Consider the following 113,463-nt stretch of genomic DNA (forward strand, 5'->3'; position numbering starts at 1 on the left):
TGGCGGCCGGGCGCAGAAACATGGACCTTTTCGGTGTTGCCCTCATTGCATTTCTGACCGCGCTCGGCGGAGGCACCGTTCGGGACATTCTGCTCGGGAACTTTCCGGTTACCTGGACCCAACACCCCCGTTATATTTACATGACCATTGCCGGCGGCCTGATGACCATCGTGATTGCGCGGTTCATGCGCCACCTGCACCAACTGTTTCTGGTGCTCGATGCGATTGGCCTGGTGGCTTTTACGGTGATTGGCTGCAATGTTGCGCTCAAGCTAGGGTATGACACGGTGGTGGTGGTGATGTCTGGCATCACCACGGGCATTTTCGGTGGCATCCTGCGGGACATCATGTGCAACCGGACGCCTCAGGTTTTACGTCATGAGCTCTATGCCAGTGTCTCTCTGGTGGTGGCGTTGCTGTACCTTGCCCTGCTGAGTCATGGGGTAACCGAGAATATTACCCTGCTGGCGGCCTTCAGCGTTGGGCTGCTTTTGCGGATGGCGGCGATCCACTGGAAAGTGTCTCTGCCCGTGTTCCGTTATTCACAGGATCGCTGGGACTGAGCTGTCTCAGCCATTGAGTCCGGCAATCAGAGCGCCCAGGACAGCGACAGGGTTCCGAAGCTGAAGTTGTCCTGATTGCGTTGTTCCTCGCCGGTCGAGGCTCTCAGAATCAGGGCCGCCTGAAGCCTGTCCCATTGCCAGGTTCCGCCCAGCCCAATCTGCGCCAGGAACGGATCTTCCTTGAAGCGGTAGTCGTCCGCGTTATCTTCCAGATACGAATAAGCAATGTACTCAACACCCAGACCAATGAAGACCGACCAGGCCGTGGCACTCTCGCTGAAGGAACCCGGGAGCGCAATGGTCGGGGCGGTGCCCGCGTAGTCCGGAATGAAGTTGGTTGGCAGGTGGCGGCCCAGGCGCCAGATCAGGCCGGTGTTGGCCGTCGTCCGGAAATTTGACAGCACGGCGGAGCCAACCACCGACAGTTGCTGTTCGATGTCCCCCGTTTGTCCGGCGTGCAGCAACTTGCGCCCGTGTGCTGCCTGCAGACCGCCGATGACATCAGTGCCCAGTTGATTGTCCCAGCCTCGCGGGTCTTCGCTGCCGGTGACTTTGTGTACCCATTTCTGGATGGCTTCAGCGCCACTTTCCGGGCCTACCACGCCGAGATGCCCGCCGAACCCGGTCACGGTGTCGTCGTTCCAGCTCCAGAGCGTGCCGCTCAGTGACAGGTGGCCAGCGTAAGGCATGTCGTCCAGCTGGGGCTCTTTTCGGTTGATGTCTTCAGGGGTGACCATCAACTGCCGCAGGCTGAAACTGACCGCGTGCTGGTTGGCCGGGTCGCCCACGCCGGGCAGAAACGTCAGTCCGTCCCGGGCTGCCCGGGCGAGACTGGCGGACCCTTGATTGCCGGCCTCCGCCGCGGAGGTGAGGTAGGACAGTCGAACGCCATTGGTGTAACCTCGGTCGCTGCCGGTGAACAGATCGTTGTCCCAGGCGATATTGAACACATCGGCCTGCAGAGGCAGCGGTACAAACAAAAGGCACAGACTGATTCGGGCAACGCATGTTTTGACGGTCATGGGAACGCTCCGGTCTTTACTCCCGGTTCAGCTCGTAAACGGCCATGTTGACAGCCGACGCCAGGTTCAGGGATTCAATGGCGGCCGCACCGGGAATGGTGTAGGGCCGGGCGCCAAGTAGGGTCAGGGCTTCCCGGGGGATACCCCGCGCTTCATTGCCGAACAGGTAACAATCGTGGTGCTGGAAGTCGGGCGCAGTGAGGCGTTCTCCGCCGATATCCAGGCAGGCCACCCGGGAGAAACGCTCGCTCAGTGTGTCCAGGGGAACGTCAGTTTCCAGAGGCACGTGAAAGATGGCCCCCATGCTGGAGCGCACCACCTTCGGGTTGAATGGGTCCACACAGCCCGGGCTCAGCAGACACCGGAATCCACCAAACCAGGCAAGGGTGCGGAGGATGGTACCCAGATTTCCGGGGTCCTGGATTTCATGGAGATAAATGGCTTTTCCCGGTCCGGAAGCGTCTCCTGAAGGAGGTAGCGGCACCACCGCCAGGATGCCTTGCGGAGAGCGGGTATCGGCCAGTTGGGCCATCTGCCGCTCCGTGACCACCTGCTTGGGCCATGGGCTTGGCCAGCTCTCATACGCTCCGCTGACATACAGCTCGGCCTGTCGCCAATGCGACATCTGTTTCCCAGCTTTCTCCAGCTCCAGCACCAGGTGTTCGCCCTCCACCACGAAGTGTCCGAGAGACTGACGATATTTCTTCTGATGCAGCTTCTTGATGTCATCCAGTTTCACTGGTTCGGGTTCCGTGCGGCTGGGTGGATTGGGGCGTGAACAGTCCGTTCATTGTACTGGTGTACCGGGCGCTTGTCAGGAACGGGTGGCTTTTGCGACGGTGCGGGTGGCGGCGTACAATGCGTTGTTTCACGGCAGTAAACAGAAGGCTTCCATGGCTCGCTCGAAAAGCAGTAACCGTTGGCTCGAAGAGCACGTAAACGATCCCTTTGTAAAGCAGGCCCAGCAGGACGGCTACCGCTCCCGTGCCAGCTACAAACTTCTGGAGATCAATAACAAGGACCGGCTGATCAAGCCTACCGATCTGGTGGTGGATCTGGGCTCGGCACCGGGTGGCTGGTCCCAGGTGGCGGCTAAACTGGTGGGGCACAAGGGCCGTGTGGTGGCGTCGGATATCCTGCCGATGGACCCCATTGCAGGGGTCGAGTTTATACAGGGCGATTTCACCGAGCAGGATGTCTTTGATCAGATCATGACAATACTGGACGGTGCCCGCGCCGACGTTGTGATTTCAGACATGGCTCCCAACATCAGTGGCGTGAACGCGGCTGACCAGGCAGCGTCCATGTATCTGGTGGAGCTGGCCCTGGATATGGCGTGTCAGATTCTCAAACCAAAAGGCAGCTTTGTCGCCAAGGTGTTTCATGGTGAGGGCTACGATGAGTATGTGAAGGCGGTGCGCGATGCCTTCAACAAAGTGGTTGTGCGAAAACCGGATTCTTCACGGGCCAGGTCCCGGGAAGTCTATCTGGTGGCGACAGGGTTTAAGGGCCGCTGAGCCGGTTTTTACACGTCAACGCCCACAGACAGGAGGTCAATTTGGCGGAGCAAGAGCAGCAACGAGTTTTGATTCTGGTGACCAGTGGGCCAAGCACGCCCGCCCGGTGTGCGGCCCCGTTTCATACGGCGACCCTGCTGGCGTGCCTGGATGCAGAGGTCACGCTGTATCTGACCGGTGAGGCCACTGAACTTGCCCGTCCTGGTGTGGCAGAGCAACTTTTTCCGGAGGCAAATGGCCAGCCGGTTATCCATTTTATTCGTCAGGCCAAACAGATGGGAGCCCGGTTATTGCTGTGCCGGAAGCCGCCCTTGCCGGGCCAGACGAAACCGGCGGACCAGCCGTTGATACCTGAGGTGGATGATTACGGCAGTGGCGGCGAAATGGCCGCCATGATCCTTGAATACGAGCGGGTTCTTTCACTATGAATCTTGACGGATTGAGTTTTCCTGATGATCTCTGGTACGCCCCGGCGCACAATCTGTGGTTGCGGGAGGAACCAGCAGGAGAGGTCACTCTGGGGCTGAGTGCCTATGGGGCCGCCCTGTACGGTGATATTTTTGCCTTCACGCCGAAACGGGTGGGGATGCACATTCCGGTGGATCGCAGCTTTGGTGTTGTGGAGTTTGCCAAAGCGGCGGCCTCGGCGAAGTCACCCATTGCCGGCACCGTAACCGCTCATAACGAGGTTTTGCTCCAACGACCGGTGTTGATGACTCGGGACGGGTATGGTGAGGGCTGGATGATCCGGATGCTGCCTGATGACTGGGCGACGGCTTGCCAGTCTTTACTGCAGGGTGAACAGGCTGTCGCGGCCTTTGTCCGGCAGGCACAGCGCGATGGTTTTGATCCCGGGGATGATAGCGTTCAGGCCCTCAAACGGCAGTTATGACCCAAAGCGGACTGGTGGCGGGTGAATTGGCGGAGGGCAGTGGGAGTCGAACCCACCCAGGAACGGCTGCCGTCCCCAACCGGATTTGAAGTCCGGCCACACCACCGGATGTGATTGCCCTCCATAGCAGCACCGCCATACTAGCCTGTCACGATGCGGGATACTATGCTGCTTTCGTGTCGTATGCGCCGCTGGTTTCCAAAACGACGGGTAACGCCCAGGCGATCCAGATATTCCAACAGCTGAACACAGCGTTTTCGCCCCAACCCCAGGGCATCGCGGAACTCCACTACTTCAAACCGGTTGGCGTCTCCGGCCAGTTCAATCGTTTGCTCCACCAGTTGCTCAATGGCCGGCTCCAGGTAGAACAGGTCCCGCACCACTTGGTGTAACTGACCGAGCCGGGCCAGTTTACGCAGCAAAGCGCGCACCTGTTGTTCGTCCTGATCTTCCAGGCGGGCCAGGTCCCTCACCCAGGGTGGATTGATGCCACCGCCTTCCAGATGGGGGACGAGGCGGGCTTTCAGGGCCTCTTCCTCGGCACTTAGTTGAACCCGGTGGTCGGGCCGATGCAGCCAGGGCCCGCTGGAGGCAATGGTTTTGTCTGCCAGGGCTTCGTCCAGCAGTGCGGAAAAAATGGCAGGCTCCAGGTGGGGCACGCCATAACGCCTCAGGCGGCTGCGGTCCGGGCCAGGCTCGTCTGGTTGTTCCTGGTGAAAGCGCGTAAGTGCCTCTGCCAGGTTCCGGTGATGCTCTTGCCATAAGGCTTCGCTGAACAGGCGAGGGCCTCGGGCGGTGTTGATGGTCAGGCTGTCCGGGGGCAGTTGCCAGGTGTCAGAAGACCGGTTGAACTGGCGTTGCAGGGTGTCGGGCGACAGGCCGTTTTCGGCGTTCGCCAGCAGCGGGGGCAGGGCAACCTCCAGGCCACCGGCCGCCAGGGCCTTGAGCTGGGCCAGACGGGTCTCGCTCCGCCTTTGCCGGGTTGGCCCGGCCGGGTCCAGCACGGAGCCACCCCCAAGCGTTTGCCGGGCAGACTGATCGCGCACGATTACTCGGTCACCCCAGATAGCGTGGCAGTGGTTGTTCAGAACCAGCTGCGCGAGACCGTGTTCACCTGGTGCCAGGCGGTTGTGTTCCAGCAAGGCCACGCGCCCGGTCAGGTGTTGGGCGCCGAGATGAATGTGTACCGGGCTCCAGTGTTCCAGGGCTCTGGGGGCATCGGGTAACAGCGATAACCGGATATCCAGCCGCCGGGTGGGGTTCAGCAGTTCCGGCGAAATCAGCCAGCTGCCACGTTTGATCTGCTCCGCTTTTAACCGGTCTCCCACCAGGTTGAGCGCCACCCGTTGCCCGCCATGAGCCTGATCCGCCGCCTGGTTCTGGGCGTGTAGGCCGCGTACCCGGACTCGTTGCTGCTGACCGTCGCCACCGCTGAGCAGCAGTGAATCTCCCACCGCCACGAGCCCTGACAACGCAGTGCCGGTGACGACGGTGCCCGCGCCGGAGACGCTGAACGCCCGGTCTACCGACAGCCGAAACCAGCTGCCTGCAGCGGTCCTGACGGTGTGGCTGGCCTCCTCGGCGAGTGCCTCGCGCAAGACCATCACGCCCTCGCCGGTGGTGTTCGAGACCCTGAAACAGGGCGCCTGACGGTAGTGGGTTGTCGCTAGCAGGGCCTGAATATCAGCTTCTGCGACGGCCTGTTGCTCCGGGGTTGCGCGATCACATTTGGTCAGCGCAACCCACAGCCGGGGGATGCCCAGCAGCGACAGGATAGCCAGATGTTCCCGGGTTTGTGGCATCACGCCATCGTCGGCAGCCACCACCAGCAGTGCCAGATCGACGCCGCCAGCACCGGCCAGCATATTGTGGATGAATCGTTCGTGGCCCGGTACGTCGATAAATCCAACGGTGTCACCGTTTCCCAGTGCTGCATAGCGGTAGCCCAGATCGATGGTGATGCCACGGTTCTGTTCTTCGCGTCGATGGTCGCCGTCATGGCCGGTCAGAGCCGTGAGCAGGGAGGTCTTGCCATGATCTATGTGGCCCGCGGTGGCAATAATCATGGGGCCGGAACCACCAGTAAGGGCAGTTGCCCGGTAAAGGTGGATTCATCATCCAGCTGGCGAAGGTCCAGCCACAGGGCATTGTTGTCGAGGCGCCCGACCACGGGAACAGGCAGCGCTCGCAGGGCAGCCATCAGGGCTGTCAGTGCCCGGTTACATTCCCGGCGAGCCCCTTTGGGCTGAACGCACAGTGCGGCGCTGGCGAGCCTCGCCACCGGCTGTGTGCCGCTGCCGATCATGCCAAGGGCTGGGACGGCTTCCACTTGCCATTTTTCACCGAGTTGGCGTGCCATTACCGGGGCGATTCGCTGCGCCTGGGCACGGATGTCTGCCTCGGGTCGGGCCAGAAGGCGCAGGCTGGTCAGGCGGGTATGCAGGCGATCGGGGTCCTGATAGAGCCGGAGCACGGCTTCCAGAGCCGCCAGCGTCACTTTGTCGACCCTCAGAGCTCGTTTCAGGGGGTGGGCTTTGATGCGCTTGATGAGCGCTCGACGCCCGACAATCACGCCTGCCTGCGGGCCGCCGAGCAGCTTGTCTCCGCTGAAGGTAACCACGTCGGCCCCCGCTGCCAGCGATTCCTGGACTAGCGGTTCCCGGGGGAGCCCCCAGCGGGACAGGTCGACCAGGCTGCCGCTGCCCAGATCTTCCAGTACCGGCAGGTCGTGTTTGCGGCCGAGCTCTGCCAGGGCCTGGGTTTTTACGCTGGCGGTGAAGCCCTGAATGCTGTAGTTGCTGGGGTGGACCCGCAGGATCAGACCGGAGTGTTCGTTGATGGCGTTTTCGTAGTCCCGGAGGTGGGTGCGGTTGGTGGTACCCACTTCGTGCAGAGTCACCCCGGCCTGGGACATGATGTCGGGAATGCGGAAAGACCCGCCGATTTCGATCAGTTCCCCGCGGGAGATGATGCCTTCACGGCCGGCTCCGAGGGCGCCCAGTGTCAGCAGCACGGCGGCCGCGTTGTTGTTCACCACGGTTGCAGCCTCGGCACCGGTCAGGTCACAGATCAGATTTTCCAGCAGACTGTCGCGATCTCCACGTTGGCCGTTTGCCAGATCAAACTCGAGATTGACCGGATGCCTTGCTGCCAGTGCCATGGCCTCAATGGCTTCCTCTGGCATGAGGGCGCGCCCCAGGTTGGTGTGCAGTACGGTGCCGGTCAGGTTGAACATGCGGCGCAGGTTGGGGGTTTGCTTCTGCTCGATTCGCGCCTTCACGGCTGCAACCAGCCTGGTGTCGGTGAGGGCCTCGGGGTGGAGGGATCTGCTGCGGTAGGCGTCACCAAGCTCGGCCAGAACGGCCCGGGTCTCGGTGAGCAGTATGGCCCGGCCATACTGCTCTTGCAAACGGCCCATGCCCTCGAGGCTCATGACCTGTTCCACCGACGGTGGGCGTGGTTGTTGTGGCGCGTTCATACTTTCAAGCCTCGCGGTTGTGGTTGCCGTCGCCTCCGGGTGCCAGCAGCAGGCTAGGTGCCCGGCGGTGGAATCCTTGCTCTGCCAGGGACATGTCGAGATCCAGACTGGCGAGATCGGCCGCCACCGCATCGGCGTTCGGGGCATGTTCCAGATAGAGCTGCTTCAGGCAGGTGTGGCATTCCGGGCAGGCTTCTGCCCGTATCCCATAGGGACTGTCGTCGAAGTGCAGGTACTCAAGCCCGCGGGTGCCGAGGCAGTGGCTGCATTTGAGTCGCACATAGTGCCACTGGGTGGCGCACAGTGAACACAGGAGGTAACGCGCGCCATCGGCCGGCTGGCGCTGGTGGATAACGCCCGCGACGGGCAGAGAGCCGCAACAGGGGCAGACGGTCTGGTCTTCCTGTTCTCGAATGTTTTGAGCCGGTACCTGATCAAGCCACAGGGTCCAGGTGAGTTGCAGGGCGGCCCCGAGAAATGGCACCACGGCGCCGGGCAGGTCGCTGAAGCGACCGCCGGTCAGGTCTTTGGCCCAGTCCAGGCGCTGTTGATGGCTGGCCTCTTGTAGTTGGGCGAGGGCCTGGGTGACGGGAGCGGGCAGGTCCGGGTTCTGCTTGCTGAACCGGGTAAGCCAAACATCCAGCACGGTCTGCCAGTGGCTTTCCTGCAACAGGGAGTCGACGGCCAGCGGAGGCATCTGGTGCTTCAGGGCGGTGACCAGGGCGGGCTGGTCCAGATCGGGCAGTTCCGGCGGATTGGCCAAGAGTTCATCTTGCGCCGCGCTTACCCGGGCAATCAGGTTCAGGTAGGCCGCCAGGGGGTGGTCGGCCGCCAGGCTTGCCAGGCCTTCGGCGCGCCGGGCAAACACATCTTTCGGTGGAAGCAGGACAAAGGGTGGTGTGGTGGCGGATGCTTCAATCTGCCCGGGTTCAATAATCTTCGAGGACACCGGTTGGCTCCTTGGCGGTTGCAATAAACAAACAGCGCCCTCTGGCGCTGCCTGAATTTTTCATCAGTTTACAACTACAAGGGCGGAGCCTCGACCGCGAGTGCTCCGCCCTGTGCGGTCAGCGCTGGTTCTTGCGCACTTCGTCGTACCACAGGGCGTGGTGCTTGCGTGCCCAGGCACGGCTGACTTTGCCGGAGGTCATGGCCCCCACCGAGCCCTTTACCCAGATGGCCGCGTAGACGTGCACGATAATGCTGGTAATCAGCACAAAGGCCGCAAACGCGTGCAACAGGCTGGCAAAGCGGATCATGCCAATACCGAAGAAGTCGCTGAAGTACTCGCGCCAGATCACGATGCCGCTGAACAGCAGCGCCAGCATGCTGATGACCAGTACCCAGAACAGCAGTTTCTGGCCGGCATTGTATTTGCCAATGCGCGGCAGATTTTCTTCCTGGTTGCTGATCACGTCACGCCACTGGGATAGCCATTGGCGGTCGTGGGCCTTGAACCGGTTTCGACCGGCAAAGCGGAAGGCGAGCCCCAGGAAGAACAGCATCATGGCCACGCCGATAAACGGGTGAAGGATGCGGGTCCAGGGGCCGCCACCGAACAGGTTGGTCAGCCAGAACAGGGCCGGGTGGAACAGCGCCAGGCCAGAGAGTGCAGCCAGCACGAACAGCAATGCGACCGCCCAGTGGTTGGATCGTTCGTTAGCGTTGTAACGCTGAAGATCCTGGTTTTCGTTACCGTTCATCAGACGTCCCTCCCGCATCCGGGCTGTTTGTGCCCGCTTGTGCCGCATCGTGTTCCACGGCGGCTTCGTCTTCTTTGCTCACCCGGTTAGGTCCGATCCGGATGTAGTGGAAGAAGCCGGCAGCCGCTGTGGCCGCCATGGCCAGCATGGCCAGGGGTTTGGCGACGCCTTTCCAGGCGCCCACCAGAGGGCTGATGGCCGGGTCTTTGGGCAAGTCGCTGTAGAGCTGCGGCTTGTCGGCGTGATGCAGAACGTACATCACGTGGGTGCCTCCAACCCCCTGAGGGTCGTAGATTCCGGCGTTTTCGTAGCCCCGGCCCTTGAGGTCCTGGATGCGCCAGTTGGCATGCTCCTTCATCTCGTCCTTGGTGCCGAAAACGATTGCCCCGGTTGGGCAGGTTTTCACGCAGGCGGGTTCAAGGCCTACCGAGACCCGGTCGGAACACAGGGTACACTTGTAGGCTTTGTTGTCCTTTTTGGAGATGCGGGGCACGTCGAACGGGCAACCGGTCACGCAGTAGCCACAGCCAATGCATTTGTCCTGGTCGAAGTCGACGATGCCATTGTCGTATTTCACGATGGCACCGGGGCTCGGGCAGGCCTTCAGGCAGCCCGGGTCTTCGCAGTGCATGCAGCCGTCTTTTCGGATCAGCCACTCCAGGTCGCCTTCACTGGTCTCGTGTTCGTCGAAGCGCATGACGGTCCAGGAATCGGCGGTGAGGTCTGAGGGGTTGTCGTACACCCCCACGTTGTCACCGACCTCATCCCGAAGGTCATTCCATTCCGAACACGCTACCTGACAGGCCTTGCAGCCAATGCACACGGTGGTGTCGATCAGCTTGGCCACCTCGTCGAACTGACGCACTGAGGGGCTGGCGGTGGTGGTGGCGGAGCGTGCGATGATGTCTTGAGTCGCCATGATTACACCTTCTCCACGTTAACCAGAAACGACTTGAACTCGGGGGTGTTGGTGTTGCCATCCCCCACGAACGGCGTCAGGGTGTTGGTGATGTAGCCGTTTTTGGCTACCCCCACAAAGCCCCAGTGCAACGGAATACCCACATGGTGAACGGTTTTGCCGTCGACCTGCAGCGGGCGTATCCGTTTGGTAACCACCGCAACCGCTTCGATAAAGCCACGGTTGGAGGATACCCGCACCCGGTCTCCCGCTTTGATACCCAGCTCTGAGGCCATCACTTCACCCAGCTCCACAAACTGTTGTGGCTGCGCAATGGAGTTCAGGCGGTTGTGCTTGGTCCAATAGTGGAAGTGCTCTGTTAACCGGTAGGTGGTTGCCGCATGGGGGAATTCCTCAGCACTGCCAAACACCTCCATGTCGTTTCGGAACACTCGCGCCGCCGGGTTACTGGTGACTGCCGCCGAATTCGGGTGCAGCGGGTTGCGGCCGATGGGCGTTTCAAACGGTTCGTAGTGCTCGGGGAACGGGCCTTCGGCCATGTTGCCCCGGGCGAAGAACCGGGCCACGCCTTCCGGGTTCATGATGAACGGGCTCATGTTGTCTTCCGGTGCGGAACGGGCGGCAAAGTCGGGCACGTCGGTGCCGGTCCATTTGCTGCCATCCCACCAGACCAGACGTTTGCGCTCGTCGTCCCATGGCTGGCCTGAGGGATCGGCCGACGCCCGGTTGTACAGAATGCGCCGGTTGGCCGGCCACGACCAGGCCCAACCCAGGGTCTGCCCCATGTTGTAGGGGTCTGAGTTGTCGCGCCGGGCCATCAGGTTGCCTTCTTCGGTCCAGGAGCCACAGAACAGCCAGCACCCGCTGGAGGTGCTGCCGTCGTCCCGCAACTGGCCAAACCCGGATAACTGCTGGCCGGCTTTCAGCAGCACTTCGCCGGTAACAGGATCTTTCAGATCCACCAGCGCCTTGCCGTTGAATTCCCGGGCAATTTCTTCCGGAGTGGGCTCGTCCGGCCGCTCATAAGACCAGTCGAGATTCAGGATCGGGTCCGGGAAAACGCCGCCTTCCTTCTGATACATGGAGCGCAGACGGTGGAACAGGCCCCCCATGATGAAGACATCCGGATGGGCCTCGCCCGGGGGTTCGGCGCCTTTCCAGTGCCATTGCAGCCAGCGGCTGCTGTTCACCAGTGAGCCGTTTTCTTCGGCAAAGCAGGTGGTGGGCAAGCGGAACACCGTCGTCTGGATGCTGGTGGTATCGACATCGTTGTAGTCGTCCACGTGCTGCCAGAACTCGGAGGTTTCTGTGGTCAGCGGGTCCATCACGACCAGGTATTTCAACTTGGACAAGGCAGCACTGATTTTCGCCTTGTTCGGGAAGGCCGCGATGGGGTTAAAGCCCTGGCAGAAGTACCCGTTCATCTTGCCTTCGTACATCATGTCGAAGACCTTGAGCACGTCGTACATCGGCTCGTCGAGCTTGGGCAGCCAGTCGTAACCCCAGTTGTTTTCGGCAGAGACGGCATCGCCGTACCACGCTTTCATGAGGCTGACATGGAACTTGCCATAGTTCTGCCAGTACGACATTTGCCCGGGGCGCAGCGGCTGTGGAGCCCGCTTGGCGATGTAGGCGTTGTAGTCCTGCTCGTTGTCCCGGGGCAGGGTCAGATAGCCCGGCAACAGGTTTGACAGCAAACCGAGGTCAGTCAGCCCCTGGATGTTGGAGTGGCCCCGCAAGGCATTAACCCCACCACCGGGCATCCCGATGTTACCCAGCAACAGCTGCAGCATGGCACCGGCGCGGATCATCTGCGAGCCCACGGAGTGCTGTGTCCAGCCAAGGGCGTACAGAATGGTCATGGTTTTGCCGGGCACCGCAGTCTCGGCAATGGTGTCCCATACCTGCATCATGCGTTTGAGCGGCGTGCCGCAAATCTGGCTCACCAGTTCCGGGGTGTAGCGGCTGTAATGCTTTTTCATCAGCTGGTAGACGCAACGGGGATGACTCAGGGTCGGGTCGACCCGGGCATGGCCGTTGTCATCCAGCTCGTAGTCCCACTCGCTTTTGTCCGGGTAGCTGCGGGAGTCGGCGTCGTAACCGTTATACAGACCGTCTTCAAATGAGAAGCCTTCTTTCACGATGAACGGCATGTCGGTGTAGTTGCGCACGTACTCGTGCTGGATCTGATCGGTGTCCAGCAGGTAGTGAATCAGACCGCCGAGGAAGGCGATGTCAGACCCGGTACGTATGGGCGCGTACAGATCGGCCACCGAGGCTGTTCGGGTGAAACGCGGGTCGACCACCACCAGTTTTGCCTGGTTGTGGGCTTTCGCTTCGGTCACCCATTTGAACCCCACCGGGTGTGCTTCGGCAGCGTTGCCGCCCATTACCAGCACCAGGTTGGCGTTCTTGATGTCGTTCCAGTGGTTTGTCATGGCACCACGGCCAAACGTCGGGGCAAGACCTGCCACCGTCGGGCCGTGTCAGACGCGCGCCTGGTTGTCGAAACCCAGAATGCCTGTGGAGCGCACCACTTTGTGTGTCATGTAGCCGGCTTCGCTGGACGCTGCTGAGGCCGCCAGGAAACCCGTGGTCAGCCACCGGTTGACGGTTTGGCCGGCGTCGTTTTTCTCAACGAAGTTGGCGTCGCGGTCTTCCTTCATCAGGCGGGCAATGCGATCCAGCGCCTCATTCCAGGAAACCCGCTTCCATTCTTTACTGCCGGGCTCCCGCACCTGTGGATAGTGAAGACGGTTCGGGCTGTGGATAAAGTCGATCAGTCCCGCGCCTTTCGGGCACAGGCTGCCGCGGTTTACCGGGTGATCGGCATCGCCCTCAATGTGAAAAATGTCCTGCTTGACGTTTCTGCCGCCACTGCCGCGGCTGTACATGATCAGGCCGCATCCGACCGAGCAGTACGGGCAGGTGTTGCGTGTTTCTTTACTGGCAGTCAGTTTGAAATGCCGGATTGAATCGGCAAATGCCGGCTCTGGCGTCATGCCAAGCGCGGCGAGGCTGGATGCACCCAGGCCTACCCCACAAAATTTAAAAAATTCCCGACGGTTCATGTCCATCGCGATCGTCTCCTCATCATGCATAAGCGCAGTGGCAGGTGCCGCCTCTTGCGGTGGGTGGCTGGCTGCCAAAGACCCCGAAAAAGCTACTAACTACGCCCTCCGCACACCGTCCGTGGCAGAGGTATCAGGTGGTACTTGTCGGGCACACTCGCGTGCTCCTCGTGGAAGGGTAGCAGGCTGTTTATTTTTTGCCATTGGGCCGATGGTCTTGGTCCTTATGGATAAGTCGTAAAAGTGGGCATATGTAGGTGGCGCTGTAGGACAGGGGGAGACCGGTTGGCGCGGGGGGCTGGCGATGGGACTGCACCTGAGATGGCGTCTGTTTGGTCAGAAAAAACAACAGGTTGGCATGAGATCCTGGGTGCTCTTTGTGTTTTTTCGAGAAATAACTCCCGGCAAACCAAGTAAAAACCATTGATTAAATGGGTGTTAGTGCCTAGTATTTTGGGTGGGGTTTTATCCTTGCCCGCACACACACATTTTATTGGATGGAGAATAAAAACAATGTCCTTACAAAAACGGCCCACGGGCGGTGAACAGCCGTCAATGTTGGGTGTACTGAAGTTACGAGTGCCGTTTGTGCACTACAAGGTGGAAATACCCGATGTGCTTCAGGGGGCGATCCTGTGCGTGGTGCCGCTCAGCATTACCGCGCTGATGACCTCGGTTCTCGGGATACCGTTTGAGATCGCGGTTGCGTTTGTTCTGCTGAACAACATGCTTTATCTGGTTCACTCCCATTTCGGCGATCCGGCCGTGGCAGGCTGGATTACGGCAGGGATTCCTCTTTACATCGCGTTCCTGTCGGGCTACCCGGAGGGGGATGCCAGATTACTGGCGCTCATTGCGTTGCAGCTGACGGTCGCGGTGATCTTTCTGGGCCTGGGCGTGTTCAAAGGGGCAGACGCGCTGGTTCGCAAGATGCCGATGTCGCTCAAATCCGGCATCCTGATCGGGGCGGGCGTCTCAGCGGTGATGGGGGAGTTTGCGGCCGACGGCCGGGTCTGGACCATGCCGGTCACTATTCTTACCGGGGCCGTACTGGGCTTCTTTATGCTTTTCTCGGAAACCGCCGGGCCTTTGCGAGCCCGTTACGGGTTTTTCCGTTTTGTGGCGCAATACGGGATTGCGGTGCCTTTCCTGGTGGCCTACGTATTCGGCATTCTGATTGGTGAGGTGGATGCGCCAGTCATTGAATGGGGGTTCACCACCATTCCCTTCACGTCCATGCTTCAGGATTACAGCATCTTCGGGCTTGGTTTCCCGCCCATCGAGTACTTTATTGATGCGATTCCGCTGGCGCTGGCGGCCTACATCATTGCCTTTGGCGACATTCTGGTTATGGACTCGCTGTTCAAAAACGCTGACGGTGTGCGCAAAGACGAAAAGCTGGTCTTCAGTCCGCGCCGTAATAGCATCATTGTCGGCATCCGTAACTTCCTTCACGCCGTTTTTGCGCCCTTTATCAGCCTTTCGGGGCCGGGCTGGACCGGTGGTCAGGCTCTGGTCATCAACCGCTATATGAATAACCCGCGTTCGGTGATGGACAGTTACTGGGGCGGCGCAACCAGCCTGTACTGGGGGATGACGATTGCCATTATTCTGGTGCCGGTGGTTACTCTGTTCAAGCCCGGCCTGAACATTGGGATGGCATTGACGCTGCTGATTCAGGGGTATCTGTGTGGTTATCTGGCGATTGAAATGCTGGACCGGCAGACGAATCTGGAACGGGGCGTTGCGGTGATCGTTGGCTCGGTACTGGCGGTTAAAGGCGCGGCCTGGGGGCTGGGTGTCGGGCTGGTGCTCTGGTTCTTCCTTGAGAAAAACTGGTTCGCGGATGCCTATGAGGCGACCCACCCCGCTGACCGGGATGGAGCAGATGATGCCGTCGCTGATCGAAGTTGATGTGTGTCTGACAAAAACAAGAGGCTAGATAGAATGGAAAATATGTTTGAGCTTGGGCTCGACAAGGCTGCGGCGAACTACACGCCGCTGACGCCGATAACCTTTATCCAGCGGACGGCTCTGGCCCACCCTGAGCGGACGGCTGTGATCCATGGGGACATACGGAGAACCTGGTCGGAAACCTACCAGCGTTGTCTGAAAATGGCCTCGGCGTTGCGTAAACTCGGGGTTCGCAAAGGGGATACGGTTGCGGCTCTGTTGCCCAATATTCCCGAAATGCTGGAGCTGCATTTTGCCGTGCCAATGATCGGTGCGGTGCTCAATGCACAGAATACGCGCCTCGATTCGAAAACCATGACTTTCATGCTCAATCATGGGCAGGCCAAGGTTTTTTTCACTGACAAGGAATACAGTGATCGCTCCCGTGAGGCCTTGGCGGGTTGCGATGCCAAGCCCATCGTGGTCGACGTTGACGATCCCTGTTTCGATGGTGGCGAGTTGATTGGTCGCATGACCTACGACGATCTGCTGGCAACCGGTGACGATGATTTCTCCTGGGAGCTGCCGGACGACGAGTGGCAGGCGATCGCACTGAATTACACCTCTGGCACAACCGGCAACCCCAAAGGCGTGGTGTATCATCATCGTGGCGCCCACCTGAATGCTCTGAGCAACGTCATCGGATTCGGGCTGCCAGCGGGGGCTGTGTACCTCTGGACCCTGCCCATGTTTCATTGCAATGGCTGGTGTTATCCCTGGGCGGTGACGGCAGCGGCGGGCACCCATGTCTGTCTGCGGGCTCCGCACCCGAAACCGGTGTTTGAAGCCTTTGCAAAGCATGGTGTCACTCACTTCTGTGCGGCGCCGGTTGTGCTGAACATGCTGATCAATGCGCCCGAGGAGCAGAAGCTTCCCTTCAGTCAGACCATTACGGCGGCGACCGGAGGAGCGGCGCCCCCGGCGGCCACCATTGAAGCGATGGAATCGATGGGTATCAAGGTGGTTCATCTTTATGGCCTCACGGAAACCTATGGTCCGAGCCTGATCTGTGAATTCCAGGATGGCTGGCACTCGCTGGACGCCAAGCAGAAAGCCGTCAAGATGGCGCGTCAGGGGATCTTGTCGTTGTCCATGACCGACATGATGGTTGCCGACCCCAATACGATGGAGCCGGTTGCGCAGGACGGTATGTCCATTGGTGAACTGTTCGTCCGGGGCAACTCGGTGATGAAAGGGTATCTGAACAACCCGGAAGAGACTGGCAAGTCCTTTAAGGGCGGCTGGTTCCACACCGGAGACCTGGGGGTCTGGCACCCCGATGGTTACGTTGAGATCAAGGACCGCTCGAAAGATATCATCATATCCGGCGGCGAAAACATCTCCACGCTGGAAGTGGAAAGCACGCTGTACGATCACCCGGCGGTTATGGAAGCGGCTGTCGTGGCGGCGCCGGATGATCACTGGGGTGAGATTCCCTGCGCGTTTATTACCCTCAAGCCCAACAACGAGGGGCTGACGGCGGAGGACATTATTGCTCACTGCCGGGCCAACCTGGCGGGCTTTAAGGTTCCGAAAAAGGTGGTGTTTTCAGACGAGCTGCCGAAGACGTCCACCGGCAAACTGCAGAAGCACGTACTGAGAGGGCAACTGATGGCTTAAAACCTGACGGAGACCTTGGTGTCGCGATTTCCCCGGCTAAGGCCGGGGTTTTTTATGCCCGGGTTTTGGCGTCGGGTTTGAGTGTATCTGATAAGCAAAAAAAAGCCCGGCGGGTGGCCGGGCTAAAGGAGGATTGTTTCTAGATGGCGAAACCGCCGAGTTTGGTTTCCAGATATTCGTCAATGCCTTCCTGAGCCCCTTCCCGGCCCAGCCCGCTGTTCTTCATGCCACCAAACGGCGCTGCGGCGCTCGTCGGGTTGATGTCGTTGATTCCGATGATGCCGAAATTCAGCGCTTCAAAGGCCCGCATCGCGGTACTGAGGTTGTTGCTGTAGATGTACGCCGCGAGGCCGTAGTCGGTGTCATTGGCCATGGCGATGACATCGTCCTCGGAGCGATAGGTAATCACCGGCGCGACGGGCCCGAACGTTTCTTCCCGGTAGATATCCATGGCCGGGGTAACGCCCGAAAGGACCGTGGGGGCGTAAAAGAACCCGGCGCCGAGCTCGCCATCGGTCAGACGTTGGCCGCCGGTTTCAATCCTGGCGCCGCGAGCGACGGCGTTTTTCACCTGGCTGTCTACCTTCTGCAGCGCCAGTTCATTGATCAGTGGCCCGATGCCGGTGCCTTCGTTCATGCCGTTACCGGCGACCAGGCGGCGGGTGCGGCTGGTCAGCTCGGCGATGAACGGTTCGAGGTGATCTTCGTGCACAAAGATGCGGTTGGGGCTGATGCAGGCCTGCCCGGTGTTCAGGTATTTCACCAGGGAAAGCCCCTTGGCGGCATGAACCGGGTCTGCGTCGGGGAGTACAATGGCTGGCGCGTGGCCTCCCAGTTCCATCGACACCCGTTTCATGTTGGCTGCTGCCAACCCGTTCAGTTCACGGCCGACCGGTGTGGAGCCGGTAAAGGTGAGCTTGCGAACCCGGGGGTCGGTGCAGAACACCTGGCCAACACGGGCAGGGTTCTGAACCGTGAGGGCATTGATGACACCGGGAGGAAAACCGGCTTCTTCGAAAATCTCCAGCATTGCCTGGGCGCAGAGGGGAGTGCTTTCTGCGGGCTTCAGAACTACGGTGCAACCGGCTGCCAGCGCAGGGGCCAGTTTGCGGGTGATCATGGAGATCGGGTAGTTCCAGGGTGTGATGGCTCCCACCACGCCCACCGGGGATTTCTGGACCAGAAAGCGCTGGTTCTCCCGCGACGACGGAATGCTCTGCCCGTACATTCGCTTGCCTTCTTCGGCAAACCACAGCAGAAAGTCCGCGCCGTACTGGACTTCGTTCAGGGACGCCTTGAGTGGCTTTCCCTGCTCGCGGGTCATCAGCTCAGCGAGTTCCCGCTTGCGGCGTATCATCAGTTCCCAGGCCCGGTAGAGCAACTGGGACCGATGATAAGCGGTGGTGGCTCGCCATTCCCTGAAGCTGTTGTGAGCGGCCGAGATGGCCGCCTCAATATCCTGATCGCTGCAGTCGGGAACCTCGCCGATGACCTCTCCGGTTGCCGGGTTGGTTACCTGAAACTGCGGTCGACCGGTTATCCATTCGCCATTTATGAACATGATTGGTCACCTTAGAAAGCTGGTTTTAAAAGTCCGTTTCCGGCAAGGCCATGACGGACTCCTCTCCGGCACGCAATGCTGCCAGATAACCGGAGCAACGTGGCAGAATATGATCAAAAAAGAAATTGGCGGTGATCTGCTTGCCGGCAGAGAAAGCGCCTTCACCGGCGTCCTGCTCACGGGCAGCGCCGGCGGATTTCAGCGTCAGCCAGGCCGCGGTGACCGTTGAGCAGAGCATGAGGTAATTGAAGGCGACCGTTCCGGCAAACAGCGGCTCATCACGGCGTTCAAGAACCAGTCGGGTGGCTTCCTCAACAAAGGCGATGGCCTGGTCAAACCGGGCCTGACGCTCCTGGGTGAGGAGGTTGCTGGCAGAATCGGAACTGCTCCAGGTACGCATGTCGTCCAGCAGTTCGGCCATGGCTTTGCCCTGGTCTCTGAGGGTCTTGCGGCCGATGAGGTCGAGGGCCTGAATGCCGTTGGTGCCTTCGTAAATCGGCAGGATTCTGGCGTCACGATAGTGCTGGGCAACGCCCGTTTCCTCAATGAATCCCATGCCGCCGTGGCATTGAATGGCCAGGGAAGTGACTTCCTGTGCGATTTCGGTGCACCAGCCTTTGACCATGGGCGTGAGCAGGTCGGCCCGGCGCTGCTGGCGGGCTTTCACCTCGTCTGGCACGTCGTTGCCTTTGGCAAAGTCCACCGCCACGCAGCCAGTGTAGGCGAGTGCCCTGGCGGCTTCCGTCAGAGATTTCATGGTCATCATCATGCGCCGGACGTCCGGGTGCCGGATGATGGGTGACAAACCCTGCTCCCCCGGAGCGGTACCCTGTACCCGCTCGGAGACGTAATCCCGGGCTTGCTGGTACGCCCGCTCTGAAATGGACACCCCTTGCAGCCCGACGGTCAGGCGGGCGTTGTTCATCATGGTGAACATGCAGGCAAGGCCCTGGTTTTCCTCTCCAACCAGATAGCCGATGGCGCCATCGTTGTCGCCATAACTCATCACGCAGGTAGGGCTCGCGTGGATACCCAGTTTGTGCTCCAGCGAGACTGCCCGGCAGTCATTTCTCACAGGGTCTTCGCCAGGTTTGCCCGAAAGGTATTTGGGCACGGCAAACAGTGAAATGCCTTTGACGCCCTGAGGCGCATTCGGCAGACGGGCCAGCACGAGGTGGACAATGTTCTCCGCCATGTCGTGCTCACCCCAGGTAATAAAGATCTTCTGGCCCTTGATCCGGTAGGCGTCGCCATCCGGAACGGCCTGAGTGCGAATGCCGGACAGGTCTGAACCGGACTGTGGTTCCGTCAGGTTCATAGTGCCGGTCCAGTGGCCTGAGATCATGTTGGCCAGCAGGGACTGTTTCAGGGTATCACTGCCGTTTTCCGACAAGGCTTCGACTGCGCCCTGAGACAACAGAGGACAGAGCCCCCAGGCCATGTTGGCGGCATGCCACATTTCCTGAACCGGAATGGCCAGCGAGAAGGGCAGCCCCTGACCACCAAACTCGGGATCAAACTGCAGGCTAGCCCAGCCGCTGTCAGCGTACTGCTGATAAGCATCCCTGAAGCCGTCCGGTGTGGTGACCACGCCGTCCTGACCCAGTCGCACACCAGTACGGTCGCCGATGGCGTTGGTGGGTGCGATCACGGAACCTGCGAACTTTGCAGCTTCCTCCAGAATGGCTGAGACCACATCCTCTGAGGCGTCTTCGTAGCCACAGGCTTTGACCATTTCCGCAAAGCCGGCCACGTGCTGGAGGGTAAAGGCCATTTCCCGTGTAGGTGCTCTGTACTCTGTCATGGTGTCTTCCTTAGCTCATGAATTGGCCGCCGTTGACCGACAGGTTGGTACCGGTCATAAAGCCTGCATCGTCTGCAGTCAGAAACGCCACGGCTCTGGCGATGTCTTCGGGCTGACCGAGGCGACCCACGGGAATGCCGGCCAGAATGTTGTCGAGAACTTTCTCGGGTACTTTCCGGACCATCGGTGTGTCGATGTAGCCAGGAGAAACCGAGTTGGCGGTGACGCCTTTACGGGCCCCTTCCAGAGCGATGGATTTGGTGAAGCCGTAAATGCCGGCTTTGGTGGCCGCGTAGTTTGACTGACCAAACTGGCCTTTTTCACCATTCAGGGACGAGATGTTTACGATGCGGCCAAAGCCCCGTTCGCACATGCCCTCGAAGACGTGCTTGCACATATTGAACATGGACGTCAGGTTCACACTGATGACCTGATTCCACTGCTCGGCCTGCATTTTCTTCAGCGGGGCGTCGTTGGTAATGCCAGCGTTGTTGACCAGGATATCAACCGGGCCGTGCTCCTGCTCAACACGGGCAACGAACGCTTCGCAGTTTTCATAGTTGGTGACGTCCAGTGGGTAGATCGCAACGTCGATACCGTCGTTCTTCATGTCCTGCTGCCAGGCCACCGCGTCGGCGGTGGATTTTTCGTCGGGCAGGTGTGAGGCAACGATGGTACGGCCCTGGGCGGCCAGAGCTTTACACATGCTGGTGCCCAGGCCACCGGTGGCGCCGGTTACAACCGCGATACGATTCGTCATTGGATTCTCCTTTTACGTTTTTGGGTGATTGCAGATTACTTCAGTAGTTTCTTGACGGCCGTGGATTTGGAAATGGCGCCGGCCGCGCCGTATTGCTGGCTCCGGGTCTCGATCTTCGGGAGTTCATACAGGTAGTTCACCATCAGTCCACCGGACTGCTCGATGCCCTTTCGGGAGGTGTCTGCCATCCAGTTGATCCGGGCGACCTGAGCGCCGTTGCTCAAATGAAAATGGGCCACCGGGTCCAGAGCTCGTTGAGCGTCTTTCTGGCAAAGGCACAGATAAGACGCGCCGAGCTTGATGAGTGCGTCCTGCCTGAACTGATCGCCGGAGTCGGCGATGGCCGCGGTTCTGGGCGGCGGCAGGCTGAGCCAGTCGGCGCCACCAGGCAGTTCGGACAAGGTTGCCGGAGCACAGCTGTCCAGCCACCGGACAAACCCGGGCATCGGGGACAAAGTGGCAAACTGTTTCAGTTGCGGACACTCGTCGCTCAGCTTTTTAACCACCTGTTTGATCAGGAAGTTGCCAAAGCTGATACCGGCCAGCCCTTTCTGCGCGTTGGAGATCGAATAGAAAATGGCGGTGTCGGCGGTTTCGACATCCTGGGTCGGGGCGTCTTCGTCGAGCAGTTTCTGAACATCACCCGCGAGGCCGTTGACCAGAGCGACTTCGACGAAAATCAGTGGCTCTTCTGGCATGTTCGGGTGAATAAAGGCAAAGCAGCGCCGGTCGGAGTCGAGCCGGTTTTTCAGGTCGCTCCAGCTTTGGATTGCATGGACGGCTTCGTACGCGATCAGCTTTTCAAGCATGGCTGCGCTGGACGTCCAGGTGATTTCTTCCAGTTGCAAAAGCCCAACGTCAAACCAGGTTGCCAGCAACTCTCTGAGGTCGGTCTCAAGAGGTTTCAGGGAAGGGTAGTCTTTGCAATAGGCCAGCAGTTCCTCCCGCATGTCGACCAGGAACTTGACGCCCGATGGAACGCCATTGAACTGTTTCAGAAGTGTTGTCCGGCTGGGCTCCAGCGCCTTGCGCAGGGCCTGCGCCGCTTCGGTCTTTCGGGCATCGGGCGCGTCGTGCCACTTGTTGATGGCCGTCTCGGCCTTGTGTTCGTTGACGCCGTACTGGTCCGCGAGTAGTCCGAGAAACCGTATTTTTCCGGTTTTGGAGAGCTTGAGGTAGGCGCGACCGAGCAACGCTGCCCGGTTCCGGGCCTCGACCTGGCCACCGTTTTCAGCCAGGCAGTTGTCGATCCACGTCCGGACGGTCGCCACGTCTGACTCTTCAAGGTCCGCGGAAATGTTCATGATGTCGGCGCCGCGACGATTAACGGAGTCTAGCCCTCCGGGCACCAGTTTCTTGAACGCCCTTTCAAAGATGTTTGCAGGCTGAGCTTGCATACCGCGGTTCCCCTTCTGCGAAGCGAGGTTGTTTCTTATGTTGGAAAGAAGGCTATCAGAGCAATCTCGAAAAACCAAGTAAAAATACTTGGTTTAATGGATGTAAACCATTAGTGTATTAAGTTCATGGATTAATCAGAGGAATGAAACAATGCAAGAACTACATGGTTACTATCTGGAAGATCTCGAAGTGGGCATGGAGGCGTGTTACGCCAAAACCATCACCGAAGCCGACGTGGTGTTGTTTGCCGGTATCAGTGGTGACGACAACCCGGTGCACATCAATGTCGAGTACGCCAAGACCACCCCGTTCAAGGAACGCATCGTTCACGGGATGTTCAGTGCCGCCCTGATCTCGGCGGTCCTGGGGACGCGGCTACCTGGCCCCGGAGCCATCTACATCGACCAGCAAATCCGCTTCAAGGCACCGGTACACATTGGCGATACCGTTGTTGCCACCGCGAAGGTGATTGAGATCAACGAAGAGCGTCGTCGGGTAAAGCTGGAGACCATCTGTAAGGTGGGTGACACCGTGGTGGCTGAAGGGGTTGCAACAAACATGGTCGATCGTCGGCCGGCGTAAGGCAGGAGTGCTGGATATGTTGTTGGATAGAGAAAAGTCGATCGTAACCGTGGTTGATGTTCAGGCCCGGCTGCTGCCTGGCGTTCACGAACACGAGAGCCTGGTGAATAACTGCAGCTGGCTGGTTCGGCTGGCGCACTTGATGGAAGTGCCGGTGATTGGGTCTGAGCAGTACCCGGAGGGCCTGGGGCACACCGAAGAGGGCCTCAGAGCGTTGGTTGGCGAAGCTAACCTGCATGGGAAAACGCTGTTCTCATGCATTGATGACGCCGGGTTTGAAGCCGCGTTCAATGCTCATGACCGGAAACAGGTGGTTCTGTGCGGGATGGAGTCCCACGCCTGTGTTGTCCAGTCTGTGCTGAGAATGCTGGAGAAGGGGCTGGAAGTTTTCGTGGTGACGGATGCCATTTCAGCCCGGAATCCGCAGGACACCGACGTCTCGTTGCGCCGCCTCGAGCGCGCCGGGGCGCAACTGGTCACCCGGGAGATGGTCGGTTTTGAATGGCTGCGTCGGTCAGACGCGGCCCAGTTCAAAGCCTTCAGTAAAGACTTCCTGAGGTAGTATGAGGCGGGGCCCGCGACTTATGTCGTCAAGGGCCCTCTAATCGTGCCATAGTGCCGTCGACGCAGCCGCCTGAATCTGGAGAACCGATCCCATGAAAACCCGCACACCGGAAGAAGGCTTTTCCGCACTGACAGACGACGCGGAAAGAAACCGGTTGCTGGCGGAAATGGCGGAGGAGTCCACCGACATGATTTCTCGCCACACCCCGGAAGACTGGCGGTTTATTTATGCGTCTCCGGCCGTAACCCACTTGCTGGGGTACCGTGTGGAAGAGATTGTCGGTATGTCGGCATACGACCTTTACCACCCGGACGATGTCGAGGATTTCAGGCTGCGCGCGCCGACCGTGACCTATGATCGCGGCTTGTACACTCACACCTACCGGTTCCGCTGCAAAGATGGTCATTACACCTGGCTGGAGAGCACCAGCCGGACCATCCGGGACCCGGAGACGAACGAGATCCGGGAAATTCTGGTGGTCTCCCGTGATGCCACCCACAGGATCAAGGCGGATAAAGCCAATCGACGGCTGGCCCGAGTGCTGGAAAGTACCCAGGATCTGGTGATCTTCGTAAACCTTGATCACACAGTTTCGCACCTGAATGAAGCCGCGCGGCGGGCACTCAGGCTGGAACAGACCGATTACAGCTCGTTCGATGTTGCCCGCTTCCTGACGGAGAGAGGGCAGGAATTGCTGTCGGGCGAAGGGTTTCCGGGGGCCCGGAAGACCGGGCACTGGCGTGGCGAGGTGACGATGTGCAGCCTGGATGGCACCCGGATTCCGGTTCTTCTGGAATTGCTTGCCCACCGCTCGCTGCATGGCGACATTGAGTATTTCTCCATCGTTGCGCACGACCTGACGGAAAAGAAAGCCGCTGAAGAACAGCTGAAACAGTATCGGGCAGACATTGACCATGCCAGCCGACTGGTGACCATGGGAGAGCTGGCGTCGAGCCTCGCCCACGAGCTGAACCAGCCGCTTTCGGCCATGGTGAACTACCTGCGCGGGATTGAACGCCGCTTTGCCGGCCATGAAAGCATTGCCTGGCGCGATGTGGACGTGCCCATCACCCGCAGCATCCGGACGGCCCTGAGGGCAGGTGAAATCATTCATCGGATGATGGACTTTACCCGTAAACAGGAACCCGTGATTACCTCGCTGGAGTTGCCAGAGCTGATCAGCGATATGATTGAGTTCTGCGACTCGGTGGCCGACCGCAATCAGGTACGGGTTATTCAGGAAGTGCCGTCGGATACGCCGTTGGTTAAAGGCGACCGCATTCAGCTTGAGCAGGTGCTTCTGAACCTGATTGTGAACGCGATTGAGGCGAGTGAAAGCACAGACGAGAGCCCAAAAACCGTCCGGGTGACGGTGGCTCCGCACTCGGAGGATCAGATTCGGGTCAGTGTAGAAGACCAGGGGCCGGGTGTGTCGGAAGCCGATATGTCTCAGCTTTTTGATCGCTTCTTCTCAACCAAACAGTCAGGATTGGGCATGGGGCTGGCCATCAGCCGCTCATTGGTAGAGAATCTGGGGGGCGAGCTGTGGGCGACCAACCTCCCTGAAGGGGGCGCCTCTTTTTCATTCACCCTGAACATTGCCGACTGACCAACTCATGACTTCCAACAACGATACTCAAACGGTGTTCGTCATTGATGACGATGCCGATGTGCGTGATTCTTTGCAATGGCTGCTGGAATCCGTTGGGCTCCAGGTGCAGGCGTTTGAGGATGCGTTGGCCTTTTTTGATGCATTTGATGAGCGGCAGAGCGGCTGTATCGTCATGGATGTCCGGATGCCGGGGCTGAGCGGTATCAACGCCCAGAAAAAACTGCCGGAACACAACATTGAGTTGCCGGTCATTATGATTTCTGCCCACGGCAATGTGGATATGGCCGTCAGAGCTCTGACTCAGGGCGCTCTTACCTTCATAGAAAAGCCTTTCGATGATCAGGTGCTGATTGATCACGTTCACAACGCCCTCGAAAAAGACCGTGCAAGGTTTGCCCGCCGGAATTCACAAGCCCGTATCCGGGAGCGATACGACAGTCTCACCCGCCGTGAACGCCAGGTTCTGGAGCTGATCGTCAAAGGCTTTTCCAATCAGGAAGCTGCGGATGAACTCGGTATTAATCGCAAGACGGTTGAAGGCCATCGGGCCAATATGATGGCCAAAATGAAAGTGGACTCGTTCGCCGAACTGGTTCAGGTTGCCATTGGTCTGGGGCAGGTAAAAACCCTCGATTTCGGTTAACAAAACCAAGTATTTGTCATTGGTCAAAGTTTGTGCTTTCATGCCTGTACAACAAAAACAGGAGCATGCACATGAACTCTGCACGTCCAGTCAAAGGCACACTCACCAGCAGCCATTGGGGTACCTACCGTGTTCACTCCCGCAACGGAGCCGTCACCGCGCTGGAAGGGTTTGAGTTAGACCCGGATCCCTCCCCGATTGGTCAGGGCATCGTCGATGTTCTGGAAGGCCCGTTACGCATTACCCGGCCGATGGTTCGTAAGGGATGGCTTGAACATGGCCCGGGCGGTGCAGACGGGCTGCGTGGGCGGGATGAGTTTGTCGAGGTATCCTGGCCCCGGGCCATTGAGCTTGTCAGCGGCGAGCTTGACCGGGTTCGGAGTCAGTATGGCAATGAGGCTATCTATGGTGGCTCCTACGGTTGGTCCAGTGCCGGTCGGTTCCACCATGCTCAGAGTCAGTTAAAGCGTTTCCTCAATACCATTGGTGGGTTTACATACTCGGTCAACACCTACAGTTATGCGGCGGCGGAAGTCACGTTACCTTATGTCCTCGGTGATTTTTACTCCATGGTCAATGGCGCCACCAGTTGGGACGTTCTGAAGGAACACTGTGAGTTGTTCGTAGCCTTTGGAGGAGTGCCGGTCCGGAATGGCCAGGTGACCAATGGCGGCGTTGGGCGCCATGTACAGAAACAAGGCGTGCTGGAGGCCGCCGGGAATGGCCTGCAGTTTGTGAATGTCGGGCCGCTGCGCTCGGACGTTCTCGAAGAGGCAGGGGCTCAGTGGTACCCGATTTACCCCGGCAGTGATGTCGCGTTGTTACTGGGCATTGCCCATACCCTGCATGAGGAAGGGCTGGCGGATCAGGCGTTTCTGGCAAGGTACACTACCGGTTTTGACCGATTCCTCCCGTATCTTCTGGGCGCCTCAGATGGCGAGCCCAAGTCGGCAGACTGGGCGGCGGCGCGCACCGGCCTGTCGGCCGATAGCATACGGGAGCTTTCGCGGGAGATGGCCCGCAAGCGAACGATGATCTCTGTAAGCTGGTCACTTACCCGTCAGGATAATGGGGAGCAGCCCTACTGGGCCGCCATCGCAGTGGCGGCGATGTTGGGCCAACTGGGCACGCCCGGCGGAGGAATCGGGTTCGGGTACAGCGCCATGAATGCCATTGGAGCCAATTACCGGGGCATCCCAGGAGCGTCACTGCCCCAGGGGAACAACCCGGTAAAGCGCTTTATACCGGTCGCCAGGATTGCAGACATGCTGCTGAAACCCGGAGAGACGTTTGAGTACAACGGCCTGACAGAAACCTATCCGGAGATCCGGCTGGTGTATTGGGCCGGCGGCAACCCATTCCACCACCATCAGGACCTGGACCGGTTGCGTCGGGCCTGGCAGAAACCCGATACGGTAATTGTTCACGAATGGTGCTGGAATGCTCAGGCCAAGCATGCGGACATCGTTCTTCCGGCAGCCACGTCTCTTGAGCGCAACGATATTGCCTCGTCCAGCCGGGACCCCTTTTTGATTTTCATGGAAAAAGCCAGGGAACCGGTTGGTGAAAGTCTGACCGATTACGAAATTTTCGGGCGACTGGCCAGTGCCTTGGGGGTCCAGGAAGCCTTTACCAAAAACCGGGATGAATCGGGCTGGCTGCAGGCGCTTTATGACGAGACCCGCGAGAAAGCCAAAGCCAGCAACATCGACCTGCCGGCGTTCACGGAATTTGTGGCGCGCGGCTGGTTCGAGAATTCAGCACCCGAGGAGCCTCAGATTCTGCTGAAACGTTTTCGGGACGATCCGGCTCGTTACCCGCTGAAGACACCGAGCGGAAAAATCGAACTCTACTCAGAGCAGGTTGCCGCCTTTGGTTACGAGGAGTGCCCGGGGTTTCCATTCTGGAACGAGCCGACCGAGTGGGCAGGTCGGACTGCCGGAGAATACCGGCTGCACCTGATCTCAAACCAACCAAAGAACAAACTGCATTCGCAACTGGACCATGGTGCCCATAGCCGGGAACTGAAGATCAACGGCCGTGAGCCTGTGCTGATTCACCCGCAGGATGCGGAGGAAAGAGCGATAAACGACGGCAGTCTGGTCCGTCTGTTTAGCCCTCGCGGTGCCTGCCTCTGCACCGCAGTGATCAGCGATGAGGTTCGCCCGGGTGTTCTGCAGTTGAGTACCGGGGCCTGGTACGACCCACCTGCGGAGGGCGTGGCAGATCTCTCCTGCCTGCATGGCAACCCCAATGTCCTCACCCGGGATGAGGGAACCTCACGTTTGGCCCAGGGGCCGAGTGCGATGTCATGCCTTGTTGATATCGAAGTGTACAACGGGCCTGTTATGCCAGTGAGGGCGTTTGTGCCGCCAGTGGTGCGAGAGGAAGCTGACACCTCAGGCTGAATTCAGAAACCTCGCAACCGCCTCATAAGTGCGCGAACTGGCCTGGGGAACCAGGTCCTCCAGATTCAGGTAGGCGTGGATCATGCTGGGCTCAAGGTGGTGCTCTGTGGCAACGCCGGCTTCGGTCAGCCGTTCAAGGTATCTCGAGCCTTCGTCGCGCAGGGGGCAGAAGCCTGCGGTGACCATCAGGGTGGCCGGGGACTGGCTGCTGACGGGCATGAACAGTGGTGAGGCGGAGCGTCGGCATTCATCGGCCTGAAAGTAGTGATCGAAATACCATTGGATGCGGGGTTTCTCCAGCAAGTACCCATGGGCAAGCGTGTCGATGGAAGGGCTGGAGAGTGTGTAGTCCAGGCTGGGATAGATCAGGGCCTGCCTGCTGATTGGCAGGTTGGGGTCTTGTTGGCTGAGTGCGCTGAGTGTTGCGCACAGAGCGCCGCCGCCGGAGTCTCCCGCCAGGCTGAGAGTGGGAGTGTAGAGCAGGCTGGCGTCGTCCAGATGTGACCACAGGTGCTGGATGACGGTGTAGCAGTCTTCAAGGGCCGCTGGGTACGGGTGCTCTGGCGCCAGGCGGTAGTCAGGGGCCACAATCAGTTGACCCGAAGCGTTGGCCAGTTTGCGGCAGATCGGGTCATACACCTGAATGCTGCCGCACATGTGGCCGCCGCCATGGAGGAACAGCGTGACCGGCTTGGGGATGTCTGGTGAGGGATCGTAGATCCTCAGCGGAATACTCCTCCCGATAATGCTGTCCTGCACCCGGGCGATGGCAGGTGCATCGGTCACAAAGGCATCGGTCATGCGAGCCAGACTTTTGCGCATGAACCCGGGGGTGATTCGGCGGGCCGCTGAATCACCCTGAAGTTTTACCTGTTCGTTAACTCCGGAAAGCCAGTTGGCCAACCCTGGGTGGAGTTCTTGTGTGTTCAGCATTGGAACAGCACCAGTGCTTCTCCGCGGCAAATCACCCGGTCGTTGTCACCGGAACAGATGGTTTCCAGATTGACCAGTGCTTTGTCCGGTCTGAGCCGGGATATCCTGACGGTGGCGGTCAATGGTTCGTTGACTCTGGCTTGCGCTGCAAAGGTCATGGACTGCTTGAGGTAATTGGTGCCCTTACCTGGCAGCTCCATCCCCAGAAGGTAAGAAAACAGTCCCGCAATCAGTGGCTCGGGAACCCTCTCAACTGGCTGTTCAAGGCCTGCCATCCGGGACCACTGCTCCAGATCTTCAGGCGAGAACTGTCGATGGACACTGACGAGCTGCTGCTCGCGGAGTTGTTCGAAGCGGGGGAGTGTCGTTTCGGTCATCGGGGGCTTCCTGTATCCGGTTCAAGAGTGCATTGGCCTTCAAGGCAGGTGTGGCCATCCGCATTCACGATCCTGGCAGAGAAAACCAGACCGGGTGCATCGCCATGATGTTCCAGGTGAAGAGCAAGTGGCTCCCCGGCGTATGCCGGAGACGGAAACATCAGTCGTTGCTCGGCCAGTTGATGATCGGGGAAGTGCCGGTGAAGGCATCCTCGAAGAACGGTGAACAGCAGCATGCCATGGGATACCGTCGCGCCGAAGCGGGTGCGGGCGGAGTAGTCGGGATCAACATGAATAGGGTTATGGTCGCCGCTCAGGTCTGCAAACTGGTTGAAGTCGTGCTGGCTGAGACAGAACTTTTCCTCTATAGGGTTGAGCATCGTCATGTCAGGGATTCCGTAACGATTGTTTGGTGATTTTTCCGAGAGCGTTTCTGGGCAATTGCTCCAGACGTTCAAAGGTTTTTGGCACTTTGTAGCCGGCCAGTCGCTCACGACAGAATGTCGTCAGAGTTTCCGGAGACGGTGGTTTCTGGTTGTGGGAAACGGTGTAGCAAGCCTTGCCGACCTCGCCCCAACGCTCATCCGGTACGCCAATAACGGCAACGTCCTCAATGGCTGGGTGCTCGTGGAGAACCTTTTCCACCTCGGCGGGAAACACGTTCTCTCCACCGGAGATAAACATGTCTTTCCAGCGATCTACGATGTAGTAGTGGCCATCGGCATCGCAGCGGGCGACGTCGCCACTGTGAAACCAGCCCCCGTCGCTGATCGCGTCTGAGGTGGCGTCGGGGCGTTTCCAGTAGCCAGGAGTGATGCCTGGCCCCCGCACCAGCAGTTCGCCCGCCTCACCGCTGGCAACATCACGCCCCTGGACATCGACAATCCTGACATCAACCAGTAGTTGTGGGCGTCCGACGGAACCGGTTTTACTGATGACGTTCTCTTCATCCAGCAAAAAAACTGTCGGCCCGGTTTCGGTCATCCCCATGCCGGTGCGAATGAGAATGTCATGACTTGCATACTGCTTGGCCACGTGGGCGGGCAAGGCGGCACCGCCGCAGCCCCAGGAACGAATCCGTTTGAGATCAGCGGAATTAAACGCTGGCGATTCCAGAAAGGCCTGGTAGATGGCGGGTACACCGAAAAAGATCGTCGCCCGTTCTGCGAGGACCGACAGTGCCTGTTCGGGATCAAAGGTCCGGGATACCAGAACAGAGCCACCGGCCATCAGGACAGCGCTTGAATAAAGATTGATGCCGCCGGTGTGAAACAGGGGGAGGACATTGAGCAGCACGTCTTTCTGATTCAGCCCCACGGGAATACCAATGTTGAAGTAATTGGCTTCCATCATCCGGTAAGTCTGTATCACCCCTTTTGGCCGGCCTGTGGTGCCAGAGGTGTAGAGCAGATACCAAGGGGTATCCGCGCTGCGTGGTGGATGTGGTGTCAAATCCGGAATCACCGAAGCCAGGGCTTTGTGGTAATTGGTGTCGTTATCTCCGGTATCGGGGGCCAGGCTGATACCGGGCACGCCGGCTTCGATCAGAGGCAGTGCGGTGTCTTTGAACTCCGGCCCATAGATCAGTGCAGCGGGCTCCGCGTCGGCCATCAGGGTTTGCAGTTCCGGCAATGCCAGCCGCCAATTCAGCGGGACCAGGATCAGCCCTGCCTTGGCGCACCCGAAGAGCATCACAAAGAATTCTGCCCGACTGTGGCCAAGATAGGCCACACGGTCCCCGGGTTTCAGGTGCCACCGGCGGGTGGCGGCAGCACTGAACCGGGCAGCCTGAGCGTTGAGTTCCCGGTAGCTGTATCGGGTACCGTCGTGCAGATCTTCGAGGGCTGGTCTTTCGGGCGACACTTGTGCCCGCTGCGCCAGTAAGTCAAACATGTCCATGATACTTTCCCATTTTTGTTCTGTTTGCGAGAGGGCTGTGCGCCCGTCCCGCTAAGGGTTGAGTTCCTGCCAGTCGAACCGGGTAATGCGATTACTGATCAAGGAAAAGACAAAGGTGTAGCCGCCCCCGCTGGCAATGGATCGACGCCGGAATCGGTTTATGGCGCCTGTTTCAGAAATCTGGCCATACCGGTGTGAGCCTCCTCAGTCTGAATCTGCGCAACGAAGGCGTCGTATTCCAGCTTCAGGGCGGCGGCTGTCTCTGAAGGAGCAGGCCGGTTAAGGCGGAGTGTGCTGAGCACACTTTCGGGTTGTTTGGCGCACAGGTTCTGGCAGAGGGTTTGTACCTGGTCTTCCAGAGCTTCCGGCTCCACCAGATAGTGGGCCAGCCCGTACTCGTAGGCCTGGTGCGCGGTCAGTGTGCGGTTTGTTAACTGGATTTCGAGTGCTCTTGAGGCGCCGATTCGCTGCCCCATCAGATTGCTCCAGCCACCATCGGGACTGAAGCCGACAACCGTATACCAGGGTGCAAAACTGGCTTTGGTGCTGGCAATCACGATGTCCGATCCCAGCACCAGGCCCAGAGAACCGCCGGTTACCAGGCCTTGAATGGCCGACACAATCGGGGCAGGGGTATTCAGCATGGCGAGAATGACTTCGTTAAGCTTGCCAACCACCTGGCGGGCATAGGCGGCCCGATCTTTCCGGGGCGTGTCGAAAAAAGCCCGGACATCGCCGCCGGATGAAAACGACCGACCTTCCGCCGCGAGGACAATCACCCTGGGTGGCGTGTGGTGGCATTGCTTCAGAGCATCTAGCAGGCCATCCAGTAATTCCGGCACCAACGCGTTGTGCCGTTCCGGGCGTGCCAGCGTGAGATGGACAATGTCCCCGTTTCGTTGAAAGTGAACGTACTGGTTGGTCATGCCGGTTCCTTGTTCCGTTAACCTTTTGATCCCAGGGCAATCCCGCGATTCAACAGGTCGGTGATGGTGTCCACGATTTCATCAAACGGCACGTCCTGCTCCCAGAGCGCAAAGCGCAGGCCAAGGAAGTTGGACAGCCCCATCAAAGCCCAGATTCTCACTTCATCGTTGCCTGGCCGGATCTCGCCTTTACTGGTGGCGTTTGCAAGCATGCGTAGATAGCCTCGCCCGAACGACTCGTAGTATTCGCGATAGATTGACTCATCAACGAATTGGGCTTCCTGCAGGACGCGATAGAGCGAGGGATTGGCTGCTACGTACTGAAGAAAGGCTTTGAGGCCCAGTCCCTCAGCCTCAATCCGGCTGCGAGCATTCTTAACCTCGCTGGCCAGATGCGCCCGCAGTTTCTGCCCCATGTCCCGAACCAGCTCGCGCAGTGTGTCTTCCTTGCTGGCGAAATAGGTGTAGAAGGTTCCCTGGGCTACACCGGCGGTCCTGGTGATGTCAGACACGCCAGCCTGGTGATAGCCCATGGAGCCAAAGGCCTCCTCGGCGGCCTGCAGGATTTTTGCCCGGGTACGGGCGCCCCGCGCCGTTTTCGGGGCGCCAGGGGGAGTGGTTTTGGTGTCGCTTTTGGTCATTTTCATACCCATCAATTTAAAGTCAAACCTGAATTGGTTGTCAACTTTGAATTTTCAAATTTGTTTTTGGTTGTTCTGGCTTTTAATATTTATTGTTTTTTTACAGTGACTTATTTCTTTGTTTTGGTTTTTTGCCTCGTTTTTTCATAAAAAATCTCGCATCCTTGTTGACGAAACCTGACTCGGTTGTCATATTTTGGGTCGGTTGTCTGGTTCAGGCGCACACTTGATGTCGTGAGCAGTAAAGCCAGGCTCCTTAACAACAAATACAAGAGAGATGCCATTATGAGACGTTCTCTGTTAACCACCGCCCTGTCGTTGACAATATTTTCCTCCGTGCAGGCTGCAGATGCCATCCGGGTTGCCCACGTGACCGACTTTACCGGGCCTCTCGCACCTTATGCCGAGCAACTGCACATCGGAATGAAACTGGGGTTCGAGTATGCCACGGAAGGTTCGATGACCGTGGAAGGGCGTAAGCTTGAGGTCATCAGGAAAGACTCCCAGCTGGACCCGGCCCGTGCCCGTACCTTGGTGGAGGAAGCCTATGGCGAAGATGATGCCCACATTGTGGTGGGGCCGGTGTCATCGGGGGTTGCTCTGGCGACCCTGCCTCTGGCTGAGGAATATGAGCGAATCATTATGCCCGAGGGCGTTGCGGATGCGATTACCGGTGACAGCTGGAACCGTTATGTCGTCCGGGTTGGCCGAAACTCCTCACAGGATGCGGTCTCGAATGCGGTTGCTCTTGGCAAACCCGGTGTGTGTGTTGCCACCATTGCCCAGGATTATGCCTTTGGCCGGGACGGCGTTGCGGCCTATCGCGAGGCAATGGAATCCGAAGGTGGACGCGTCGTCCATGAAGAGTATCTCCCGCTTGACGCGACAGATTTCACCGCAGCGGCACAGCGCCTGTTCGGTGCCCTGAAAGACCGGGATGGCTGTGATCAGGGGCGTTATATCTTCACCATATGGGCAGGCTCCTCGAATCCACTGAGCCGGATCAAGGACCTGGAGCCCGAGCGGCACGGTATCCAGCTTGCGGCGGGCGGCAACACGCTGGCAGCCATGGTGGGCTATTCGTCGTTCCCGGGGATGGAAGGTGCTGGCTCCTACTACTTTGAATCGCCCGACAACGACCTCAATCAATGGCTGGTTGATGCGCACTTTGAGCGCTATCAGCAGGCGCCGGACTTCTTCACCGCCCAGGGTTTTTCGCAGGCAATGGCGATCGTTGCCGCAGTAGAGAAGAGTGGTGGCTCTACCGAGGCTGAAGATCTGATTGAGGCCTTCCGCAATCTCCGCTTTGAAACGCCAAAAGGGGACATGCTGATCCGCGCCGAGGATCACCAGGCGTTGCAGGCCATGTATCACTTCCGCATTACCCCCCAGGAACGCGATGACTGGTTTTCAGACCGAACGACGAACGTCGGTGTGCCTGAACTCATTCGCACCATTCCCATTGAAGCAATGGATATTCCCGTCCGTAACTAAGGGCTAAGCCATGCCAGGCCGGAATTCACAGGCAGAAAGAGGAAGAAGTCATGGCGTATGAACAGCCGGTTCTGGAAACCCGGAACCTGTCCATTCACTTTGGTGGCCACAAGGCGGTGAATGATGTCAGCTGCCAGTTTCATCGTGGGACGCTGACCACCATCGTCGGCCCCAACGGGGCAGGCAAGACCACCTGGTTCAATCTGCTTTCGGGGCAGCTTAGGGCAAGTCACGGCAAGGTACTGCTGCATGGCGAAGACCTCACCAGTATGAGCGCTTCCGCGCGGGCCGATAAGGGGCTGGGACGGGCGTTTCAGCTGACGAACCTGTTTCCGGGGCTGAGCGCTCTGGAAAACGTCAGGTTGGCGGTGGCCTCTCAACATCATACCGGGCATGTGTTCTGGCAGGTCTCGGCTCGTCGCCGGGATATTGCAGACCGGGCGTATGAACTGTTGCAAACCGTCTCTCTGGCGCACCGGGCCGATAATCTTGTCGCCAACCTGCCTCATGGCGATCAGCGAAAACTGGAAGTTGCCTTGCTGCTGGCTCTGGAGCCGGAGGTGTTCATGTTTGATGAGCCAACAGCCGGGATGAGTGTTGATGAGGTGCCGGTGATTCTGGAGCTCATTGCTGAGATTAAGGCTCGGAAGGACAAGGTGGTTCTGCTGGTGGAACACAAGATGGATGTGGTGCGGTCGTTGTCTGACCGGATTGTGGTGTTGCACAACGGTGAGCTGGTGGCCGATGGAGAACCGGCCGAGGTGATTGCCTCGCCGGTGGTGCAGGAGGCATATCTGGGAGCGACGCAGGGAGAGGCCTCATGACGATGGATGCAAACCTCAAGCCGGCACTCCGCCTGACGGGCGTGCACGCAAATATCGATCAGTACCACATTCTGGAAGGTGTCGACCTGGTTGTACCCAAAGGCGAGCTGACCGTCCTGTTGGGGCGTAATGGCGCCGGCAAGAGCACGACGCTGCGCACTATTATGGGCCTGACCACGGTCAAGGCTGGCCAGATCCGGTTTGGCGAGCAGGACATTACTGGCTGGGCAACGCCCAGAATCGCCCGGTGTGGTATTGCATTTGTGCCGGAGCATATGGGGGTGTTCGGGCAACTGACCGTTCGTGAAAATCTCGTGCTGGCGGCGGTCAGTGGCGTTATGGATGAAGGCCGTCTGGCCTGGTTGCTGGATCTGTTCCCACCCTTGAAAAAGTTCTGGGACCGGCCAGCCGGGAATCTCTCCGGCGGGCAAAAGCAGATGCTGGCGATTGGGCGCGCGGTTATCGAGCCGCGGGAACTTCTGCTAATCGACGAGCCGACCAAAGGGCTGGCGCCGGCCATTATCAATGACCTTGCCGATGCGCTTGAACAACTGAAGGCGGAAAAAGTAACGATCCTGCTGGTGGAGCAGAATTTCGCTTTCTCCCGGCGCCTGGGTCAGTCCGTTGCCGTGATGAACGATGGCCGAGTGGTACATACCGGCTCGATGGCTGATCTGGCGAACGATGAAGCCCTCCAGCATCGGTTGCTGGGGCTCGGGCTCGGTGAGCATCAATAGCATAAGGAGAACAAACGTATGTCGACAGTCGAACATACAGCGGTACGTGGCGGTGCGCTGGCGGGCGCGGTGCCTGCGATGCGTCGCTTCCGGGATCAGAGCCCACACTGGTTCCTGCTACTGGGGATGATGCTTGCCGCTCTGGTGATGATGGATTTCACCACGTGGCTGGTGCTAACGCTCAGTGGTGCGGCGATGGGGGCGATGCTGTTTTTGATGGCCTCGGGGATGACCCTGACATTTGGCCTGATGAACGTGCTCAACCTGGCCCATGGCGCTTTTATCTCGTTGGGGGCCTACGCCGGAGCAACGGTCCTGCTGTTCTGGATGAACGATCAGGCCAGTGCGTCCTCCGTCTGGCTGAACCTGGCCAGTGTGATACCGGCTCTGCTGTTTGCGGTGCTGGTGGCCAGCCTTATCGGCTGGGTCTTTGAAAAGCTGGTGATCAAGCCGGTGTATGGCGATCACCTGAAGCAGATTCTGGTCACCGTGGGTGGTTCAATCATTCTGATGCAACTGATTGAAGTGGTCTGGGGCTCGAATGAGATTCCTGTGCCGCGTCCGGAAGCCTTCAGTGGTGCGGTTGTTGTGGCGGGTATTGCGCTTGAGAAATACCGCCTGTTGTCGGTGGTTCTTGGGCTTCTGGTGTATGCATTGATGACCTGGATTATCGAACGGACTCGGGTAGGAATTCTGATCCGGGCTGGCGTTGAAGATCGGGAAATGGTGGAGGTCCAGGGCTACCGGGTGCATCTGCTGTTTCTGGGCGTATTCATCGCCGGCTCGGCGCTGGCGGGCCTTGGTGGGGCCATGTGGGCGATGTATGAAGAACTGATCACGGCGCATATGGGGGACGAGCTGATGATCTCGGTGGTGGTGGTCATCATTCTCGGTGGTCTGGGTTCCATCAAAGGCTGTTTCTTTGGCGCGATTCTGGTGGGGCTGATCAACCTCTATGTGGGCTTTCTTGAGCCCCGGCTTGCGGCCGTTGCCACCGTGGGATTGATGGTCGCGGTACTGATGTGGCGGCCACAGGGGCTGATTCCGGTGATTCGGGTATAGGAGTTGGACATGCTAGCGAACTTGTTGTCGGGGGATTATCCCCGTAGCCGGATACTGATGGTGATACTGGCCATTATTATGGGCATTCTGGCTTTCGGGCCGTTTCTGTTCCCGGGTGTTCGGGCGTTTTCGATGATGGGGATGATCTGTGTGTTCATCATCCTGGTCGCATCCTACGACCTGATGCTTGGGTACACCCACATCGTCTCCTTTGCTCATACCATGTTCTTCGGTATCGGAGCCTATGGGGTGGCAATGGCTACCGCTAGTTGGGGCAAAGGCTTTGATGCCGTCCTGTTGGGGGCCGCTGGAGCCATGGTGGTCACCGTTGTGCTGGCATTGCTGCTGGGCCTGCTGTCGCTGCGGGTCAAGGCCATCTTTTTTGCGCTGGTGACGCTGGCTGTTGCCTTTGCCTTCCTGAGCCTGGTTACCCAGCTCTATCCGATTACCGGAGGCGAGGATGGCATGCGAGTTCATGTGCCACGAGAGTTGGGTCCTGCGTTCCGTCCGCTGGATGACACCCTGGCGGGTTTCAGTCTGCCGGACGCCTTCGCCGCATTGTTGGGGAATACCTCGTGGCAGGAGGTCTTTTTTGAGGTGCGGATCACCGGCCGGACCCTGATGTATTACGTGGCTTTCGGGGCGTCGGTGCTGGTATTCCTGTTTTTGCTAAGGGTGGTGAACTCACCGTTCGGTAAAGTGCTCCAGGCCATTCGGGAAAATGAGTTCAGGGCTCAGGCGCTCGGATACAACACCGTGCTGTATCGAACAGCCGTGGTGGTCCTGTCAGCGCTTCTGGCCTGCCTGGCGGGGGTACTGTTTGCCCTGATAAACCGCTACGTGAATCCCGAAAATACTCTGGCGTTTGAACTGATGGTTTTCATCCTGTTGATGTGTGTCATGGGCGGGATGGGCACCCTGTACGGCTCCGTGATCGGCGTCACCCTTTTCCTGTTGGCGCAAAACTATCTGCAGGATCTTTTGAAACTGCTGGTCGAGCAGTTACCACCAGACAGTGCCCTTGCTCACCTTGTGGGCCCAGAGCGGTGGTTGCTGTGGTTTGGCCTGCTGTTTGTACTGAGCGTGTATTTCTTCCCATCAGGCGTTGTGGGGCAGTTGCGGTTGTGGGCTGCCCGTTCCCCCCGGACATCCAACACGCCGGAGGCTGTCGACACTGACGAGCCACGGACCCAATACCGTTGACCCAGGGGTGACCTGACGGTCACCCAGCTCCCCATCCAGAAGCTTGGCGTTTCAGGCTACCCGCGAGGTTGGCCGGGGTTCGTTTGGCTTTTTGGAATAGCAACAACAAAAAACGAAAGAGAGGTAGCGAATATGAAAATGACAACATCAAGACCCGCGTTCCGTTTGAAGCTCCTGCCGACCCGGATGGCTCTGGTACTTGGCCTGATCGCTCCAGCGGCACAGGCACTGGACCTTGATTACGATCTGGGCGCGGACTACCGGGCAACGGCCTTTTATGTTCAGTCCGATGCGCTGGACGCTGGCGGAGAGTATGACAGCGACAACGACAATGGTCTGGCTCACCTTTTGAGGTTGAAAGGAACGGTTGAAGACCAGGAAAGTGGCGTCTCGCTCCATGCCAGCGTTGAGCTGGCGGGGGATCGCTGGAGCGGTGATGTTCGCGGCTATGAAACCACCGATGAACGCAGCTACAACCGCGGTAGCCGAAGCGACAACGTTCGTCTTGATCAGGCCTATGTTCAGGTTCCAGTGGGGGATGCCATTGCCCGAATCGGCCGTATGTCGGCGAGTTTCAATAACTGTTTCCTGGTCTGCGATGACCGACGGGACAGAGTGTTGGTGATGTTGCCAACAGAGCGTGTCACTTTGATCAGTGTCTACGACCGGCGGGCGGATACCAGCAGTTTCTTCAACCAGGATAATGGCGATCTGCTGGCCTTTGGTGGCGCAGGTAAGGTGGCTGGCTGGACGGCAGAGCTGATCTACATTCACTGGTTCAACAACTTCAGCGGAGACTTCAGCGATCCCGTAACGGCAGGCGCGCCAGCCCCGTTCGTGCTGCAGGATCTGGATCTTTTCTCCGGACGCCTTGCGGGGAGCCTTGGGGATATCGCTAACATGACTCTGGGGGCCACCTGGACAGCCAACGGTAAAGCCGACCTGGCCGATGACGGCCGGTTCTTTGTTGGCCAGTCCTGGTCTGGCTATTTCCGTATTGGCCAGGAGTTCGGGGCTCTCTCGTTGGACGCGCAGTACGTGGCTACCCGGGATGGGGGGCTGATTTCCCCGGGCTTTGACACTTATGCGGGTACGATCAACAGCAACCCCGATGCAACAAACAGCCCGAACAGTCTGTACCGGATGGGTGGGGCCTATGGTCTGAGAGATCTGGATGAGGACCTGATCATCGGACGCATCGGCTACCAGTTGACGCCGGAGATTGATCTCGCGTTTGCGGTGGGCCAACTGACCATCAGCTCCGCCAACGATGATGATGAGAGCATGGTGTATGACCTGAATGTCGGCTATCAGGCGACAGACCGGGTTCGCGTCTGGAGCCGCATCGGCATGCTGGAGGCCAATCATCAGGGTTCATTGGCCAGCAACTCCCTGGTCGGCAGCCTGCCGACCAACAGCTTCGCGGATGATGACCTTCTGACCGCGAGCCTTAATCTGAGTGTTGAATTCTAAACTCCACACGCGTGCATGACGCGTCCTGCCTTGGGCACCTTCTCTTGGGTTGGTGCCCTTTTTTTATCGGCAGTGACCATGGGGGGAAGGGGCTGGCTTTGTAGCGAGCCAGTAGAACATGGCCTTTCGAACCTCCGGAAAAAACGCCCCGCCAATGGTCCAGTGGCAGCACCCGGGAATCTCGATCAACTCAGGTTGATTCCGATAGTGTTGGGCGATGCGGCGCTGAACCTTGATGGGCGTGATTCGATCCTCGGTTCCTCCGATGATCAGGGTGGGGCAGGTCAGTTTTTCGGGCTCAATACGGGAGAAGACCCGGCGAGTAAGAGAGCCCAGTGTCATCTGCACCGTGACAAAACCAGACTCGTAGCCGCTGGTTGCCTCGATCTCTTCCTGTATTGAGGGTGGTTGAGCATTCGCGATGCCGTAGCGGATATTGGCTTTCGATAATGCGGTCAGCCGCTTCCACAGGGGAAAGTGAAAGAGGTTGCGGCCGAGGGTCTTCAAAACCGACCAACGGATGCTGTTGATGCCGGCGGGGGCCGCCGATGACAGCAGAATCAGGCGCTCGCACGGAACCCGAGCCGCGACGAGCTGAGCGATCAGCCCGCCCATGGAATGCCCCACCAGAATCGGCGGGGCATCAAGTTGTTGTACTTGTTCTAGCACACAGGCGACGTAATCCTGCAGCCGGGTCGCCGCCAGAGCGTTCCGGCTTGTGGCGGTGTGCCTGGCTCGGGGGCAATGATAGGGGAGGGTAACGGCTTGTGCCGTATACCCGGATTCCTCGAACGCACTTGTGACCTCGTGCAAGGTGTTGGCATCGCTCCACATGCCGTGAATCAGCAACACCGGAGGCTTGGTATCCGCCTTCATGTCAGCTCCTTTTTCGGTGGCTTTCAGGCTGAGGCGGCGAGATAGCTGGCCTGGCCCGAGCTTTCAGACTGTCCGGTTTCGAAGCGCAGGATGCCATCGTCCACGGGATCTTCAATCAGCATCTTTTTGTCTTTACCGTAATGCATCGTTACCTTCCAGGGGCCCCCAAGGCCCTGGCGGGGCATGCGGTCCCGGGCGCGCATAATGTAGCCCGGCGCGAAGCCATCCAGCATGCCGGTCCCGGATGCATTCCCGGCGGCATCCACCGGGCGAACCACCCGGGCGCCTACCCGGCCCATTTGCTCGAACAGACGGCAGATGTAGCGACCGCCAATGTCGCACTTCAGGGTCCAGGGCGCGTTGGTGTATCCGAAAATCCAGCCGTAGTTCGGGATGTCCTCAAGCATGATGCCTTTGTAAGTCATCTTCCGGGGCAGGTCGACGCGTTGGCCATCCAGCGACAGTTCCAGGCCCCCCATGAGCTGAACATCCAGCCCTGTGGCGGTGACGATGAGGTCTGCTTCCAGAGTTTTACCAGACGTCAGCACAATGCCGTTTTTGGATAAATGATCGATCTGGTCTGTGACGATATCGGCCTTGCCGGAGCGCAGGCTCTTAAAGAAATCTCCGTTTGGCGCAGCGCACAACCGTTGTTCCCAGGGATTGTACTTCGGGGAGAAATGTTTCATGTCGACACCGGGGCCGAGTTGCCGGCGCATGTGCCACATCATCACCTTGCGCATCCGGTTGGGCCAGCGCTCACACGCCAGGTATAGCCCGCGCTGGAACAGGATGTTTCGTTTTCGTGCGATCTTGAAGACCAGCTTCTTTGGCAGAACCTTGTTGAGCAGGACGGACATCTTGTCGGTGTCCGGTACGGCCATCACATAGCTGGGCGAGCGCTGAAGCATGGTGACGTTGGCGGCTTTCTCCGCCATGGCGGGAACGACGGTAATGGCGGTGGCCCCGCTTCCGATGACGACCACCCGTTTGCCGCTGTAATCCAGATGTTCTGGCCAGAACTGTGGATGCAGGATATCCCCCTGAAACTCTTCTTCCCCTTTGAAGGACGGTCGATACCCCTGGTCGAAGTTATAGTAGCCCGCGCAGTTGAGCATGAAGTCGCAGGTGAAGTAGCGGGTTTCCCCGGTTTTTTCGTGGCGGGCGGTCAGGGTCCAGCGGTTTGCTTCGCTTGACCAGTCAGCGCCGGTGATCTGTAGCTCGTAGTGAATCTTGTCGTGCAGGTGGAACTCTTTTGCGGTTTCTTCCACGTATTTACGAATGTCCCCACCTTTGGCCAATACCTGGTCGGAGTACCAGGGTTTGAAGTTGTAACCAAAGCTGGCCATGTCCGAATCGGATCGGATCCCCGGATAGCGGAACAGATCCCAGGTGCCCCCGACGTTTTCACGGCGCTCGATGATGGCGAGGCTTCGGTCCGGGTATTCCCGGGCGATGTGGCATGCGCTGCCAATGCCGGACAGGCCGGCGCCGATGATAATCAGATTAAAGTGCGGCGTTGTCATTTTATACTCCTTGTTATTTATCAATGTCGCGACTTGTGAGGCCTACTATGGCAAAGCGGCGGCTTGACAATATTGACCAAAACGGACATTTTTTTGTCGGATCGCGACAAATAACAAACATAATGGTGTAATCCGATGCCAAGTCTGATCAGGGCGACCAACCTCTGGGGCTATGAAGAACAGGTCCGCCGAAAAGGTGGGGACCCTCTGCCATTGCTGGCGCGCCACCACATTCCTTCGGCGGAAAAGCGTGACGACGCGGCCTTTATTGTTTTCAAACAGTTAACAGCCTTGCTGGAAGAGACGGCGTCAGTGTTGGGAGAGCCGTCGTTCGGAATGCGGCTGGCGGAGTATCAGGGAATGGATATTCTGGGGCCGATATCCGTGGTCGCACGGAGCTCGGATACCGTGGGCGGTGCCATCAACAGTATTGCCCGGTACCTGCATCTGCATTGCCCGGCTTTGACCCTGAGTTCGTCCCTGATGAAACATGAAGGGGTGCCGGTGATCCGTCTTCAGCTTGAGATTGGGGAGGAGGGGATGGAATACCGGGCTCAGGCCTACGAACTCAGCCTCGCCAATGCGATGCAGGTCATGAAGCTGCTGTGCGGAGAGGCATTTCGCCCCCTGTCGGCGCATTTCAGGCACTTGCCCGTGGCGGCTGAGTCGGACTATCGAGAGATTTACGGTACGCAGCTGCACTTTGAACAGGATTGGAGCGGGTTCTGTCTCCCTGTCTCGATCGTCGGGATACCTTTGTCGAGTGCTGACCATCAAACCTGGGAACTCGCCCAGCGTTATCTGGATTCTCAACAGGCCCCGAATGCCCGGTACTTGGCTGAAGAGGTTGTGCGGTTAGTGACGAAACTACTGCCGACAGGTCAGTGCAACAGCAAGACGATTGCCGCTCAGTTGTCCATGCATCAGCGCACCCTGCAAAGACGGCTGGCGGATGAGGGGTATAGCTTTGAAACGCTTCTGAACGACGAGCGGCGCCGGTTGGCCCGTGACTACTTGATGGAATCGAACCTGGAGCTGAGCCAGATTACCGGTCTGCTTGGTTATGCAGAGCAGGCGACGTTTACGAGGGCCTGCAAAGCCTGGTTTGGGGTGACGCCGAGAGAGTACCGGAAGCGCCTGATTTCCTGAGTCTGGCTGTCATCCTGTCGGCAGCGCTGGCCCGTTGACCAGCGCTGCCTGGTTTTCTGACAGGCTTCAGACTTTACCCGTGAGCTTCATGAAGTCCCGGAGGATGCTTCCCACCCGGCCGGAATAGTCGGGATCTCGTTTGGAAATCTCGTCGATCACTTCCAGAGATTTCGAGCGAATCATCGCCACGGAGTCCTCGTTCATCTGAACGATTTCTCCCTTATGTTCGGTCTGGAAGTCCTGCATGCGTTGCAGGTCCCTCACCATGAACATACCGGCGGCCTCCAGGTGGGTAGCCAGAACGGCGTCTTCAATCACCTTCTTGAAGTCCATTCCCAGCTTCTCCCACGCCTTCAGGGAGACAAAGACCTCGCTATTCTGGTGAGAGGCCAGGTTGGGCTGAATGATGTATTTGGTCACTTCCTGCAGGTTCATACCCCATCCTGCCGATACGCCCCCCCAGTGTGCGCCATCAACCACGCCAGTTTGCAGGGCCTGATACAGTTCTCCGCCACTGATGGACACAGGCGCTGCCCCCATCTTTTCGAAGACCTGTGCTGAGGTGCCGTTGGAGCGGACCTTGAACCCTTCAAAATCTTTTGGGGTTTCAAGGCGTTTGTTGCTGTAGAGAGCGGTTCCGCCATTCGATACCGGCCCTACCTGGTAGACGCCGCGTGTGGCGTAGGCCTCTCGAATAACCTTCAGGGCTCCCATGTCGTGCAGGAAAAACTGCATTTCCTCAATCGAATCCCAGGTTCCGAAGTTCCCGGTCAGATGGCCGGCAACGGGAATGTCGCCTACCCAGTAGGCGGGATAAATGAGAGCGCCGTCCAGTGTGCCGCGGCGGACCCCCCGGAGAACGTCTCCCGTCGAGATGATGGAATTGGGTTGGTGGGTTTCAATCTCAAGCTCGCCATTTGTGGCTTCCTGGATGCGGCGAGCGAGCCCGTTGAAAATCGGGTCGTAATACCAGTTTCCGGTTGGCCAGTGTGTCTGGAACTTCCATTTGATTTTCTTTTTGGGCGATGCAATCACGGCCGGGGCTGAAAGCCCTGCGGCGGCAACGGTTACGGCGGCAGCCGATCCCTTGGTGAGAAAGGCGCGGCGATTTATTGTCTTTGTATTTTTCATATCACTCTCTTTCGCTGTGTAGACAGGGGTCAGGATTTAGTGAGTAGCCTTACGCCGTCCGTCAGGATGGACGGAAACGCAAGGAGGAAAACACCGAACAGAATCATCAGGACGACATAGGGAAATACACTTCTGTAGAGGTCCAGAATGGAGGTTTGAGGGCTCAGGGTCTTGAGGTAGAAGATGTTGTAGCCGAACGGTGGCGATATGTAGCCAACGCAGAGATTGAGCTGGAAGATCACCGCGAACCAGATGGGATCGAACCCCAGTTGTGTGACCACGGGCATGAAGATGGGCATCACCAGCAGAATGATGCCAATGGGGTCCAGAAACATGCCAAGAATGAACCCGGCCACTTGCATGATGAGAATAAGCAGCCAGGGGGAAATGTCGAGAGACAGCAGGAATGACTGAATAAAGTCGATGCCGTTGGCGGCGGAATACACCGACACAAACGCACTGGCGCCAAAGATGATCCACAGGACCATGCCGCTCATGGTGGCAGTTGAGTAGCCGACGTCTTTTAGAAAGGCCCAGTTAAGCTCGCCCCTTATGGCAATCGCGATCAGCACGGCGGCCGCGCCAACAGCCGCCGCTTCGGTTGGCGTTGCGATGCCCAGGAAGATGGAGAGCAGCACAACGGAAATAATGCCGACAGGGAGAATCACCGCCCGAAGAGAGTGGATCTTTTCGGTCAGTGGAACGCTTTCGGTGGCCGCCGGGGCCTTTTCGGGTTGCAGGTTCGCTTTGATGACGACGTACGCGAGGATCACCGCCAGCATGCCCAGCCCGGCGATCAGGCCTCCCATAAAGAGCTTGCCGATCGACAGACCGGTACTCATACCAATAACGATCAAGGTGATGGACGGCGGAATCAGAATGCCGAGGGTGCCCGCCGCGCCGATGGTACCGAGCACGAATTTCTTATCGTAGCCATGCTTGTCCATGGCCGGCATGCCCACCATGCCGGTGGTCAGGGTCGAGGCGGCACAACTGCCGGTCATGGCCGACAGAAGCGAAGCAAATCCCGTGGTGCCGACCAGAAGGCCGCCGTTCACCTTGCCCGACCATAAATGGAAGGCGAGATAGAGGTCTGACGCAATCTTCGATTTGCCCAGTGAGATCCCCATCATCACGAACAGCGGGATGGCCGCCAGTGAAATGGACCACATGCTGGCAAAGGTGGCAGATAGAATGGGAAACAGGCCGTTCAGGCCATTCATGATCACCACGAAGATGACCGCAACCGACCCCAGTGCGAACGCCAGTGATACGCCCGCCAGGATGAAAACGAGCAGCAGTCCGAACATCCCCGCGGTTAGTAGTTCAGGTGACATGGCTTACCCTTCAGTTTTTTGTTTTGGTTTTATGAACTCAAGGCTTGAGGCGATGACGCCGCTCAGCCCCTGCAGGAGAATCAGGGCGCTCCCGACAAAGAGCGCAAGATGGACAGGCCACATGGGGTGGCGCAGGGCACTGTCGTCTACCTCATTGAAATCCCAGGCGTCCATGAAATAGAACCAGGCCTCGTAGGTGAGCGCCAGGGTCCAGATCACCAGAGCCACGTAGTTGAGGGTGTCGGCAAAGGCATTCCAGCGGGGGGACCGGGTGTTCAACAGAATGTCGACCCGAACGTGCCCGCCTTTGATCAGGGTATAGGCACCGATCAGGATGAAGTAACCCGCAAAAATGCGCTGGGTGTAGCCCGGGGCCCACACCGACGGAGCGTTGAAGGCATACCTCGCGATCACCTCATAAATGACGATGGCCATGCCAATGAACACGGCAAAGCTGCAGAGCTTCCCGATAGCCAGATTGAACGATTCAATGATTCTGAGAGGATTCATGGCGTTCTCTGTTGTTGTGTTGAGATCACGACCGCACCACGATCAGTGGGCGCTAGGCCCACTGATACCGGGTAAAGTTCTCCCGAAGGGTCTTTTTGCTCACTTTGCCTGTGGCGGTATGGGGCAGGGCGTTAACAAACTCGCAGGCATTGGGGACCCACCACTTGGGTACCTTGCCGTCCAGGTAGTGCAGTAGTTCTGCCGGCTCCAGGGCGGGATAATGCTCATCGGGGACCACCACCAGCAGTGGGCGCTCACTCCAGTGCTGGTGGGCAACGCCAATCACCACGGCTTCGCGGACCCCGGGGTGAGACATAATGACGTTTTCGATTTCGATTGAACTGATCCACTCACCGCCGGACTTGATCACGTCCTTAACCCGGTCGGTAATGCGCATGTAGCCGGAAGGGTCGATCGTGGCAACGTCACCGGTATTGAACCAGTCGTGATCCTGAGGTTTGCCATAGTAGGCGCTGCAAGCCCAGGGGCCACGGATTTCAAGAACCCCCGTTGTCTCTCCGTCGTGGGGCAGGCTGTTGCCATCTTCGTCCACAATGCGCATCTGGACGCCAAACAAGGGGCGGCCGGATTTCAGGCGCTGATCGGCTCGGACATCATCCTCAAGCTGATCGTGGCCCGGCAGATAGCGGTTGTAGCTGCCGATGGGGCTGAGTTCCGTCATGCCCCAGCCGTTCTCCAGCCGGACACCGTGTTGGTCCATATCGTGGTAGAGCTGGAGGGCGCCTGCTGCGCCCCCGATAACCCCTCGGGACAAACTCGGAATGCGGGTGCCCGATGCGTTCAGGTACTGATTGATGCCATTCCAGAGCGTTGGCACGCCGAGCGAAAACGTTACCTGTTCCCGATTGATGAGGTCGGTCATGGCCGAGGCATCGGCCACGTGGGGGCCGGGGAGCACGAGGGCCGCGCCGGCCATGGGCGCGCTGTAGGGCATACACCAGGCATTGACATGGAACATGGGGACCAGGGGCATGACAACATCTTCAGACGTCAGCCCGATGTGGCTGGCCATGTTCTGGGACATGCACTGTAAGACGATGCTTCGATGGCTGCCGAGAACACCCTTGGGATCGCCGGTGGTCCCGGAGGTGTAGCACAAGTTGCTGGCCCGGTTTTCGTCCAGATCGGGCCAGTCGTAGGTGCTTTGTTCACGGCTGAGCAAACTCTCATAAGCCAGCAGGTTCGGAAGCGAGCTTTTGGGCAGTTCGCTGGCCGGGCAAAGAGCAATCCAGTGCCTGACGGTTGGCAAATGCGGCTGAAGCGATTCCATCATGGGAATGAATTCAGGGTCGATGAACAGAGCTTCATCCTCGGCATCGTTGATGATGAAACGTATCTGTTCCGGGAAGAGTTTTGGGTTGACCGTGTGGCAGATGCGGCCAGTGCAGGGAATGGCGTAGTGCAATTCGAAATGCCGGTGGTCGTTCCAGGCCAGGGTGCCAACTCTGGCTTCTGCGCTCAGAGCCAGTCGGTCCAGGGCGTGAGCCAGCCGGGCGACCCGTTCGAACGCCTCCAGGTAGGTCAGTCTGGAAAAACCGCCATCGGCCCGGCGGGAAACGAGTTTGGTGTCTGCGGCAACCGTTGCAGCATGGGACATTATGCTTTTGATGTTCAGAGGAACATCCATCATCAAGCCTTTCAAGGCAGGCCTCCGGGTATTGTTTCTTGTTGTATCGGCTGGTGCAGGCGTCTGCACCGGGCGTTCAATGTGTCGGTACTTACGACGTCAGCAGAATGTGTGCCAATTCTGGCGCTGCACGGTTGTTACAGCGCCAGGCTTGGTGGGAGGGGGTGTTGTCGTGGTTGGGAAAGGCAGGGCGGCGTTTCAAAACTGAAACTGCTGTTTCAGTTTTTGGTCAGGTGTTTCAGCTTTGAGTTTGCCCCTGAGCGCGGCGTAGCCGGCGCCAAAGGGTTGAGCGGCTGATCCCCAGGGCCTTGGCGGTCTTGTTCATATCGCCGTTGTTGGCATCCAGGGTCTCACGGATGAGTGAAATTTCGGCGGCTTTGCCGAAAGAGTGCAGATTCTCTGCTGGCACCTCGGATGCGGGCTGTTGACGTGCCTCTGAAGCGAAAAGCTCAGGAAACAAGGTGGACAGGGGCTGAGGGTTGTCTGGGAAGCGGCTGAACAGGAAAGCCCGTTCGATAATGTTTTCCAGTTCACGAATGTTGCCGTTCCAGGGGTGGTTCAGCAACTTTGGCATCAGCGTTTGCAGCACCTCGTTCATACCCTGTTCGTGGCGGGTATCGCCCTGGGCGAGATTGCTGGCGATCAGATGGCTGAGCAAAGCAATGTCGGAACTTCTCTGGCGCAATGAGGGTACCGGGATGTTCAGTACGTTGAGCCGATAGAACAGATCTTCCCGGAACTGATTACTGGCAATCTGTTGTTGCAGGTTGCGGTGAGTGGCGGCGATAACGCGGATGTTGATCGGAGTGGGCTCTGAAGCCCCCAGTCTCAGAATCTGCCGCTCCTGCAAGACGCGCAGAAGGCGGGTTTGAAGGTGGATGGGCATGTCTCCGATTTCATCGAGGAAGATGGTGCCATTGTGGGCTGCTTCGAAAAGCCCGGGTTTGCCGCCTTTGCGACTGCCGGTAAAGGCGCCATCGTCGTAGCCAAACAGCTCACTCTCCAGCAGCGTTTCTGGAAAAGCCGCGCAGTTGATCGCGACAAACGGCATTTGCTGTCGTTCACTGGCGTTGTGAATGCTCTGTGCGAACAGCTCTTTTCCGGTGCCGCTTTCCCCGGTAATCAGCACAGTTGAATCGGAATGCGCATACAGTTTTGCCAGCTGAACGGCGTTCTGGAACGCGGTGTCTTTGCCCGCCAGTTGGTCGAAGTCGTACTTGGCGATGAAATGCCTGGGGCGGCTCTGGGCGCGCAACCGGCGCTCGGTGCGTTGGATTTCCCGGATTTCCTGGCAGGTGAGAATGGCCCCGTCTATCTGGCCGTTCTCCATAATGGGCAGAACCGAAATCGCCAGGCGTTGGCTGCCAACCGTGCTCAAATGGCTTTCGATGGCGGTTCCCGACGTTAACACTCCATTGAGATCAATGTCGGGAAAATGTGTTTTGGCCTGATCGCCGATGGCAATGGACCGGAGTGGGTGCAGCAGTGTGTTCATACTGTCGTTCACTGAGAACACCTTGCCGGATGCGTCCAGAGCGACCACGCCTTCGTTCATATGCTTGAGCACCGCGTGAATACGGCGGTGGTTGTGGGCTTCCTCGGCCCGGCTGTGGCAAATGGCGAGCGCGTCGTCGAGCGTCAGGCGGACGGCATTGGCGTTGATGGCAAACACGCCTTCTGCCCCGGCGGCTTCGGCAAGATCAACCACGGTGGGCGAGCCAATGATGACGCGAATGCCCTGATCCACAAAGTCCCGGACTTTGTCGCGGGCGTCGTGCAGCGATGTGTAGACGGCCTGTGAAATCTCGACGGTAAACAGCCCTGACATTTCCTCAAGCTCTTTCAGTGTTCTCTGATGCGTGAGAATGCCAGCCTTGGTGCCCCGTTCTTTAGCCACATTCAGTGCCCGGATCAGGTCGTACTCCCCCATTCTGAACGACAGAATAGTCGTGGTGATGTGCTTGCGCAGAAACTCGGCGGAGGCGTCTGAGCAAATCAGAATGTCTGCGCCCTGTGTCTGTTCCAGGGCCTTGGCGGTGGACAGCAGCTTTTCGACCGAGGTCTCGACAATCTGAATATCCGCCTGCCGCTCATACCGGGGCAGGATTTCGTTCAGTGTTCGGGTCAGCTTGCTGGGTTGTCCATCGAATGTCAGGTGGCTGATCAGCACCGTGATGCGGGGTTTGAGTGGTTCGGGAGCCATGTTGGGTTCTTATTTGATGGAAAGGTGTGTGCTCATCCTAACCGCAATCCATTCAGTTCAGAAGTGAAATGAAATGTTTCATTGTTGAGAGATGGGGTGAGGCGATGCTCTTGAGATGGAATATGCTTTTCTTCAAGTGATTGATATTTTGATGGTTATTTTTTTGAAATTTGTTGGCCCGCCGTTTGCTTTTGGTGCTGAGGAATCACGCTTTGTGAAATTACAGCAGCAAAAGAGAGCGTTTCATGAATGTTGCACTGAGAGAATCAGGTTCGCAGTCCCCTCTCAACGGTGACTGCTGGGGGTGGCAGAAGAAGCTGGAGAGCTATCTGACCTGCGTTATGCCGGGCAGTAACGTCGCGATTGTTGGTATGCAGCGGCTGTCTGGAGGTGCCATCCAGGAAAACTGGCTGCTGGACGTGCACGTCGTTGGAGGCGAAAGGGCTGGAAAGCATCGGTGGGTGCTGCGGACCGACGCCGAGTCTGCCGTTGACGTCAGTATGTCCCGTGCCGATGAATACGCCGTTCTGACAACCGTTCACGAAGCCGGGGTTGAAGTGCCCGCCCCGTTCTGGCTTTGCACAGACCTGGGCGTGATCGGCCGGGAGTTTTTCGTGATGCAGGCGGTGGGCGGAACTGCCGCAGGCCACCGGCTCGTCAAGGATGACGCCCTGGTACCTGACCGTCCTGCCCTTTGTCGCGATCTGGGTCGAAACCTTGCTCTACTGCACGCGATCAAGCCTCCCTGTCAGACCCTCGACTTTCTGCCAGCCCCCGCGGCAGACCCGGCACAGGCATTGATCACGCAGTACCTGGGTTTTCTGGATGCGCTGCCCTGGAGTTTCCCTGCCATTGAGTGGGGGCTGCGTTGGCTTCAGCACAACAAACCGGCACCTGCAGAGACGTGCCTCATACACCGGGACTTTCGCACCGGAAACTACATGGTCGATCAAGGCAGGGTATCCGGAATTCTCGACTGGGAGTTCACCGCCTGGGGAGACTGGCGTGAAGACCTTGGCTGGCTGACGGCCCGGTGCTGGCGCTTCGGGAAAAACGAGAATGTGGCGGGGGGCGTTGGCGCCCTGCGCGATGTGATGGCCGGGTATGCCGACGTCTGCCCACGAACCATTTCTGATGAAGAGCTTAGGTACTGGCAGGTCATGGCGCACGTTCGCTGGGCCATCATTGCGGTGCAGCAAACGGAGCGCCACCTGTCCGGGCAGCAGCATTCCCTGGAGCTTGCGCTTACCGGGCGGCTGGTGCCAGAACTGGAAAACAACATTCTGCAACTGATGGGAGAGCGGGCATGAACCATCCAGATGCATCGGAGTTGCTGGCGGCGGCTCGTGAAACGTTGATGAAGGAAGTGTTTCCGGCGGTACCGGACAGTCTGCACTACGAGATCCGAATGATAGCCAGCGCGATGGGGATTGCTGCTCGGGAGGCAGAGCAGCGTGAGGCGGCCATTCAGGAAGAGATGTCGCTTTGCTCAAGGTTGTTGCCGAAGACGGTCGTTGTGGGAACAACGTCGCAAGACGAGGCGCGCCGGGCACTGGCGCGGGCTATCCGGGCCGGGCAGTTTGATCAGGAGGCACAGGGTTCGGCCTTGTATGAGGCGTTGCAACAAATGGTTCAGAGCGCACTGAGGGTCAGCAACCCAAGGCTGGCCAACACAAACGCGGGGGAGGCCTGATGTCTGCTTCATCGTATCCTCCGGGCGGGCCGGTGCGCCGGCGTCTCTACCTCGTTCGCCACGGCCACGTGAACTATTTCGACGAAGCCGGGCGCCCTCTGGACCCCAGGTCTGTGCCGCTGTCGGCTTCCGGGGAAGCTCAGGTGGCTGCGCTTGCGGACCTGCTCCAGGGCGAAACCTTCGACAGAGCTGTCAGCTCCGATTACCCCAGAGCGAGGCAGACGCTCGACATGATCGTGTCGGGGGCGTCTGTGCGCAGGGGTATAGAGACCGCCCCGGCGCTCCGGGAGATCCGGGCGGGGCGGCTCAGTGAACTTCCCCGGGAAGCCTACGAGGCCGAAGTGTCCGGTGCGTATCACTGGGCTCAGAATCCGGGCGTGGGATTTCTGAGAGGGGAGCGCTGGGAGGACTTCAGCGCCCGCATTCTTGTTTGGTTCCGGGCGCTGCTTGCCGACCCGGACTGGCAGACCGCTGTGATTGCCAGCCACGATGCGGTCAACCGGGTTGTGATGTCCTGGCTGATGGGCGGCGACCTCTCATCACTGCCCAATCTGGAGCAAGACCCGGCCTGCGTGAACATTGTCGACATCGACCACGTGCCGGGCCGCCTTCCGGTGACGGCTTATCTCCGACTGGTTAACTACACCCCCTATAACCCGATGAAGACGGGAGCACGGCAGACCGTGATGGAACGCATCACCGAGTCCATGTTGAAGATGTGATGGGCTGACGGTCCGCAGAAAAAACGTCATTTACCACCTTTGATCAGGAAGATGCTATGAACATTGAAGTCAGTGATGAGATTCAGAAAATGCAGGCCCAGGTGCGCGCCTTCATCCGTGATGAAATCGTGCCGATGGAGTCTGACCCAAGGCAGACCGGGCATGGCCCAACAGAAGAACTGCGCGATGTGCTGGTGGAAAAGGCGCGTCAGCGAGGCTTGCTGACGCCTCATGCGTCTCTCGAAATGGGTGGGGCGGGGTTATCGCATGTAGCCAAGGCGGTGATTTTTGAGGAAGCGGGGTACTCGCACCTTGGGCCAACGGCCATGAACATCCACGCTCCGGATGAAGGCAACATCCACCTGATGGATGTGGTTGCCTCTGACGAGCAGAAAGAGCGTTGGCTCCGCCCCCTGGTGGAGGGAAAAATCCGCTCCTGTTTTGCCATGACCGAGCCTTCCCCGGGGGCTGGCTCGGACCCCTCCATGCTGCAGACCACTGCGGTCCGGGACGGAGACGACTATGTGATCAACGGCGAAAAATGGTTCATTACCGGAGCCGAAGGGGCCAGCCTTGCCATCATCATGGCCCGGACGGAAGACGGCCACGCCACCATGTTCCTCACCGATACCGACCGCCCCGGATTCATCGTGGAGCGGTTGATGGATGTGATGGATTCCTGCTTCACCGGAGGGCATGGTGTTGTCCGGTTTGAAGACCTGAGAGTGCCAGCAAAAGATATCCTGGGTGAGCCCGGTAAAGGGTTCCGGTATGCCCAGGTTCGGCTTGCGCCCGCCCGGCTGACCCATTGCATGCGCTGGCTTGGCGCGGCGCAGCGCGCCCATGACGAAGCCTGCCAGTACGCCCGAACACGGGAATCTTTCGGAAAGCGCCTGGGCGAGCACCAGGGAGTCGGGTTCATGCTGGCCGACAACGAGATGGACATCCTGACAACCCGGCTGGCGATCATGCATTGTGCTCAGGTTTTGGACCGTGGCGAGCGAGCCAACCAGGAATCCAGTATGGCCAAGGTCATCAGTTCTGAAGCCATCTGGCGTGTGATCGACCGAAGTGTCCAGATCCTTGGCGGCCAGGGCGTGTCGGGAGAGAACGTTGTGGAACGCATCTTCAAAGATGCCCGCGGTTTCCGGATATACGATGGCCCGAACGAGGTTCACCGGATGAGCCTGGCCCGGAAAATCCTTGCCCGTGAAACCGACGAACTTAAGAGGTAAAACATGGCAGATAACACCGACCTTTTCAGTCTGGCCGGTAAACGTGTGCTGGTCACCGGGGCCTCCAGCGGCCTTGGCCGCCATTTCGCCAGAACCCTGGCCAGGGCGGGCGCCCAGGTGATTGTCGGGGCTCGCCGGGTTGACCGCCTGGAGGATCTGGTGGCCGACCTCAATCGGGATGGCAGCAACGCGGTGGCCATGGCACTGGACGTTACCTCCAGAGCTTCAGTGATTGCTTGCCTGGACGACATTTGTCGCCGGTTTGGCGGGCTTGATGTAGTGGTGAACAACGCCGGGGTAAGCGATACCAAAGGCGTGCTGGAGTACACCGATGAAGACTGGGATGCGATTGTGCAGACCAACCTCACAGGGGCCTGGATGGTGGCGCAGGAGAGCGCCCGCCGCATGGCCGAGCGCGGTGGTGGCAGCATCGTGAACGTCACCTCCATTCTGGCGACCCGCCTGGCCGGAGCGGTCGGGCCCTACTGCGCGGCCAAAGCCGGCCTGGCACACCTAACCCGCTCCATGGCGCTGGAACTGGCCCGGCACCGGGTACGGGTGAATTCGCTGGCCCCGGGGTATGTGATGACCGAGATTAATCAGGCGTTTCTCCAAAGCGACGCCGGCGAACGGCTGAAACGCCGGATACCGGCTCGTGAGTTCTGTCAGTTGGACGACCTGGACGGCGCACTGCTGCTCCTGGCCTCTGACGCAGGGCGGGCGATGACGGGCTCGGAGATTGTGGTCGACAACGGGCATGCCTGTTCGGGGTTGTGATGGAGGCGTTGTGGTAAAAGTCGGTTGTTTTTATGGCCCGCATTGCGGGCCTTTTTTTGGGGGTTTATATAGAAATTAACGGCAGGTTGGCTTGGTCAGAGGTGAGGTGTCCCTCAGTCTGCGACCTGTTTTCACATGAGATACGCTGTGATGAAGAGGTCAAATGAGGAGCATTTGAACGCAAGGGGCCATTGTCCCGGAACAACGCCGGACTAAGGAGTTCGACGCCCACTGCCATCGCCTGTTGCAGCTCAGGAAAGCCTTAAAATACTGTTCGGGATTAGTTGACCACTACAGAACCACTTCACTCACAACTGAACGTCAGCGTGAAGGTACCCCTCCTCTTTAACCTTGTGGCCAAACCGCAAACGCCAGTCATAAAGCAGGAAGGGTAACTCTCGTATCGAACTTGGCTCGTTTACGAGAAATCAGCGTGCGGAATTTGCGCATGTTGGAATCCGCATACAGTACCCGATCACAAAAAAGATCATAACATTCCATATCGGGTACAATTACGATCAACACAAAATCGACCTCTCCGGTGACTTGATAGCACTGCTTCACTTCCTGAGCGGCTAGTGCCCGCTTAAGGAATCGCTGGTATAGTGCCTTATTATCACGCTCCATAATGACCTCCACCACTATATGCAAGGTGGCCCCGAGCTTTTCAGGAGCCAGTAAAATTACATCCCGCTCAATTATCCCGCTCTCCCTTAGTCGCCGGACCCGTTTCAGGGATGCAGAGGGCGACAACCCGACTCTGTTCGCCAACTCTTGATTGGAGATGCCGCCCTCATTTTGTAAACAGTCCAGTATTCGGAGGTCGAGTCGATCAAGGTGCATAAAATTCTCCAATTTAATAAATGAACCAATGAAATTTATTGTGAGCCTTCTTTTAGACGAAATATTGCGTACCAGTCATCGTAAAATATCGTTACCTGCACCTCAAACGAACGATATTCATGTTGACCTGGTTTATGACACGGACAAAAACCTCGATTTTTGAGATTTTCAGGGAATCGGCGCGAGTTTATTTCACGCTATTAAAGATCCTGGTACCGGCACTGATCATTGTGAAGTCGCTGGAGCTCTTAGGATTTACGCTCTGGCTGGGCTCTGTGCTGGCACCACTGATGGGATGGCTGGGTCTGCCCGAGGCAGTCAGCATTGTATGGGCCGCGACGCTGCTGACCAACATCTACACTGGCATGGTGCTGTTTTTTGAAGTGGCTCGATCCGAGACCCTGACGGTCGCCCAGGTCAGCGTACTAGGCACGCTAATGATCGTTGCCCACGCTTTACCCGTGGAAGGCGCAGTCGCCCAAAAAGTAGGCGTGCCCTGGTGGCTGACTCTGTGCCTGCGCATCGGCGGGTCGCTCGTGCTTACGTGGGTTCTTCATCAGCTTTATCGGGCCGGTGGATGGCTGCAGTACCCTAACGAACTGGCGTGGCAACCGGAATACACCGACGAGAGCTTGGCGGGGTGGGCGCTAGTGCAAATCCAGACGCTAACGATGATCTTTTTCGTCATCCTGGCGCTGATGACATTACTCAAGCTGTTCCGCCTGTTGGGCATCGAACGGCTGCTGCACCTACTGCTTTATCCGTTTCTGCGGCTACTGGGCGTTAGCCAGGCGGCCGCCAATACTATTGTTATCGGCGCTATGCTGGGGCTCAGTTTTGGCGCGGGGCTTCTAATCCAGGAATCCAGAACCGGGAAGCTTAGCCCCCGAGATGCTCTGCTTGCAGTGAGCTTTCTCGGCCTGTGTCACAGCCTGATTGAGGATACCTTGCTTATTCTGCTGCTGGGGGCCGACCTGTCTGCCGTTCTTTGGGCACGGCTCCTGTTTGCGTTTCTGGTCATCGGGTTGTTGTCCCGGCTTCCTGCACGCTTTCTAAAACATGGTCTCCAACCTGCGAATAATCGTTAACCTAGGATGTTAGATGCCAAAGAGTGCATGTGACGATTCAGGTCAACCCCGACAGGATCGCCGTCGAACTCATAGAGATCGCCCCGGAGGTCCATCTAATCGTCTTTGGCAGGCGCGTTCGAAAGGGCGGGCTAGAGGTATGCTACTGTCCTTATGGGGCCTGCAGAGATCTCATGGCAAAAGGCTGACCCGGATCCCAGGGAGGCACTTAAGGCGGTAACGTCATGGCACGCGACGCAGTGCTCGCCAACCTCGATGTGATTGAAGCCGAGGGCCTAGTGGACAACGCCCGCGAGACCAGCCGCTTTCTGAGGTAAAAACTGGAGGCGCTCTCCGGCCAAGCCCCGTTTTTCATGATGTTCGTGGAATTGGCTTAATTCAGACAGTCAACATTGTTGATCACGAGGGGCAGCCCAGCCTCTCGCGAGCTGAAGAGCTTATAAAGGCCTGCGAGTAGGTCGGTCTGCTGTTACTGTGCTGCGGCATGCTCGGCAACATCGTTCGATGGCTTCCCACTCATTTAAGCAGCGAGCATCTTGGTTACGAGATAAACAAGCTCGGGATAATGTGGCTGACTTCAAATCTCGATCTCTACGCCACAAACATACTCGGGGAACAAAAGCCCGTAAAACTTATAGATGGACCTGTCATAGCCGGATCTTATCAAAACCCCTCTTTTGATGAGGTTGCAGGGCTATTCTCTTACGGACTGGATTACGGTGCCGTGCAAGACGCCATATATTTGGGCTCTCCTTATCGAGATCCAAACCTCCCTCCGATTGACTCCTATGGGGTTCTACCCCGTTTCAGTCGCAATGTTGACTAAAGTTTTCCTCCCCCGGTATGTCGCCAGTGCTCCGTCGCCAATCGCTGAACCCCTCACTCCTTAGTTATGCCGGTTAAGTTCGACTCGTTCTCGTTAGTCCGGAGGCCACTCTTCAGTGCCAACGGCCAGCTAAACTATGAGCTCAAGAACACTTTTTCGTTTAATCGTCCCTGTATCGTTTCAGGCGGCGAACTTGTGGCTCAGTTCAGTGGTCTGTCGGTCAAGGGGCTAGTAGGGCTGCGTGGCCAATTCAGGGGCTATAGACTCTCAGGACTTGAGTAGGTGTGCCGCCGTCCATACTCAGGCCAGATGAGCCTTTCTTTTTGCCAGTCCTACCTGTTGGTTTTTTCGTGTCCATAGTGGCGTCTAGTCTAAAAGGAGCTAGCAGTAGAGGCGTATCTCGGGCCGGGTTGGTTGGGCAGTCTGCAATACTGGCTTGGGGCGAATGCTCTTTGGAGATTCGTTGTTTCTTGATGTGTTTTGACTGGCTGGCGTCCGGATAGAAGTTTCGCTTTGTATCGTGTGGTTACAAGAGTGGTTATTTTTCGAGGAGAGAGAATGAAAAAGGGCTTGCAGTTGCCTGCAAGCCCTTGATAAATATGGCGCGCCCGAGAGGATTCGAACCTCTGACCTCTGCCTCCGGAGGGCAGCGCTCTATCCAGCTGAGCTACGGGCGCATTCGAAACTGCGTTTGCACGTCAATTTCGAGTGCGCAATCTTACGTGTGCGGATGGCGTCTGTCTAGCCCTGAAGGGCAGTCGATGCGATCAGATTTTGGGTAAGCGCTGGATTGGTGTCAGGTTAACCAGGGTTTGTTCGTTGCTGATGGTTACTTCTCCATCCTGAATGCTCACCTGCAAGGTCATGGAACGCTCCGCCAGGGCCGCGAGTGCTTCGGTTTCCTCGGCAGGGAGATCAATAACCGTCAGGTTGCTAAATCTCTCCAGCTTGTTATGGTGTTTATCCCACCACACCGGCACCGCCCGCCCGCCGTAGGCATAGAGAATCACTCGCTGCGCCTTGTTGCAGGCTTTTCGCAGGCGGTCTTCTTCGGGCAGGCCCAACTCTATCGAAAGTTCGATGTCTCCGGTCAGGGCTTTCTGCCAGAGCTCGGGTTCGTCGTCGGTGCTCAGGCCTTTGGTAAACTCAAGGTTGTCGCTGGCATTCAGTGCGAATGCGAGCAGCCGGATCATCATCCGCTCATCGGTTTCAGAGGGATGGCGGGCCACGGTCAGGTGGTGATCAGCGTAGTAGTGCCGATCCATATCCGCGATATGGAGGGTGGCTTTGAAAATCGTGGCTTTGAGTGCCATGGCGTGAGGTGTCCTGTCTTCGTTGGCGGATCAGGGCGTTAGTGTAGAGCATATTGAAGCAGGCAGGGCATAGCGACATGGTGTTGTTGCGGGGTTTTCTGGTTCTGATTGTATTTTTCATGCTGGGTGAGGCGGCGCGCGTTTTGATCGGCTTGCCGATCAGCGGCGGGGTTCTGGGCATGGTCATGGTAACGGCAACCCTGATGGTGCGGGGGCGGATCAGTGATGAGCTGGCAGAAGCCAGTCGCGGGCTGATCTCGGTGCTTGTGCTCCTGATCTCGCCTGGGGTGGTTGGTGTGTTCTTCATCGCAGATCAATTCTCAGGCCACTGGATGACGATCGCGGTGGCGTTGGTGGTGGGGACCCTGTTGAGTTCTTTTACCACGCTCTGGCTGATGAAACGCTCCGCGGGTGCGACGGTGGAGAGCGCCAGCCATGACTGACTATGGAGAGAACCTGAACCGCGTATTCCAGCTCTGGACTGCCGGGCCCATGTTGTCCATTGCCCTGACGCTGGCTGCCTTTATGGTGGGGAACTGGTTGTTTGTGCGCTTTGGGCGGCCGTTGTGGATGCCGCCGGTGTTGCTGGCGGCCCTGATTCTGGCCGCCGCGGTGGCGGTGAGTGGTATTGGCTACCAGACCTACCAGGAAGGGGCCACCTGGTTAACGGTGTTGTTGGGGCCGACAACCGTTGCCCTGGGAGTGCCGCTGTACCAGCAAATGCATCATATCCGGGCGCTCTGGAAGCCGATTTTGTGTACTTTGCCGCTGGCCGCGAGCCTGGCGGCTGTCTATGCCGTTGGCATTGCCTGGTTGATGGAGGCGCCGCTCTCCATACTGGCCTCGCTGGCGCCCAAATCGGTCACCGCGCCCATCGCCATGGGGATTGCCGAGCAACTCGGCGGCTCCGTCGCTTTGACGCTGGGCGGTCTGTTGATCACCGGTGTTCTGGCCTCGGTGTTCGTTGACTGGGGAGCCCGGCGGATGAACATCACGGATGACCGGATTGTGGGTTTTGCGCTGGGTCTGAACGGGCACGCCATCGGAACAGCCCGGGCGTTTGAGATCAGCCCGATCGCCGGGGCCTTTGCGTCGCTGGGTATGGGGCTGACCGGTGTGTTCACGGCGTTGTTCCTGCCGTTTGTTTTTCCGTTCTGACGCCGCGTCGTTATTGGGTCATGCAACTTACGAATAACGTCGTGTCGCAATTTCGATTGCCGTAAGGGTTTTCCGAGACTAGCGTGTTTGCCAGACAATCGGTGCCGTCCTGCGCCGATGTTCCGTGAAAATTCTTAAAACAGCGACGGAAAACACGATGAAAAAATTACTGGCAGCTTTTGTTGGCTCCATGGCGCTGGCGTCTACGCCGGTGGCTGTGGCGGCCGATGCGACAAAGAACCTGAAAGTGGCGTACGACGCCGATCCCGTTACCCTCGACATCCATGAGCAGTTGTCGGGCGGCATTATGCAGTTGTCCCACATGTCGTTCGATCCTCTGTTGCGGTGGACCAAAGACCTTGGCTTTGAGCCACGGCTGGCGGAGAGCTGGGAGCGTGTTGACGATAACACCATGCGCTTCCGTCTTCGGAAGGGCGTGAAGTTTCATTCCGGTAATGAGTTCACTTCTGCGGACGTTGAGTTCACCTTTGATCGTCTCAAGCAGAGCCAGGATTTCAAAGCCATCTTCAAGCCGTTCAGCCGGGTTGATGTGATTGACGAGTACACCTTTGACCTGGTGACCAGCGAGCCTTATCCGTTGCTGCTGAATACGGCCACCTATATCTTCCCGCTGGACAGCAAGTTCTACAGTGGCCAGACCGAAGACGGCAAAGACAAGGGGGCGATCCTCAAGCATGGCAGTTCCTTTGCCTCTGATAATCTGTCCGGCACAGGCCCCTATACGGTGACGGAGCGCAAGCAAGGCGTCCGGGTGGAGTTTGAGCGCTTCGCCGACTATTGGGATATAGACTCACCGGGTAATGTGGGCAAGATCGTGCTGACCCCCATCAAGGAAAATGCCACCCGGGTTTCGGCGCTGCTGTCTGGTGGGGTCGATTTCATTGCCCCGGTGCCGCCGAACGATCTGGACCGAATCAAACGGGATCGCAACAGTGAGCTGGTCACCATGAGTGGTACCCGTATCATCCTGTTCCATATGAACCAGGAGCGGGTTGAAGCGTTCAAGAACCCGAAGGTGCGTCAGGCTATCGCCTACGCCATTAATCAGGAAGGCATTGCGGCCAAGATCATGAAGGGGTTTGCCACACCGGCGGCGCAGATGTCGCCGGCGGGTTACCAGGGCCACAACGAAAACCTGAAGCCCCGTTTTGACGTGGAAAAGGCCAAAAAACTGATGAAAGAGGCCGGCTACGAGGACGGGTTCACCATCACCATGATGGCGCCCAATAACCGCTACGTGAACGACGACAAGATCGCGCAGGCCGCCGCCGCAATGCTGGCGCGCATCAACATCAAGGTAGACCTGAAAACCCTGCCGAAGGCTCAGTTCTGGCCAGAATATGACAACCGGGCGGCGGACATGATGCTGATCGGCTGGCATGCAGATACTGAGGATTCCGCCAACTTTTACGAGTTCCTGACCTTCTGTCCGGATGCCGATTCGGGGGCCGGACAATACAACGCGGGTAACTACTGCAACCCGGAAATTGATGCGCTGGTGGAAAAAGCCAACGTAGAGACCGATCTGGACAAGCGGGCTGCAATGCTTCAGGACGTGGAACAGCGGCTGTATGACGACGCTGCGTTCCTTCCTCTGCACTGGCAGGACCTGGCGTGGGCGGCGAAGAAGGGCGTGAATATCGAGCCGGTGCTCAATGTCATGAACTTCCCGTATCTGGGCGACCTGGTCGTCGAATAAGGTGCTGGTCCTGTTCCGGTAGCCTCTCTTCCGTCAAGGGAGGAGAGGCTGATAAGTATTCACTAACGGTAATTCCTTCATGCTAGCGTTTTTGGTCCAGCGGGTATCCCAGGCGTTACTCGTCATGTTTGTGATCAGTGTCATCGCCTTTGCCATTCAGGATGGCCTGGGGGACCCACTTCAGGAAATGGTGGGCATGTCCGTTTCTAGTGAGGAACGGGAAGCCATTCGTGAGGAGTTGGGGCTGAACGATTCCTTCGTCGTGCAGTATCTGCGGTTTGCGGGTAGCGCGATTCAGGGAGATCTCGGCAATTCCTATTTCTACAGCAAACCCGCGCTGGAAGTGATTGCCGAGCATTTGCCTGCCACGCTGGAGCTGGTGATCGGCGCCAGTCTGATTATCATCGTTCTGTCGGTACCGATTGGTGTGTATGCCGCCATTCGGCCCCAGGCCTGGCTGTCAAAGTTTTTCATGGGGGTGAGTACGGTCGGTATTTCCATCCCGGTGTTCCTCACCGCGATTGTTCTGATTCAGCTGTTCTCCATTGGCGTTACCGTCAACTGGTTTCCAGCGGATACCGGTTGGGGCCAGTGGCTGAATGAGTTCTTTACCACCGAAGGCGGGCTGCCGTCTTATGGTCGCGGCGATGATCTGGTGCACCTGTTTGGCACCTGGGAGTCTGGGCTGTTTACCGGGGAAGGGCTGGCGCACCTGGTGCTGCCCTGCGTGTCGCTGGCTTCCATTATGCTGCCATTGTTTATCCGGCTGATCCGGGCGGAGATGATGGAAGTGCTGCAAAGCGATTACATCCGTTATGCCCGGGCCAAAGGGCTCGGTGCCGGCCGCATCAACTTTCTTCATGCGCTCAAGAACACCATGCTGCCGGTGATCACCGTGGGTGGCGTGCAACTGGGCATCATGGTGGCTTACACCATCCTGACCGAAACGGTGTTTCAGTGGCCGGGGTTGGGACTGATGTTCCTGGAGGCGATCACCCGCAGCGATATTCCCCTGATTGTGGCTTACCTGATGGTAGTGGGCCTGATCTTTGTGGTGACCAACACTCTGGTGGACCTGATCTACGGACTGGTCAACCCCACCGTTAAACTGACAGGTAAGAAAGCATGACAACGGCAACGGTTTCCCGCTGGGACCGCTTCCGCGAGTCCTTTTTCTGGTACAGCTTCAAACGCGACAAGGTGGCCATCGCCAGCTTTCTGGTATTGCTGTCCATGGTGCTGGCGGCGGTGTTTGCGCCGTTGCTGGCACCGGCCGACCCTTATGATCTGGCTCAGATCAATATCATGAATTCCGAGCTTCCTCCGGTGGGCCTGGATGGTGCCGATCCCGCCTTCCCACTGGGCACAGACGCCCAGGGTCGGGATCTGCTGTCGACCATCCTGTACGGCACGCGGGTCTCGCTGATGATTGGCTTTGGCGCGGTGATTCTGCAGGCGGCGCTGGGTATCCTGTTCGGCCTGCTGGCGGGCTACCTGGGAGGCAAGGTCGACGCCATCCTGATGCGTGTTGCCGACGTGCAGCTGTCGTTCTCTACCCTCATGGTGGCCATCATTGTCGGGGCCGTATTCAAAGCCAGTTTCGGCAACCTGATGTTTGGTGAGATTGCCATCTACATGCTGATCTTCATCATCGGTGTGGCGGAGTGGCCGCAGATTGCCCGCACCGTTCGGGCGTCGGTGCTGGCGGAGAAGAAGAAAGAGTATGTGGATGCGGCCAAGGTGATGGGATTTGGCACACCGCGCATCATGTTCCGGCATATTTTGCCGAACACCCTGTCGCCGATTTTCGTAATTGCGACGGTGCAGATCGCCAACGCCATCATCTCGGAAGCGGCTCTGTCGTTCCTCGGGCTCGGCATGCCGGAAACTCAGCCTTCGCTGGGGTCACTGATCAAGTCTGGCTTTGACTACATCCAGAGCGGCTCCTGGTGGATCACGCTCATCCCTGGCCTGGTGCTGGTGGTGCTCGTGCTGGTCATCAACCTGTTGGGTGACTGGTTGCGGGATGTGATGAACCCACGGCTGTACAAGGGGTAACACCATGGCACTGTTGGAAGTAAAAAACCTGGATGTCCGTTTCGCGGTACGCGGTGGCGATCTGACAGCTTTGCGAGGCATCAGCTTCAGTCTCGATAAAGGAGAACGGCTGGGCCTGGTGGGGGAATCCGGGGCCGGCAAGTCCGTGGCGGCGTTTTCCATCCTGAACCTGATTGCCAGGCCGGGTTACATTGCCGGCGGGCAGATTCTGTTTGAGGGCAGGGATCTGGCGGCCATGAGCGAACGGGAACTTCGGAAAATCCGAGGTAATCGCATCGCCATGATTTTCCAGGACCCGATGATGACCCTGAACCCCGTGCTCACAATCGGCACCCAGATGGTGGAGGCGATTCAGGCACACCGGAAAATCAGCAGGAAAGAGGCCCGGGCCATTGCGCTGGACCGGCTGAAGAAGGTTCAGATTCCATCGCCGGAAAAACGGCTGGATCAGTACCCTCATGAGCTCTCCGGGGGGATGCGGCAACGGGTCATTATCGCCATCGCCCTGCTGTTGGACCCGGAGATCATCATTGCCGATGAGCCCACGACGGCTCTGGATGTAACCATTCAGGCGGAGATTATGGATCTGTTGCTGAACCTGTGCGAGCAGGAAAACGTGGCACTGATGCTGATCACCCACGATCTGGGCGTGGTGTCCCAGGTCACCCGGCGTATGCTGGTGATGTACTCTGGCCGGATCATTGAACAGGGGCCGACCCGCGAAATTATCAACGACGCCCAGCACCCATACACTCAGGGGCTGATCAACGCCCTGCCTCAAATGGGCGAGCCCGGTGCCCGGTTGTTTCAGATCCCCGGTGCCATGCCATCACTCAAGAATGTGCCATCCGGTTGCCCGTTCCACCCCCGCTGCAACTTCGCCACCGACCAGTGCAAGCGCGCCATGCCGGAGTATGTGCGTTCCGGCAACGTTGATGTCGCCTGTTACGAAGTGGCTAACTTGATTGAGCAGGAGAAACGCATGCAGGAGGCCGAATCATGACCTCCCCTCTGGTAAGTATCCGCGGTCTGGAAAAACGTTTTGACCTGTCCGGCAGCTTCCTTGAACAGCTCCGGTTTGAAGGTGGGCGTTTACGCCGCAAACAGGAAGCGGTGCACGCCATCAACGGTGTGAACCTGGAGGTGCAGAAGGGCGAAGCCCTGTGTGTGGTGGGGGAGTCCGGCTGCGGTAAATCCACCGTGGCCCGCACCGTGATGGGGCTGATTTCCCCCAGCGCCGGAGAGATCCACTATGGCGGCCAGCGCATCGATCATCTTGATGGCAAGGCGGCACTGCCGTATCGGCGCAAGATGCAGATGATCTTCCAGAACCCCTATGCCTCTCTGAACCCCAGAATGACCATACAGCAGACTCTGGAAGAGCCGATCCGATTCCATCACCCGGACTGGACTGCTCAGGCTGTCCGGGACAAAATCCATGAAGTGATGCACTCCGTTGGCATCGATCCAGACTGGGGCAGCCGGTTCGGGCACGAATTCTCGGGGGGGCAGCGGCAGCGGATTGCGATTGCCAGGGCTCTGGCGGTAGATCCTGAGTTTATCGTTGCCGATGAACCGATCTCTGCTCTGGATGTATCCATACAGGCTCAGGTGCTGAACCTGCTGATGGATGCCCGGGAAAGCCGGGGGCTGACCTACCTGTTCATCACGCATGATCTGGCAGTGGTGGAGCATTTCGGGACACGGGTAGCGGTCATGTACCTTGGCCGGGTATGCGAGCTGGCGGACACCAGAACGCTGTTTGCCACTCCCCGTCATCCGTACACTCAGGCTTTGTTGTCAGCGATTCCGAAACTTGAAGATGATCGCCCCAATCACATACGCCTGCAGGGGGAAGTGCCAACACCCGTCAACCTGCCGTCGGGATGTGTTTTCCATGGCCGGTGCCCCTACGCTAATGAACGCTGTCGTCAGGAGGTGCCTATGCTGATCGCCACTGATGGTGGGGCCCAGGTTGCCTGTCATGCGGTTGAAGAACAGCGTTTGTAGGGTCATGGCCGGTATGGGCTATCATGCCGGCATGACCGTATCGGTTGTTGTCACCGCCTAGCTTCAGAGGAACTCATGGAGATACGCTGGCTGGAAGATTTTCTGGCCCTTGCCCGTACGCGCCATTTTTCACGAGCGGCAGAGCAGCAGCACGTGAGTCAGCCAACCTTCAGCCGGCGCATCAAGCTGTTGGAAGAGTCCATGGGGACCACGCTGATCAATCGACAGACATTGCCGCTGTCTCTGACCCCTGCCGGGGAGATTTTTCAGGAACTGTGTGAGCGCATCACCCGGGATGTGCGCGACACCCGTGACCGTATTGCTGCACAGGATGCGGAAGCCTCGGCACGAATCAGTGTGGGCTCTACACAGGGACTGTTTTCGCATTTCTATCAAGGCTGGGCAACGGAGATGGGGGTTGCCGGGCGTCTGCAGCTCAACCTGACGGCCACCAACTGGGTGGGTGAACAGTTTCTGGATGCGCTGGAATGTGGCGATTGCGATCTGGTGCTGTGTTACTGGCACCCGGATCTGCCCTGGGGCGAGCGGCTCACCCGCGATAAATATATGTGGCAGGCCATTGGCAGGGAGGCTCTGGTTCCTGTCAGCATTGCCGACGATCAGGGGAAGGCCCGTTACCAGCTGCCGGGAAGTGTGGAACAGCCGGTCCCGCTTATTGCCTATCACAGCCGGGGATTTCTGCAGTCGGCCATTGAAGGACATCTTCGAAGGCACAAGTTGTCCGGCCACCTGTTGCCTCTGAACGAAAATACTCAGTCGGCCAGCATCAAAGCGCTGGTTAAGCAGGGCTTTGGCATGGGCTGGCTGCCCAAACGAATGACCGAAAAAAGTGAACAGTTTGGCCGGCTGGCGCGAGCGGCCAGCGAAGACTGGGATGTGCCACTGGAAATCCGCCTGATCCGCCTGCGGGATGCCCGCTCGGACGATATTCTGAATCTCTGGAAACAACTGGAACCCTGATATGTCTGAACACGAACTTCTTACGCTGCAGTCGGCCCACATTCAGGAGCTGCAACGCCGGTATGAGCGCGCGCTCGCGGATCATGGGTACGACAGTGTGTTGATTGCTTCAGGCGCGGCGCCGTATCGGTACCGGGATGACCAGACCTACGTTTTTCAGGGCTTTGGTCCATTTCTGCACTGGACCGGCCTGGCCGGGCAGGAACACAGTTGGTTGCTGATCCGGCCGGGCCATAAGCCGGTACTCTGGCTGTTCCAGCCGGTCGACTTCTGGCATGCCAGCCCTGATCTGCCGGCGGAGCCATGGCAGGAGGCGATGGAGGTACGCAGTCGGCAACAGGCCGGGGCCCCGGAGCTGGCAAACACCGGCCGGCTGGCGGTACTGGGTGACCCGCAGGTGCTGGAGGGGGTGCCCGGGGATCACAACCCGTCAGCGTTGGTGGCAGCGACCGAGGAAACCCGCGTTCACAAAACCTGTTATGAAATAGAGTGTCTGGCGCATGCCAACCGGGTTGCCCTGAAAGGCCACAAGGCGGCCAGAGAGGCCTTTCTGGCAGGCGGCAGTGAGTTCGGTATCAGCCTCGCGTACCAGCAGGCCACCGGCCAGCGAGAAGCTCTGGCGCCTTACCACAGCATCATTGGGCTGAACGAACACGCGGGAACATTGCACTACCAGTATTATGAAGGCCAGGTGCCCCGTCAGCACCGCAGCCTGTTGATCGATGCCGGTGTGCGATACCGGGGTTATTGCTCGGACATCACCCGTACGGTTGTCGCGCCGGGTGAGCCTCGGTTCGCCGCCCTCGTGCATGGTCTTGAACAGCTGCAACTGCGCCTGTGTGAGATGGTGGTGCCCGGGATGGATTATGTTGAGATTCACCGCAAAACCCATCAGGGCATTGCCGCGTTGCTATCGGCCTCGGGCCTCGTGACCGGGTTGAGCGATGACGCCATGGTGGCGCAGGGCATTACCCGGGCGTTTTTCCCGCATGGCATCGGGCATTTCCTGGGCATTCAGGTTCACGACGTTGCCGGAAAGCCGACGCCGCCCCCGGAAGACGCGCCATTCCTGCGCCTTACCCGCACCCTTGAGGAGGGAATGGTAGTTACCATCGAGCCGGGGCTCTACTTCATCCCGTCGTTGCTTGGCCCGATGCTGGCCGGTCCGCAGCGCCGGTATCTGGCGGAAGACCTGATCAACGATCTGAAAGGCTGTGGTGGTATCCGGATTGAGGATAATGTGGCGGTAACGGCGTCTGGCGCCCGCAATCTGACCCGGGAGCTGGCATAGTCACTTTCTGCTATAAGAATCGACTGCAAAAGGGTTGCAATCCTTTTTGCTAATGACAATAATTATCACTAACTTTAGTGCTGTTAGTGAGAGCGTCCTATGTACGTTTGCCTGTGTTACGGGGTTACAGACAGAGAAATCCGCGAAGCTGCTGAGGGGGGTGTCAGCTCCATGCGCCAGCTTGGTAAAGAGTTGGGGGTGGGGCGGCAGTGTGGCCGCTGCGCCTGCACAGCTCGTGAAATCCTGAAAGAGTACCGGACACCGGATTACCTGGCACTTGCCGATATGCTTGCGCAGCCAGCCTGAAGGACTGCGTAAGCCTGTCCGGATATTGCAATTGCACCTCCTTCCCATCGGTGATTTTTTATCGCTCGAAAACCGACTATCCTTGGACGCTAACGCATCCGCGATACAAGGAATTCGGTTATGAAAGGCGATAAAAAAGTCATCCAGTATCTGAACAAGGTTCTTGCCAACGAGCTGACGGCCATCAACCAGTATTTCCTGCATTCCAGGATGTACAAGGATTGGGGCATCACCAAGCTGGCGGCCAAGGAATACGAAGAATCCATTGACGAAATGAAACACGCCGATCAGTTGATCGAGCGTATTCTGTTTCTGGAAGGCCTGCCCAACCTGCAGGACCTGAACAAGCTGTTGATTGGTGAAAACGTTCAGGAAATGATCGAGTGTGACCTGAAGCTGGAGCACACGGCGCATACCGACCTGAAGGAAGCGATTATTTACTGTGAACAGGTTCAGGACTTTACCAGCCGTGAACTGTTCCGAAGCATACTGGACAGTGAAGAAGAGCATATCGACTGGCTGGAGACGCAGCTGGAAATGATTTCCCAGATGGGCATCCAGAACTACATTCAGCTTCAGTCGTCCGCAGCCGAGTAAGCGCTCGCTTGTCTTCCGGCCCTTGATGAGCGGGCCGGAGCCTCTGAAAAAATCCGGCGATTTCCACCCCGGACAATCCCCGCTTACCTCCCAAAACAGGTAGAATGCAGCCTGTGTCGGCCAGAATATCCGGCCTTAATCCTGTTTACGTATCATTCCGGAGACTGCAATGGACCTGTCTTGTTTCAAAGCCTACGACCTTCGTGGCCGAGTGCCTGACCAGCTTAACCCCATCCTGGCGGAAAAAATCGGTCGGGCCTATGTGGAAGTGACTGGTGCGAAAAAAATCATCGTCGGCTACGACATTCGTCTGTCCAGCCCCGACATTGCTGAGGCATTGAGTTCCGGGTTGATGGCGGCGGGGGCGGATGTTTTTGATATCGGGCTGTGCGGAACCGAACAGGTGTATTTTGCCACCAGCCATTACCAGATGGACGGTGGCATCATGGTAACGGCCAGCCACAACCCCAAAGACCATAACGGCATGAAAATGGTGGGCCCCGAGTCCCGCCCGATCAGTTCCGATAACGGGCTGAACGACATCCGTGACCGGGTTCTGGAATCCTTTACCGATGCGCCGGTGCAAGGGCGCTACGAAACGCTGGAAGTCATGAGTGCCTATGTCGATCATCTGCTGGGCTACATTGATGGGGGCAGCCTCAAGCCCATGACCATCGTCTGCAATGCCGGGAACGGTGGGGCTGGCCTGGTGATTGATCAACTGGAACAGCACCTGCCGTTTGATTTCGTCAAAGTGCACCATGAAGCCGACGGTCACTTTCCAAATGGTGTTCCCAACCCGATCCTCCCTGAGAACCGCTCCGTGACGGCGGACGCTGTGACCCGGAACGGTGCCGCAATGGGCATCGCCTGGGATGGAGACTACGATCGCTGCTTCTTCTTCGACGAGAATGGCCGGTTTATTGAGGGCTACTACATTGTGGGGCTGCTGGCAGACCAGTTCCTGCGCAAGACGGGCGGCGGCAAAGTCATCCACGATCCCCGGCTGACCTGGAACACCCTCGACCTCGTCAAAGAGGCAGGCGGTGAGGCCATCGAAAGCAAAACCGGCCACGCCTTCATCAAGCAACGGATGCGCGACGAAGATGCTGTCTACGGTGGCGAAATGAGTGCCCACCACTACTTCCGGGACTTCGCCTACTGTGACAGCGGCATGATCCCCTGGCTTTTGGTGGCCGAACGCCTGTGTCAGAGTGGCCAGACACTGTCATCCCTGATTGACGCCCGCATCGAAGCCTATCCGGCAAGCGGCGAAATCAACCGCACCATCAGCGATCCCCCCAGTGTCATCGGGGCCATCGAAGCCAGGTACAGCGTCGGCGCCAAAGCGGTCAGCCACGTGGATGGCGTGAGTGTGGAGTTCGACGACTGGCGTTTCAACCTGCGCATGTCTAACACCGAACCGGTGGTTCGGCTGAACGTTGAGTCTCGCGGAGACAAAGCGTTGATGCAGGCGAAAACGGATGAGCTGCTGGCGGAAATGGAAAGGCTGAACGGTTAACGGTCTGTCCGTGAGAAGGCCAGGGAACCTTACCCTGGCCCTGCTCCGGTGCCTACAGCCAGTCGTTCAGCATAATGCCAAACCCGACCCGTTCAATCCGTTCGTTATAGTCAATCAGGCTCTCGCCATACCCGTTGTAATACTGAAAGAAGCCCTTCAGCGTATCCCCCATCGGAAAACTGTATCCGAACTCCACCGACGTCCGGTTGTCCGACCGAAGGTTGTTCATCAGCTTGAGGGAAAACGTGCGGTCCTCTGTCAATTTGTAAACCGCATGGTAATTGGCGTGGCCGAGGTAGCGCTCGATATCAGCGTTGTCGTCATTGCTGCTGTCCTCGGGAATCCGGTACCAGGGTTGCACCATGAACAGCCAGCGGTCGTAACTGTAGGCGGCGGTTCCGGTAATCCGGTTCCAGCTACGGGACCGGGGGTCGGACTGGCCGTTGGATTGATGATTGAAGCCAATCGAAACCGCGCTCAGGGTGCCAGGGCCGAGATCCCAGTTCAGTGAATGCAGGAAAAACAGCTCAGGTTCGTAGTTGGTTTCCCGGAAGGGGGCGGATTCATCCTGGTTATAAATCTGCCAGAAAGAGTTCTGGGTGTATCCGAACCAGAACGTGGTCCGGTCATCGAAAATGCCTGTTAACAAAGGTACCTTGAAGCTGATCTGGTATTTCGCTTCCTCGTTCTCAAGCTGATAATCATAGTCTGTGGCACCCAGCCGCGGGCTGACCGGGCGGGTATTGGGATGGTCCACCCAGGTAATGGGCAGAATGTAGTTCGGGCGATGGGTCACAAAGCTGCCTGTGAACGAAAAAATAGCCCGTTCGGCGGAGAGATAATTGTCGACCAGAGAGGCCATCACCCCGGTGCCCGGGTCATCCTCCAGGGCGTTGCCCACGATTCTTTCACGGGTTTTCTTGTCGGCGACGAGCTTCTCGGCGTCGGCCTCAGCGGATTCGAGTTGCTCTGCGCTGGCTTTGTCACGTTCGGTTTTCGGGTTGTGCTGGGCATCGTAACAGGCCAGCCTGCGCACGCCGTCTTTGATCAGGGCGCAGTTAATTGAAGGGGGCTCCCGGACATCCTGAGCCCAGGCCAGGTTTGTCGTGCCGAGGCAGATCAGCAGCAGCTTGGCGCAAGTGTTCATGGAAACTCCTTATTGGCCGGTGCTCAGGCTTATCCAGGTGTTGGCAATGCCATAGATCCAGACTCCGAGCAGGGTCAGGGTCAGCAGGGCGAAAATGACTCTGTGGCGATTCCGGCGCTGGTCGCTGGCCGAGGCAACCCACCTCAGGTACATCAGGCCGATAAAACTCAGGAAGACGCCCAGGCTGGCGATGGCGGGAATCAACAGCCAGGCGGCGGACAGCGGGTCAGCTTCCGTCGCCTGATTGCTGAACCAGGCCATAGACGCCAGTAGAACCGCCAGGCTGGAAAACTCCAGAATCAACAATGTTTTTCGGCGTTTGTCCGGGGCTGTTTCCTGTGAGTGGTTCATAAGTGGCTCGGGGTTTGGATGAATGAACGCTATGGTAACCGGAATCCATGGCAAAGGAGCTACAACCTACGAAACTGTCATTAAAATGGTTGAAATCAATTTCTGTTTTTGCTCTCTGGTTTTTTTGCTTGGGCTCAATCGCTATAATGCGGCGACCGAAAGATTATAACGCTCAAATGCGAGGTGCATTGTGAAGATGAAGAGAGTCCTGGCTGTTGTTCTGCTCGGTTTTGGCCTGGCCGCCGGCGCCGCAGTGGCAAGTGTTGAAGACGAAATCCGCGAGCGCATCCAGCCGGTGGGCGAGGTGTGTCTGCAGGGTGAGGAGTGTGGTGAGGCAGCGGCTCCCGCTCCGGTCGCCAACGCGGGCCCGCGTTCCGGCAGCGAAGTGTATGACGCTGTCTGTATGGCGTGTCATACCACTGGCGCGGCCGGCGCCCCGGTGATCGGCGATACGGCGGCCTGGGCTCCACGCCTCGACAAAGGCATGGATACCCTGATCAACCATGCGATCAATGGCTTTAACGCCATGCCTCCCAAGGGTGGCTGTGCTAACTGTCCGGATGAGGAAATCACCGCAGCGGTTGAGCACATGGTTGAGCAGAGTAAGTAACTCCCTGCTTTACCCCCACAAACCCCGCCGTGTGCGGGGTTTGTTGTTTCTAGAGGCCGAGATCCCCGATCAGTGCACTGAGGGTGGCTTTGCCTTTTTTCTGGTTGGCTTCCTGATCCTGATCACCCAGCCCTTGCCATTTCACGTCTTCCTCGGGCAGTTCGTCCAGAAAACGGCTGGGGATGGTCTCCAGTTTTTCTCCGTACTGCTTGCGTGAGGCGGCGAAGGTCAGTGCCAGGGTTTCACGGGCCCGGGTTATGCCAACGTACATCAGCCTGCGTTCTTCTTCGATGTTGCCTTCTTCGATGCTGCTCCGGTGAGGCAGGATCTCTTCTTCCAGGCCCATGATGAACACGTGGGGAAACTCCAGCCCTTTGGACGCATGCAGGGTCAGTAGCTGAACCTTGTCACTGTCATCCTCTTCTTCCCGTTGTTCCATCATGTCGCGCAACACCATCTTGGCGATGGCATCTTCAATACCGATCTCGTCGGCGGTCCCCTTGCCGTCGTCCAGCATCCGTTGGACCGATTCCACCAGGTACCAGATGTTTTCCATCCGGCGCTCGGCCTGCTTAGGGCTGCCGGAGTGCTGGTGCAGCCACTCCTCGTATTCAATGTCTGTGAACATCTGTTTGATCACCGGAACCGGGTTCTCGGTAAACAGGCGTTCACAGGTCTTGTCGACCCAGTGGGCAAAGCGCCGCAACCGGTCCAGGCCTTTCTCCGTGACGTGGGTCTCCGCGCCCATGTCGCCCAGCGCCCTGAACAGGCTAACGTTGCGAGACCGGGCATAGTGGCTTAGCTGTTCCAGGGTTCGCGGGCCAATCTCCCGGCGAGGGACGTTCACCACGCGCAGAAAGGCTGCATCGTCGTCGGGGTTGATCATCAGCCGGAGGTAAGACATGGCGTCTTTGATTTCCGGTTTCGAGAAAAACGACTGGCCACCGGAAAGGCGGTAGGGGATCTGGTAAGCCTGAAGTTTGATTTCCAGCAGGCGTGCCTGGTGGTTGCCCCTGTACAGAACCGCGAAGTCCTTGAAGTCGAGCCCGTTCTTGAGCTTCTGGTCCAGAATCTCCGTTGCAACCCGCTCGGTCTCGGCATCTTCATTCCGGCATCGGATGATGCGGATTTCCTCACCAATGGTGTGGTCGCTCCACAGCGCTTTCTCGAACACATGGGGATTGTTGGCGATCACTGTATTGGCGCAGCGTAGAATCCGGCTGGTGGAACGGTAATTCTGCTCCAGTTTGACGATTTTCAGGCTGGGAAAGTCTTCGTTCAGCTGAGCCAGGTTTTCCGGCCTGGCGCCGCGCCAGGCGTAGATGGACTGGTCGTCGTCACCAACCACGGTAAAGGCGGCCCTTTCTGAAACCAGCTGCTTGACCAGTTCGTATTGGCAGACGTTGGTGTCCTGATACTCATCCACCAGCATATAGCGGATTTTTCGGCGCCACTTTGCCAGCACCTCCGGGTTGTCCCGGAACAGCTGCACGGGAAGCAGAATCAGGTCGTCGAAATCCACCGCGTTATAGGCTTTGAGGTATTCGTTGTAGCGCTTGTAAACGATGGCAATGCGCTGTTCACGCTCGTCGGCGGCTTTGCTGTAGGCCTCATCCGGGCCGCGCATGGCGTTCTTCCAGGACGAGATGGTCATCTGAACGTCGTTCAGCTCGTCTCCGGCTTCGGCGCTGGCCTCACGCATCATCAGGTCCTGCAGCAGGGCTTTGGCGTCTTCCGCATCGAAAATGGAGAACCCGGGGTGATAACCCAGATGAGCGTGCTCTTCCCGGATCATGTTGAGGCCCAGGTTGTGGAACGTTGAGACGATCAGCCCCCGGGTCTTTCCACGATCCACAATTCGCCCCACCCGCTCTTTCATCTCGCGCGCGGCCTTGTTGGTGAAGGTCACGGCGGCAATGTGCCGGCCAGGAATGCCCAGCTCTTCGATCAGGTAGGCGATCTTTCGTGTGATCACGCTGGTTTTGCCGCTCCCGGCGCCAGCCAGGACCAGCAGAGGTCCGTCAGCATACCGGACCGCTTCGTGTTGTCTGGGGTTGAGCTTGTTCACAGTGTCTGCGTCAAAATGGAACCGGGCTTGTAAATTGGACGTCTTGCTATTCTACACGAGGCCGGCATGCTGTACCTTGCTGATCTATCAGCTATCCTTTCTGTAATGGACTACGCTGCTCTGTACTGAATTATGGATCTCGCCAGATGACATTGCCCACCGACACCAGGCCGGCCTGTCTGCGCCTTTTGGTTCTGACGCCGGAGTATGCCGATTATCTCTGGTACCGCGCCATGCTGGCTGAGGACCCTGATATTTCCGGGGACCTTACCTGGTGCCCCGATCTGGTCGATTGCGATGACCTGGTGGCCAACGCCAGCTTCGACGTGATTGTCTGGGACTGTGTGTTCCACGGCGGCTCGGAGTCTGCTTTCCTGCAATATCTGTCGGTTTCCAGCGAAGAAAAACCCATTCTGGCGTTGAGCGCCGAGTCTTGTCAGGAGAAGGGGCGGGTTTTGACCGATAGCGGCGCCTCGGACTACCTGAGCCGTCAGGGGCTGGATGCCTGGGGGTTCCGGCGAGCAGTCCGATGTTTGTGGTACCGGTCCCAGCTCACGGAATCGACGCATGGCCAACTGGGCCGTGAGGTTGCCACCGGTTTTATTAATCGTGACCTGTTTTTTGACCGGTTGCAGCAGGCATTGTTGAGGGCGGAGCGGGCCGGGCATCGGCTGGCGCTGCTGCACCTCAACCTCGATGACTTTCGCACGATCAACGAGTCCTTTGGATACCAGAAAAGCGATCAACTGATGTTTCGCCTGGCCGACCGTTTGCGCCAGAATCTCCGGCGGGTGGATTCGTTGATGCGGATCGGTGGCGATGAGCTGGCGATCATCGTCGAGAAGGTGGAAGACTCGCTGGATATTACCCAGATCATCCGTAAAGTTGTCTCCGCGCTGGACGAGCCGGTGACGGTAGACGGCCAGAACGTGGTGGTCAGTGCCAGTCTTGGCGTGGCGACCTACCCGGAGTCCGGGGACAGCCCGGAGGAGCTGCTCCGGCGAGCCAACCGGGCGATGTTCGAGGCCAAGCGTGATTCCGGGACCAGCTACCGGTTCTACGACCGCCAGCTCCATATTTCCGCCGGTTACCAGCTCAGGCTGGAAGCCGATTTGCGGAACGCTTTGAGGGGCGGGCAGCTGGAACTGTACTATCAGCCCCGGATTGACCTTGCGACGGAAGAGGTGCGCGGGGTGGAGTGTCTGTTGCGCTGGAATCATCCTGAGCGTGGGCTGGTGGGGCCGGATGAATTTATCCCGGTGGCGGAGCGAAGCGGCCTGATCGTCCCTATTGGATACTGGGTGATTGAACAGGCCTGCAAGCGTTTGCAGGAGGCTGCCGATCTTGGGTTCCCGGGCTTGGTGTTTGCCGTCAACCTGTCGTTTCGTCAGTTTCACGATCGCAAGATGACGGAAACGATTTTTCGCATCATTTTCAACGCCAATGTGGATACCAGCCTGCTGGAGCTGGAGCTGACCGAGAGTGCGATGATGCACGATCCCGAATACGCCCAGCGTTGCCTGCGGGAGCTCAATCAGTTGGGCATCAGTTTTGCCCTGGACGATTTCGGAACCGGTTTCTCGTCACTGAGCAATTTGCAGCATCTGCCGATTTCGCTGGTCAAGATCGATAAGTCCTTTGTTCAGGATCTCGGGCAGTCCGCCGACGCGGAGCACATCATCCGTGCCATCATCAGCCTGGCGCACAGTCTTCAGATCAGTGTGGTGGCCGAGGGAGTGGAAACCGAAAGCCAGCTTGAATTCCTGCGTCAGCAGCACTGTGATGAAATCCAGGGCTACTATTACGCCCGCCCGATGCCCTGGAATGACCTTGTACAATTCCTGAACCGCCAGAACCAGTCCGCTTGCCTGCAGAAGTAAGCCGCTGTACCTTTGCGCATTAATTCCGAACGCGATATTCAGATTGAGGTTGCATGAACACTATTTCCCGGCGCATTGCCGAAGAGCTCGGCGTACGTGAACAGCAGGTCAATGCCACCGTTGGCCTTCTGGATGAAGGTGCTACCGTCCCCTTTATTGCGCGCTATCGAAAGGAGGTCACCGGCTCGCTGGATGACAGCCAGTTGCGGACCCTGGAAGAGCGCCTCCGTTATCTGAGGGAGCTGGAAGACCGTCGCGGCACCATCCTCAACAGCATTGAGGAGCAGGGCAAACTCACCGACGAGCTGCGGGCCTCAATCGAATCTGCCGATACCAAGAACCGGTTGGAAGACCTTTATCTGCCCTACAAGCCCAAACGCCGGACCAAAGCACAGATTGCCCGGGAGGCTGGGCTGGAGCCCCTGGCCGATAGCTTGTACGACGACCCCACTCAGGAACCGGAAACGGTCGCTGCTGGTTATCTCAACCCGGAAGCCGGTGTGGCCGATGTGAAAGCGGCGCTGGACGGTGCCCGCTACATCCTGATGGAGCGCTTTGCCGAAGATGCTGAACTGCTGGGAACCTTGCGGGATTTTGTCTGGCAGGAGGGTCAGCTGAAGGTCTCGGTGGTGGAGGGCAAAGAGAATGAGGGGGCCAAGTTCCGCGATTACTTCGATCATGTGGAACCCCTGAAAAAGGTGCCATCACACCGTGCGCTCGCCATCCTGAGGGGGCGCAACGAAGGCATTCTTGCCTATGCCATCGTGATGGGCGATGCCGAAGATGATCGGCGCCAGCCGCATCCGGCAGAACAGAGAATCGCCGCCCATTGGCGGATTCGGGATAACGGCCGGGCTGCCGACAAGTGGTTGTCAGATGTGGTGCGGTGGACCTGGCGGGTAAAATTATCCACCCAGATTGAAACCGACCTCATGGCGCAGGTGCGTGAAGCGGCGGAAACGGAGGCCATTAATGTTTTTGCCGCCAACCTGAAAGACCTTCTCCTGCTCGCACCGGCTGGTCCAAGGCCAACCCTGGGACTGGACCCGGGCTTGCGTACCGGTGTCAAAGTAGCGGTGATCGATGGCACAGGACAGGTGGTGGACCATGGGGCCATCTTCCCTCATGCGCCCCAGAATAAGTGGGAGCCGTCCATTGCGCAAATGGCGGCCTGGTGTCAGAAGTACCGGATTGAGCTGGTGGCCATTGGTAACGGGACGGCGTCCCGTGAGACCGAGAAACTCGTGGGTGACCTCTGTAAACGCTACCCCGAACTCAAGTTGGCCCGTATTGTGGTGAACGAATCCGGGGCGTCGATTTATTCGGCGTCGGAATTTGCTTCCCGTGAATTGCCGGATCTGGACGTAACCATTCGGGGGGCGGTGTCCATTGCCCGCCGCCTTCAGGACCCGCTGGCCGAGCTGGTTAAAATTGAACCCAAGTCCATTGGCGTGGGCCAGTATCAGCACGACGTTTCCCAGGTTCAGCTGTCCCGCAGTCTCGATGTGGTGGTGGAAGACTGTGTAAATGGCGTGGGCGTTGATCTCAATACAGCCTCGGTACCACTGCTGACGCGGGTTTCAGGGCTGAACCAGAGCATTGCCCAGAACATCGTGGATTTCCGGAACCAGAATGGTAAGTTCACCAGTCGTAAACAGTTGCTGAAGGTGTCCCGGCTGGGTGACCGTACCTTCGAACAGGCGGCTGGCTTTCTCCGGATTGCCGGCGGCGACAACCCGCTGGATCGCTCATCCGTCCACCCAGAGGCCTACGGCGTGGTTGAGGCCATTGCTGAGCGGAATGGCAAGCAGGTGGAGCACATCATCGGTGATTCTGCATTTCTGCGCAGCCTGGACCCGAAGGCGTATGTTACTGAGCAGTTTGGCCTGCCGACGATCAAGGACATCATTGCCGAGTTGGAAAAGCCGGGCCGGGACCCGCGGCCGGAGTTCCGGTTTGCGCATTTTGAAGAAGGGGTGGAAACCCTCAACGACCTTAAGCCCGGCATGGTTCTGGAGGGGTCTGTGACCAACGTGACCAATTTCGGGGCCTTTGTCGATATCGGGGTGCATCAGGATGGTCTGGTGCACATCTCCGCGCTGTCCCATACTTTCGTGAAAGATCCGAGAGAAGTGGTTAAAGCGGGCGACATCGTCAAGGTCAAAGTGATGGAAGTGGACATCCCTCGCAAGCGGATCGGGTTGTCTATGCGAATGGATGACCAGCCTGGCAGTGAGAATAAGCCTGCCCGGGGCGCAGAAAAAAGCGCCGGTCGTAATGCCAGTCGCAAGGCTCACGGGGGCCAGGCTACGGGAGCACCTCAGGGTGCTATGGCCGGAGCACTGGCCCAGGCCATGGCCTCTGCGCGCAAGAATGGCCGTTAACCCCATCAACTGATTCCCGGCCGCCAGGCCCCGGGTTGGGGGTGGCGGCTGCAACAGGAGCTCACCATGGCACACTCCCGCCACTCCCTGTTTCAACAGCTTGCCGCCAGTGACTGGGACGGTTTCCTCAAAGGGGTCGAGAAAGAAGGCCTGCGTGTCGATGCCAATGGCTTTATTGCCCAGACCCCGCATCCGGAAGCGCTGGGGTCGGCGCTCACTCACCCCCGCATTACCACCGACTATTCCGAAGCCCTGCTTGAACTGATTACACCGGTCTTTGACAGTACGGAGGCCATGCTTGGGGCGTTGCGGGATACGCACCGTTATGTTCAGCAGAACCTTAATGACGAAGTGTTCTGGGCGGCCAGCATGCCCTGTGAAATTGAGGGTGACGCCAGCATTCCCATTGCCGAGTATGGCAGTTCTAATATTGGCCGGTTGAAACACGTCTATCGCCAGGGCCTGGCCGTACGCTATGGCCGGATTATGCAGAGCATTGCCGGGGCACACTACAACTTGTCTCTGCCTGACAGCTTCTGGCGTAAATGGCAGGAGCTGGTGGGCAATAACGACAGCCTGAAGGATTTCAAATCCGACCAGTATTTCTGGCTGATCCGGAATTTCCGTCGTCGAAGCTGGCTGCTGATGCTGCTGTTTGGTTCATCGCCGGCCCTGGATGCCAGCTTCGTGGCCGGGGTCCAGCATGGTCTGGCCCGGTTTGATGACCGGACCTGGGTTGGTCAGAACGCGACGTCCTTGCGCATGGGTGATCTGGGCTATCACAACAACGCTCAGGCATCACTGAATATCTGTTTCAATGAGTTGCGCACCTACACGCGCACTCTCGACCGCGCGATTCACACTAACTGGCCAGCCTATGAAGCCATCGGCACACAGCGGGACGGTGAGTTCATCCAGATCAATACCAGCGTGCTGCAGATCGAGAACGAATACTACAGTGCTGTTCGCCCCAAGCGCACCGCTGAGCGGGGTGAAAAGCCCATTCAGGCGCTGGATGCCCGTGGCGTTGAGTATATTGAAGTCCGGTGTCTCGATCTGGACCCGTTTTCGCCCATAGGGGTTAACCGGGAGCAGATCGACTTTCTGGACCTGTTTCTGCTGGATTGCCTGTTATCGGATTCACCCCGCATCGGGGACGATGAATGTGAGCGCCTGGATGACAACTTCAAGGATGTGGTTGCACATGGTCGCCTGCCGTCACTCAGTCTCTGCCGGGGAGGACGCCGGGAGCCGGTGGGTAGCGCTGCCCAGGAGCTACTGGACCGGTTGCAGCCTTTGGCTGAGCTGTTGGATCAATGGTCTGGCGCTGGCGCTTACACTTCGGCGCTATCGGCCCAGCGTGCCAAACTGGAAGGCGAGGATTGGTCAGTTCCTTCGGTCCGCGTGCTTGAGGCCATGACAAGCTCGGGCCTCGGTCACCGGGACTGGGTGATGAGCATCTCCCGGAAGCATCAGGAAACGCTCAGGTCAGAGACGATGGCTGCGGACGTGCTCGCGGATTATCGTGACATGGGGCTGGCGTCTCTGGATGAACAGAAAGCCCATGAGGCTGCGGATCGCCAGTCATTCCCTGAGTTTCTGGAAAACTATCTGAAAGCCTGACGCTGTGTGCGTCACATCCGGCCAGGGACGTGACGCACAGATTGCGGCGCCGGGTTTGCCCTAACGGTTACCTGCTGTTACTTTTTATTACATCAGATAGGGAGATCACCCATGACGACGGATATCAAGCTTGGCTGGGATGTGGATGCTTTGAACAAGGCATATCGGCAGGGGTATATGGCAGGAGAGATGGGCATGGAGAAGTCCCGTTGTCCGTACCGTGGGGATGTTATCATCGCGGCCTGGGAAGCCGGCTGGGATGATGCCAGTGAAGTCCGGGCCCAACGCCCTCGCCAGGGCGATGACTGGTTGTCTCATATTGCCTGAGCGCCGGTCGGCGCCCGGTGGCTATCGTTGTACCACAAATTCTGTAAACAGCACGCCGGTGATGCTTTCTCCGGTTTGCTGTTCTTCCAGTACCGTATTGATTCTCTCCGAGGCTTTCTCTCTTAAAGCTTGCTGGCCTTCGACCGAGGACAGCTGATCAAGATCTGTCTGTTCGCCAAACAACATGACCAGTTCATGGCGGAGCCGGGGCATGTGTGCCTCCACGGCTGAGCGGGTTGTGGCTCGGGAGGCCCGGATTGTCACCGCTGCTTTCAGGTAGCTTACCTTGCGGTCGGGCTGGCCTACATGAGTCACAAACGCCGGCTCCAGAGCGATGTAGTCGGTCACGCCTTTGGGTTTGGCGTCCTCATCGGAGGCTTCTGCCAGTACCGGGAGTGCCGTAAACACCGACAGCATCAGAAGCAGTGCCGGTGCGAATTTTCTGAGAATGGTCATAGGCTTGGTCGTGTTCATGGGTTAGGATTGTCCCAGCGCTGCGTGGCACTGCGGGCTCATAGACGTGAGGATATCAGGCCATGTCAGCTTCTGCAGTTCACATCATGATTCCGGGGTAGCGTTTTGACAAGCAGATGGATATTCGGGTTGGTCTTTCTGGTGTGTGCCGGGCTCCTGGCCGTGGCTTTCTACATGGAACATGTGATGGGGCTGGAGCCTTGCCCCTTGTGCTGGTTGCAGCGTTTCGGATTCATAGGTGCGGGCCTGGTCAGTTTGCTCGCGTTTGTACACGGCCCGGCTGGTTTTGGTAATCGTGTCTATGGGCTTTTCCTGGTCATTACTGCGGGTGCTGGTCTGGGGGTGGCGGGTCGCCAGCTCTGGTTGCAGGGCTTGCCCCCCGACCAGGTGCCTGCCTGTGGCCCTTCGGTAGATTATATGCTTGAAGTGCTGCCGTTGTTCGAGGTCCTCCAGACCGCGATCAAAGGGACCGGAGATTGCGCAGAAGTGGTCTGGCGCTTTCTCGGCCTGAGCATTCCGGGTTGGACGGCAGTATTTTTCAGCCTGCTGGTCGTGCTTGGGTTCTTCCTTATGTTTCGCCAGTCGACGCCCCGGGGTTGGTTGCAGAGCTGAAACAGTTGCGGGCAACCATAGCCATGGGGTAACTTGATTGCCACGCAACCATGATTACGACGGCGCCCAAAGAGTTGGCGAATTGACCAAGGGGAGACAGGCGTTATGTTGGAAAATTGCCGAAATGCCAGGGAACGTTGGGGTGGTGTCAGCGAATTGATTGACCGCTGGCTGAAGGAACGTCAGGAGCTACTGGTTAGGTACTGCGAGTTGTCTGGTGAAAGTGATTTCTCCCAGACCGCGGTGCTTCGGGAGAAATTCGTGCGACTGTGCGAGGTGCTGGTGGATTATGTCTCCGCCGGCCACTTCGAGGTGTATGAGCAGTTGATCCAGGAAGCCCGCGAGTTTAATGATGGCGGGCTGGAACTGGCGGCCAAACTCTACCCCCGGATTGAACAGACCACCGAGGTTGCCCTCAACTTCAATGATCGGCTGGATGGTCGGGAGCTGTCAGAGTCTGAAGTAGAAGCGTTGTTCGGAGAGCTGTCGAAACTCGGGGAGGTGCTGGAATCCCGTTTCAAAATGGAGGATTTCCTGATCGAAAACCTGCATAACGCTCATGCTGGTAAAGTAGCATCGGTCTGAGGCGTAGTCCGGCCAACCGAAGAAAAGCTTTAACAAAAAAAACCGGCTCAGAAGGAGCCGGTTTTTTTCGCCTGCAGGCCCGGCTTATTGGTCTGAGCCGGCATCGCCCGTGTTCGGATTGATCGCGACCAGCTCCACATCAAAGACCAGTGTTTCGTTGGGGCCGATTGCCTGGTTGCCGCCTGGGCCGTACGCAAGGTCCGACGGGATGTAAAGCTTGTAACGCGCACCTTCGCTCATCAGTTGCAGGCCTTCGGTCCAGCCCGGGATAACCTGATTCAGGCCGAACGTTACGGTCTGGCCGCGCTCGCGGGAGCTGTCAAACACCTCACCGTTGATCAGCTCGCCGGTGTAGTGGACTTCCACCTGGTCTGTGGCGCCGGGGCGCTCCCCATTCCCTTCTTCGATGACTTCGTACTGAAGGCCTGAGTCGGTGGTCTGGACTTCATCACGGTCGGCATTTTCAGCCAGGAACGCTTCGCCAGCGTCCTTGTTTTTCTGGGCCATCTCTTCCAGTTGCTGCTCTTGCTGTTGCTGAAGCTCTGTCTGATAAGCCATCAGTGCTTCCTGAATCTGTTCGCGAGTCAGGCGCTTGCTCTCTTCATCGCCGGCGTGACCATGCTGGATGCCCTGCAGAAACTGGTCCATCTGCAAATCTGGCAGGTCGTTGCCCATGCGCTCACCAAGGACCAGCCCCATGCCGTAGCTGACTTTCTCTGGGGTGGTTTCAAGTGCGGGGTCGTTGGCAGATTCCTGCGCTGTTGAACAGCCGGCGAGAAGGCCGGTGACGGCGATAGCCAAAAAGGTTTTCTTCATCGTCTCATCCTTTCCAAGGGTTTCCGGGCTCTCGGGCCCAGGATTCAGAAAAGCCACAAGGTAACGGGTTCAGCGGTTTTATGCCACTGAACATGTGTTAATCAGAGACCTGTGCCGCAAGGGATAAAGGCATCAGGATCCGCTGGCCGGCACACCGTTGAGTGAGTAGGGCGCCTGATAGGGCGACTGCCAGTCGTCTTCCGGATTGATGGTTGGCGGTTTCCGTGAAATCGGGCCTGGGCGCTCGATGGCCAGAGCGTTCCACTGACCCTGGGTCGGAGGCTGGTCGGCGTAGTGCCAGTTTCCGTCGGTGTCCTGCCATTTAAAAACAATGTCGGGCCCCTCGGTCGGTATGGGCGATGGCAATAAGCCCTCAAAAGAGGGAATGCTTTCTGCCTGCTCAGGCTTGACCGGCTCGGAGACCTGTTCCGGATCGCCGAGTCCAAAAAAAATGAGCAGCAACAACAGGCCGAGTGCTGGGAACGACAGCCGGATCAGCCATTTCATGTGCATGAGGTGTGGCCTCTGGTGGCCTGGTCAGTCAGTCGACCGACCAGCAGGTCAAGAAGTGGGGTTAACCGCAGAGGGATATCGCGGGACGGGGCGGCAGCCATTAGATTCTGCCTGATAATCGTGCATGGGTCCTGCATCTTGCCGCTCTCCGGTTCAAGTTCTGTCAGTGTGTGCCAGGCCAGTGCCAGCTCCAGTTGCTCGGCCAGGAGTTCTGCTTTCGCCAGAGTGTCCCGCAGTTCCCGGCTTGGATTATTGGCTCGGGGAACCGACTTGCGGGCGGAGCGAAGGCAACCGGTTACACGGCTGCGCCACTCTGTTACCTTAGCGTCCTCAACGCCAGAGAACGGCTGACCGCGCGTTGCCAGCCAGCCAGCGCAGAGAATGCGGCTCACGCTCCAGCCCTCTGACTGAAGCTCAAGGCAGGCGTCAGCAACATCCGGATCCCGCCAATGAGCGAGGGCATAACGCCACAGTGGATTATCTGGTTCCATGCCCGCTGGTAATTCCAGCGGTTCCGTGTGTTGAACGGTCATGAGGGAACGTTCCTGGCACCAATCCATGATTAGATTAAATCTATGTTAACGATAAGCGATCTCAGTTTACAACGGGGCGGCGTCTGGTTGCTAGAAAACGTGAACCTGACCGTACAACCCGGTCAGCGTGTAGCCATGGTCGGCGCCAATGGTGCAGGTAAATCCAGCCTTTTCCAACTCTTGCTGGGCCAGTTGGGTGCCGAGCAAGGGGGGGTATCGCTGCCCGGTGGCTGCCGTATTGCGCATATGGCCCAGGAAGTTGCAGCCTCATCTCGAACGGCCCGTGACTTTGTCCTTGATGGTGACCTCGAGCTCCGGCGCCTGGAGCAGGCGCTGGCAGAGGCAGAGGCGCGCGGAGATGATGATGCCGTTGCCCGCCTGCACGGTGAACTGGATATTCATGAGTCCTGGTCGGCGCCGAGGCGCGCGGAGGCACTTCTGAGGGGCCTGGGGTTTGCCGACAGCGACGCAGAGCGCCCGGTATCAGCGTTTTCCGGGGGCTGGCGAATCCGGCTGAATCTTGCTCAGGCCCTGATGCGCCCATCGGATCTCCTGTTGCTGGATGAGCCCACCAACCATCTGGATCTGGATGCCTGCTTCTGGCTGGAAACCTGGCTCCGGAAATACCCCGGCACGCTTTTGTTTATCTCTCACGACAGGGATTTCATGGATCGGGTGGCGACCCATCTGGTGCATTTTGACCAGAAACAGCTGGTGCTTTATACCGGTAATTACTCATCATTTGAGCGCCAGCGCGCGGAGCGGCTAGCGCAGCAACAGGCGGGCTATGAACGTCAGCAAGCCAGAATTGCTGAGATTCAACGGTTTATTGACCGCTTCAAGGCCAAGGCCACAAAGGCACGGCAGGCCCAGAGCCGGGTCAAGGCGCTTGAGCGGATGGAGAAAATTGCCCCCGCCCACGTCGACTCTCCGTTTAGTTTTGAGTTTCCGGTGGCAGACAAAGTCTCCAGCCCGTTGCTGTCGATTCGGAATGGCGTGGCGGGGCATGGCGACGTTGCTGTTCTTCATGGTGTCAACGTTACTCTGATGCTTGGCTCCCGCATTGGTTTGTTAGGCCCGAATGGGGCGGGGAAGTCCACGTTCATGGATGCGCTTCGGGGAACCGGAACGTTGCTATCGGGTGAGCGCACGTGTGGTGAGCACCTGGCTATTGGCTATTTTGCCCAGCATCAGCTGGAGTCGCTGGATCTGGACGCAAGCCCTTTCCTGCATCTGCAGCGTCTTGCTCCGACAGCCTCTGAACAGAAGGTCCGGGACTTTCTTGGAGGCTTTGATTTTCATGGTGATGAAGCCATGGCGCCGATCCGTTCTTTCTCAGGGGGCGAAAAGGCCCGGGTGGCGCTTGCGGTGATTGCCTGGCAGAAACCCAACCTGCTGTTACTGGATGAGCCCACGAACCATCTGGATCTCGAAATGCGCCAGGCATTGACCATGGCGCTGCAGAACTTCGATGGCGCCATTGTGGTGGTTTCCCACGACCGACACCTTTTACGGAACACGGTCGACGAGTTCTGGCTGGTAAGTGATGGTGCTGTCAGGGAATACGACGGAGACCTGGAGGACTATGAGCGCTGGCTGGCAGATCGCCGTAAGGATGATGATTCGCCGCCCCGCCGTGACGTTGCCGAAGCGCCCGGCAGGCAAACAGCGGATGCCGGCGCGGGAACGCTGACGGCAGAGGAGCGCAAGGCCAGAAAACGCCAGGAAGCGGAGTTGCGACAGAAACTTAGCCCTTGGCGAAAGAAGCAGGCTGCGCTTGAGGCAAAAATGGAGCAGTTGCAGCAGAAACTGGGTGCCGTTGAGCACAGCCTGTCGGACCCGGAGATGTATAGCGATGGCCAGAAACTTCAGCTCAAAGCCTTGCTGGCAGAGCAGACCGAACTCAAGCGAGAGCTGGGCGCCGCAGAGGCCGAGTGGCTGGACGTCAGTGAGGCTGTAGAAAACCTGGAGGCCGAGCTGGCAGATTGAATGAGGGGGCCGTGGTTACGGCCCCGAAATCTCCAGTGAGAAGTCCTGGCGGGCCAGGTATTCCCGTTCGTTTTCAAGATCGGCCAGCGTCAGTGGCCGGTTATCAAGCCAGCCCTCCGGAAACTCAATAACCAGGCGTTTTTCATGGCCATGGAGGGTGAAGGCTGGAGGCTCTTCCAGGTTGCGGGGGTGCTGTATCAGAACCGCCAGGCGCAGGAGGATGCAGAGGTAGGTCAGCCGGGGCTTGTCTTCGGGCTCAATGTCTTCGAACACCGCACTGGAGAATTTTCGGCGGTGACCACGAACGAGCGTGGCGAGGTCTTTCTGAAATGGCTGGCTGAAGCCCGGCAGGTCCGAGTAGCGCAGCAGGTACGCGCCGTGCTTGTGGTACTGGCTGTGGGAAATCGTCAGGCCGATTTCATGCAGTCGGCAGGCCCACCGCAGTACATCCTCATCGGCTGCGGTGCGCAGTCCCCATTGGTCGGCCACTTGGTCCCAGGCGGCAATGGCGGTTTTCTCAACCACCGCTCCATGGGCCTGATCAACGTGGTATCGTTCTTGCAGCGCGGTGATGGTGCGCTCCCGGACGTCCTCGTGACGGATGCGGCCGACGATGTCATAAAGCAGGCCTTCCCTCAGAGCGCCGTCAGCGAAGGTCATGGCCTGAATGTCCAGCGACCGGAAGGCGGCCATCAGAATGGCAAAACCTGCTGGGAAGATGCTCTGGCGATCTTGCCGGACCCCCAGTTCAGCCAGCTTGTCGACGTTGCCCATCGCCACCAGCCGCTTACGCAATTCTTCCATACCTTCACGGTTGATGGTGCCGTCGGTAATCTTGAGTGTGGCCAGGACATGGGCGATCGCCTTGATGGACCCTGAAGACCCGACCGCGCTTTGCCATCCCACGGAGCGATAGTGTTGACGAATGTTCTGCAGTTCTTGCTCAGCATGGGTGATGGCTTTGTCCATCTGCCGCCGGGTGATCTTGCCATCGGGGAAATAGCGATTCCGGAACGACACACAGCCCATGTGAAGGCTCTCCAGTTCCAGAGGTTCAAACCGCTGCCCTATAATGAACTCCGTACTGCCCCCGCCAATATCGATGACCAGTCGTTTGCCAGTATCGTCTGACAAGGTGTGGGAAACACCGAGATAGATCAGACGCGCCTCTTCGCGCCCGGCGATGACCTCCACCGGATACCCCAGCACTTCTTCGGCGCGGGCAATGAAATCGTGCGCGTTGCGGGCCACCCGGAGAGCATTGGTGCCGACAATCTGGACGCCTTCCGGAGGCGTGCCCTGCAGTCGCTGGGCAAACCGGCTCAGACAATCCAGGGCTCGTTGCTGCACGTCTTCGGTCAGACGATTGTATGGATCAAGGCCGGCCCCTAGCTGAACCTTTTCTCCCATTTTCTCGACGGTACGTATCTCGCCATGTACCAGACGGGCAACGACCATATGGAAGCTGTTAGAACCCATATCAATGGCTGCCAGCATGTCTGGAGAGGTTTCAGCCTTCTCGGCAGTGGATGCGGCCTTCACGTTGGTAGGCGTCCTGTGTGGTGTGAACTTGGCCGTACTATAAGGGAAACTTCCCGGGTGTGTCAGTAACTGGCTGCGGACAATACTGACCCGGATCAACCCTGGTGCGGATACATGCGGCTTCACAGATGGGTCGGCTATCGCGTAAAGTAATGCACTGACTTAATCCGGGTGGGCGGCCGGTCCCGTAAAGTGAAAACCGTCCACTACAGCCAATAGCGACTCCTTCAGGGGCAGTAACAGAGCCCCGGAGCGCCTGAATCAGGAAAAGGTAATGAGCGGAAATATCGTTAATGTCACCGACGCTTCCTTCGAGCAGGATGTACTGAAATCCGACATTCCGGTACTCGTAGACTACTGGGCAGAGTGGTGTGGCCCGTGCAAGATGATTGCCCCGGTTCTGGAAGAGATTGCTGACGAATACGAAGGCAAACTGAAGGTCTGCAAGCTGAACATCGATGAAAACGAACAGACCCCGCCTAAATTTAACATCCGTGGCATCCCGACCCTGATGCTGTTCAAAAACGGCAATGTGGATGCCACCAAAGTCGGCGCGCTGTCCAAGTCACAGCTGGCCGCTTTCCTCGACAGCAACCTCTGATCCGCTGTTGACGGAAACCGCCCCTGAACACCGCTTCACGGGCGGTTTTTTTATGCGATGAACCGACCAGACCGAATCATCGGCCTGCTCCTGGCAGGCGGCAAGGGCACCCGAATGGGAGGGCTGGATAAAGGCCTTGTGCCCTGGCGGGGCAAAACCATGGCGGAGTGGGTTCTGCATGCCCTGAAAACCGTGGCTCCGGTGATTTTTCTCAGTGCCAACCGATCTCTGGCAGCCTATGAGCGGCTGGCGCCAGGCCGCGTTCTGCAAGATTCGCCGGAGCTTAAGGATCAAGGGCCTTTGGCGGGTGTGCTGGCTGGTCTGAAGGCGGCCGAGTCACAAGGCGCGGAGGCTGTGCTTGTCTGTCCCTGTGATACCCCGGGCATCACCCCGGATACCCTCAGTGCTTTGGTCAGCGCCTGGCACATTCAGCCCGACCGCCCGGCCATCGCCGAAAACGATGGCCGACTGCACCCTTTGCACGGGGTGTATCCGGTGAGCCTGATCGTTGAGCTGGACCGCTGGCTGGCTTCGGGTAATCGTCGGGTGATGGGGTTTGCAGAGTCAGTGGGAGCGGTGGCCGTTGATTGCCCGGAAACCCGCGAAGTGTTCAAAAACCGGAATTGTTTGCAGGACCTGAAACGCTAACTGGTGTAAGGGGAGTTTGTGCCAGCCTGCCTTGATCACCAGCCCGGTGGCCGGTCAGGCCTCCTGGTCCCAGCTCTGAGTGCGGGCGACATCCATTTCTTTCTGCTCTACCCAGTGCTCACCTTCGCGGGTGATTTCCTTCTTCCAGAACGGCGCCGACGTCTTCAGGGCATCCATGATGAATTCGCACGCCGCAAAGGCATCGCCCCGATGGGCGCTGCACACGCCGACAAACACAATCTGATCGGATAACGCCAACGGACCGATCCGGTGAATTACCCGCGCTCTCTGCACATCCCAGCGTTGGCCAGCCTCATCAATCAGACCCTGAATCACCTGCTCCGTCATCCCGGGGTAGTGCTCGAGAAACAACCCGGTCACCCCCGACAGATCTCCGGAATCCCTGACCAGGCCCGTAAAGGTCGCAATGGCCCCGGTGCCCGGGCCTGCGCCCCTGAGCGCCTGATGCTCCGATCCTGCACAGAAATCCTCGGTCTGAATGGAAATCATCTTAGCCTCCGGTTACCGGGGGGAAAAAAGCCACTTCATCGCCCGCCCGGACTGGGGTCGACGGTTTGGCCATGGCCTGGTTGACTGCCACCATGACCGGTTGATCACCCGTGAGCCGGGCCCAGGGGCCCCCGCGGCTGGCCAGGCTGGCCAGCAGGCCCGACACCGTCTGGTTCGCCACCGCGGGTACACTCAACTGCTCTGTTTCCAGTTCTTCCCTCAGGCGGGCAAAGAAGCGAATGGTTACGGTCGGCTCACTCATGATTAACTCAGCAGTTCGGTAAATGGGTAAAATGTGATGATATCGCCGTGCCTGAGCGTCGTGTGTTCAGGGATAACCGCAAGACCATCGGCCCAGCAGGCAGAGCTCAACACGCCCGAGCTCTGGTTCGGAAACGCGACGACTTCCGGGCGCTCAGGTGAGCCCTGTTTCCGGGCCCTCACAAATTCCCGGCGTACCGAAGCCGCGCCAGTTTCGAAACCGGCGGGCAGGGACTCCCCGACAGGCAGGATATCCTGCCGACCCTGACGTTTGCGAATGTAGGGCATGGCTACGACCAGAAACGTCACCAGAACGGCCGCGGGGTTGCCAGGCAAGCCAAGGACCGGGGTGTCATTCATAGCTCCGAACGCCAGAGGTTTGCCGGGCTTGATGGCCAGGCGCCAGAGCGACAAGCCTCCGGATGCCTCCAGAACCGCCCGGACATGATCCTCTTCGCCCACAGAAACGCCGCCGCTGGTGATGATCAGATCGGCCTTCTCTGCTGCCGTAGCCAGCGCCTGACGCGTGGCCTCCCGGGTATCCCGGACGGTCTCGCAATACACCAGTTCGCAGCCAGCCTGCGCCAACAGTCCCTGCAGGGTGAAGCGGTTTGTGTTGTAGATCTGGCCTGGGCCAAGGGGGTGTCCGGGGTCGACCAGTTCGTCTCCGGTGGTCAGTACGGCCACTTTCAGGCGGGCGGTAACCAGCACCTGGCTGATCCCCATCGACGCCAGTAACCCCATTTCCTGAGGCCGAATCCTGGCGCCTTCTGCCAGCGCCAGATCTCCCCGGGCAAGGTCCTGGCCCTGCCGACGAATGTTTTGTCCGGGAGAAACGTCGGACTGGATCAGAATCATGTTGTCTGTGTATTCCACCCGTTCCTGCATGACCACGGCATCGGCACCCCTGGGGATTTCAGACCCGGTGAAAATCCGGGCGGCGGTCCCGGGTTCCAGTGGCGCAGGTGCTACACCGGCAGGAAAGCGGGAAGACACCGACAGCGGGGTGCCCGGGGAGATATCCCCAAAGCACACGGCATAGCCATCAACGGCGCTGTTGTCTGCCGGCGGCACATCGGCCGGAACCGACAGGCTCTCCGCCAGGATCCGGCCCAGGCTGTCTGGCACGGCGACGGTTTCGGTGCGGGACATGACCGGAGCCCGGTCGAGAATGTGCTGGAGTGCGTTGTCCAGTGGTGTCAGTTCGTTTGCAGACATAATCCCTCCCGTTTACCGCTCCGCCTGATGCCCGATCTTTTCATGAACCCGGTGATAAGGCCGGTCGGGTTTGCGCAAGGTCAGTGCCGAGAAATTACAGGGGCCGTGGCGACTGTCCAGCTGGGTGGCCAGAATGCCATGCCACCCGGTCCGGCAGGCCCCGGTAGACCCGGGCAGACAGAAAATGACCGTGTGGTTCGCCAGGCCGCCGAAGGCCCGGGACTGAATGGTAGAGGTGCCGATTTCGGCTGCCGACAACCGCCGGAACTCTTCACCAAAACCGTCAATGGTTTTGTCCAGCAGGGGGGCAATCGCTTCGGGGGTGCTGTCGCGTTCGTGGAAGCCGGTTCCGCCGGTGATGATGACAGCGTGGATTGCCGGGTCGGCGATCCACTGAGACATCAGAGCCCGGACCAGATAGATATCGTCCGGGAGCAGTCGACGGGATGCCAGGCAATGTCCGGCCTCAACAACGCTGTCTTCTAGAAACTGGCCTGAAGTGTCCTCAGCCGGACCACGAGTATCCGAGACCGTAAGAATGGCGATGTTCAGGGGCTTCAGCTCGCTGGTGCGATCACTGCTCATAGATAGGCTCCGTGCGTCTGTTATCCGTTGTCGATGAGGCCAGTATCCCGGTCTGTGGCCCTTTTGTGAAGGGAGTAACCCATCAGAGGGAGCTTGCCGGAAACGAATCGGGTTGCCGAAAAGTGGTTTTATTTTGGTCGGAGACTTGACATTTGCGCCAAAGGTGGCCGATTATGCGGTTGCCCGGCGAACGGTTGTTCCCACTCTCTGGCTTCAGCAATAATTATCCGGCTTCCATCTACACCGGTATGCTCCATCTGCCAGCACCTTGTTTCAATTTTGATTTGATCAACGCGTTCAGGGGCACCCCTGTCATTCCAATAGTCGTTTACTTCCATTCCTGACAATTCAACAAACTATGAATCTTACTGAACTCAAGCAGAAATCCGTGCCCGAATTGCTCGACATTGCGCAAGAAATGGGCCTCGACAACCTGGCTCGTTCGCGCAAGCAGGATGTGATCTTTACCATCCTGAAAAAACATGCCAAAAGCGGCGAAGACATATACGGTGACGGTGTACTGGAGATTCTGCAGGATGGTTTCGGCTTCCTCCGCTCCGCCGACGCCTCCTACCTGGCCGGCCCGGACGATATCTACGTGTCCCCCAGCCAGATTCGCCGATTCAACCTGCGCACCGGCGATACCATTGCTGGCAAAATTCGTCCTCCGAAGGACGGCGAGCGTTACTTCGCTCTGCTGAAAGTCAATGAAATCAACTTTGACAAGCCAGACAACGCCCGTAACAAAATTCTGTTCGAAAACCTGACGCCGCTGTTCCCGCAGGAACGTTTGATGCTGGAAGCGGGCAACGGCAGTACCGAGGATCTGTCCTCCCGGGTTCTGGATCTGGTGGCGCCCATCGGTAAAGGCCAGCGTGGCCTGATTGTCTCGCCCCCCAAAGCGGGTAAGACGCTACTGATGCAGGGAATTGCGCAGTCCATCACCCGTAATAATCCGGAATGTCACCTGATGGTGTTGCTCATTGATGAGCGCCCGGAAGAAGTAACGGAAATGCAGCGCACGGTCCGTGGCGAAGTGGTGGCATCAACTTTTGATGAGCCGCCAGCACGTCACGTCCAGGTTGCTGAAATGGTGATCGAGAAGGCCAAGCGTCTGGTTGAACACAAAAAAGATGTGATTATCCTTCTGGACTCCATCACCCGGCTGGCCCGGGCCTACAACACGGTTATTCCGTCGTCCGGTAAAGTACTGACCGGTGGTGTCGACGCCCATGCGCTGGAAAAGCCCAAGCGCTTTTTCGGAGCGGCCCGTAATGTTGAGGAAGGTGGCAGCCTGACCATTCTGGCAACCGCGCTGGTTAACACCGGGTCCAAGATGGACGAAGTCATCTACGAAGAATTCAAAGGCACCGGTAACATGGAAGTGCATCTGGATCGGCGGATTGCCGAGAAGCGCACCTACCCGGCCATCAACATCCGCAGTTCCGGTACTCGCCGTGAAGACCTGCTGATGACGGAAGCCGATATCCAGCGTGTCTGGATTCTGCGCAAGCTGTTGCACTCCATGGATGACGACACGGCTGCCATTGAGTTCCTGCTGGATAAGCTCAAGGACACCAAGACCAACGACGAGTTCTTCCAGTCCATGAAGCGTCGGTGATATCTGCTCCGGCCCCGGCTCAGTCGGGCACTCCTTGGGAGTGTCTGGCTGGCCAGAGCCGGGCAAAGCCCTCCCCAACTTTGTCTGCTCAGGTCCTTTTGAGGCAAGGTTCTGAAGTCCAGGCAAGTCCAAACTCCGTAGTACCGTCTATCAGAAACGGAGCACACCATGAAATACAACGATCTTCGGGACTTCATTAACCAGTTGGAAACGCTGGGTGAGCTCAAGCGGATCACCGCAGAAGTGGACCCCTATCTGGAAATGACCGAAATCTGCGATCGCACCTTGCGTGCTGGTGGGCCGGCGTTGTTGTTTGAAAATCCGAAAGGCTACGACATGCCCGTGCTGGCCAACCTGTTCGGGACACCGAAACGTGTGGCGCTGGGCATGGGGCAGGACGATGTCGGTGCCCTCCGGGAGATTGGTAAGCTTCTGGCGTTCCTGAAGGAACCGGATCCCCCCAAGGGTTTCCGGGACGCGATCGAGAAGCTGCCGTTGTTCAAACAGGTCATGCGCATGAGCCCGAAGGTGTTGCGCTCGGCTCCGTGCCAGGATGTGGTGATTGAAAAAGACAAGGTGGATCTGTATCAGATACCGGTTCAGCACTGCTGGCCCGGCGATGCCGGACCACTGGTAACCTGGCCTCTGGTCATCACGCGGGGGCCAAACAAGGAACGGCAGAACCTTGGCATATACCGGCAGCAGGTGATCGGCAGGAACCGGTTGATCATGCGCTGGCTGAGCCACCGGGGAGGGGCTCTGGATTATCAGGAATTCCGCCGGGCCTACCCGGAAAAGCCTTACCCGGTTGCGGTAGCGCTGGGAGCTGATCCGGCCACCATTCTCGGCGCGGTGACGCCGGTCCCCGATTCCCTGTCGGAATATGCCTTTGCGGGGCTGCTGCGGGGAAGCCGGACGGAGCTGGTGCAAGCCGGATTAAGTGACCTTCAGGTACCGGCCAGCGCTGAGATCGTGTTGGAAGGCTTTATCTACCCTGATGACATGGCGCCGGAAGGGCCCTTCGGCGATCACACCGGCTATTACAACGAGGTGGACCAGTTCCCGGTATTCACGGTTGAGCGCATCACCCATCGCCGGGACCCGATCTACCACAGCACCTACACCGGGCGGCCACCGGATGAGCCGGCGATTCTGGGCGTGGCTCTGAACGAAGTGTTTGTTCCCATTCTGCAGAAGCAGTTTCCGGAAATTGTGGATTTTTACCTGCCGCCGGAAGGTTGTTCTTACCGCCTTGCTGTGGTCACTATGAAAAAGCAGTATCCGGGCCATGCCAAACGGGTCATGATGGGAGTATGGTCGTTCCTGCGCCAGTTCATGTACACCAAGTTTGTGATTGTGACAGACGATGACGTCGATGCCCGTAGCTGGGAGGATGTGATCTGGGCCATCACCACCCGTATGGACCCGGCACGCGATACCACGCTGGTGGAGAATACCCCGATCGACTATCTGGACTTTGCCTCCCCGGTTTCGGGGCTGGGTTCGAAGATGGGCATGGACGCCACCAATAAATGGCCTGGTGAAACTGACCGTGAGTGGGGGACTGCAATCACCATGACGGATGAGGTCCGGCAGCGGGTTGATGAAATCTGGGACAGCCTGGGGATTGAAATGCCCGGCCCCCGCCCCGACTGACGGGTGCAGCTGGTGTTTTGTGTACACCTGCAGCCTTCGGGCCTGCGCTTTGAGGCCGCCGGGGCCGAAGACCTTTTGTCTGCCGCCACCGCGGCGGGCATCCGTGCGCCGGCGGCCTGTCGTAACGGGGTGTGCGAAATCTGTGAGGCCATTCTGCTTTCCGGGCAGGCCCTGAACACACGAAATCAACATTCGATTGCGGTTGGCGAGTCCTTAATGATGTGCCGGACACGGCCACAGGCCGACCTTGAACTGGAGATACCTGCCGTTATGGCATCAGGAAATTATCAGCCTCGCCGGTATCAGGCGAAGGTGGTGGATGTTCGCTCGATCAGTCACGATGTCTACCGGGTGGCGTTGCAGTTGCCGAGGCGCCGGGACGTAGCCTTTCATGCGGGCCAGTATCTGGCTGTGATCCTTCCGGGGGCCGACCCTTGTTACTTCTCCATTGCCAGCAGTCCCTCGGCGGAATTGATTGAGCTTCACATCCAGGCGTCTCCGGACTGGGTGTCCGCCCAGAAGGTGATTGATGCGCTGACGTCGGGGCAGGAGGTGACGCTGGAATTGCCCCATGGCAAGGCGTGCCTTGCTGCAATCCCGGCCAGGCCCTTATTGCTGGTGGCCGCAGGCACCGGCTTCGCCCAAATGAAAAGTCTGGTGGATTACCTGCGAGATACCCGTTACCAGCAGCCGGTGAAACTGTTCTGGGGCGTTCGCAAGCACGAGGATATGTATCTGCGTTCACTGGCTCAGCAGTGGCAGCAGGAGTGGGCTCCATTCAGCTTCCAGCCCGTTGTGGGCGACGATGAAGATAATGACTGGGGCGGCCATCACGATCAGTTGGTGCGTGCCGTCCTGGCCTCGGGGAGCGATTGGGAGAACGTTGAAGTGCATGCCAGTGGGTCGCCAGCCATGGTGTATACCCTGATGGATGCACTGATGTCGGCAGGGCTTCCTGAACAGGCTTTTTTCTCCGACGTGCTGGAATACGCGCCCCGCAACTAAGCGCTCAGATGCCCGACAAGCTGGCGGGTAGAGTTCCGGCTTGTCGGGTCGTCTTGTGCTTCAGGCAATCAGGCCCGAGGCATCGGCAGGTCTGGTAGTCCGTTGTCGGTCTCCAGGCCTTGCATCAGGAGCCGGATGCTGGCTTCTTCCTCTCCCATATGGGCATTGAGCCGGCTGAGTTCTGCCAGGGTTTCACGATTCCTGCGCAAGGACAGGCTGGTTTCAAAATATTCCCGGGCTTTTCCCCAGAGTTCATTTCGCAGACTGATCCGGCCGAGCGCCAGTAACAGTTCCGGGTTGTTGGTGCGATCTTTCAGCCACTGTTCAGCGATCAGCAGTTGTTCTGCCGGGTCATGGCCGCCCAGTCGGCCGTACAGATTGATCAGCTCATCGCTCCAGTGATGGCGGAGTACCTTTCTCAGAAGGGTCTCGGCCTGGGCTTCATCCCCAAGGCCCGCAAGAAGCCGGGCGTAGTCTCGAATGGTGAACTCGTCCTTGCGGACGAAACCGGGGAGTTCGTCCCAGAGGTGAGTCAGGGGTTCCAGGCTGGCTTCGGGATCGTCTTTCCGCCTGCGCCGACACTCTTCTGCCGCGCACTCCAGCAGGTTTTTCCACACCTGCCGTTCGAGTTCGTTCAGCTCCTTCTCGGTCACAACACTGCGTTTGCGGAGTTCTGGAATGAGGCGGGACAGTTCCCGCCAGTCTTCCAGCCGGAGATAAGCGTTTTTCAGCAACTTGAGCACGAACGGGTGGTGCGGGGATTCTTTTCTCAGCCGCAACAGGGTGGCCAGCGCCTGCTCGGGGCGATTGCCTGCCAGCTGCAACTGAGCCTGCGTTAACCCTACCGCCATGCTGGAGCCGGGGGTGCTTTCGAAGGCTTTGCGCAGCAGGTCGTCCACGGCGTCGTGGTCGCCTGATTCAAAGGCTGCCTGAGCCGCGGCCAGATAATTGATCAGCGGAGTGTCGGCATGCCCGGCCGCACTGGCCAGAAGCTTGTGTGCCCGAGGCCAGTTGCCCTCTGCAAGCGCCAGCAGGCCCTGAGTGGTCCGGCGTCGGGCGCGGCGGTCATTGCCACGGGCAACCCAGCCAGCCATGACACCAGTGCCCTGGCGGAATCGGCGCAGTGTGTTGAGAGTGGCGATCGTAAGTACGACGATGAGTGCAATCAGCCCCAGGCCAACCCAGAAATTGGTTTCAATGAGATAATTGCCCAGGCTGATGCGAATGTAGCCAAGGTCGTAGGTCAGGCCCAGAGACAGTCCTGCCCCGACCAGTAAGGCGATCAGCAGGATCAGCAGTATGCGGATCATGACTCACCGCCTCCGTTTGGTGCTTTGTCTCCGGCCTTTGGGGTGCCGCTTGTCAGGCGCCCTGCCAGCCGTTCTTTCAGGAGGCTCAGGGATTGGCTGATGTCCGGCAGGTCCGGGTCAACATTTCGTTCGGCCAGAGCTGTCAGCGTGTCGTTCAGCCCGCGAATGGCCGGGTTGGTGCCGTCGTACCAGTCATTGATTGTGGTGATGGCTTTGGTCAGCGCCCGGTCATAAAGGGGCTGGTTGCCCCTCAGGACCGCCATCTCGGCTTCCTCGAGCATCAACTGAAGGTTAAGACGGGCCCAGGCGCTCTGATCGGGTGAGAGCAGAGGTTTGACTGGCTCATCGAGGCGACGGATAACCACCACGTCTTTCAGAGTGTCGACAAACCGGTGCCAGGCTCGGGTAAACATGTTGCTCCCGTCGGCGGGGGCGTTCGGGTTTTCGGCCATGGCGAAGCCGGGGGCCTGGTCGCTGATGAGGGCCTGATCGGTCAGGTCATTCACGCCGGCAATGGCCGCCTCCAGCCGGAGGTAAAGGCCGGTACGGTCTACGTCCTGAATACTTTTCAGTGACTGAATCTCGCGGGTCAGTTGCTGACGCACCGGGTAGACGCCGATGTCGTCGGACTCTCGCAGCACGTCGTCAGCCGACTCCAGCGCAGACAGCGCACCGCGGATGTCTTTTTCGATCAGCAGGCGTTGGTTGGCTATGCGCAACAGGTATTCCGCTTCGGCCAGCAACCAGTCGGTCCGGGTGCGGTTGCCCGCTTCGAGCAGTTCCCGGGCGTTGTGGTCGATCTGGCGCTGCTGTGTGGCAATCAGTTCCCGCTGTTCAGCCAGTCGGGCCTCAAGGCCACTGAGTCGCTGACTTTGCTCACTGCCGCGGCTGCCATAGAGATTTTCCAGCTGATTGCTGTCCTGGCGAAGGTCCTGTATGGCCTGCAGTGTCGCCTGATGCGTTTGCCACTGCTGCCAGTTCCAGGCGCCGAGCCCGGCGGCCAGCAGCAAGGCCAGGATGGCGATAAGCCAGACCGGCCATAACCTGGGGCGTTCAGGTTCGGCGGATGGTATCGGTGCGGGCAGTTGCTTTGTTGTTTCAGTCACGGGCTTCCTTACTCGGTTATCCGTTGTTACCGGCCTCCTGCGACAGGCAGGAAGCAACACTGGTGACCAGGTCGTCGTCGCTCAGGCTGTCGGGAACGAAGGGTTTTCGAAAGCCCATGGCCAAGGCCTGTTCCGCGACACGCTGTGCAGGAATCACGATCAGGTCCGGGTCGAGCTTCAAGTGATGCCTGGCGCCAAGTTCCACCAGATTGTTCAGGGTTTCGCCAGAAAGCGCAATGACCACTTCCGGGTGGAAATCGGTAAACGTTTCCTGAACCTGTTCTGGAGAATAGTACGGCAAAGAGCGCCGGTACAGGGCCAGGGTGGTAATCTGTGCACCCCGTTGAGCCAGGGTCTGTCTGATCAGTTCCCGGCCATGCTCGCCTCTGGCCAGCAGGACTTTCTCACCAGACAGGTTCTGCAGGGAAGGCAGTGCAAGCAGGGCTTCACTGGTCCAGCCTTCGGCCGGCATTCTCGGTTTCAGGCCGTGTTCCCTAAATACTGCAGCGGTACCTGCGCCGACGCCATAATACTGAAGGCCGGTCGGGAATTGCGGCCACCAGTGGTCAATTTCGTCCAGTAGCCGTCGGGCGGCGTAGGGACTCACGGCGATGACGTGGGAGAAATTGTCGAGCACCTGCAGGACACTGCGTTGTTCCGGGGTTTCCGGTAACGGTTCGCGCACCATCATGGGCATCAGGCGAACCTCGGCACCCGCCCGGCGAAAGGCTTCGGCCAGGCGACTGCCTTCGGGCTCGGGCCGGCACACCAGAACGCGCCGGCCCTCAAGCTCGGGTTGTCGGAGGGTGTCAGCTCGGGGTGTGGCCATAGATTTCAGCCAGTACCTTGTCTGCCCCCATCGCCAGCAGTTCTTCCGCCAGCTCGCGCCCCAGCCGTTCACCTTCGGCGCGGGGCGCCCGGCCTTCCACTCTGAAAATCTGAGTGCCATCGACGGCGCCGACAAGCCCGCGCAGCCAGAGCGTGTCTTCGTCCTCGAGCAGGGCGTAAGCCGCGATGGGAACCTGACAGCCTCCCTCCAGGCGCCGGTTCAGGGCCCTCTCGGCTTTTACCCGGTCAGAGGTGTCGGCGTGATTCAGCGGCGCGATCAGCTCCAGCAGTTCATGGTCATTCAGGCGGCACTCGAGGCCCAGAGCCCCCTGGCCGACCGCGGGCAGCGAGAAGGTGTCTGGCAGGCAATACCGGATGCGTTCATGGAAGCCCAGGCGCTTCAGGCCTGAGCTGGCCAGAACAATGGCGTCGTATTCGCCGGCGTCCAGTTTTGCCAGGCGGGTATTCACATTGCCCCGCAGGACCTTGATCTGAAGGTCCGGGCGGTTGGCGCGTAGCTGTGCTTCCCGGCGCAGGCTCGCGGTGCCTACAACGGCCCCTTCTGGCAACTCGTCAATGTGACCGTAGTGATTGCTGACGAACGCATCCGTTGGGTCTTCACGCTCGCAGATGGCCACCAGCCCGAGCCCTTCGGGGAATTCCATGGGCACGTCTTTCATGGAATGAACGGCAAGATCGGCCCGGCCATCGAGCATGGCTTCCTCAAGCTCTTTGACAAACAGACCCTTGCCGCCGATTTTGGCCAGCGGTACATCCAGAATCTTGTCGCCCTGAGTCTTGATCTTGATCAGCTCAACGTCGACGTTGTCATGCAGCCGTTCCAGTTCGGCCTTGATGAATTCAGCCTGCCAAAGCGCCAGTGCGCTGCTGCGGGTTGCAATGCGAAGGGTACGTTTGGACATGTCACTCACTGTCATTCGGGAAAATGTGCCCCAAGGGTACCTTGTGGCAGAAAAAAAGTCCCGTGATGGCCCCGGTATACCCCGTCAGGGGGAGGGCTGGTGCTCCCGCAGCCATTGGCGGACGCTGGTGGCGTGGCGACGGCTGACCTGAAGCACGTCGGACCGGCCTCTGAGCGCCAGCTGATTCTGCCCGTCGGTTGAACGCCTCAATCCCTGAATGAATCCTACCCCGACGAGGGTGTGCCGGTGAATGCGCAGCAGGTGGTCAGGATAAGCCTGTTCCAGTTCCTTCAGGGTGTAATCGCACACGGTCTCGCCCCCCGTGTGGTGCAGGGTCACGTATTTCTGATCGGCTTCGCAGTAATAGAGGTTGGCAAGGTCGATGAGTTCGGTGCCGCGGTGTGTTCTCACGGCCAGTTGCTCGCGGGAACCACCGTTGGCCTGGGCCAGCGCCTGGGATTGAAGGCGGTTAACCTTACCCGCCCGGGCGAGGGCGTCGACCAGTGCTTCGCGCCGCACGGGCTTGAGGAGGTAGGCTGCTGCCCTGACTTCAAAAGCCTGAATGGCATAGTGGTCGTAAGCTGTACAGAAGATCAGGGCCGGTGGGCTGTGCAACTGGCTGAGCTGAGCGGCTGCGTCCATCCCGTCCATGCCGGGCATGCGGATGTCCAGCAGCACAATGTCGGGTTCCAGCTCAGCGACTTTGCGCAGGGCGTCATGGCCGTCGGCGGCTTCCCCGCACACCTGGTACCCCGGCTGCGCTTCCAGCAGCCTCTGAATGCGTTGGCGAGCCAGTGGTTCATCGTCGGCGATCAGTATCCGCTTGGTCTCATTGGTTGTCATTGGGCTTTGGCTGGCTGGTTGTGGTTCCGGTTGTTGGTGCTGCGCCGGGGCAGGCGCAATGTGACTGTGTAGGTCCGGCCCTGTCGGCTGTGTTTCAGGACAGCCGGTTCACCGAACAGGGCCATCAGTCGTGCCTGGGTGTTGCTCAGTGCGACCCGGTTGCCCTGATGTTGCCGCTCGGTGGATTCCGGTGCCGGGTTCTGCACCATAAGATAGACAAAATGCCCCTTTGAGGACACCTCTACCCGAACGGTTCCGCCTTCTGGCCGGGGTTGGATGCCGTGATAGATGGCGTTCTCCACCAGAGGCTGAAGCGTCAGAGGCGGGATGGCCTGATGTCCGAGCCCGGGCTCAATGTCCCACTCCAGGCGAAGACGTTCTCCCAGTCGCAGGGATTCGATGGCAAGGTAGCGCTGGCATAGTTCCAGTTCCCGGTTCAGGGGGATCAGCTGGTCATCGGTGCGCAGGCTGGCCCGGAACAGTTCGGACAGGTCGAGAACCGCATCCTCGGCCTGCTCCGGATTGGACGCAATCAGGCTGGCGATGGTGTTCATGCTGTTGAACAGGAAGTGAGGCTGGATGCGGGCCTGTAAGGACGTCAGGCGGGCCTGCATTTCCGCCTCCCGTTGTTCTTGCCACTGGTGCTGAAGATAAAAATAACGCAATACCATCAGTACAATCAGCAACGCCAGCAACAGTTTTTTAGCGACGCCATGCCAGGGGGCCACGCCTGGCTGAGGGTGCAGCACGCTGTCGGCAAACAGGCTGAAGGCGAGGACGTCTAGCAACACAAGCCCGACGATGGCGGTTGTGGCCCGGCTGATACTCATCTTGGCGAGCCGGGGGCGCAGAAGGCAAATCAGCGCCGCACTGGTGAGTGTGGTCCACTGCACGAACAGGGACAGCAACCCAAAGTAATTCCAGTCAATCCAGCTGTCCTGTGCCTGCACGATGGCCAGCACCAGAACCAGCAGTTCGCTGGTAATCAGTAACATGAAAACCGCCCGCACCCGGCACAGATCGGGCACATAGAAGTTGCCGGAGTCTTTCTTGTTCATGCCTTTGTCGGGTTTCAGGGGTGTCTCCTTAACCGGGGCCGGAATGCTATACTGGCGCAACTTTTCATTTATCCATTGCCGGCATGATGATGCCGGGCTGTCAGCAGGAAAGATAGACCATGACGGATCAGAAAAAGTCTGACCAGACCTCAACCTCTGAAAAACCCTGGGGCGGTCGCTTCAGTGAGCCTACGGATGCCTTTGTGGAGCGTTTTACGGCCTCTGTTGGGTTCGATCAACGCCTGTATCACCACGACATTACCGGCTCCATTGCCCATGCGACTATGCTTGCCAAAGTCGGCGTGCTTACCGATGAGGAAAGGGACCAGATCATTGAGGGTCTGAACGGGGTCAAGGCCGATATTGAAGCCGGTCGCTTTGAATGGTCGGTGAGCCTGGAAGACGTTCACATGAACGTTGAGGCGCGGTTGACGGATCGCATCGGTATTACTGGCAAAAAACTCCACACCGGCCGCAGCCGGAATGATCAGGTGGCGACGGATATCCGCCTGTATCTGCGTGACGAAATTGACGTGATTGCCGAAGAGCTGGCCCGTCTCCGGGCCGGCTTGCTGGACCTTGCGGAGCGGGAAGCGGCGACCATCATGCCGGGCTTTACCCACTTGCAGACAGCCCAGCCCGTTACCTTTGGTCATCATCTGCTGGCCTGGTATGAGATGCTGGTGCGCGATGCTGAGCGTTTGCAGGACTGCCGCAAGCGGGTGAATGTCATGCCGCTGGGGGCTGCAGCTCTGGCAGGGACCACTTATCCGATTGATCGGGCCATGACGGCAGAGCTGTTGGGCTTCGACCGGCCGACGGAGAACTCGCTGGATTCGGTCTCCGACCGTGATTTCGCGATTGAATTCTGCAGCTTTGCCGCGTTGCTGATGACGCACCTGTCCCGGTTCAGTGAAGAGCTGGTGCTGTGGACGTCGGCCCAGTTCGATTTCATCGACCTGCCGGACCGTTTCTGCACCGGGTCTTCCATCATGCCCCAGAAAAAGAACCCGGATGTGCCGGAACTGGTGCGCGGTAAGACCGGGCGGGTCAATGGCCACCTGATCAGCCTGCTCACCCTGATGAAAAGCCAGCCTCTGGCCTATAACAAGGACAACCAGGAAGACAAAGAGCCGCTCTTCGACACCGTTGATACCATCAAGGGCTGCCTGAAGGCCTACGCCGACATGATTCCGGCCATTCAGGCCAAGGCCGATAACATGCGGGTAGCGGCCAAGCGGGGCTTCTCCACCGCCACCGATCTTGCCGACTACCTGGTGAAGAAAGGCGTGCCGTTCCGTGATGCCCATGAGATTGTCGGTAAGTCGGTTGCTTTCGGCGTCGCTGAAGGGCGTGACCTGTCAGACATGACGCTGGAGGAGCTGCAGCAGTTCTCTGGCATCATCGGTGAGGACGTGTTTGACGTCCTGACGCTGGAGGGCTCGGTGCAGGCACGTGATCATCTGGGAGGCACGGCGCCAAACCAGGTGCGTGCAGCGGTGGCCCGCGCTCGGAAAACGCTGGCATAGTCCATTGGCTGTCGTGGACGAATCAGTTTAGAAAAAGTTTTATGACAAAACCGTAAAGTGCGGTTTTGTCATAAATACAAAATATCGGCTAGGATTGCCTGACTATTTTTACCTGTTTGCTACCGTCAACAAGGACGCTGACGATGAGCTTTATGAAACTGGTCAGGCCTTCAGAACTGAAGGCCCTCGACATTCCCTTTGTTGAAACTCCTTTTTTTGCTGCCGACAGGGCCCGCCTCCTGGTTGAGCAGGACAACCATCTTCGTTCAAGCATGCAATCGCTGTTCAGGCATGGCCCCGGTGACCGGCGGAACCTAGCGGAAACTGTCTATCGGGCGGTGAGAGACGGCGAGCTGATGTTGGTTTGTTCGGAGTGGAATAAGCCCTTCTCGCCGATGGTGACCTGGCGGCCAGACGACAGCCTGCCTGCTGGTGGCCAGTGGCGGGTAGACGGCAGTTGGCTGAACGTTCTCCCTGAGATTGAGTGTGCGGTAGCAGAACTGAACCAATGTGGCATCACCTGCGAGCAGTTGCGCCAATCCGAATCCTGGGGTGTCGGGTCGCTGGAAGTGAACATGTTCTCAATGAACTACCGGCAGAGTCAGCGCCGGGAGCGGGCGGCTCAAGGTAGCGTGGATGACCACCGGCTGAGCCTGCCCTTAGGGGCGTCCGCACTGGTGGCTCCCGTGTTGATGCCAGCAGCATCCGCAACCGAAGACGCCAAGGCGGATGTGCTTCAGGCTCCCGCCCCAAGGGTTCACCTGGAAGTGGGCCTGTTTACCGATGGCACCATGAACAACGCCGCCAATACCCAGGCCTTCGTTGAGCAGCTGGAGCAGGAGTGCCTGATTCCCTACGAAAATAACACCATCAGCCGGGAAGAGTGTGAGCGGCGGATGGGCCTGATGTTGGGCGACAGTTATGCCAATGCCGCCAGCAATGTGGCGAAGCTGTGGGATTTGTACGATGAGGGGCGAAGTGAGTCGGGCAACACCATTACCCAACGCTTTAGTATCTATGCTCCTGGGGCGGGTACCAAGACTGGTGAGGATGATGTGTTGTACAGCGCAGCGACCGGGATGGGAGAGGCTGGCATAGTCCCACAGGTGACATTCGCCTTCTCACGGCTCTCCGAGCGGGCCAGAGTCTCATCACAAGGTAAATCTATTAATCGGTTGACCCTCGATCTATTTGGCTTCAGCCGGGGCGCGGCGGCGGCCCGCCATGCCGCGTATGAGATTAATCGGGGGGAAAGCGGCCTGCTCGCTGAGATACTGGCTCAGAACCATATTCCCTGGCCGGAGACAGTAGAAATTCGCTTCGTGGGGCTGTTCGACTCCGTGGCTGCCATCGTTAACCTCGCTGCTGGCGATGTGTTGGCCCACAACAACCGCAACCACCCGGTGAAATTGTACCTGGATCCAGGCAAGGTGGGCCAGGCGGTGCACCTGACCGCCGCCCATGAGCACCGCAGGAACTTTGCCCTGAACAGTCTGCGAAACCGCGACGGCAGCTTGCCGGCCAACTTCCGGGAAATCGCCCTGCCGGGCGTTCATTCCGATATTGGCGGTGGCTACGGCGACAGCCAGCGAGAGGACGTGCTGTTAAGCCTCAGGTTACAGGTGCCTCGCGACCGGCTGAACAGGCCGGACCAAACCCTGCAATGGGATAATCTGGAGGCCAGGCGGCAACAGATAGAGGCGGCAGGCTGGATTGGCCCATATAATCTGCCGGTACGGCAATCCGAGAAATTGCAGGCATGGCCGAAAGACCAGGGCCCGGAAGGGCCTGCCCGGCTGGACATTGTCACCCTGCGCCACGAGCACCCGGCCCAGGATGGCCGGGTAGAACTGGTGTTGCGGATGCTGCGCCAGGTGCGGGGGGAGTATTCGCGGGTGGCCTTGAGGTTGATGCATCGGCTGGCCAGCGATAGCGGTGCACCGCTGAAGGATATCGATACCAGAAAAGCCGACAACACCTTGCCAGAGGAACTGAAATCCATCCTGCAACAAATTCTGGAACAGGTTGTACAAGGGAATGACACCCCCTCACTGACTGCGGAACACGAGAGCCTGTTGCTCCAGCGCTATATCCATTACTCGGCGCACTACAACGCTATTGAGACCATTGTGGCGGGCTTGCCTGCGAAGTTGCAGGGGGTTCATCCCAATGCGCCTGCACCTTCAGGCGAGCGCCTGGTGTATCCACAGGTAGAGGACGACTAATGATTCAGAAAATTCTGGCTATGGGCCTCATGGCCATGGCCCTGTTGGGCAGCGGGTGTTCGGCGTTGCCGAAAGACACAACGAACTGGTACATCGACGTTGCAGCCCCCGAATATTATGGAGTGTGGGTGACCGATATGTTCCTGGAGAAGTCGGGTGAGCGGAGTTGGCGCCAGCCGATCGGCATCGTGTCGTGCTGCTGGCGGGGGGCTTATGGCCCTGTAGGCAAGGGGACCCGGGTTGAGCCGTTTCCGGAACTGATTCTGGTCAATTGGTTCTCTTTTGCGGAGCAGAAATATTACACCAAGATCATTCAGGTGCCGGAAGACCTGCTGGACCGAATGCGGGAGCCGGCCACTTACAAGACGCCGATGGGCGTGTATTCCGGCCCCCGGAACTTTATGACCATTGGCCTGGCGCCCGGCGGTACCGTGGTGGTCTGGATTTCGAACCAGATTGGCAACGAGATCGAGGTGATGCGGATGCAGGCGACGGAAGTGCCGGGTGATCCGGATGATTTTGAGGTAGGCACCAGGAATTATCTCGAAAAACACGGTGACTACCTCAGGGAACACGGCGTCCCGACGGAGGGCTGGTAGGCCGCCCCGAGCGCGGCTCTGAAATAATCCAGCGTGATGCCGGGGTAGGCTGCAGCTTGCCCCGACATAACCCAGTCGCCGATCCGGCCTGTACTCAGCGCTACCTCCATCGGCTTCAGCTCCGCCAATGGGCGGCCCCGATGACATCGCCCCTGGGCCCGTTAATGCACTGGAAATGGAATTCGTAGACCGGCAGCCCCTCCCCCTGACGGTTCAGGGGCATTTCGGTGACAAAATGCTCTCGGTCAAAAGCCCGCTGCCAAAGACGCTTTATCATGCGCGCTCATTCGGGAATTCACAGCACAGAGGCCTCGTTCGGGCTGGCGGGCGTTCTCGCCGCCGTGCCTTTTGTTTTTTTAAAGATTTTGCCACGCTTTTTTCATCATACTGGCTATCCTGCTGAAACTAACCTCTTGCCGGAGTTCTCTTGACTGCTCACGCCAAACCCATCGTTCTTGATTTTGAGGACGGGATCGATCGAAAAACGCTTCAGTGCCTTCGGGACCGTTTCCTGAAGGTTAACCGGCAGCGTTGGCAAAGGGCGTGTTCAGCGCTGACTTACCGGCAAAAGATCGTGCTTGAACTGCTTCCCCTGGTATTTCACCGGAACCATCCGGCATTGCCCGGTTATCTGGATGGTAATTGCCCGGAGGGCGTTAACGGCTACACGCCGGATGCCGGCGTCCTGGATGCGGCCCGCCGCTACGCCCGAAGCTTCCATTATCGGGACAAGGGCAGCCGAAAGCCGGATCTGGACAGTCTGTTTCTGATGGGCAGCCCGGGGACGCTGGGCCACTCGGTGACCAGTGATCTGGATGTCTGGCTGTGTCACCGGGAGGGCTTATCGACGCAAGGGGTTCAGAGCCTTGAACGCAAGGCTGAGAAATTGTCGGAGTGGGCGGCGAGTCTGGGCGTTGAGCTTCATGTGTTTGTGTTTTCTGCCGCGGATTGGCGGGCGGGGCGGCAAAAGGTAGCGTTGGTTGGCGAGAACTGCGGCAGTGCCCAGCATTTCCTGCTGCTGGATGAATTCTACCGGGCCAGCATCCATCTCGCGGGCCAGTGTCCTCTTTGGTGGTTGATTCCAGCGGAGAGCGAGCGTGACTATGACCGTTGCCGGCGCCAACTGGTTGAATGCCGGTTTATCAAAGCCGACGACTACATTGATTTCGGGCCGGTGCCCGGTATTCCGCCGCAAGAACTGCCAGGTGCTGGTTTATGGCAACTCTATAAAGGCATCGACGCGCCCTGGAAAGCAATTCTCAAGCTGTTACTGATCGAATGCTATGCCACGGACCAGGATCGTCCCTTGTTGTCGGCCAGTTTCAAGCAGGCTGTGCATAGGGGAGAGGTGTGTCCCGATGCTCTGGACCCCTATGTCTTGCTGTATCAGCGGCTTGAACAGTGGCTGCTGGCCGGAAAAGCAGTGGACCGCCTGGGCCTGGTGCGTCGCAGTCTTTACCTGAAAGCAGGGCTTCCCCTGACCCGCGCGGGTATGGCCGGGGCGCCCTGGAGGGTCGACCTGTTGCGTTGCCTGGTCACCACCTGGGGCTGGACGGAGTCTGACCTGGCACTGCTTGATGATCGACAGCGCTGGCGGGCCGAAGAGGTGAGCGCCTTGCGCCGGAGCGTGGTGGCTGAGTTGACGCACAGCTATCGGTTTCTGTCAGCCATGGCCCGTAACCAGGGTGCTCTCGCGTCGATCAGTGCCAGTGACATCAATGTGCTGGGGCGAAAACTGTATGCAACATTCCAGCGCAAGGCTGGCAAAGTGGAGCTGATCAACCCGGGGCTGGTGGCTTCGCTGGCCGAGGAGAACCTGTCGTTCCATCATCAGTCTGAACAGGGCTCTTCGGGTGAAGGCTGGTTACTTTATCGCGATCTTGAGGACCCTTCCGATGCCTTCTGGCAGGCGGTCATCCGCCGCGCTGGCAACCTGGCAGAGTTGCTGGTGTGGTGTTATTGCAATGGGTTGCTCAGCCGCAGTACCCGCTTGAACGTCCGTGCCGGTCAGAGTGCGGCCTCGGTGGGGGAGCTGAAAGAGATTCTGGACGTACTCGCGGGCTTTCTGCCACAGCCTATGCCAGCGGCGTCGCGCAGGGCGCTGTCCAGACCAGTACGCCCGCTCCGGAACCTGCTGCTGCTGAACGTGGCTGTCGATCCCCAGGCGCATTTGACGGATCGGGGGCTTCACAAACTCAGCAACCGGAATGATTCTCTGGGGTTCAGCGGGGCCCGGGACAATCTTGTGTTGACGATTGATCAGGTAACTCTGAACAGTTGGCATGAAGTCAGCCTGCAGCACTATGCGGCTGGCGATACGTTAATCCAGTGTCTGAAAAATGTGCTCGCGCAGGTGGCCGTGAATCCGGAAGCACTCCCTGAAATACGGGTGGCAGCTTCCAGTCGCGGGCACGGACAGGCCATTGCACGCCGAGTAAACGAGCTGTTTTCCGATGTGTTACGGCAGTTTTTTGCGGGCGGAAGCGGGCCTCATCCGTTGCGCTACATCATTGAGATGGATCAGCGTTATTTTCTGCTTCAGTTCCGGGGCCGGGAGCCGGGGTTCCTGGCCCTGGAAAGCAGGGCGGCGCTGATGAATGCCCTGTCGCAGCCTCAGGACCGTTTTCTGCCCGTGGTCCCCGACCGTTATTCGCTGCAGGATGCCCCGTTGCTCAAAGTGGTGTGCGAGGCGTCGGAAGCGGGCAATATTCAGGTTTTCTGGCAACTGCAGGGTGGGCTGGGGCAGCTCTGGGTGGTGGATGAGTTTGGCAGCCTGTGGCACCGGCAGATGCGTGTGCAGCAGCGTCGCCATCTGCTTTCCCCCCTGCTTCGGTTTCTGGAGAACGTGGTTGAGCGTCGGCAATTGCGCCAGGCGGATAATCTGGACCCGGTTGCCGGCATACGTTGCTATGAAGTGGTGCGCCGGGATGGACGTTGGCAAGCGGAAGCCCGGGCTGAGCCCGGAGCCAGCCCCCGGATTTCCGGGTTGGAAGTCCATGCCGTGGGGGTGCAGCAGGGGGATAGCACCTTGCGTTTCGACCTCTACTGCAATGATCAGGAATTTACCGTTCAGGAGTACGGCGATCGGCTGATTCCTGCAGTGGCTCATTATATCCGGTCCCTCCGCGAGAGCCGGGAGCCCTATCCGGTGTACCTGACAGACCTGCACCTGCCCCATGATCTGGACGCCCATCTGTACCAGCGGGATATTCAGACCAGTCAGTACCTGTTCTATCGGGGACGGCTGGAAGATGCGCTCAACCGGCACCTTGCCTGAACGTCCGAACCCTCGCGGTGCGGGCCGGGTGTCGGGTATACTTCGGCCATAATTCACTCAGGGGAATGGGTATGCAGCTTGGGTTAGTGCGCCGCTTGGTTCTGGCGTTCCCGGTATTATTGGTGCTGATGGTGTCCGGATGTGGTCAGAAAGGGCCTTTGTACCGTGAGGTGCCTGAGTCTGTCGTAACGCCGGAGACTTCGATGGCCAGTGAAACCGTGGCGAACGAGGGTCGGGCCAGCGAGCACGACGACCAGCCCTGAGCCAGCCCCCTAACGATCAGAATCATTCAGGAACCGCATGGATCATTTCAATTACCGTAACGGTGAACTCTACGCCGAAAACATCGCCGTTGCCGACATCGCCGAGCGTTTTGGTACGCCGGCCTACGTATACTCCCGGGCAACGCTGGAGCGTCATTACCGGGCTTACGATGAGGCCCTGGCAGGTCGTCCGCATTTGGTTTGCTACGCTGTTAAAGCCAACAGCAACCTGGCCGTTCTCAATGTGCTGGCCCGGCTCGGGGCTGGTTTTGATATTGTCTCTGCCGGAGAACTTGAGCGAGTGTTGCGCGCCGGCGGTGACGCCACCAAGGTAGTGTTCTCAGGCGTTGGCAAACAAGAGTGGGAAATGAAGCGGGCGCTGGAGGCCGGTGTTCGCTGCTTCAATGTGGAGTCTGACACAGAGCTGGATCGCCTGAACAAGGTTGCGGGTGAGTTGGGTGTCAGGGCGCCGGTGTCTCTGCGTGTCAATCCCGACGTTGATGCGGGAACCCATCCCTACATTTCCACAGGGTTGAAAGAGAACAAGTTTGGAATTGATATTGCTGAGGCTCCCGCCGTTTATGCGCGGGCGGCCAGCCTTCCCCATCTGGATATCCAGGGGGTGGATTGCCACATCGGATCGCAACTGACGTCGGTGTCTCCTTTCCTCGATGCTCTGGATCGGGTGCTGGCCTTGATCGATACGCTGGCGGAGCAGGGGGTTCATATCCGGCATCTCGACATGGGCGGCGGCCTTGGAGTCACTTATCAGGATGAAACCCCGCCACAGCCCTCCGATTACGTCCAGGCGCTGGCAGAGCGCCTGGGTAACCGGGAGCTGGAACTGGTCCTTGAGCCCGGTCGTTCCATCGCCGCCAACGCGGGTATTTTGCTGACCCGGGTCGAATTCCTTAAATGTACCGAACACCGGAATTTCGCGATTATCGATGCGGCCATGAATGACCTGATCCGTCCCGCGCTATACAGTGCCTGGCAGGCCATCATTCCCGTTCGGCCCCGGCAGGACGGTGAAGAAAAATCCTGGGATCTGGTTGGGCCGGTCTGTGAAACCGGCGATTTTCTGGGCAAGGATCGTTTGTTGCGACTGGATGCAGGTGATCTGCTGGCGGTTCGTTCTGCCGGTGCATACGGCTTTGTGATGGCCTCCAACTACAATACCCGTAACCGGCCACCGGAGTTGATGGTGGATGGTGATCAGGTGCATGTCGTCAGACGGCGTGAGACCCTGGATGATCAGCTGGCGCCGGAAAGCTGCCTGCCGGAATGAGCGGGGAAAACGAGATGTCTCAGCAAAAACGTGGCCAGGGTCCGATCATGCGGTTCACCAAAATGCATGGGCTTGGCAACGATTTTATGGTGGTGGACGCGATCAGTCAGCCGTTTCGCCTGAGCACTGACACCATCCGGGAACTGGCTGACCGTCATTTAGGCGTTGGGTTTGATCAGTTGCTGGTGGTGGAGCCACCGGGATTACCGGACGTGGATTTCCGCTACCGTATATTCAATGCCGACGGCTCCGAGGTGGAACAGTGTGGTAACGGTGCCCGCTGCTTTGCGCGCTTTGTCCGGGATCAACGGTTGACGAACAAGCGGGTCATCCGTGTGCAGACGGCGAAAGGGGTCATTGAGCTGAAGATTGGCCGGGACGGTCTGGTTGCGGTCAACATGGGCGTTCCAGAGCTGAATCCCCCCGCCATTCCGTTTGCGGCTGATCGGCGTAAAAACGTCTACACCGTGGACGTGAACGACCAGATGGCGGAGCTGTCGGCGATTTCCATGGGAAATCCTCACGGTGTGCTGGTGGTCGAGAACGTCGACACGGCGCCGGTGGAGACTTTGGGGCCTTTGCTGGAGCGGCACCCGCGGTTTCCTGCCAGGGCGAATATTGGGTTTCTGCAGGTGATTGATCGCCGTCATGCCCGGCTGCGTGTCTTTGAGCGAGGGTCGGGTGAAACGCTGGCGTGTGGCAGCGGAGCCTGTGCGGCGGTGGTGGCGGGTTGCCTCCGGGGCCTGCTGGACGCCAGGGTGGAGGTTGAGCTTCGTGGCGGCCGACTGCTCATTGAATGGCAGGGTGAGGGTGCCCCTGTTATGATGGAAGGCCCTGCTACCACCGTATTTGAAGGCCAGTTGCGGTTGCCGGGGGAGAGTCAGCCCCGGCGCCGGAGAAGTGCCCGTCCGAACACCCGTCCTCATAAAAACGGGGCCTGAACAATCAGGAGAACACGATGACAGAACAAACGGCCCGCCAGAAGGCCGGCGAACTCACCAGGGAGCAGGTCGCGGATTATCTCAGGGCCAACCCCGACTTTTTTGTAGGCCAGGACGAGCTTTTGCGCAGCCTGACCTTACCCCATGACAGTGGTGCTGCCATCTCATTGGTGGAGCGTCAGGTGCACCTGTTCCGGGAGCAGCGTGACACCCTGCGGCGTGAGTTGGTTGAGCTGGTCTCGATCGCGCGTCACAACGACCGGCTGTTTGAGAAAAGCAAACGCCTGTTGATGCAGGTGATTGAGGCGCGGACGCTGCAGGATATGGCTGCTGCTATTGATGACAGCATTCGTGGTGATTTTGGCCTGGATGCCGCCTCGGTCCTTCTGTTCAGTGACCATGTGCCGGTTCAGTCTCAGGGCGCGTTGCATCTGGTCGGGAGTGCCGAGGCCCGCGAACGCCTGGGCAGTCTGCTGGAAGGGGAGCGCGCTGTGTGTGGCCAGTTCCGGGAGAGCCAGCGGGAATTCCTGTTCCCTGACCGGGACGAACCGATCGCCTCGGTGGCGCTTGTGCCGCTGCGTCACGACGGGCTGGTTGGCCTGTTTGCGGTCGGTAGTTGCGAGCCTGGTTATTTTGACCAGAGCATGGGGTCCCTGTTTCTGAGTTACATCAGTGATACGCTGAGTCGCCTGTTGCCACCGATGCTCAAACGCTATGGCACGGGGGCTCTGGTTGCGGATCTGACCGTGGAGACCGGCCAGGGGTGAGTGAGGCCAGCGGAGTGCACGACGTCCCGGCGAACCTGTCGGCAGCGTTGAGCTACTTCGTGCGTCACCTGCGTTCGGAAAAACGGCATTCACCACGGACGTGTGAGCACTACCAGCGCGATCTTCAGCGCCTGGCGTTGTGGCTGACGGAGAGCGAGTTACGTGACTGGGCGGAGCTTTCTTCTCATGATATCCGGCGTTACGTTGCCCGGCTGAGCCGTGATGGTCTTGGTGGGCGGAGTATCGCCCGGCATCTATCCGCCATTCGCCGCTTCTATCAGTATCTTCTCAGGGAAGGCCTGGCCAGGGACAATCCGGCTCTGGACATTCGTGCCCCGCGAAGTGGGCGTCGTCTGCCCAGGGTCGCCGATGTGGATCAGATCAGCCAGGTACTGAATGCGCACCCGGACGACCCTTTGGACGTGCGGGATCTGGCGATCTTTGAGCTGATGTATTCCTCCGGGCTCCGGTTGGCGGAAGTCGCGGGTGCCGATCTCACGGCACTGGACATGAGCGCGGGTGAAATCCGGGTGCTGGGCAAGGGGAGCAAGGAGCGGGTACTGCCCGTCGGAAGCAAAGCGCTGGCGGCCCTGAAGCGGTGGCTGGCCTGCCGGCCGGCAATGGTCTCGATGGCGACGGAAACCGCACTGTTTGTCAGCCAGCGTGGTACCCGCCTGAGCCGACGCAGCATCCAGAGCCGTCTGGCCCGCTGGGGCATTCTGCAAGGAGCCAGTCAACGGCTGCACCCCCATCTTCTGCGGCATTCCTTCGCCAGCCATATGCTGGA

104 protein-coding genes and 2 tRNA genes (2 of these 106 only partly in view) are annotated in these 113,463 nt (G+C 58.5%); 58 read left to right on the top strand and 48 right to left on the bottom strand.

Annotated elements, in window-relative coordinates; genetic code table 11:
* A protein-coding gene (locus K325_RS0110910; protein WP_228128445.1) for a trimeric intracellular cation channel family protein crosses the window boundary here: on the top strand, positions 1 to 563 show its 3' portion. It extends 37 nt beyond the left edge of the window; the window shows 563 of its 600 coding nt (coding positions 38–600); its start codon lies beyond the left edge, outside the window; its stop codon occupies positions 561 to 563.
* Between the two features lie 26 nt (positions 564 to 589).
* Here the strand turns inward: K325_RS0110910 and K325_RS0110915 are convergent, their stop codons facing one another.
* Together K325_RS0110915 and K325_RS0110920 are read right to left on the bottom strand one after the other, a co-directional pair.
* Positions 590 to 1,585 carry a lipid A deacylase LpxR family protein gene (locus K325_RS0110915; RefSeq protein ID WP_029654305.1) on the bottom strand — a complete coding sequence of 332 codons (996 nt, stop codon included), beginning with the start codon at positions 1,583 to 1,585 and terminating at the stop codon, positions 590 to 592.
* A gap of 16 nt (positions 1,586 to 1,601) precedes the next feature.
* Complete coding sequence (locus K325_RS0110920; RefSeq protein WP_029654306.1) at positions 1,602 to 2,324, bottom strand: TrmH family RNA methyltransferase; 723 nt, start codon at positions 2,322 to 2,324, stop codon at positions 1,602 to 1,604.
* A 154-nt stretch (positions 2,325 to 2,478) separates the two neighbouring features.
* On the opposite strand from K325_RS0110920, the gene rlmE reads away from it, so the two are divergent.
* Genes rlmE through K325_RS0110935 form a run of 3 tightly spaced genes read left to right on the top strand, consistent with a single transcriptional unit; the run spans position 2,479 to position 3,994 of the window.
* Positions 2,479 to 3,102 (top strand): 23S rRNA (uridine(2552)-2'-O)-methyltransferase RlmE, encoded by a 624-nt coding sequence (rlmE, locus tag K325_RS0110925; protein WP_029654307.1) that lies wholly within the window; start codon positions 2,479 to 2,481, stop codon positions 3,100 to 3,102.
* Between the two features lie 41 nt (positions 3,103 to 3,143).
* Positions 3,144 to 3,530: a DsrE family protein gene (locus K325_RS0110930; protein WP_029654308.1), complete on the top strand. Its 387-nt coding sequence runs from the start codon at positions 3,144 to 3,146 to the stop codon at positions 3,528 to 3,530.
* Positions 3,527 to 3,994, top strand: coding sequence for a glycine cleavage system protein H (locus K325_RS0110935; protein WP_029654309.1), 468 nt, complete (start codon positions 3,527 to 3,529; stop codon positions 3,992 to 3,994). Before K325_RS0110930 ends, K325_RS0110935 begins: the two co-directional genes overlap by 4 nt.
* A 27-nt stretch (positions 3,995 to 4,021) precedes the next feature.
* Here the strand turns inward: K325_RS0110935 and K325_RS0110940 are convergent.
* The 7 genes from K325_RS0110940 to fdnG all read right to left on the bottom strand — a co-directional run bounded on the left by K325_RS0110940 (position 4,022) and on the right by fdnG (position 13,171).
* Positions 4,022 to 4,117 (bottom strand) — tRNA-Sec (locus tag K325_RS0110940).
* A gap of 17 nt (positions 4,118 to 4,134) precedes the next feature.
* Positions 4,135 to 6,060, bottom strand: coding sequence for a selenocysteine-specific translation elongation factor (gene selB, locus K325_RS0110945; RefSeq protein WP_029654310.1), 1,926 nt, complete (start codon positions 6,058 to 6,060; stop codon positions 4,135 to 4,137).
* On the bottom strand, positions 6,057 to 7,472 hold the full coding sequence (gene selA / locus K325_RS0110950; protein ID WP_029654311.1) for an L-seryl-tRNA(Sec) selenium transferase: 1,416 nt from the start codon (positions 7,470 to 7,472) through the stop codon (positions 6,057 to 6,059). Before selA ends, selB begins: the two co-directional genes overlap by 4 nt.
* Before the next feature lie 4 nt (positions 7,473 to 7,476).
* Positions 7,477 to 8,421 carry a formate dehydrogenase accessory protein FdhE gene (gene fdhE / locus K325_RS0110955; RefSeq protein WP_029654312.1) on the bottom strand — a complete coding sequence of 315 codons (945 nt, stop codon included), beginning with the start codon at positions 8,419 to 8,421 and terminating at the stop codon, positions 7,477 to 7,479.
* A 118-nt stretch (positions 8,422 to 8,539) separates the two neighbouring features.
* Positions 8,540 to 9,175, bottom strand: a complete 636-nt coding sequence (locus K325_RS0110960) for a formate dehydrogenase subunit gamma (RefSeq protein ID WP_029654313.1) — start codon at positions 9,173 to 9,175, stop codon at positions 8,540 to 8,542.
* Positions 9,165 to 10,094 (bottom strand): formate dehydrogenase subunit beta, encoded by a 930-nt coding sequence (gene fdxH, locus K325_RS0110965; protein ID WP_051146625.1) that lies wholly within the window; start codon positions 10,092 to 10,094, stop codon positions 9,165 to 9,167. Before fdxH ends, K325_RS0110960 begins: the two co-directional genes overlap by 11 nt.
* A 2-nt stretch (positions 10,095 to 10,096) precedes the next feature.
* The gene (gene fdnG / locus K325_RS0110970) at positions 10,097 to 13,171 is read right to left on the bottom strand and encodes a formate dehydrogenase-N subunit alpha (protein WP_156836589.1); all 3,075 of its coding nucleotides are present in this window, start codon (positions 13,169 to 13,171) and stop codon (positions 10,097 to 10,099) included.
* Between the two features lie 549 nt (positions 13,172 to 13,720).
* Here fdnG and K325_RS0110980 point away from each other — a divergent pair.
* Positions 13,721 to 15,079 carry a hypothetical protein gene (locus tag K325_RS0110980; protein WP_211218149.1) on the top strand — a complete coding sequence of 453 codons (1,359 nt, stop codon included), beginning with the start codon at positions 13,721 to 13,723 and terminating at the stop codon, positions 15,077 to 15,079.
* Positions 15,080 to 15,112: 33 nt separating this feature from the next.
* The gene (locus K325_RS0110985; protein ID WP_029654318.1) at positions 15,113 to 16,738 is read left to right on the top strand and encodes an AMP-binding protein; all 1,626 of its coding nucleotides are present in this window, start codon (positions 15,113 to 15,115) and stop codon (positions 16,736 to 16,738) included.
* A 139-nt stretch (positions 16,739 to 16,877) separates the two neighbouring features.
* Here K325_RS0110985 and K325_RS0110990 read toward each other — a convergent pair whose 3' ends face one another.
* From K325_RS0110990 to K325_RS0111005, 4 genes are read right to left on the bottom strand one after another with little or no spacing between them, the layout of a single operon-like run.
* Positions 16,878 to 18,299, bottom strand: a complete 1,422-nt coding sequence (locus tag K325_RS0110990; RefSeq protein WP_029654319.1) for an NAD-dependent succinate-semialdehyde dehydrogenase — start codon at positions 18,297 to 18,299, stop codon at positions 16,878 to 16,880.
* Positions 18,300 to 18,324: 25 nt separating this feature from the next.
* The gene (locus tag K325_RS0110995) at positions 18,325 to 20,103 is read right to left on the bottom strand and encodes an acyl-CoA dehydrogenase (protein WP_029654320.1); all 1,779 of its coding nucleotides are present in this window, start codon (positions 20,101 to 20,103) and stop codon (positions 18,325 to 18,327) included.
* Positions 20,104 to 20,113: 10 nt separating this feature from the next.
* Positions 20,114 to 20,863, bottom strand: a complete 750-nt coding sequence (phbB, locus tag K325_RS0111000) for an acetoacetyl-CoA reductase (RefSeq protein WP_029654321.1) — start codon at positions 20,861 to 20,863, stop codon at positions 20,114 to 20,116.
* Positions 20,864 to 20,898: 35 nt separating this feature from the next.
* Positions 20,899 to 22,260, bottom strand: coding sequence for a malonyl-CoA decarboxylase (locus K325_RS0111005; protein ID WP_029654322.1), 1,362 nt, complete (start codon positions 22,258 to 22,260; stop codon positions 20,899 to 20,901).
* A gap of 151 nt (positions 22,261 to 22,411) precedes the next feature.
* Between K325_RS0111005 and K325_RS0111010 the strand changes: the two genes are divergently transcribed.
* From K325_RS0111010 to K325_RS0111030, 5 genes are all read left to right on the top strand, one after another.
* Positions 22,412 to 22,843, top strand: coding sequence for a MaoC family dehydratase (locus K325_RS0111010; RefSeq protein WP_029654323.1), 432 nt, complete (start codon positions 22,412 to 22,414; stop codon positions 22,841 to 22,843).
* A gap of 16 nt (positions 22,844 to 22,859) precedes the next feature.
* Entirely contained in the window at positions 22,860 to 23,405 is a 546-nt protein-coding gene (locus K325_RS0111015) for a hydrolase (protein ID WP_029654324.1), read from the top strand.
* A gap of 94 nt (positions 23,406 to 23,499) precedes the next feature.
* On the top strand, positions 23,500 to 25,017 hold the full coding sequence (locus K325_RS0111020) for a PAS domain-containing sensor histidine kinase (RefSeq protein WP_029654325.1): 1,518 nt from the start codon (positions 23,500 to 23,502) through the stop codon (positions 25,015 to 25,017).
* Between the two features lie 7 nt (positions 25,018 to 25,024).
* The gene (locus tag K325_RS0111025) at positions 25,025 to 25,663 is read left to right on the top strand and encodes a response regulator transcription factor (RefSeq protein ID WP_036193409.1); all 639 of its coding nucleotides are present in this window, start codon (positions 25,025 to 25,027) and stop codon (positions 25,661 to 25,663) included.
* 71 nt (positions 25,664 to 25,734) lie between these two features.
* A complete protein-coding gene (locus tag K325_RS0111030) occupies positions 25,735 to 28,071 on the top strand; it encodes a molybdopterin guanine dinucleotide-containing S/N-oxide reductase (RefSeq protein ID WP_029654327.1) in 2,337 nt (778 codons plus the stop codon).
* Here the strand turns inward: K325_RS0111030 and K325_RS0111035 are convergent.
* The 6 genes from K325_RS0111035 to K325_RS0111060 all read right to left on the bottom strand — a co-directional run bounded on the left by K325_RS0111035 (position 28,063) and on the right by K325_RS0111060 (position 32,847).
* Positions 28,063 to 29,004, bottom strand: a complete 942-nt coding sequence (locus tag K325_RS0111035; RefSeq protein ID WP_029654328.1) for an alpha/beta hydrolase — start codon at positions 29,002 to 29,004, stop codon at positions 28,063 to 28,065. The two genes, K325_RS0111030 and K325_RS0111035, sit on opposite strands and share 9 nt — an antisense overlap.
* Entirely contained in the window at positions 28,998 to 29,381 is a 384-nt protein-coding gene (locus K325_RS0111040) for a hotdog family protein (RefSeq protein ID WP_029654329.1), read from the bottom strand. Before K325_RS0111040 ends, K325_RS0111035 begins: the two co-directional genes overlap by 7 nt.
* Positions 29,378 to 29,767 carry a MaoC/PaaZ C-terminal domain-containing protein gene (locus K325_RS0111045; RefSeq protein WP_029654330.1) on the bottom strand — a complete coding sequence of 130 codons (390 nt, stop codon included), beginning with the start codon at positions 29,765 to 29,767 and terminating at the stop codon, positions 29,378 to 29,380. Before K325_RS0111045 ends, K325_RS0111040 begins: the two co-directional genes overlap by 4 nt.
* 1 nt (position 29,768) lies before the next feature.
* Entirely contained in the window at positions 29,769 to 31,280 is a 1,512-nt protein-coding gene (locus K325_RS0111050) for an AMP-binding protein (protein WP_029654331.1), read from the bottom strand.
* Positions 31,281 to 31,438: 158 nt separating this feature from the next.
* Positions 31,439 to 32,206: an enoyl-CoA hydratase/isomerase family protein gene (locus tag K325_RS0111055; protein ID WP_029654332.1), complete on the bottom strand. Its 768-nt coding sequence runs from the start codon at positions 32,204 to 32,206 to the stop codon at positions 31,439 to 31,441.
* A 17-nt stretch (positions 32,207 to 32,223) separates the two neighbouring features.
* Complete coding sequence (locus K325_RS0111060; protein ID WP_206556500.1) at positions 32,224 to 32,847, bottom strand: TetR/AcrR family transcriptional regulator; 624 nt, start codon at positions 32,845 to 32,847, stop codon at positions 32,224 to 32,226.
* A gap of 285 nt (positions 32,848 to 33,132) precedes the next feature.
* Between K325_RS0111060 and K325_RS0111065 the strand changes: the two genes are divergently transcribed.
* From K325_RS0111065 to K325_RS0111090, 6 genes are all read left to right on the top strand, one after another.
* Positions 33,133 to 34,341 (top strand): substrate-binding domain-containing protein, encoded by a 1,209-nt coding sequence (locus K325_RS0111065; protein WP_029654334.1) that lies wholly within the window; start codon positions 33,133 to 33,135, stop codon positions 34,339 to 34,341.
* A gap of 50 nt (positions 34,342 to 34,391) precedes the next feature.
* Positions 34,392 to 35,165, top strand: coding sequence for an ABC transporter ATP-binding protein (locus tag K325_RS0111070; RefSeq protein ID WP_029654335.1), 774 nt, complete (start codon positions 34,392 to 34,394; stop codon positions 35,163 to 35,165).
* Positions 35,162 to 35,902: an ABC transporter ATP-binding protein gene (locus K325_RS0111075; protein WP_211218150.1), complete on the top strand. Its 741-nt coding sequence runs from the start codon at positions 35,162 to 35,164 to the stop codon at positions 35,900 to 35,902. The genes K325_RS0111070 and K325_RS0111075 overlap by 4 nt, the downstream gene beginning before the upstream one ends.
* 18 nt (positions 35,903 to 35,920) lie before the next feature.
* Positions 35,921 to 36,964, top strand: coding sequence for a branched-chain amino acid ABC transporter permease (locus K325_RS0111080; RefSeq protein WP_084694216.1), 1,044 nt, complete (start codon positions 35,921 to 35,923; stop codon positions 36,962 to 36,964).
* A gap of 9 nt (positions 36,965 to 36,973) precedes the next feature.
* Positions 36,974 to 38,167, top strand: coding sequence for a branched-chain amino acid ABC transporter permease (locus K325_RS0111085; protein ID WP_051146626.1), 1,194 nt, complete (start codon positions 36,974 to 36,976; stop codon positions 38,165 to 38,167).
* 132 nt (positions 38,168 to 38,299) lie between these two features.
* A complete protein-coding gene (locus K325_RS0111090) occupies positions 38,300 to 39,640 on the top strand; it encodes a porin family protein (RefSeq protein WP_029654339.1) in 1,341 nt (446 codons plus the stop codon).
* A gap of 63 nt (positions 39,641 to 39,703) precedes the next feature.
* On the opposite strand, the gene K325_RS0111095 is transcribed toward K325_RS0111090, so the two are convergent.
* Complete coding sequence (locus K325_RS0111095) at positions 39,704 to 40,516, bottom strand: alpha/beta hydrolase (protein WP_051146627.1); 813 nt, start codon at positions 40,514 to 40,516, stop codon at positions 39,704 to 39,706.
* A gap of 23 nt (positions 40,517 to 40,539) precedes the next feature.
* The gene (locus tag K325_RS0111100) at positions 40,540 to 42,042 is read right to left on the bottom strand and encodes a flavin-containing monooxygenase (protein ID WP_029654341.1); all 1,503 of its coding nucleotides are present in this window, start codon (positions 42,040 to 42,042) and stop codon (positions 40,540 to 40,542) included.
* 135 nt (positions 42,043 to 42,177) lie between these two features.
* On the opposite strand from K325_RS0111100, the gene K325_RS0111105 reads away from it, so the two are divergent.
* Positions 42,178 to 43,191, top strand: coding sequence for an AraC family transcriptional regulator (locus tag K325_RS0111105; protein ID WP_029654342.1), 1,014 nt, complete (start codon positions 42,178 to 42,180; stop codon positions 43,189 to 43,191).
* A 66-nt stretch (positions 43,192 to 43,257) separates the two neighbouring features.
* Here the strand turns inward: K325_RS0111105 and dctP are convergent, their stop codons facing one another.
* The 5 genes from dctP to K325_RS0111130 all read right to left on the bottom strand — a co-directional run bounded on the left by dctP (position 43,258) and on the right by K325_RS0111130 (position 50,020).
* Positions 43,258 to 44,322: a TRAP transporter substrate-binding protein DctP gene (dctP, locus tag K325_RS18260; protein WP_029654343.1), complete on the bottom strand. Its 1,065-nt coding sequence runs from the start codon at positions 44,320 to 44,322 to the stop codon at positions 43,258 to 43,260.
* A 29-nt stretch (positions 44,323 to 44,351) separates the two neighbouring features.
* On the bottom strand, positions 44,352 to 45,659 hold the full coding sequence (locus K325_RS0111115; protein ID WP_029654344.1) for a TRAP transporter large permease: 1,308 nt from the start codon (positions 45,657 to 45,659) through the stop codon (positions 44,352 to 44,354).
* Between the two features lie 3 nt (positions 45,660 to 45,662).
* A complete protein-coding gene (locus tag K325_RS0111120) occupies positions 45,663 to 46,169 on the bottom strand; it encodes a TRAP transporter small permease subunit (RefSeq protein WP_029654345.1) in 507 nt (168 codons plus the stop codon).
* A gap of 52 nt (positions 46,170 to 46,221) precedes the next feature.
* On the bottom strand, positions 46,222 to 47,832 hold the full coding sequence (locus K325_RS0111125; protein ID WP_029654346.1) for a long-chain fatty acid--CoA ligase: 1,611 nt from the start codon (positions 47,830 to 47,832) through the stop codon (positions 46,222 to 46,224).
* 223 nt (positions 47,833 to 48,055) lie between these two features.
* Entirely contained in the window at positions 48,056 to 50,020 is a 1,965-nt protein-coding gene (locus tag K325_RS0111130) for a sigma 54-interacting transcriptional regulator (protein ID WP_029654347.1), read from the bottom strand.
* A 245-nt stretch (positions 50,021 to 50,265) separates the two neighbouring features.
* On the opposite strand from K325_RS0111130, the gene K325_RS0111135 reads away from it, so the two are divergent.
* From K325_RS0111135 to K325_RS0111155, 5 genes are read left to right on the top strand one after another with little or no spacing between them, the layout of a single operon-like run.
* A complete protein-coding gene (locus K325_RS0111135; RefSeq protein ID WP_029654348.1) occupies positions 50,266 to 51,330 on the top strand; it encodes a phosphotransferase family protein in 1,065 nt (354 codons plus the stop codon).
* Positions 51,327 to 51,713 (top strand): DUF6285 domain-containing protein, encoded by a 387-nt coding sequence (locus K325_RS0111140; RefSeq protein ID WP_029654349.1) that lies wholly within the window; start codon positions 51,327 to 51,329, stop codon positions 51,711 to 51,713. Before K325_RS0111135 ends, K325_RS0111140 begins: the two co-directional genes overlap by 4 nt.
* A complete protein-coding gene (locus K325_RS0111145) occupies positions 51,713 to 52,435 on the top strand; it encodes a histidine phosphatase family protein (protein WP_029654350.1) in 723 nt (240 codons plus the stop codon). The genes K325_RS0111140 and K325_RS0111145 overlap by 1 nt, the downstream gene beginning before the upstream one ends.
* 56 nt (positions 52,436 to 52,491) lie before the next feature.
* Positions 52,492 to 53,670, top strand: a complete 1,179-nt coding sequence (locus K325_RS0111150) for an acyl-CoA dehydrogenase family protein (RefSeq protein ID WP_029654351.1) — start codon at positions 52,492 to 52,494, stop codon at positions 53,668 to 53,670.
* A gap of 3 nt (positions 53,671 to 53,673) precedes the next feature.
* Positions 53,674 to 54,447 (top strand): SDR family NAD(P)-dependent oxidoreductase, encoded by a 774-nt coding sequence (locus K325_RS0111155; RefSeq protein WP_029654352.1) that lies wholly within the window; start codon positions 53,674 to 53,676, stop codon positions 54,445 to 54,447.
* A 375-nt stretch (positions 54,448 to 54,822) separates the two neighbouring features.
* Here K325_RS0111155 and K325_RS0111160 read toward each other — a convergent pair whose 3' ends face one another.
* Positions 54,823 to 55,290: an Lrp/AsnC family transcriptional regulator gene (locus tag K325_RS0111160; RefSeq protein ID WP_029654353.1), complete on the bottom strand. Its 468-nt coding sequence runs from the start codon at positions 55,288 to 55,290 to the stop codon at positions 54,823 to 54,825.
* A 134-nt stretch (positions 55,291 to 55,424) separates the two neighbouring features.
* Here K325_RS0111160 and K325_RS0111165 point away from each other — a divergent pair, with 134 nt between their 5' ends.
* Positions 55,425 to 56,378 carry a membrane protein gene (locus K325_RS0111165; RefSeq protein WP_036193476.1) on the top strand — a complete coding sequence of 318 codons (954 nt, stop codon included), beginning with the start codon at positions 55,425 to 55,427 and terminating at the stop codon, positions 56,376 to 56,378.
* Between the two features lie 1,426 nt (positions 56,379 to 57,804).
* Here K325_RS0111165 and K325_RS0111185 read toward each other — a convergent pair.
* Positions 57,805 to 57,881 (bottom strand) — tRNA-Arg (locus tag K325_RS0111185).
* Positions 57,882 to 57,971: 90 nt separating this feature from the next.
* Positions 57,972 to 58,517, bottom strand: coding sequence for a YaeQ family protein (locus K325_RS0111190; protein ID WP_029654356.1), 546 nt, complete (start codon positions 58,515 to 58,517; stop codon positions 57,972 to 57,974).
* 77 nt (positions 58,518 to 58,594) lie between these two features.
* Between K325_RS0111190 and K325_RS0111195 the strand changes: the two genes are divergently transcribed.
* The 12 genes from K325_RS0111195 (at position 58,595) to K325_RS0111250 (ending at position 70,160) form a co-directional block, all read left to right on the top strand.
* Positions 58,595 to 58,960: a CidA/LrgA family protein gene (locus K325_RS0111195; RefSeq protein ID WP_029654357.1), complete on the top strand. Its 366-nt coding sequence runs from the start codon at positions 58,595 to 58,597 to the stop codon at positions 58,958 to 58,960.
* Positions 58,953 to 59,675, top strand: a complete 723-nt coding sequence (locus K325_RS0111200) for an LrgB family protein (RefSeq protein ID WP_029654358.1) — start codon at positions 58,953 to 58,955, stop codon at positions 59,673 to 59,675. The genes K325_RS0111195 and K325_RS0111200 overlap by 8 nt, the downstream gene beginning before the upstream one ends.
* A gap of 157 nt (positions 59,676 to 59,832) precedes the next feature.
* A complete protein-coding gene (locus K325_RS0111205; protein WP_029654359.1) occupies positions 59,833 to 61,395 on the top strand; it encodes an ABC transporter substrate-binding protein in 1,563 nt (520 codons plus the stop codon).
* Positions 61,396 to 61,474: 79 nt separating this feature from the next.
* On the top strand, positions 61,475 to 62,524 hold the full coding sequence (locus K325_RS0111210) for an ABC transporter permease (protein WP_029654360.1): 1,050 nt from the start codon (positions 61,475 to 61,477) through the stop codon (positions 62,522 to 62,524).
* A complete protein-coding gene (locus tag K325_RS0111215) occupies positions 62,521 to 63,453 on the top strand; it encodes an ABC transporter permease (RefSeq protein ID WP_029654361.1) in 933 nt (310 codons plus the stop codon). The genes K325_RS0111210 and K325_RS0111215 overlap by 4 nt, the downstream gene beginning before the upstream one ends.
* 4 nt (positions 63,454 to 63,457) lie before the next feature.
* On the top strand, positions 63,458 to 64,456 hold the full coding sequence (locus K325_RS0111220) for an ABC transporter ATP-binding protein (RefSeq protein WP_029654362.1): 999 nt from the start codon (positions 63,458 to 63,460) through the stop codon (positions 64,454 to 64,456).
* Positions 64,453 to 65,463 carry an ABC transporter ATP-binding protein gene (locus tag K325_RS0111225; RefSeq protein ID WP_029654363.1) on the top strand — a complete coding sequence of 337 codons (1,011 nt, stop codon included), beginning with the start codon at positions 64,453 to 64,455 and terminating at the stop codon, positions 65,461 to 65,463. Before K325_RS0111220 ends, K325_RS0111225 begins: the two co-directional genes overlap by 4 nt.
* 75 nt (positions 65,464 to 65,538) lie before the next feature.
* Positions 65,539 to 66,444: a LysR family transcriptional regulator gene (locus K325_RS0111230; protein ID WP_029654364.1), complete on the top strand. Its 906-nt coding sequence runs from the start codon at positions 65,539 to 65,541 to the stop codon at positions 66,442 to 66,444.
* Between the two features lies 1 nt (position 66,445).
* Complete coding sequence (gene pepQ, locus K325_RS0111235; protein ID WP_029654365.1) at positions 66,446 to 67,735, top strand: Xaa-Pro dipeptidase; 1,290 nt, start codon at positions 66,446 to 66,448, stop codon at positions 67,733 to 67,735.
* Positions 67,736 to 67,834: 99 nt separating this feature from the next.
* Positions 67,835 to 68,041 (top strand): bacterioferritin-associated ferredoxin, encoded by a 207-nt coding sequence (locus K325_RS0111240; protein WP_029654366.1) that lies wholly within the window; start codon positions 67,835 to 67,837, stop codon positions 68,039 to 68,041.
* A gap of 120 nt (positions 68,042 to 68,161) precedes the next feature.
* A complete protein-coding gene (bfr, locus tag K325_RS0111245) occupies positions 68,162 to 68,638 on the top strand; it encodes a bacterioferritin (protein ID WP_029654367.1) in 477 nt (158 codons plus the stop codon).
* Between the two features lie 169 nt (positions 68,639 to 68,807).
* Positions 68,808 to 70,160: a phosphohexomutase domain-containing protein gene (locus tag K325_RS0111250; RefSeq protein ID WP_029654368.1), complete on the top strand. Its 1,353-nt coding sequence runs from the start codon at positions 68,808 to 68,810 to the stop codon at positions 70,158 to 70,160.
* 52 nt (positions 70,161 to 70,212) lie between these two features.
* Here the strand turns inward: K325_RS0111250 and K325_RS0111255 are convergent, their stop codons facing one another.
* Together K325_RS0111255 and K325_RS0111260 are read right to left on the bottom strand one after the other, a co-directional pair.
* Positions 70,213 to 71,307 (bottom strand): phospholipase A, encoded by a 1,095-nt coding sequence (locus tag K325_RS0111255; RefSeq protein WP_029654369.1) that lies wholly within the window; start codon positions 71,305 to 71,307, stop codon positions 70,213 to 70,215.
* A 9-nt stretch (positions 71,308 to 71,316) separates the two neighbouring features.
* Positions 71,317 to 71,658, bottom strand: coding sequence for a hypothetical protein (locus tag K325_RS0111260; RefSeq protein ID WP_029654370.1), 342 nt, complete (start codon positions 71,656 to 71,658; stop codon positions 71,317 to 71,319).
* Between the two features lie 196 nt (positions 71,659 to 71,854).
* On the opposite strand from K325_RS0111260, the gene K325_RS0111270 reads away from it, so the two are divergent.
* On the top strand, positions 71,855 to 72,268 hold the full coding sequence (locus K325_RS0111270) for a c-type cytochrome (RefSeq protein WP_029654371.1): 414 nt from the start codon (positions 71,855 to 71,857) through the stop codon (positions 72,266 to 72,268).
* 49 nt (positions 72,269 to 72,317) lie between these two features.
* On the opposite strand, the gene rep is transcribed toward K325_RS0111270, so the two are convergent.
* Positions 72,318 to 74,336, bottom strand: coding sequence for a DNA helicase Rep (gene rep / locus K325_RS0111275; RefSeq protein WP_029654372.1), 2,019 nt, complete (start codon positions 74,334 to 74,336; stop codon positions 72,318 to 72,320).
* A 146-nt stretch (positions 74,337 to 74,482) separates the two neighbouring features.
* On the opposite strand from rep, the gene K325_RS0111280 reads away from it, so the two are divergent.
* The 4 genes from K325_RS0111280 to rmf all read left to right on the top strand — a co-directional run bounded on the left by K325_RS0111280 (position 74,483) and on the right by rmf (position 80,550).
* The gene (locus tag K325_RS0111280; RefSeq protein WP_029654373.1) at positions 74,483 to 76,216 is read left to right on the top strand and encodes a putative bifunctional diguanylate cyclase/phosphodiesterase; all 1,734 of its coding nucleotides are present in this window, start codon (positions 74,483 to 74,485) and stop codon (positions 76,214 to 76,216) included.
* Positions 76,217 to 76,269: 53 nt separating this feature from the next.
* Positions 76,270 to 78,600: a Tex family protein gene (locus K325_RS0111285; protein WP_029654374.1), complete on the top strand. Its 2,331-nt coding sequence runs from the start codon at positions 76,270 to 76,272 to the stop codon at positions 78,598 to 78,600.
* A gap of 66 nt (positions 78,601 to 78,666) precedes the next feature.
* Entirely contained in the window at positions 78,667 to 80,223 is a 1,557-nt protein-coding gene (gene gshA / locus K325_RS0111290) for a glutamate--cysteine ligase (RefSeq protein WP_029654375.1), read from the top strand.
* Positions 80,224 to 80,334: 111 nt separating this feature from the next.
* Positions 80,335 to 80,550 carry a ribosome modulation factor gene (rmf, locus tag K325_RS0111295; protein WP_029654376.1) on the top strand — a complete coding sequence of 72 codons (216 nt, stop codon included), beginning with the start codon at positions 80,335 to 80,337 and terminating at the stop codon, positions 80,548 to 80,550.
* Positions 80,551 to 80,571: 21 nt separating this feature from the next.
* Here rmf and K325_RS0111300 read toward each other — a convergent pair whose 3' ends face one another.
* Positions 80,572 to 81,024 carry a flagellar basal body-associated FliL family protein gene (locus K325_RS0111300; protein ID WP_084694217.1) on the bottom strand — a complete coding sequence of 151 codons (453 nt, stop codon included), beginning with the start codon at positions 81,022 to 81,024 and terminating at the stop codon, positions 80,572 to 80,574.
* Positions 81,025 to 81,129: 105 nt separating this feature from the next.
* Here K325_RS0111300 and K325_RS0111305 point away from each other — a divergent pair, with 105 nt between their 5' ends.
* Positions 81,130 to 81,636, top strand: a complete 507-nt coding sequence (locus K325_RS0111305) for a disulfide bond formation protein B (RefSeq protein WP_029654378.1) — start codon at positions 81,130 to 81,132, stop codon at positions 81,634 to 81,636.
* 105 nt (positions 81,637 to 81,741) lie between these two features.
* Positions 81,742 to 82,221 carry an Rsd/AlgQ family anti-sigma factor gene (locus K325_RS0111310; RefSeq protein ID WP_029654379.1) on the top strand — a complete coding sequence of 160 codons (480 nt, stop codon included), beginning with the start codon at positions 81,742 to 81,744 and terminating at the stop codon, positions 82,219 to 82,221.
* Positions 82,222 to 82,305: 84 nt separating this feature from the next.
* Here the strand turns inward: K325_RS0111310 and K325_RS0111315 are convergent, their stop codons facing one another.
* The 3 genes from K325_RS0111315 to K325_RS0111325 all read right to left on the bottom strand — a co-directional run bounded on the left by K325_RS0111315 (position 82,306) and on the right by K325_RS0111325 (position 84,083).
* Positions 82,306 to 83,037: a BamJ family beta-barrel-assembly machinery protein gene (locus K325_RS0111315; protein WP_029654380.1), complete on the bottom strand. Its 732-nt coding sequence runs from the start codon at positions 83,035 to 83,037 to the stop codon at positions 82,306 to 82,308.
* Between the two features lie 132 nt (positions 83,038 to 83,169).
* Complete coding sequence (locus tag K325_RS0111320) at positions 83,170 to 83,550, bottom strand: DUF4124 domain-containing protein (RefSeq protein ID WP_029654381.1); 381 nt, start codon at positions 83,548 to 83,550, stop codon at positions 83,170 to 83,172.
* Positions 83,541 to 84,083 carry a DUF2390 domain-containing protein gene (locus K325_RS0111325; protein WP_036193418.1) on the bottom strand — a complete coding sequence of 181 codons (543 nt, stop codon included), beginning with the start codon at positions 84,081 to 84,083 and terminating at the stop codon, positions 83,541 to 83,543. Before K325_RS0111325 ends, K325_RS0111320 begins: the two co-directional genes overlap by 10 nt.
* 42 nt (positions 84,084 to 84,125) lie before the next feature.
* On the opposite strand from K325_RS0111325, the gene K325_RS0111330 reads away from it, so the two are divergent.
* Positions 84,126 to 86,072, top strand: coding sequence for an ATP-binding cassette domain-containing protein (locus K325_RS0111330; protein WP_029654383.1), 1,947 nt, complete (start codon positions 84,126 to 84,128; stop codon positions 86,070 to 86,072).
* 15 nt (positions 86,073 to 86,087) lie between these two features.
* Here the strand turns inward: K325_RS0111330 and ppx are convergent, their stop codons facing one another.
* Complete coding sequence (gene ppx / locus K325_RS0111335) at positions 86,088 to 87,569, bottom strand: exopolyphosphatase (RefSeq protein ID WP_051146636.1); 1,482 nt, start codon at positions 87,567 to 87,569, stop codon at positions 86,088 to 86,090.
* Between the two features lie 319 nt (positions 87,570 to 87,888).
* Here ppx and trxA point away from each other — a divergent pair, with 319 nt between their 5' ends.
* Positions 87,889 to 88,215, top strand: a complete 327-nt coding sequence (gene trxA / locus K325_RS0111340) for a thioredoxin TrxA (protein ID WP_022987533.1) — start codon at positions 87,889 to 87,891, stop codon at positions 88,213 to 88,215.
* 57 nt (positions 88,216 to 88,272) lie between these two features.
* The gene (gene mobA / locus K325_RS0111345; RefSeq protein WP_029654385.1) at positions 88,273 to 88,863 is read left to right on the top strand and encodes a molybdenum cofactor guanylyltransferase MobA; all 591 of its coding nucleotides are present in this window, start codon (positions 88,273 to 88,275) and stop codon (positions 88,861 to 88,863) included.
* Between the two features lie 54 nt (positions 88,864 to 88,917).
* Here the strand turns inward: mobA and K325_RS0111350 are convergent, their stop codons facing one another.
* Genes K325_RS0111350 through moaB form a run of 4 tightly spaced genes read right to left on the bottom strand, consistent with a single transcriptional unit; the run spans position 88,918 to position 91,437 of the window.
* Complete coding sequence (locus K325_RS0111350) at positions 88,918 to 89,373, bottom strand: molybdenum cofactor biosynthesis protein MoaE (protein WP_029654386.1); 456 nt, start codon at positions 89,371 to 89,373, stop codon at positions 88,918 to 88,920.
* A gap of 1 nt (position 89,374) precedes the next feature.
* On the bottom strand, positions 89,375 to 89,635 hold the full coding sequence (gene moaD, locus K325_RS0111355; protein WP_029654387.1) for a molybdopterin converting factor subunit 1: 261 nt from the start codon (positions 89,633 to 89,635) through the stop codon (positions 89,375 to 89,377).
* Between the two features lie 2 nt (positions 89,636 to 89,637).
* Positions 89,638 to 90,852, bottom strand: coding sequence for a molybdopterin molybdotransferase MoeA (locus K325_RS0111360; protein ID WP_029654388.1), 1,215 nt, complete (start codon positions 90,850 to 90,852; stop codon positions 89,638 to 89,640).
* A gap of 12 nt (positions 90,853 to 90,864) precedes the next feature.
* On the bottom strand, positions 90,865 to 91,437 hold the full coding sequence (gene moaB, locus K325_RS0111365; RefSeq protein ID WP_029654389.1) for a molybdenum cofactor biosynthesis protein B: 573 nt from the start codon (positions 91,435 to 91,437) through the stop codon (positions 90,865 to 90,867).
* Between the two features lie 358 nt (positions 91,438 to 91,795).
* Here moaB and rho point away from each other — a divergent pair, with 358 nt between their 5' ends.
* The 3 genes from rho (at position 91,796) to K325_RS0111380 (ending at position 95,719) form a co-directional block, all read left to right on the top strand.
* Positions 91,796 to 93,058, top strand: a complete 1,263-nt coding sequence (gene rho / locus K325_RS0111370; protein ID WP_029654390.1) for a transcription termination factor Rho — start codon at positions 91,796 to 91,798, stop codon at positions 93,056 to 93,058.
* Positions 93,059 to 93,226: 168 nt separating this feature from the next.
* Positions 93,227 to 94,714 carry a 4-hydroxy-3-polyprenylbenzoate decarboxylase gene (gene ubiD, locus K325_RS0111375; RefSeq protein ID WP_029654391.1) on the top strand — a complete coding sequence of 496 codons (1,488 nt, stop codon included), beginning with the start codon at positions 93,227 to 93,229 and terminating at the stop codon, positions 94,712 to 94,714.
* Between the two features lie 12 nt (positions 94,715 to 94,726).
* A complete protein-coding gene (locus tag K325_RS0111380) occupies positions 94,727 to 95,719 on the top strand; it encodes a 2Fe-2S iron-sulfur cluster-binding protein (RefSeq protein ID WP_029654392.1) in 993 nt (330 codons plus the stop codon).
* 68 nt (positions 95,720 to 95,787) lie between these two features.
* On the opposite strand, the gene K325_RS0111385 is transcribed toward K325_RS0111380, so the two are convergent.
* The 6 genes from K325_RS0111385 to K325_RS0111410 all read right to left on the bottom strand — a co-directional run bounded on the left by K325_RS0111385 (position 95,788) and on the right by K325_RS0111410 (position 101,787).
* Positions 95,788 to 97,029 (bottom strand): heme biosynthesis HemY N-terminal domain-containing protein, encoded by a 1,242-nt coding sequence (locus K325_RS0111385; protein ID WP_029654393.1) that lies wholly within the window; start codon positions 97,027 to 97,029, stop codon positions 95,788 to 95,790.
* Entirely contained in the window at positions 97,026 to 98,135 is a 1,110-nt protein-coding gene (locus K325_RS0111390) for a uroporphyrinogen-III C-methyltransferase (protein WP_029654394.1), read from the bottom strand. The genes K325_RS0111385 and K325_RS0111390 overlap by 4 nt, the downstream gene beginning before the upstream one ends.
* A 16-nt stretch (positions 98,136 to 98,151) precedes the next feature.
* A complete protein-coding gene (locus tag K325_RS0111395; protein ID WP_029654395.1) occupies positions 98,152 to 98,964 on the bottom strand; it encodes a uroporphyrinogen-III synthase in 813 nt (270 codons plus the stop codon).
* Complete coding sequence (gene hemC / locus K325_RS0111400) at positions 98,945 to 99,886, bottom strand: hydroxymethylbilane synthase (protein ID WP_029654396.1); 942 nt, start codon at positions 99,884 to 99,886, stop codon at positions 98,945 to 98,947. The genes K325_RS0111395 and hemC overlap by 20 nt, the downstream gene beginning before the upstream one ends.
* A gap of 84 nt (positions 99,887 to 99,970) precedes the next feature.
* Positions 99,971 to 100,729, bottom strand: a complete 759-nt coding sequence (locus K325_RS0111405; RefSeq protein ID WP_029654397.1) for a LytR/AlgR family response regulator transcription factor — start codon at positions 100,727 to 100,729, stop codon at positions 99,971 to 99,973.
* Positions 100,726 to 101,787, bottom strand: a complete 1,062-nt coding sequence (locus K325_RS0111410; RefSeq protein WP_051146628.1) for a sensor histidine kinase — start codon at positions 101,785 to 101,787, stop codon at positions 100,726 to 100,728. The genes K325_RS0111405 and K325_RS0111410 overlap by 4 nt, the downstream gene beginning before the upstream one ends.
* A gap of 119 nt (positions 101,788 to 101,906) precedes the next feature.
* Here K325_RS0111410 and argH point away from each other — a divergent pair, with 119 nt between their 5' ends.
* From argH to K325_RS0111425, 3 genes are all read left to right on the top strand, one after another.
* Positions 101,907 to 103,316: an argininosuccinate lyase gene (gene argH, locus K325_RS0111415; protein WP_029654399.1), complete on the top strand. Its 1,410-nt coding sequence runs from the start codon at positions 101,907 to 101,909 to the stop codon at positions 103,314 to 103,316.
* A 143-nt stretch (positions 103,317 to 103,459) separates the two neighbouring features.
* Entirely contained in the window at positions 103,460 to 105,541 is a 2,082-nt protein-coding gene (locus K325_RS0111420) for a T6SS phospholipase effector Tle1-like catalytic domain-containing protein (RefSeq protein WP_029654400.1), read from the top strand.
* The gene (locus K325_RS0111425) at positions 105,541 to 106,140 is read left to right on the top strand and encodes a DUF2931 family protein (RefSeq protein ID WP_029654401.1); all 600 of its coding nucleotides are present in this window, start codon (positions 105,541 to 105,543) and stop codon (positions 106,138 to 106,140) included. Before K325_RS0111420 ends, K325_RS0111425 begins: the two co-directional genes overlap by 1 nt.
* Before the next feature lie 115 nt (positions 106,141 to 106,255).
* Here K325_RS0111425 and K325_RS18680 read toward each other — a convergent pair whose 3' ends face one another.
* Positions 106,256 to 106,417 (bottom strand): hypothetical protein, encoded by a 162-nt coding sequence (locus tag K325_RS18680; RefSeq protein WP_169441779.1) that lies wholly within the window; start codon positions 106,415 to 106,417, stop codon positions 106,256 to 106,258.
* A 150-nt stretch (positions 106,418 to 106,567) separates the two neighbouring features.
* Here K325_RS18680 and K325_RS0111435 point away from each other — a divergent pair, with 150 nt between their 5' ends.
* The 6 genes from K325_RS0111435 to xerC all read left to right on the top strand — a co-directional run.
* Positions 106,568 to 109,417 carry a class I adenylate cyclase gene (locus K325_RS0111435; protein ID WP_029654402.1) on the top strand — a complete coding sequence of 950 codons (2,850 nt, stop codon included), beginning with the start codon at positions 106,568 to 106,570 and terminating at the stop codon, positions 109,415 to 109,417.
* Positions 109,418 to 109,488: 71 nt separating this feature from the next.
* Positions 109,489 to 109,680 (top strand): LPS translocon maturation chaperone LptM, encoded by a 192-nt coding sequence (gene lptM / locus K325_RS0111440; protein WP_051146629.1) that lies wholly within the window; start codon positions 109,489 to 109,491, stop codon positions 109,678 to 109,680.
* A 37-nt stretch (positions 109,681 to 109,717) separates the two neighbouring features.
* Positions 109,718 to 110,968 carry a diaminopimelate decarboxylase gene (gene lysA / locus K325_RS0111445; RefSeq protein ID WP_029654404.1) on the top strand — a complete coding sequence of 417 codons (1,251 nt, stop codon included), beginning with the start codon at positions 109,718 to 109,720 and terminating at the stop codon, positions 110,966 to 110,968.
* 14 nt (positions 110,969 to 110,982) lie between these two features.
* The gene (dapF, locus tag K325_RS0111450; RefSeq protein WP_029654405.1) at positions 110,983 to 111,909 is read left to right on the top strand and encodes a diaminopimelate epimerase; all 927 of its coding nucleotides are present in this window, start codon (positions 110,983 to 110,985) and stop codon (positions 111,907 to 111,909) included.
* A 17-nt stretch (positions 111,910 to 111,926) separates the two neighbouring features.
* Positions 111,927 to 112,676 carry a DUF484 family protein gene (locus K325_RS0111455; protein ID WP_029654406.1) on the top strand — a complete coding sequence of 250 codons (750 nt, stop codon included), beginning with the start codon at positions 111,927 to 111,929 and terminating at the stop codon, positions 112,674 to 112,676.
* Positions 112,673 to 113,463, top strand: the 5' portion of a protein-coding gene (xerC, locus tag K325_RS0111460) for a tyrosine recombinase XerC (RefSeq protein WP_029654407.1). It continues 187 nt past the right edge of the window; the window shows 791 of its 978 coding nt (coding positions 1–791); the start codon lies at positions 112,673 to 112,675; its stop codon lies beyond the right edge, outside the window. Before K325_RS0111455 ends, xerC begins: the two co-directional genes overlap by 4 nt.

Source organism: Marinobacter daepoensis DSM 16072 (assembly GCF_000421165.1).
Taxonomy (GTDB): Bacteria; Pseudomonadota; Gammaproteobacteria; order Pseudomonadales; family Oleiphilaceae; genus Marinobacter; species Marinobacter daepoensis.

Excerpts from the sequence above, each read along its gene's own strand:
- K325_RS0111250 (WP_029654368.1), top strand. The coding sequence starts at position 68,808 with ATGGACCTGTCTTGTTTCAAAGCCTACGACCTTCGTGGCCGAGTGCCT.
- K325_RS0111005 (WP_029654322.1), bottom strand. The coding sequence starts at position 22,260 with ATGCAAGCTCAGCCTGCAAACATCTTTGAAAGGGCGTTCAAGAAACTG.
- K325_RS0111300 (WP_084694217.1), bottom strand. The coding sequence starts at position 81,024 with ATGAACACGACCAAGCCTATGACCATTCTCAGAAAATTCGCACCGGCA.
- K325_RS0111100 (WP_029654341.1), bottom strand. The coding sequence starts at position 42,042 with ATGACAACGCCGCACTTTAATCTGATTATCATCGGCGCCGGCCTGTCC.
- K325_RS0111150 (WP_029654351.1), top strand. The coding sequence starts at position 52,492 with ATGAACATTGAAGTCAGTGATGAGATTCAGAAAATGCAGGCCCAGGTG.
- K325_RS0111255 (WP_029654369.1), bottom strand. The coding sequence starts at position 71,307 with ATGAACACTTGCGCCAAGCTGCTGCTGATCTGCCTCGGCACGACAAAC.
- K325_RS0111055 (WP_029654332.1), bottom strand. The coding sequence starts at position 32,206 with ATGACCAACCAGTACGTTCACTTTCAACGAAACGGGGACATTGTCCAT.
- K325_RS0111155 (WP_029654352.1), top strand. The coding sequence starts at position 53,674 with ATGGCAGATAACACCGACCTTTTCAGTCTGGCCGGTAAACGTGTGCTG.
- K325_RS0111145 (WP_029654350.1), top strand. The coding sequence starts at position 51,713 with ATGTCTGCTTCATCGTATCCTCCGGGCGGGCCGGTGCGCCGGCGTCTC.
- K325_RS0111095 (WP_051146627.1), bottom strand. The coding sequence starts at position 40,516 with ATGAAGGCGGATACCAAGCCTCCGGTGTTGCTGATTCACGGCATGTGG.
- mobA (WP_029654385.1), top strand. The coding sequence starts at position 88,273 with ATGAACCGACCAGACCGAATCATCGGCCTGCTCCTGGCAGGCGGCAAG.
- K325_RS0111240 (WP_029654366.1), top strand. The coding sequence starts at position 67,835 with ATGTACGTTTGCCTGTGTTACGGGGTTACAGACAGAGAAATCCGCGAA.
- selB (WP_029654310.1), bottom strand. The coding sequence starts at position 6,060 with ATGATTATTGCCACCGCGGGCCACATAGATCATGGCAAGACCTCCCTG.
- moaD (WP_029654387.1), bottom strand. The coding sequence starts at position 89,635 with ATGAGTGAGCCGACCGTAACCATTCGCTTCTTTGCCCGCCTGAGGGAA.
- moaB (WP_029654389.1), bottom strand. The coding sequence starts at position 91,437 with ATGAGCAGTGATCGCACCAGCGAGCTGAAGCCCCTGAACATCGCCATT.
- K325_RS0111220 (WP_029654362.1), top strand. The coding sequence starts at position 63,458 with ATGGCACTGTTGGAAGTAAAAAACCTGGATGTCCGTTTCGCGGTACGC.
- K325_RS0111320 (WP_029654381.1), bottom strand. The coding sequence starts at position 83,550 with ATGCACATGAAATGGCTGATCCGGCTGTCGTTCCCAGCACTCGGCCTG.
- trxA (WP_022987533.1), top strand. The coding sequence starts at position 87,889 with ATGAGCGGAAATATCGTTAATGTCACCGACGCTTCCTTCGAGCAGGAT.
- K325_RS0111315 (WP_029654380.1), bottom strand. The coding sequence starts at position 83,037 with ATGAAGAAAACCTTTTTGGCTATCGCCGTCACCGGCCTTCTCGCCGGC.
- K325_RS0110990 (WP_029654319.1), bottom strand. The coding sequence starts at position 18,299 with ATGTTCATAAATGGCGAATGGATAACCGGTCGACCGCAGTTTCAGGTA.
- rlmE (WP_029654307.1), top strand. The coding sequence starts at position 2,479 with ATGGCTCGCTCGAAAAGCAGTAACCGTTGGCTCGAAGAGCACGTAAAC.
- bfr (WP_029654367.1), top strand. The coding sequence starts at position 68,162 with ATGAAAGGCGATAAAAAAGTCATCCAGTATCTGAACAAGGTTCTTGCC.
- K325_RS0111405 (WP_029654397.1), bottom strand. The coding sequence starts at position 100,729 with ATGACAACCAATGAGACCAAGCGGATACTGATCGCCGACGATGAACCA.
- K325_RS0110985 (WP_029654318.1), top strand. The coding sequence starts at position 15,113 with ATGGAAAATATGTTTGAGCTTGGGCTCGACAAGGCTGCGGCGAACTAC.
- K325_RS0111060 (WP_206556500.1), bottom strand. The coding sequence starts at position 32,847 with ATGACCAAAAGCGACACCAAAACCACTCCCCCTGGCGCCCCGAAAACG.
- K325_RS0111130 (WP_029654347.1), bottom strand. The coding sequence starts at position 50,020 with ATGGCTCCCGAACCACTCAAACCCCGCATCACGGTGCTGATCAGCCAC.
- K325_RS0110915 (WP_029654305.1), bottom strand. The coding sequence starts at position 1,585 with ATGACCGTCAAAACATGCGTTGCCCGAATCAGTCTGTGCCTTTTGTTT.
- K325_RS0111330 (WP_029654383.1), top strand. The coding sequence starts at position 84,126 with ATGTTAACGATAAGCGATCTCAGTTTACAACGGGGCGGCGTCTGGTTG.
- hemC (WP_029654396.1), bottom strand. The coding sequence starts at position 99,886 with ATGTCCAAACGTACCCTTCGCATTGCAACCCGCAGCAGCGCACTGGCG.
- fdxH (WP_051146625.1), bottom strand. The coding sequence starts at position 10,094 with ATGGCGACTCAAGACATCATCGCACGCTCCGCCACCACCACCGCCAGC.
- phbB (WP_029654321.1), bottom strand. The coding sequence starts at position 20,863 with ATGACGAATCGTATCGCGGTTGTAACCGGCGCCACCGGTGGCCTGGGC.
- K325_RS0111050 (WP_029654331.1), bottom strand. The coding sequence starts at position 31,280 with ATGGACATGTTTGACTTACTGGCGCAGCGGGCACAAGTGTCGCCCGAA.
- K325_RS0111035 (WP_029654328.1), bottom strand. The coding sequence starts at position 29,004 with ATGCTGAACACACAAGAACTCCACCCAGGGTTGGCCAACTGGCTTTCC.
- K325_RS0111105 (WP_029654342.1), top strand. The coding sequence starts at position 42,178 with ATGCCAAGTCTGATCAGGGCGACCAACCTCTGGGGCTATGAAGAACAG.
- K325_RS0111215 (WP_029654361.1), top strand. The coding sequence starts at position 62,521 with ATGACAACGGCAACGGTTTCCCGCTGGGACCGCTTCCGCGAGTCCTTT.
- argH (WP_029654399.1), top strand. The coding sequence starts at position 101,907 with ATGACGGATCAGAAAAAGTCTGACCAGACCTCAACCTCTGAAAAACCC.
- K325_RS0111030 (WP_029654327.1), top strand. The coding sequence starts at position 25,735 with ATGAACTCTGCACGTCCAGTCAAAGGCACACTCACCAGCAGCCATTGG.
- K325_RS0111160 (WP_029654353.1), bottom strand. The coding sequence starts at position 55,290 with ATGCACCTTGATCGACTCGACCTCCGAATACTGGACTGTTTACAAAAT.
- K325_RS0111425 (WP_029654401.1), top strand. The coding sequence starts at position 105,541 with ATGATTCAGAAAATTCTGGCTATGGGCCTCATGGCCATGGCCCTGTTG.
- K325_RS0111070 (WP_029654335.1), top strand. The coding sequence starts at position 34,392 with ATGGCGTATGAACAGCCGGTTCTGGAAACCCGGAACCTGTCCATTCAC.
- lptM (WP_051146629.1), top strand. The coding sequence starts at position 109,489 with ATGCAGCTTGGGTTAGTGCGCCGCTTGGTTCTGGCGTTCCCGGTATTA.
- K325_RS0111195 (WP_029654357.1), top strand. The coding sequence starts at position 58,595 with ATGGTGTTGTTGCGGGGTTTTCTGGTTCTGATTGTATTTTTCATGCTG.
- K325_RS0111045 (WP_029654330.1), bottom strand. The coding sequence starts at position 29,767 with ATGACGATGCTCAACCCTATAGAGGAAAAGTTCTGTCTCAGCCAGCAC.
- K325_RS0111360 (WP_029654388.1), bottom strand. The coding sequence starts at position 90,852 with ATGTCTGCAAACGAACTGACACCACTGGACAACGCACTCCAGCACATT.
- K325_RS0110980 (WP_211218149.1), top strand. The coding sequence starts at position 13,721 with ATGTTGGGTGTACTGAAGTTACGAGTGCCGTTTGTGCACTACAAGGTG.
- K325_RS0111200 (WP_029654358.1), top strand. The coding sequence starts at position 58,953 with ATGACTGACTATGGAGAGAACCTGAACCGCGTATTCCAGCTCTGGACT.
- K325_RS0111270 (WP_029654371.1), top strand. The coding sequence starts at position 71,855 with ATGAAGAGAGTCCTGGCTGTTGTTCTGCTCGGTTTTGGCCTGGCCGCC.
- K325_RS0111040 (WP_029654329.1), bottom strand. The coding sequence starts at position 29,381 with ATGACCGAAACGACACTCCCCCGCTTCGAACAACTCCGCGAGCAGCAG.
- K325_RS0111020 (WP_029654325.1), top strand. The coding sequence starts at position 23,500 with ATGAAAACCCGCACACCGGAAGAAGGCTTTTCCGCACTGACAGACGAC.
- pepQ (WP_029654365.1), top strand. The coding sequence starts at position 66,446 with ATGTCTGAACACGAACTTCTTACGCTGCAGTCGGCCCACATTCAGGAG.
- K325_RS0111230 (WP_029654364.1), top strand. The coding sequence starts at position 65,539 with ATGGAGATACGCTGGCTGGAAGATTTTCTGGCCCTTGCCCGTACGCGC.
- K325_RS0111420 (WP_029654400.1), top strand. The coding sequence starts at position 103,460 with ATGAGCTTTATGAAACTGGTCAGGCCTTCAGAACTGAAGGCCCTCGAC.
- K325_RS0111075 (WP_211218150.1), top strand. The coding sequence starts at position 35,162 with ATGACGATGGATGCAAACCTCAAGCCGGCACTCCGCCTGACGGGCGTG.
- ppx (WP_051146636.1), bottom strand. The coding sequence starts at position 87,569 with ATGCTGGCAGCCATTGATATGGGTTCTAACAGCTTCCATATGGTCGTT.
- K325_RS0110960 (WP_029654313.1), bottom strand. The coding sequence starts at position 9,175 with ATGAACGGTAACGAAAACCAGGATCTTCAGCGTTACAACGCTAACGAA.
- K325_RS0111395 (WP_029654395.1), bottom strand. The coding sequence starts at position 98,964 with ATGGCCACACCCCGAGCTGACACCCTCCGACAACCCGAGCTTGAGGGC.
- K325_RS0111190 (WP_029654356.1), bottom strand. The coding sequence starts at position 58,517 with ATGGCACTCAAAGCCACGATTTTCAAAGCCACCCTCCATATCGCGGAT.
- K325_RS0111225 (WP_029654363.1), top strand. The coding sequence starts at position 64,453 with ATGACCTCCCCTCTGGTAAGTATCCGCGGTCTGGAAAAACGTTTTGAC.
- K325_RS0110935 (WP_029654309.1), top strand. The coding sequence starts at position 3,527 with ATGAATCTTGACGGATTGAGTTTTCCTGATGATCTCTGGTACGCCCCG.
- K325_RS0111085 (WP_051146626.1), top strand. The coding sequence starts at position 36,974 with ATGCTAGCGAACTTGTTGTCGGGGGATTATCCCCGTAGCCGGATACTG.
- rmf (WP_029654376.1), top strand. The coding sequence starts at position 80,335 with ATGACGACGGATATCAAGCTTGGCTGGGATGTGGATGCTTTGAACAAG.
- K325_RS0111205 (WP_029654359.1), top strand. The coding sequence starts at position 59,833 with ATGAAAAAATTACTGGCAGCTTTTGTTGGCTCCATGGCGCTGGCGTCT.
- K325_RS0111115 (WP_029654344.1), bottom strand. The coding sequence starts at position 45,659 with ATGTCACCTGAACTACTAACCGCGGGGATGTTCGGACTGCTGCTCGTT.
- K325_RS0111260 (WP_029654370.1), bottom strand. The coding sequence starts at position 71,658 with ATGAACCACTCACAGGAAACAGCCCCGGACAAACGCCGAAAAACATTG.
- K325_RS0111120 (WP_029654345.1), bottom strand. The coding sequence starts at position 46,169 with ATGAATCCTCTCAGAATCATTGAATCGTTCAATCTGGCTATCGGGAAG.
- K325_RS0111065 (WP_029654334.1), top strand. The coding sequence starts at position 33,133 with ATGAGACGTTCTCTGTTAACCACCGCCCTGTCGTTGACAATATTTTCC.
- K325_RS0111325 (WP_036193418.1), bottom strand. The coding sequence starts at position 84,083 with ATGACCGTTCAACACACGGAACCGCTGGAATTACCAGCGGGCATGGAA.
- K325_RS0111010 (WP_029654323.1), top strand. The coding sequence starts at position 22,412 with ATGCAAGAACTACATGGTTACTATCTGGAAGATCTCGAAGTGGGCATG.
- K325_RS18680 (WP_169441779.1), bottom strand. The coding sequence starts at position 106,417 with ATGATAAAGCGTCTTTGGCAGCGGGCTTTTGACCGAGAGCATTTTGTC.
- selA (WP_029654311.1), bottom strand. The coding sequence starts at position 7,472 with ATGAACGCGCCACAACAACCACGCCCACCGTCGGTGGAACAGGTCATG.
- K325_RS0111135 (WP_029654348.1), top strand. The coding sequence starts at position 50,266 with ATGAATGTTGCACTGAGAGAATCAGGTTCGCAGTCCCCTCTCAACGGT.
- K325_RS0111310 (WP_029654379.1), top strand. The coding sequence starts at position 81,742 with ATGTTGGAAAATTGCCGAAATGCCAGGGAACGTTGGGGTGGTGTCAGC.
- lysA (WP_029654404.1), top strand. The coding sequence starts at position 109,718 with ATGGATCATTTCAATTACCGTAACGGTGAACTCTACGCCGAAAACATC.
- ubiD (WP_029654391.1), top strand. The coding sequence starts at position 93,227 with ATGAAATACAACGATCTTCGGGACTTCATTAACCAGTTGGAAACGCTG.
- K325_RS0111410 (WP_051146628.1), bottom strand. The coding sequence starts at position 101,787 with ATGAACAAGAAAGACTCCGGCAACTTCTATGTGCCCGATCTGTGCCGG.
- K325_RS0111165 (WP_036193476.1), top strand. The coding sequence starts at position 55,425 with ATGACACGGACAAAAACCTCGATTTTTGAGATTTTCAGGGAATCGGCG.
- K325_RS0111140 (WP_029654349.1), top strand. The coding sequence starts at position 51,327 with ATGAACCATCCAGATGCATCGGAGTTGCTGGCGGCGGCTCGTGAAACG.
- rho (WP_029654390.1), top strand. The coding sequence starts at position 91,796 with ATGAATCTTACTGAACTCAAGCAGAAATCCGTGCCCGAATTGCTCGAC.
- dctP (WP_029654343.1), bottom strand. The coding sequence starts at position 44,322 with ATGAAAAATACAAAGACAATAAATCGCCGCGCCTTTCTCACCAAGGGA.
- K325_RS0111280 (WP_029654373.1), top strand. The coding sequence starts at position 74,483 with ATGACATTGCCCACCGACACCAGGCCGGCCTGTCTGCGCCTTTTGGTT.
- K325_RS0111285 (WP_029654374.1), top strand. The coding sequence starts at position 76,270 with ATGAACACTATTTCCCGGCGCATTGCCGAAGAGCTCGGCGTACGTGAA.
- K325_RS0110995 (WP_029654320.1), bottom strand. The coding sequence starts at position 20,103 with ATGACAGAGTACAGAGCACCTACACGGGAAATGGCCTTTACCCTCCAG.
- gshA (WP_029654375.1), top strand. The coding sequence starts at position 78,667 with ATGGCACACTCCCGCCACTCCCTGTTTCAACAGCTTGCCGCCAGTGAC.
- K325_RS0111080 (WP_084694216.1), top strand. The coding sequence starts at position 35,921 with ATGTCGACAGTCGAACATACAGCGGTACGTGGCGGTGCGCTGGCGGGC.
- K325_RS0111455 (WP_029654406.1), top strand. The coding sequence starts at position 111,927 with ATGACAGAACAAACGGCCCGCCAGAAGGCCGGCGAACTCACCAGGGAG.
- K325_RS0111350 (WP_029654386.1), bottom strand. The coding sequence starts at position 89,373 with ATGATTTCCATTCAGACCGAGGATTTCTGTGCAGGATCGGAGCATCAG.
- K325_RS0111210 (WP_029654360.1), top strand. The coding sequence starts at position 61,475 with ATGCTAGCGTTTTTGGTCCAGCGGGTATCCCAGGCGTTACTCGTCATG.
- dapF (WP_029654405.1), top strand. The coding sequence starts at position 110,983 with ATGTCTCAGCAAAAACGTGGCCAGGGTCCGATCATGCGGTTCACCAAA.
- K325_RS0111015 (WP_029654324.1), top strand. The coding sequence starts at position 22,860 with ATGTTGTTGGATAGAGAAAAGTCGATCGTAACCGTGGTTGATGTTCAG.
- K325_RS0111025 (WP_036193409.1), top strand. The coding sequence starts at position 25,025 with ATGACTTCCAACAACGATACTCAAACGGTGTTCGTCATTGATGACGAT.
- K325_RS0111090 (WP_029654339.1), top strand. The coding sequence starts at position 38,300 with ATGAAAATGACAACATCAAGACCCGCGTTCCGTTTGAAGCTCCTGCCG.
- K325_RS0111385 (WP_029654393.1), bottom strand. The coding sequence starts at position 97,029 with ATGATCCGCATACTGCTGATCCTGCTGATCGCCTTACTGGTCGGGGCA.